The sequence below is a fragment of the Desulfurispirillum indicum S5 genome (assembly GCF_000177635.2).
Lineage (GTDB): Bacteria > Chrysiogenota > Chrysiogenetes > Chrysiogenales > Chrysiogenaceae > Desulfurispirillum > Desulfurispirillum indicum.
Genome location: NC_014836.1, coordinates 1,026,385 through 1,141,727 on the forward strand (window position 1 = coordinate 1,026,385; position 115,343 = coordinate 1,141,727).

The window sequence follows — 115,343 nt, forward strand, 5'->3', positions numbered from 1 at the left end:
TACGCATTCTGCGCGACTGGTATGATGATCACTTTTCCAACCCCCAGGTAGCCATACTGGCCATTGCCCTGATTATCGGCTTCAGTGTCGTGATCTTCATGGGCAATATACTCATGCCCTTTTTCGCAGCCATCATCATTGCCTACCTGCTGGATGGACTGGTGCAGAAGCTGTGCCGGCTGGGAATTCCCCATACCCCCGCGGCCATCCTGGTCTTCGTGGTGTTCATGGGCGCTTTCCTGTTCCTGCTCTTTGCCATCGTCCCCATGATTGCCCGCCAGCTCACCCAGCTGGCCCGCGAAATGCCGCTGATGATTAACATGGGACAACAGGCGCTGATGCGCCTGCCCGAGATGTATCCCGAGTTTATCAGCCAGCAGCAGGTGCGCAACTATATCAACCTGATGACCAGCGAAGTGGGGAAGTTCAGCCAGCAGATCCTCTCCTGGTCACTGGCTTCTGTCACCAGCATCATCGCCTTCCTGGTCTACCTGATCCTCGTGCCTCTTATGGTCTTCTTCTTCCTGAAGGACAAGGAGCACCTGATCCAGTGGTTCAGCAGCTTCCTGCCGGAGAATCGGCCCCTCATGAATCTGGTGTGGTCCGAGGTCAATATCAAGATCGCCAGCTATGTGCGCGGCAAGGCCATGGAAATCATCATAGTCTGGGCTATCAGCTACGCCACCTTTGCCATCATGGGGCTGGACTTTGCCCTGCTGCTGGCCATGCTGGTGGGCATCTCCGTGCTGATCCCCTACGTGGGCGCCACGGTGGTGACGATCCCCATCGCCTTTATCGCCTATGTGCAGTGGGGCTTCACCTCACAGTTCGCCTACCTGATGATCGCCTATGCCATTATCCAGTTTTTTGACGGCAATATCCTCGTGCCCATCCTCTTCTCCGAAGTGGTCAACCTGCACCCCATCGCCATTGTCACCTCGATCCTCGTCTTCGGCGGTCTGTGGGGTTTCTGGGGGATATTCTTCGCCATACCCCTGGCGACGCTTATCCAGTCCATTATCGGTGCCTGGCCCAACAAGGAGGTCATTCAGGAGCAGGAAGGACTCGCCCAGGAAGAGTCGCCGCCCGCTTCATGATCTGATTCGCCAGATCATTGAAAACAAAGAAGTGGGCGGGCACCATCAGATACCAGTAGAGCCGCCCCCACAAACCGCTGGGATAGAAGTAGGCCGTCTGCAGCAACTGCCCGTCATCCACCACGAACTCCAGCCACGCTTTTCCGGGAACCTTCATCTGGGCCATCAGTAACAGGCGCCGATTTTCCTGCAGATCCACCACCTTCCAGAAGTCCAGGCAGTCGCCCACCCGCAGATCGCACATCTGGCGACGCCCACGCCGCAGACCCACGCCTCCCAGCACCTTGTCAATCAGCCCCCGCAATCCCCACAGCCAGCTGAAACGAAACCAACCTGTCTCACCACCTACCGTGGTGAAGGAAGCGAAGACCTGCCCCGGAGTGCAGCTTCCCAGCTGGCGCACGCGTCGATCCACAAAGACCGCATGGGCAATACCTTCCACCATGGAAGCCTCCGGCGCACGGCCCCAGGCATCGGACCAGCGGCTGACAACCTGATCACGCTCTATTTCGGCAATAGCGCGGCGCACCGCCTCTTCATAGGAAAGAGGCACGCTGGCAAAAAGCCGGCTGGCCTCATCATTGCGCACCAGCACCTCGGAACCCAATCCATCGATGAGGGCGCGGGCCACCGGATAGGGCACTGGTGTAAACAATGCCAGCCAGTAGGAAGAAAGGCGTGGCGTCAACAGGGGAACAGGAATCAGCAAGCGCCTGAGTCCCATGACCCGGGCGGTGGCCAGCATCATCTCTCCATAACTCATCACTTCGCTGCCGATATCAATCACGCGGTTACCCGCCACCTCCAGGCTGGCCGCCTGCCCTAAGAAAGCAATCACATCGTCCACCGCAATGGGCTGAGCTTTTGTACTGACCCAGCGTGGCGTCACCAGCACCGGCAGCTTCTGCACCAGGTTACGGATAATTTCAAAGCTGGTGGAACCGGAACCGATAATCACCCCGGCACGAAACCACAGGGTCTGTACATCGTCAGGGCAGCTGGAAAGAATCTCCCCGGTCTCTATGCGGCTTACCAGATGCTCACTGGCCTGATCCTTGTCTCCCAATCCTCCAAGGTAAATGATGCGCCTGACCCCCGCCGCAATCGCAGCAGCACGAAAATTCTCCGCCCCCTGCCGATCAAGCTCTTTGAAGCGTTCTCCGGCTGCCAGGGAATGCACCAGATAGTAGGCAACATCCACACCCTGCAGCGCAGAAGTCAGCGTCTGGGGCTTCAGCACGTCGCCCTCCACCACCTCGCAGTCATCCAGAGCATCCTGGGAAATGGAAGCCCGGTGCCGCACCATCAAACGCAGCGAACCAGAGTGCTGCGCCTGCAACCAACGCTTCAGCCGCCGCCCGATATACCCATTGGCACCCGTCAACAAAACTCGCATGGCCACCCCCGATCTTCTGCCGACAGCATAGCATGAACCAAAGCGCTGATAACAGGGAATCTGAGCACCTTGCCCCATGAAGCCGCAGGTATTCACTATTATTTCAATCAATTTACTTGACTTTATTTTTCTCCACTCTATACTGCGCTCAACACAAAGGGAGAGCGAAATGCCAAAACAGCGGACACCTATCAGGATACTTTTCATCACAGCCCTGGCACTCTTGGCATGGGCACCGGCACAATCCCGGCCTGTCACACTGCTGAACGCCTCCTACGACCCAACCCGGGAGTTCTATCGTGAATACAATCAGTACTTTGCCCGCCAGTGGCAGAAGCAGACAGGGCAGTCCATAACCATCCGTCAGTCCCACGGTGGCTCCGGCTCCCAGGCCCAGGCAGTCATCAACGGGCTGGACGCCGATGTGGTGACCCTGGCCCTGGCCTATGATGTGGATGTGCTAGATCAGCGAGGGGCACTGATTCCCCAGAACTGGCAGGAACGCCTGCCTGGCAACTCATCCCCTTACACTTCCACCATTGTGCTGCTGGTGCGGGCGGGTAACCCCAAGAACATTCAGGACTGGGACGACCTGATCCGCGACGACGTGCAGGTGATTACCCCCAACCCCAAAACCTCCGGTGGTGCCCGCTGGAACTATCTGGCGGCCTGGGGCTTTGCCGAGAAAAAATATGGCCGCCAGGAGAAGGCGCGGGAATTCATGGAAAAGCTCTTTGCCAATGTTCCGGTGCTTGATCCAGCGGCCCGCGGCGCCACCAACACCTTTGTCCAGCGTCGCATCGGCGATGTGCTGCTGGCCTGGGAGAACGAAGCCCTGCTGGTGCAGGAGCGGCTGGGTCGTGGTCAATACGAAATCGTGGTGCCTTCGGTCAGCATCCTGGCCGAACCCCCGGTAGCTGTGGTGGATCGCAATGTGGATCGCAAGGAAACCCGCACCGTGGCAGAAGCCTACCTGGAGGGACTCTACAGCGACGAAGCCCAGCGGTTGGCGGGCAAGCACTCCTACCGCCCCTCCAACCCCAAGATAGCCGCCGAATTTGCCGACCGCTTCCCGGCCGTGAACTTCTTTACCATCGATGGGATGTTCAACGGCTGGCAGAACGCCCAGGAGACCCACTTCAACGATGGTGGAGTATTTGATGACATCCAGGAAAGGATCGCCCGCAATCGTCGCCGCTAGCAGGCTTCTGAAAAACCCCCATCTGCGGCGTTGCTCGCAGTCGCTCGTCATTGCAACGTACAGGGAGTACGCTTCATTCCTCACTCCGCGAGCGCCTTGCACCTGAGCATTTTTCAATTGCCTGCTGGCTTTTGAAGTAATTTTCATGGCCACCGGATTTTCCAGCAGGAGCGCCAGTGTTCCGAGAGCGAGCCCGGATGGCGAGCGGCAGAGACGTAGGTCCTCGGACGAAAGCGAGCGTCTCTGGGAGGAGTGCTGGCGCGAGTGCCAATACACCATGAATAGGTACAACTAAAGGAACATTACCCCATGAAACGCTTCCGACAACCCAGCATACTGCCCGGTTTCAACCTGACCATGGGATTCTCCCTGCTCTACCTGACCTTCATCTTCTTTATCCCGGTGGGGGGACTGCTGCTCTACACGAGCATGATGAGCTGGGAGGAGTTCTGGCGGGCCGTGAGTCATCCCCAGGTAGTGGCATCCTACAAGCTCTCCTTCGGGGCATCCCTGGCCGGTGCCTCCATCAACCTGGTCTTTGGTGCCCTGGTGGCCTGGGTGCTGGTGCGTTACTCCTTTCCCGGCAAGCGCATCGTGGATGCCCTCATCGACCTGCCCTTTGCCCTGCCCACCGCCGTGGCGGGCATCGCCCTGGTGACCCTCTACTCCGGCACCGGCTGGGTGGGGCAGTACCTGGAAATCTGGGGCATCCGGGTGGCCTATACCCAGCTTGGCGTGGTGGTAGCCCTGACCTACATCGGCCTGCCCTTTGTGGTGCGCACCGTGCAGCCGGTACTGGAAGACTTTGAAGCGGAGCTGGAAGAGGCCTCAGCCGCTCTGGGAGCCTCCCGTACCACAACCATCCTGCGGGTGATTTTCCCCGCCCTGCTGCCCGCGCTGCTCACCGGCTTTGCCCTGGCCTTTGCCCGCGCCCTGGGAGAGTACGGTTCGGTGGTCTTTATCTCCGGCAACCTGCCCTATGCCACCGAGATCACGCCCCTGCTGATTGTGGCCAAGACCGAGCAGTACGACTATAACGGCGCTGCCGCCATTGGCACGGTCATGTTACTGGCGGCCTTTGTGATGCTGGTGGTGATTAATGGGTTGCAGTGGTGGGCCAGTCGGCGCTTCGGCCACTGACCGTTTGCTGAAGAAGGCTCATCTGCGGTGCTGCCTGCTATCAGCAGGAACGCCAGTGTTCCGAGAGCGAGCCTGGATGGCGAGCGGCAGAGACTTGAGCCACGGACGAAAGTGAATGTCTCTGGAAGGAACACTGGCGGGAGTGCTCCTGCACAACAGCCACACAATACCTAGACCACAGTGAAAGGCGAAATAATGACCACACTCACACCCACCCATATCCCCATAGACCCCGCCGCCCGCTGGAAGCGGGCCACGGAAGAGCCCGCCTGGGTGCGGCGCAGCCTGATTGCCGTGGCGCTGGGCTTTCTGGCGTTTTTCCTGGTGCTGCCCCTGGTGGTAGTGCTCTACAGCGCCTTTGAGCAGGGCCTGGGTGTCTGGTACGCCTCCATCACCGAACCCGACGCCCTGCACGCCATCCGCTTGACCCTGACCGTGGTTCTCATCGTCGTCCCCGTCAATGTGGTCTTCGGAGTCGCCATTGCCTGGGCCATCGCCAAGTTCGAGTTTCGCGGCAAGCCCCTGCTGATCTCCATCCTCGACCTGCCCTTTGCCATTTCACCCGTGGTGGTGGGCCTGATCTTTGTCATCCTCTTCGGCTCACAGGGCTGGCTTGGCAGCTGGCTCAGCGCCCACGACCTGCGCATCATCTACGCCGTGCCAGGCATCGTCATCGTCATCGCCTTCGGCACCCTGCCCTTTGTGGCCCGTGAACTCATCCCCCTGATGCAGCAGCAAGGCAAGCAGGAAGAAGAGGCCTCCCTCATTCTGGGGGCCGGAGGCTGGAAAACCTTCTGGCACGTGACCCTGCCCAACATCAAGTGGGGACTCATCTACGGCATCATCCTCTGTAACGCGCGCGCCATGGGGGAATTCGGCGCCGTGGCCATCGTCTCGGGACGGATCCGGGGCGAAACCAACACCATGCCCCTGCACATCGAAGTGCTCTACAACGAATACATGTTCACCGCCGCCTTCGCCGTATCCTCCCTGTTGACCGGGCTGGCGCTGGTAACCATCGCCATTAAGAGCTTCGTGGAGTGGAGGGAGAGTCATGCAAACTGAGTTCAACGCAACCAACGATTCTTCAGCCCTCGCGCCAGTGTTCCGAGAGCGAGCCTGGATGGCGAGCGGCAGAGACTCGAGCCATGGACGAAAGGGAGTGTCTCTGGGAGGAATGCTGGCGCGAGGGCCATTACACCGTGAAGAGTTACCGTTGATCAACTTCAACATCGCAGGGACAGAACCATGAGCATACGCGTCACCAGCATTTCCAAAAAATTCCATGACTTTGTGGCTCTCGACAACCTGAGCCTGGAACTGCCCGAAGGCCAGCTGACAGCCCTGCTGGGACCATCGGGTTCCGGCAAGACCACCCTGCTGCGCATCATTGCCGGCCTGGAACTGCCCGACAGCGGCCAGATAGAGTTTTTCGGTCAGGATCAGACCAACCAGCACGTCAGCCAGCGGGGTGTGGGCTTTGTCTTCCAGCACTACGCCCTCTTCAAGCACATGAGTGTCTTCGAGAACGTCGCCTACGGCCTCAAGGTCAAACCGCGCCACGAACGCCCCGACAAGGCCACGATCCGCAAGAAAGTCATGGAGCTGCTGGATCTGGTACAGCTTGGCTCCACTGCCGACCGCTATCCAGCCCAGCTGTCCGGTGGACAGCGCCAGCGCATCGCCCTGGCCCGCGCCCTGGCGGTGGAACCCCGTGTACTGCTGCTGGATGAGCCCTTTGGCGCCCTGGACGCCAAGGTGCGGGCCGAACTGCGCAGCTGGCTGCGCCGCCTCCACGATGAAATTCACCTCACCAGCATCTTCGTCACCCACGATCAGGAAGAGGCCCTGGAAGTTGCCGACCGCATTGTGGTCATGAACCAGGGGAAGGTGGAGCAGGAAGGCAGCCCCGACGCCGTATACGAAAACCCCGCCAACCCTTTTGTGTACCAGTTCCTGGGCAATGTAAACCTCTTCCATGGCCGGGTGCGCTCAGGCCACCTGGAAGTGGAACAGGCTGACATCGGCCCCACCGATATGGAAAACGCACGGGCGCAGGACGACGAAGCCGCCGTCTATGTGCGGCCCCACGACGTGGAAATCACCCTGCAGAACCCGGACCACACCGGCATCGAAGCGCGCATCACCTACCTGCGCTCCGTAGGCCCCGTCGTGCGGCTGGAGCTGCAGACCCTGCACAGCGGACGACTGGTGGAAGCCCACATGGGCCGTGAAGCCTGGCGCATCATCAAACCGGTGGTGGGAGACCGGGTGTTTGTGCACCTGCGCAATGCGCAGGTGTATGCCAAGGAGGGGGTGTGGGGTGACTATGTCATTTAACTTCTTCCAGGGTGAATTTCCGCGCCAGCGGCGTTGGCCGCGTCGGAAGCTCCTCAACGTATCAAGGCATACGCCTGCGTCGCTTCACTCCTTGCCGCCTTGCTGGCAACGCAAATTCCCCGCTGGAATTGCTGCGAATAAAGTGAGTTCAGAGTGTAATCATTCACGGTTACTTTTCGATTTCTCAGCAGGAGCGCCAGTGTTCCGAGAGCGAGCCTGGATGGCGAGCGGCAGAGACTCGAGCCACGGACGAAAGTGAGCGTCTCTGGGAGGAATGCTGGTGCGACTGCCAACACAACGTGAATACTTACAAATAATTTTCCCCGCTGAAAACGCGAATCGTCAACACGGATAAAAAGGAAAACACCATGACCCCAACCGAACTGAACCAGCAACTTCAATCCCTTGATACCCCAGCTGCCCTGAAGCATGTGCTGGAGCAATTCGGCTCCCGCGTGGCCCTGGCATCCAGTATGGGGGCCGAAGATCAGGTGCTCACCCACATGCTTAAAAGCATCTCCCCCCAGGCGCGGGTGTTCACCCTGGACACTGGCCGCCTTCACCAGCAGACCTACGATCTCATTGACCGCACGCGAAACGAAATGGGTGTCGATCTGCAGGTCTACTTTCCCGCGGCGACAGAGGTGGAGACCTATGTCAGGGAGCATGGCATAAACGGATTTTACGACAGCGTGGAAAACCGGCGTCAGTGTTGCCGCATCCGCAAGCTTGAACCCCTGAAGCGGGCTCTCAGTGGCCTGGATATCTGGATTACCGGACTGCGCGCCGAGCAGTCCGTCACCCGCACCGCCATGGAACTGGTGGAGTGGGACGAAAGCCACGGGCTCTTCAAATACAATCCCCTGCTCCACTGGAGCGAGGAGCAGGTGTGGGAGTACCTCCGGGAACATCAGGTACCCGTCAACGCGCTGCACCGCGAAGGCTACCCCAGCATCGGCTGCGCTCCCTGCACCCGGGCCGTCAAGCCCGGTGAAGACATCCGCGCTGGCCGCTGGTGGTGGGAACAGCCAGAGCACAAGGAGTGCGGCCTGCACCGGTAACAGCCCAAAAGCAGCATCTCTCGCCCGTTCGCTGCGCTCACTCAAGGCGCAGAGCTCGCAGAGAAAGACAAAACAATTCCGCGCTGTTTTCTTCCTTTGCGACTTGGCGTCTTTGCGAGAGTTAATGGCCTTTTCCCGTAAAAAACTGTCATTTAAAGGAGCCTTTTATGCCCCATACAAAATCCTTCACCCATCTCAAAGCCCTGGAGGCCGAATCCATCCACATCATGCGGGAGGTGGTGGCCGAGTTCGAAAATCCGGCCATGCTCTACTCCATCGGCAAGGACTCGTCGGTCATGCTGCACCTGGCCATGAAGGCGTTTTATCCGGCCCGCCCGCCCTTCCCCCTGGTTCACGTGGACACTACCTGGAAGTTCCGTGAGATGATCGAGTTCCGCGATCGCCGCGCGGCGGAGCTGGGCATGGATCTCATCGTTCATGTGAACCAGGATGGCGTGAACGCTGGTATCAGTCCCTTTACCCACGGTTCCCAGGTGCATACCGACGTAATGAAGACCGAAGGGCTCAAGCAGGTGCTGAACCAGTATCGCTTTGACGCGGTATTCGGCGGGGCGCGCCGCGATGAGGAGAAGTCGCGGGCCAAAGAGCGCATCTACTCCTTCCGCGATCGCTTTCACCGCTGGGACCCCAAGAACCAGCGTCCGGAGCTATGGAACATCTACAATGGCCGGGTACACCGGGGCGAAAGCATCCGCGTCTTCCCCCTCTCCAACTGGACCGAGCTGGACGTTTGGCAGTACATCCACCTGGAAAACATTCCCATCGTCGACCTCTATTTCGCCAAGGAGCGCCCCGTGGTGATGCGCGATGGCGTGCGCATCATGGTGGATGACGAGCGTCTGCCCCTGGCATCAGGCGAAAAACCGGTGATGGAGCAGGTGCGCTTCCGCACTCTGGGCTGCTATCCCCTGACCGGGGCCGTGCCCTCCCATGCCACCACATTGCCGCAGATTATTCAGGAAATGCTGCTCAGCCGCACCAGTGAACGTCAGGGACGATTGATCGACAGCGATCAGAGCGCTTCCATGGAAAAGAAAAAGATTGAGGGGTACTTCTGATGAGCACCAACAGCCTGCTGGAAAAAGACATTGAAGCCTACCTGAAGGAGCACGAGAACAAGGATCTGCTGCGCTTTATCACCTGCGGCAGCGTGGATGACGGCAAGAGCACCCTGATCGGACGCCTGCTGCACGATTCCAAGACCATCTTTGAGGACCAGCTGCAGGCCGTGGCCCGCGACTCTCTCAAGTCGGGCACCACCGGCGAGGCCCCGGACCTGGCCCTGCTGGTGGATGGCCTGCAGAGCGAGCGGGAGCAGGGCATCACCATCGATGTCGCCTACCGCTACTTCACCACCGACAAGCGCAAGTTCATCATCGCCGATACCCCCGGCCACGAGCAGTACACCCGCAACATGGCGACGGGAGCTTCCACGGCTGATCTGGCCATTATCCTCATCGACGCCCGCCACGGTGTGCAGGTGCAGACCCGCCGCCACAGCTTCATCGTCAGCCTGCTGGGCATCCGCAATGTGGTGGTGGCCATCAACAAGATGGATCTGGTGCGCTTCAGCCGCGAGCGCTTTGAAGAGATCGCCGCCCAGTACCGGGAGTTTGCCGCCCAGCTCAAGCTGGAACAGATCACCTGCATTCCCATCTCGGCGCTCAATGGTGACAATGTGGTTGAAAAGAGCTGCCACACACCCTGGTACAGTGGCAAGACCCTGCTGCAGCACCTGGAAGAAGTGGAAATCGGCGCTACTGACACTGCGGCGCCCTTTCGCCTGCCGGTGCAGTATGTCAACCGCCCCGATTCCAGCTTTCGCGGATTTGCCGGCACCATAGCCTCGGGCACCATCCGGGTGGGTGATCCCATTACCGTACTGCCTTCGCGCAAAACCAGCACCGTCGCCTCCATCGTCACCTATGACGGGCAGCTGGAAGAAGCCAGCGCCCCCATGGCCGTGACCATCACCCTCAGCGATGAGATCGACATCTCACGGGGCAACCTCATCGTCAGCGGCGAGGAACCCTCCGTCGCCGACAGCCTGCGGGTGCAGCTGGTGTGGATGCACGAATCACCCCTGGAAACTGGCCGCAGCTACCTGATCAAGCGGGGAACCACCGTCACCAGCGGGGTCTTTGGCCCCTTGTACTTCCGCCAGGATGTCAATACACTGGACAAAGTACCCACCAGCCAGCTGGAACTGAACGAAATCAGCCAGGCGCGCCTGACCACCGCCAGCCCCCTGGCCTTCGACCCCTACGAACGCAATCGCGCCACCGGCAGCTTTATCGTCATCGACCGCCTGAGCAATAACACCGTGGGCGCCGGAATGATCATGGCCAGTGCCGAAAGCGAAGGGCCACGCTACAGCGCCTTTGAGCTGGAGTTCAACGCCCTGGTGCGCCGCTACTACCCGCACTGGGAGGCGAGGGATATCTTGGCCGGAGGCGGGGATTACGCAATTTAATGCTCCTTTTTGACCGGCCAAAAAGGAGCCAAAAAGCCGCCCCCCGAACGCCCGTTTATCCGGTTCGTTTGTTTGCCTGGACTGGAGATCCGGCAGAAGCTGCATCCCTGCAGCTCTGCCGGACCACCTGCTTCCTGCAGGTGTCCCGTACGGGTCTTGCCAGCCAGGCTTCACACTCACCGGACGGGCTCAGGGGGGATTGTTTTTTGCCTCTCCCCCGTGTGCTTGCTTCTGCCAGGCAGCGCCGACTGGAACGCTGGCAGCCCGCAGGGTCGCCGCCACGAAGGCGGCGACCGCAAACTCAGTCAGGGATGACGGTTGTTTGCGGCCCCAGTTCCAGACAAGCTGACGGCAGAAATCTGCAAGCACTGGGGGCCGCTTTTGCGCCACTTTTTGCGGGGAAAAAGTGGCAAAACTCTCTGGATTATGGAGTACAGAATGGAAAAAGAAACCAAGGCCCAGCGCGTCGAGCGCCTCAAACGCGAAAAGGATGGTCTGGATATCATGGACGACATCAGACACTACTGCCAGTCCGGGGAGCCGGTGGATGCCGACACCATTGACCGCCTGAAGTGGTACGGCATGTACACCCACAACCAGCACAGCTCGCCGGAGGGCAGGCAGTTCTTCATGATGCGGGTCAAGGTGCCCACGGGCAACCTGACCATTGAGCAGGTGGAGACCATTGCCGGTATCTCCCGCGAGTTTGCCCGCAATACGGCGGATATCACCGTGCGGCAGACCATTCAGCTGCACTGGATTGAGTTTGCCAATGTGTGCACAGTGCTCGACCGCCTGCAGGCGGCGGGGCTCACCACCCAGAACGCTTCCGGTGACTGCCCCCGCAGCATTGTCACCTGTCCGGTGGCGGGGCACGCCCACGATGAGCTGCTGGATGTGAGTGGTATAGTGCGGGAGGTGGACCGCTACTTCCAGGGCAACCATGAGTTCAGTAACCTGCCTCGCAAGTTCAAGATGGGTATCAGTGCCTGTGGCCGTTTCTGTACGGGGCACGAAGTACAGGATCTCAGCTTTGCGGCCCACCAGCTGCAAGGTGGCCGTGTGGCCTTCGGAGTGCATGTGGGTGGTGGACTGGGCAGCAATCAGCGCTTTGCCACCAACCTGGGCAGTGTGGACGCACAGCAGATTCTGCCCGTGGCCATTGCCTGCGCCGCCCTCTTCCGCGAGGAGGGCAAACGGGACAATCGGAGTCGCGCGCGCCTGGGGCACCTGCTGGAGGACATGGGAGCCGACGCCTTCCGCCAGGCCCTGCAGGATCGCAGCGGTGTGGAGTTTCTGCCCGCCACGTCACCCGCTCTTCCCGATCCCCGCCAGCGCCAGCATGTGGGCATTGAAGACGCCAAAGAAACGGGATATCAGCATATTGGCACGGCCATCGTCAGCGGCCGCATCACCGGCGAAGGCCTGGCCACCGTGGCCCGCATTGCCCGGGAAGCGGGAGCGGCCACCATCGCCTTTACCGGCTGGCAGAACCTTATCCTGACTCGCGTGCCCAGGCAGCATGTCGCCCGGGCAACGCAGCAGCTGGAAGCCGCCGGCCTGAGCGTCGCCGACCACAGCCTCAGTGCCCGGGCCATTGCCTGCACCGGTCTTGAATTCTGCAAGTTCGCCATCAGCGAAACCAAAGAGCGCCAGGCCCAGCTGATCAAGGCGCTGCAGGCGCGCTTTCCCGATTTCAAGGAGCCTTTGAGCATCAGCCTCAGCGGCTGCCCCAACGGCTGCTCCCACCCCAATGTGGTGGATCTGGGCTTCGTGGGCTGGAAGGTGAAGGTGGATGGGGAGTTGAAAGAGGGTTTTGTGCTGCACTACGGTGGCCGCCTGCAGGGCGATGGCAGCCGCTTCGCCGTACGCACCAATGAGAAGATAGACGCCGACCAGCTCAGCGAATTTGTGATTGATCTGATCGAAAAGTACCGGGCTTCCGAGAAGCCCTCTTTACCTGACTACCTGCAGGAAGTATATTCATAAAAAATAACGGGGCCTGAACGGCCCCGTTACTCTTTGATATTACTGCCGTTTCGCATCCCCGAAACGGCAGGTTGTCAGCGCTGACCCTGATGTCACGCTGCAATGGACGAAATGGTTCTACACAGACTGCGTCGCTTGACATTATCCTCACCATATATACGAGTTTCTTTTGCCACTTTTTAACCGCAAAAAGTGGCGCAAAAGCGGCCCCCAGTGCTGTCCTTTTCAGCCGTCCGCTTGCCTGGAACTGGGGACCGCAAACAACCGCCCTCCGTGGCTTTTGGTTTGCGGTTGCCGCCCTCGTGGTGGCAACCCTGCGGGTCCATAGCGTTCCAGTCTTCGCGTCCTGGCTGGGCCAGCACACGGGGAAGATGCAGAAGCAGGCCGTTCCCCCCTGAGCCCGTCCGGTAAGTGCGACGCCTGGCTGGCAAGACCCGAACGGACCACTCACAGGAAGTGAGTGGTCCGGCAGCACTGCAGGGAGGCAGGGGTCAGGCAACGCAAAGAGACCCAGGTGCAAGGCGCGGGCAAAGCGAGGAGTGAGGCGTACTCCCTGTACGTCGCAGTGACGAGCGATGACCGGCAACGCAGCAGATGGGGCTCTTTGGGCAGCCTGCTGCCGGATCTCCAGAACAGGCGAGCAGGCGATCCGGAAAAACGGGCGTTCGGGGGGCGCGTTTTTGTGCCCTTTTTGCGCGGTCAAAAAGGACAATATCCGGAAACAAAAAGCGGAATACCAGATACGTCAAGCATTCAAAATCAATACGGTTTCCGTGAGATAAACGCCAGTACAATAACAGCGTAACTCAAGACAACAAGGTGCGAAAGTTGAGATATTAGTCTATTACTCTAAAGATAAATATTCGGCCTATGCCACCACTTTCGTAGAAGATATGAATCTTCTCGAGGAGCTTCAGGCCGTCATCCTCTTGCCGGGTCCAGTTGGGTTCATCTGGCGCGATCGTGAACTGCTCAGCCGGATCAAAATCGATTTTCTCCACTGTATCAGTGTCATGACCCATTTCATAGAGGCCGACTTCCACCTTTTCCAGCACGTGCCTGAGCATACTCAGCTCGGACTCATCTTCTACCAGAACATAGCCTGTGCCATCATGGTAGTACCACTGGAACAGCACCGCCGCCAGGATACCATCTTCTGTCCAGTCAAGTTTGATGGAGGGCACAAAACCCGCCGGCTTGCCTTCGGCGGCAACGGGAGAGGCGATGCCAAGGTCAAAGACTGCTTTGACTACTTCGTCTTCCCTCCACTCCCAGTAGCCCGCATCCAGGTCATCCACGGAGTCCGTCTTGAAAACGTAGGAGAGCGTTTTGTCAGTATGTTCGGGATTGCTGCCGGCAAAGAGATACTCACTTATGTAGTTTGTAACGCCATTTTCTACTTCACAGGACACGGCATCTGAATTCGTAAGACTGGTGTTTCCATCAGGAGAGAAGAGCCCTACCGGAACCTTGTCTACGTCTTCCCCACAAATGTGCTGTATGGTGAGGGTTTCGCTGTTGGTATCCATCTGAAACTCGCAGCTTTCGCGTTCCAGGTTTGCCGGATCAGAATACTCACTATCATTATCATTCAGGAGGGTCGTATCCTGCCAGCTGAAATCCGCGCGAATGGCGTACCAGGTCTCTTCACCTGCATCATCCACATGGAAATTGGCCACGATGTTCTTGGCGTTGCGAAACACGTTATCGTTTTTGGCCAGCGCCAGAAGCTGACTGGCATTGAGGGCAAAGTGCGTGTCGTCCACCGTTTCTTCGGCCACAGCGTCTTCGTCATCACCAAGGGAAACTTCCCCCAGGTCAATGGCCTCGGACTCCACCACGCTGATGGGCAGGCCGATCAGGCCATCTTCACCTTCAGTGAGGGGCACATTGACTATAATGGGCCCAGTAAATCGGACAGGGGTTTAAGTTTGGCAAAGTCATCGGAAGTGGCGTAGATTGACCTGATCCAAACATCACCTGGAGAGTGACTATAGTGCAACGTAAGACATTTACCAATGAGTTCAAAGCCAAGGTAGCCCTTGAGGCGCTGCGTGAAGAAAAGACTGTTCAGGAGCTGGCTCAGGAGTATGAGGTTCATCCCCAGCAGATCAAGGAGTGGAAGAAGCGTGCTCTGGAAGCCATGCCTGATATATTCGATCGTCCCAACAAGAAGAAGGGCAAGGACAAAGAGGATCGCAATGTTGACGCCCTTTACAAGCAAATTGGCATGCTTCAGGTTGAGAAGGACTTCCTAAAAAAAAAGTATGTGCAACTCTACGGTCACGAGCCAAAAATGCCATAGAGCCAGGCCATAAAAACCTGAGCATACGGATGCAGTGCAAGTTGCTTGGCATCAGCCACTCGACCTACTATTACCAGTCACGTTCGTCGGCGCTGGAGGAATCTGATCTTGAAATACTGAAGGTTGTTCTCAGGGTGCTGCAAGACATTCCCACCTTCGGTTATCGCAAGATAGCCATACAGCTCAATGAGGAACATGATATGGCCGTGAGTTCCAAACAGGTGCGGCGCATTATGCACAAGCATGGGCTGCGTGCGATTTACCCCAAACCCAATCTTTCACGGGCCAACAAGCAGCACAAGAAGTATCCGTACTTGCTGCGAGGATTGAATATCTGGCTTCCCAACCAGGTTTGGGCCACTGATATCACGTACTTGAAGCTTGGCGCCAAGACGGTGTACCTGACAGCTATCATAGATCTGTTCAGCCGCAAAGTACTGAGCTGGCGCATCTCCAACACCATGGATACCTGCTTTTGCCTCGAAGCACTGGATGAAGCCATCAGACGCTATGGAGTCCCTGGGATATTCAACACCGACCAGGGAAGCCAATATAGCTCAGAGGCATTTACGCAAAGACTCAAGAGTCACGGCATCAGAATCAGCATGGACGGCAAAGGCAGAGCCCTTGACAATGTCTACGTAGAGCGCCTTTGGCGCAGTGTGAAATACGAAAACATCTATATCAAATGCTATGAGAACATGACCGAACTCAAGGAAGGAGTAAAGCGATACTTCACCTTCTACAATAGCAGAAGGTTTCATCAGTCTCTTGACTACAGAACACCAGACAAAATGTACATGTCAGTATTTAGAATAAAGGAGGAAAAGCTTGCGGCATAGGCTGCAATAAGAAAACTTAAACTTCCTCGAAATATGTCTGGACAACTGGGCCCACTTTAGACCGTGCCGAGAAATCGCTCCATGCCTTCCCTGCTTGAGTCGATGAGCACCAGCAGCCAGTCGCTCTCGGTGGGAAGCGCCATGGTAAAGCTTCCGTCTTCACCCACAAGCGCCTCTACCCGCATGCTCATACTGAATGAGCTCAAAGAACCACGCTCCAGCCTGAGAGCGACCACCTTGTCCACCTCCGGGGCATCCTGCGCACTGACAAGCCCAGCTGTAACGGGTTTCGCCACCAGGCCTGCCAACTGTATTGTTAACGGCCTTTCGCTTGGTCCTCCTGGAACTCCAGGAACTTCTGGATCTCCTCGATCTGGTTTGTCACTACTGCTACTGCCGCACCCGGCCGCCAGCAGCATCGCGACCGCGACCATCACCAGCCCCTGTGATACTTTGAATAATCCCTTCATGTCACCCTCCTTCATTTCGATTACCCCAAAATTTCAAAACGACGTTCTAATTATTAAGGCCAGGGAGGTCAAAGTCAAGGGATTGTTTCAAAATGACAGATATTAGACAATGCTACCAATTAAACCAAACGGTTACCCTTTTAACTGGGTCGAGAAGTGCTTCTTGGGATAACAACCGGGAAGGAAGCGGCAGGAGGAGAAGAATCAGGGAAGGTTGAGGGGCAGGGCGACGGTGAACTCTGCACCTTTGCCTGTCTCGCTTTGCAGGGTAATGGCGCCACCCATCATTTCACAAAAGCGCCTGCTGATGGAAAGGCCGAGGCCACTGCCACCGTAGAGGCGGGTGCTTGAAGAGTCCCCCAGGGTGAAGGGCTCGAAGATCTGCTCATGGATACTGGGATCAATACCTATGCCGGTGTCCCGAACGCGCAGGAGTACCCACGGTTCGCTGTGGCGCTGCTCCGCACTGACGGTCAGTGCAACCTGGCCATTTTCCGTGAAGCGGCCGGCATTATTCAGCAGGTGGATCAGCACCTGGCGGATTTTCTGCCGATCACTGTACATGGTTCCGATGTTCTCATCGCAGCGCACGTCAAGGGTATTCCCATTCTTGTGGATAGCCGCCTGGACGCTTTGGGCTACCTGCCGGGCTTCGCTGCAGATATCGAAGGACTCGGCCTGCAGCTGCGCGGTCTGACTTTCCAGGTCAGCCATATCCAGAATGTCGTTGATGATCTGCAGCAGCTGACGCCCGGCTTTCTGCACACGCTCCATATCCTGGTAGATCTGCCCCTGGGGATCTGAACGGTACTCTTCCTGAAGCATTTCGCTGTAGCCGATAATGGCGTTGAGGGGGGTGCGCAACTCGTGGCTCATATTGGCCATGAACTGGCTCTTGACGCGATTGGCCAATTCCGAGCGGTTACGGGATTCCAGCAGCATGATCTCCGTCTCCTTGTGACGGCTGATATCGCGGGTGGCCCCAAAGATACTGGGCAAAGCCGCACTGCTGTCACGGAATCCGATCACGTGGTCGTGGAGGTGGATCATCTGTTTATCACAGCGCAGTGCCCGGTATTCGAGCTCACCATGGTAGTCGACCTGGGAGGCCTGCCGGGCTGCGGCTTGCATATGACTGCGATACCGTGACCAGTCATCGGGGTGAATATGCTTGCGAATATATTCATCCAGCTCCAGGGTGAGTGTGTCGCCTTTGGTGACCATGCCAAGAAGCTCCTGGTGCTCGCGGGTAAGGTGCAGCTGCATGGAGGCTGGCTCCATCTCCCAGCCACCCACCTGGGCGATGCGCTGAGCCATGGAAAGGCGCATGCGGTTGCGCGAGATGATGCTGCGGGACTTTTCCAGTTCACGGGTTTTCTCCAGCAGCTGCAGGCGGTGCCGCTCCTTTTCGTTATGAATGGCTTTCAGCTCAGCATGGGTCGATTGCAGCTCTTCATTGGTGGTCTCCAGCTCTTCATTGGAGGCCTGCAACTCCTCGTTGGAGGACTGCAACTCTTCATTGAGGGACTGCAGTTCCTCGTTAGAAGTTTCCAGTTCCTCAATAACCGTCTGCAGGTGTTCCCGCACGGAGATGAGTTCATCCTGCATCTCGCGCACCAGCTCAGCGTCCAGCTCGTTGCCATCTCCGGGCAGGTTCGCAACTTCATGGCGACTGACAATGCCTTCATCCTCGTCAAACCAGAGCAGGTACTGCCAGTGATTCTCCCGCAACACGGGAATGACTTTGATGCGCATGCTGATCGCCTCGGCCTGGGAAAGGGGCAACAATGTCGTGCGTCCACTGAAAGGATGCTGACTTTTCCTGACCCTGCTCATGGCCAGACGCAGGTCATTACGCAGCTCCTTGCGCAGCATGCCCAGGATGTTCCCGCTGAAATCCCCGTGGCGAATACTGATATAGTGGCTGACATCTCCCTGCACGTGCACAATATTCAGGTCGTGGTCAAGCAGCAGCCACTTGTGCATCATGCTGCGCATCACAGCGTCCTTGACGTGGTCCTCAAGGCTCTGGGCGGTTCGTTCCGGTGGTTGCGGCCTTGTCTGCTGCTGCAACAGAGCTCCTGCCATCAAACGTCCGTAGGGTGCGACTCGGGCACCATGGATCCGCCGATAGATATTATTCTCCCGATCCAGCGGCTCAAAGAGATCGTCAAAGGCGCTCAGGCTCTCCGATTTGCCGGTAAACAGTACTCCCGACGGGTTCAAGGCGTAGGAAAAGAGCGCAAGGGTCTTTCGCTGCAGGGGCTGATTCAGCGAAACCAGAAGGTTACGGCAACTGACCAGGTTCATGCGCAGAAAGGGTGGATCCTTGATGATATCGTGCCGGGAAAAGACCACCATCTCGCGGATGGTTTTGCTGACTTCAAGTGAAGCTCCGCGACTGATGAAGTATCGATTGACCATATCGCCGTCCATGGCAGCGAGCTGCACATGGGCGTAATGGCCGCGTCTGGCGATGACAAGGGCATCCTGATCAATGTCGGTGGCAAATATCTGTACCTGGCTCTTGCGGTGATCGCCGCCCAGAATATTGCAGATCACCATGGCTATGCTGTACGCCTCTTCACCGGTGGAGCAGCCCGGCACCCATACCCGGATGGGTGCGCCGGGGGCCTGCTTTTTCAGGAGATCCGCCATGACGTCTTCCAGAGCGGCAAAGGCCTGTGAGTCGCGGAAAAACGACGTGACACTGATCAGCATATCCCGAAATAACTTTTCCTGCTCTCCTTCACATTGGGCCAAGTGCTTCACATAGCTGCCAAGGCTGCTGATTTTCAAGGCGGCCATGCGCCGTTCAAGGCGCCGGTTGATGGTGGAAAGTTTGTAGTGGGTGAAGTCGACACCGGAATGCTGCAGAAGCTGCTGGAAAATCTGCTCCATGTCAGAAGGAGCCTTGCGTGAGCGTGGGGGAAGAGCCACTTCGCCACTGATGCGGAAAATCTCAACAAGCTCCTGGCCAATTGCTTCCGGTGGCAGGATAATATCAATGTGCCCCGTGGCTATGGCATTCGTGGGCATGCCGTCATACTTGGCCGTATCGGGCTGCTGGGCAATGGTAATGCCACCACCTGCTTTTATGGCGCGGACTCCCACAGAGCCATCGGAGCCGGTGCCGGAAAGAATAACGCCAATGGCGTGGTTCCCAAACTCCTGGGCGAGGGATTGCAGAAAGAGATCCACCGATGGTCGCGGCCCTACGGAGTGGGCGCCAGGCAGGTGCAGCTGAATGCGATTTTTGCGCAGAGTAATATCGTGATTGGGAGGGGTGATGTAGATTCTGCCCTGGGAGAGTCGCTCGCCATGGCCAGCTTCGCTGACTTCAATGGTGCTGTCCTTGCCGAGCAGAGACACAAGCATGGTTCTGTAGGTCGGACTGAGATGCTGGACGATGACATAGGCGATGGGAGCCTGGGGAGGAAGATGGGCGACAAATAACTTCAGCGCTTCAAGGCCACCAGCACTGGCTCCAACACCAACGACTATGAGGGTACTCTTCCCGGATTTCCTGGCGCCTGCTGACCGTTCCACACTCACCTCTTGCGGCGTGGACGCGCACTGAGCCGCGTCGCTGACATTCCCCTGTGAATAACAGGCATCAGTCAGGTTATACGCCACTTTCCGGAATGCTGCAACCATCGAAAAATACAAGCTCTGTCGTCATGGCAGGGGAAATTCCCGAAAGCGCGTGAGAAAGAACCGGCAAACGTCAATGTTTACCTGAGGCAGTAGTTCAGCATGTTCTGCTTACTGGAGGTTTCTTCGTCCAGAAATACCCGTGCGCACGTGAAAAAATTCATGATACAGGGATGCTTGATGCTGTAGTAAATCTTCTGCCCCTCTTTTTCGTAGCTGACGATGCCAATGGACGAGAGTATGGAAAGGTGCTTTGATATGGTGGACTGGTCATAGGGGGTCTTGTCCACAATATCCTGAACACAGATCCTCTCGCGGGCAACCAGCTCAAGAATAAAGAGGCGCGTGGGGTGTGCCAGCGCTTTGGCAACCTGGGCAATAAAATCGTAATCACTGCATTTTTCTGACACGGGCAGCTCCTGAACTTCCAATTCTTCAGTTGGTAATGTGCTTATGTCCAAAGGGCACATGAAAAAATCCTCACATCGCTGAAAACAGATACTGCCGATACGTCGCTTTTCCATTTTCAGCTTCACCATATTACCAAAGCGCCATGAATTAATAAAGATAAAATTGATAGGAAAAGTAGGAAATCCCCCTGGCGATCTCTCAGCAACTCTTACTTCATCATTCACAGGGACTTACAACATCGCTCCCGGCAAGATGGCTTCTGCGCACAAAAACTGTTGACATCTCATTTTCACACTGCTATAACCCTCACTCGTTGTCGCGGGGTAGAGCAGCCTGGTAGCTCGTCGGGCTCATAACCCGAAGGTCGTCGGTTCAAATCCGGCCCCCGCAACCAACATTTCCGGCGGTGTACCTCAGCTGGTTAGAGGACCCGGCTCATATCCGGGGCGTCCGGTGTTCGACCCACCGCACCGCCACCATTTCTGCCATTTAGTTCCATGCAATAAAAAAAGCAGACAAGCAAATTGTCTGCTTTTTTATTGCTTCTGTGACGACTCTGTAATCAACTGACACACATACCCTCAATTTCCGTGACTGAAATTCGAATCTCCACGATAAAACATATTGACACATTTTCTTTTTTTTATATCATGCCCCTGAGTCAACTACCCTGGAGGAGTCGTTTTTCATGAAGCGAACACGACAAAGCTCAATGTTGAAAAGAAATGCCATGCGCATCTTTTTCTTTCTCTCCTGCATCGCCTACGCCCTTATTCTGGCCCTGAACTGGAACACTGGCGTATAGGCCCGACACAAGAACACGAAGCCTGCGGATACACCATCAGCAGGCTTTTTTTCATGTCTACCTGCGCTCAAAATCAATGCGCGGATCAATGAGCATATAGGCAATATCACCCACGAGTTTCAAGAGCAGGCCTATCAGGGTGAAAATATACAGCGTACCGAAAATCACCGGGTAGTCACGACTCATAACCGCTTCAAATCCCAGCAGCCCCAACCCATCCAGCGAAAAGATAATCTCGATCAGCAGCGACCCCGTCAAGAAAATACCCAGAAGAGCTGCCGGAACACCGGCAATGATGATGAGCATGGCATTACGAAAGACATGTCCATAGAGAACACCTCTTTCCGTCAATCCCTTGGCACGTGCCGTCATCACATATTGCTTGTTGATCTCATCCAGAAATGAATTCTTGGTAAGCATCGTCATAGTGGCAAAGCTGCTCACGACAGAAGCCAGTACCGGCAGCGTGATATGCCACAGGTAATCGCCCACCTTCCCCGCCAAAGAGAGGTCATGGAAATGTGGTGATGTCAGCCCCCGCAGGGGAAACCAGGCGAAGTAACTGCCTCCGGCAAAAAGCACTATCAGGATTATGGCAAAGAGAAAATTCGGGATTGCGTAACCGACGACAACGACTGTACTGCTCCACACATCAAAACGACTGCCGTGTCGCAGCGCTTTGGCGATACCCAGGGGGACGGAAATGGCATAGGCAAGCAACGTTGTCCACAGACCAAGAGTTATGGAAACCGGCATCTTTTCAATAATCAGCCCCATAACACTCTTTTCGCGATAAAAACTTTCGCCGAAGTCAAAGACCAGGTAACTGCGGATCATGATCCAAAATCGCTCATGGGCTGGACGGTCAAATCCATATTGCCGCTCTATGCGCCGAAGAAGGTCGGGATCTATCCCCTGAGCACCACGGTACGCCGTGGAATCGGCGCGAAAAACCTCCGAGCCACCGGCATCGCCCCGCCCCATGCCAATACCTGTTTCGAAACCGTGCAGCTGAGCCATGGCCCGCTCAACCGGCCCACCAGGTGCAGACTGAACTATAATGAAATTCAACAGCATTATGCCGAAAAGGGTCGGGATGATCAGCAGCAGACGCCGCAGAATATAGTGAACCATGTCAACGTTGACGGCTTCCCCTCTGGCGCGTGATGGTGGCAGACTTCTCCGGATCTACCCACCAGGTATCAAAAGCCAGGTCGTAGGGAGGATTTTCGGAAGGTTTCGCAAACAGATCCCAGTAGGCAACCCGATAGCTGGTAATATGCCAGTGCGGGACGACATAGTGACCCCACTGCAGCACGCGATCGAGGGCGCGAGCGCTGACAACAAGTTCTTCGCGATCCGATGCCGCGATAATGTTTTCCACCAGCGCATCGACCACCGGGTCCTTGATACCAATGAGATTACGGCTCCCCTCCTGATCCGCAAAGGCTGAATGCCAGAAATCCCGCTGTTCGTTCCCCGGCGAGGTCGACTGAGGAAAAACCGCGACCACCACATCGAAGTCGAAGGAGCGCACCCGATTGACATACTGAGTGACATCGACAACGCGAATACTGCTTTCGATGCCCATTCGTTCAAGATTACGCCGATATGGCTGAATAATCCGCTCCCAGATTGTGTCAAAAATCAGAAACTCGATATCCATGGTGCTACCGCTGGAACGGTGTGTCAGGCGCCCCCCCTGAATCTCCCAGCCTGCCTGCCGCAACAGCGAGGACGCAATGCGCATATTATCGCGGATGGCTCCAGACCCATCGGTTTCGGGAGCGCGGTAAACCTGGGTAAACACTTCATCGGGTAACTGCTCGCGCCACGGTTCAAGCAGCCGCAGTTCTGCCGCACCGGGCAAGTCGACAGCAGCCATTTCGGAATTGGAAAAATAGCTGTGGGAGCGAGCATACGCGTTATAAAAAAGGTTCCGGTTTGTCCATTCGAAATCAAAGAGATAGGCGAGAGCCTGACGCACCCGGGGGTCAGTAAACATTGGTCGACGAGTGTTCAAGGCAAATCCCTGCATGCCCGTGGGGTTTCGGTGTGGCAGGTTCTCGCGCTGAATCATCCCCTGCCTTACAGCGGGAATACTGTAGCTGACGGCCCAGTCCTTAGCGTTGTTTTCAAGGCGGAAATCATAGGCTCCCGACTTAAATGCTTCCAGGGCCACATTACCATCGCGATAATAATCCACGGTTATGGCATCGAAATTATGACGGCCTCGTTTGATGGGATGATTGCGTGCCCAATAGTCTTCCACCCGCTCATAGGTTATGGAACGCCCGGCATCAACGCGGGCCACGCGATAGGGACCGGAGCCCAGCGGAATTACCGTGGAAGATCGGCTGAAATCCTTGTCTTCCCAGAAGTGTTTCGGCAGAATCGCTGCCTGGCCGACGATCAGCGGGAGTTCCATATTGCCGGCAGAAGAGAATTCAAAACGCACCCGTCTGGTTTCCACCGCCGTCACCGAGTCAATATCTCCATAGTAGGCCTGATAAAACGGGGAGCCTTGAGTGCGCAGTATTTCAAAGGTAAAGACGACATCATGGGCCGTGACCGGTTTACCATCGTGGAATCGAGCGTCAGGGTGCAGGATGAATTCTACCCATGAACGATCGTCGGGCAGAATGATTTTCGTGGCCAGTAACCCATACTCCGTGAAAGGCTCATCGGCTGAGCGCTCCAGGAGCGAGTCATAGACCAGCGTTATCCGGGAGTCCGCAACCCCTCTCTCAACAAAGGGATTCAGACTGTCGAAAGTGCCGACACTGTGCAGGGATATCCGGCCACCTTTCGGGGCGTCGGGATTCACGTAGGAAAAATGCCTGAAGTCTGCACCATAACGTGGCTCACCGTGCATGGCTATGGCATGCACAGGCTGCGGCTCAGATGCCTGCAGACTCAGAGGAACCAGAGTGGCACAAAAGAAGAGCGCCAGGGCGAGAGAATTTCCGGCAAGGCGCATCGCCCTGCCGGCAACATTGTGCACGTGGCTGATGTCGATCAGACACAGGCGGTACTTCATCGACCCAGGGCGACTATGGAGCGCAGCTGGGACAGCTTGGATTTCACCTGCTCCAGCGAGTTGACAGAGTTGCGCAGTGGCGCCCCGATACTCTGGGGAGTCGGCTGCTTCCAGGTGGCAATATCTTTGAGGGAGTTGACCACATCGCCAATAACCTGCATGTTTTTCTCGATCTCACCATTGTGCTCGATGAAATTCAACACTTCCCTGACTTCACGATCGCGGCTGATTTTCTTCGCCGCCTTGAAGAGGTTCAGGGTCAGCACCTCGTTGTTCAGAGGCTTCATCATGTAACTGGTTACCCCAAGGGCAATGAGGTTAAAAAGATAATCAGAGTCGTTGTGGGCAGAGGTGATGAATATTGCCTGATCGGGGTTGATTTCCAGAATCCGCCGCGTCAGCTCGATACCGTTCATAGCTGGCATATTGATATCCATAATCACAATGTCGTGTTTCTGGGGATTGTACTTATCCAACGCCTCCTGGCCATTGCGCGCAACCTCAACCTGATTGAAAAACTTCGCCAGAAAATCCCGGGTCATCTTCAACACGGTAGAGTTGTCTTCGGCGTAGAGCACGCCAAGCTTATCTGTATATTTTTTCAGCATATTAGGCGTAACCATAGTCCGAAAGCCTCCCCTTGTTGCATGTCTATCAACAGATACATTTTGGAAGATAGTGTATTCACCAGAGGCTGTCAATCCCAATCATCCTCGTTTGTGCGAAATAGATTCACTCCGCTGCCACAACCACGGAGGACTGAAAACAATTCATATGTGACTATGGGTTCTCTTTCTGCGCCGGCTGCGACAGGGCTGCGCCCTCCTCGCCACAGGCCAGTGAATTGATTTCGCGCTGACGGCCAATGCTCAGCGCCAGCTCCTCCATGGACTGCTGGCGTATGCGCGCCTGCTCGCCCTCATGCTTCCCTCGAATGCCACGTTCGCGCACAAGACGGTAAAAACCTGTATTCAAATGCCGCAAGACGCTCTTCAGCGCAGAAGCAGTGCGGGAGATGGAGATGTCAGCCAGAACCGAGAAGCTTGCCACGAAGAGAAAGGCATGGAGTATCACCGTGCCAGCCTGCCCCAGATACAGATGCGAGTAGTACGCGCTCACCTCTGCCAGCATTCCGCCAGCGGGGGTTTCAGCTGGGTACATGGGGTCGATCACGAAGATACTGCCAATGAAAGCTCCCTGGGAAACAAAGAGCAGCGGAACAGCCAGAATCTTACGCCCGATTTTGCGCTTTGGCCTCTGGCCTGACTGTTCGACAGGAGCTCGAGCCAGCAGTCGGTAGAGCACAAGGCCAATAAAAAAAGGAAGAAGCCAGCTGCTCACGCCCAGAAACTGAATCAGCAGATCCGCCAGATTCGCCCCAATCAGTCCACCCTTATTCTGAATCTCGGCAGCCACGTAAGGATAAAAGGCCTTGGAGAAGGTCGGGTCGTAACTATGGTAGGAAACGAGGCTGACAGAGATGTAGATTCCGGTCAGAAAGAGTATGATGCTGATCCAGGCTTTCATCGCGCTTGTGTCTCCACTACACCGAGAGTAAGAAAAGTGCTGCCGGAAACCGGCAGCCTATATCTCCGTTATAACCGGCAGAACCAAGGGTTCGCGGTCTGCTTTTTTCTTCATGGATTTACGGATAATGCGTCGCGCGTCAATGCGCAGCAGGCGCTGAGTCTTACCTTCCTCGTACGTACTGGAGAATATCTCCTTGATCTCATCTTCGATTTCCTTGCGGGTCTGGGCGGAAAGTTCAAAACCACTGGTCACCAGATTTGGACCGGAAACAAGCTCCCCATCCTTCTGGGAGATGGCCATGTGAACCACCGCGATACCCTGGCTGCCGAGGCTGCGACGATCCATCAGCACCGGTTCCTCGACTCCCTCCATGCTTGAACCATCGATAAATACCCGCCCGTTGACTTCTTCCGGAAGAACCTTCCCCTCTTTTTCGTTCAGCAACAGAGGCTGCCCGTTCTTCAGGATGAAGATATTCTGGTCTGGAATATTCATGGACTTGGCCAGCTCGCTGTGGAGATAGAGGTGGCGGTACTCACCGTGGATAGGAATGAAGTACTTGGGACGCACCAGATTGATCATGGTCTTCTGCTCTTCCTGATAGGCGTGACCGGAAGCGTGCACTCGACGGTTATTGTAGACAACCCGCGCTCCCTTCAGGAAGAGCTGATTCACCAGTTTCGAGACACTGCGCTCGTTGCCGGGAATCGTCTTGGAGGAGAAGATAATCGTATCTCCGGGCTTGATTTTCACATGGGCGTGTCCATCATTGGCCATGCGCGGCAGTGCCGCCAGGCTTTCCCCCTGGGAGCCGGTCGTGATGATCATGAGCTTCTGAGGCGCTATGCCCTTGGTGTCCTTGATGGGAATGATATCCTCGTCCTCGAAGTGCATATAGCCGGTCTCGCGGGCAATCCTGGTGTTATTGAGGATACTGCGGCCATCGAAAGCGATCTTACGGCCAAACTTCTTGGCAATATCCATGAGCGTCTGAATACGATGAATGTTGGAGCTGAAAGCAGACACGATCACCTTGCCCTTGCAGCCTTCTATCTCTTCGTCAAGCGCCTGCCGCACCACCCCTTCCGTGGCCGACATGCCAACGGATTCCGTATTGGTGGAGTCGGACAGCAGGGCCAGCACGCCATTCTCCCCATAGCGGGCAAAAGAGGGCAGATCAATCACGCGTCCATCCACTGGCGTGTAGTCAATCTTGAAATCACCAGTATGGATGATGACTCCATGGGGGGTGTCGATGGCCAGCGCGCAGGCATCAGCGATACTGTGATTCACGGCAATAAACTCCACGCTGAAGTCATTGACATTCACCCGATCCTTGGCCGCAACCTCGATAATGGTAACGGCGTTTTCCAGATTGCGCTCCTTGAGGCGGTGGCGGATCATCCCCGCCACAAGCCGGGTGGCGAAAATCTTCAGCTTCGGCACCTGCCGAACCAGGAAGGGGATTGCACCGATGTGATCTTCATGGCCATGGGTGATAAACAGACCCTGAACCTTGCTGGCATTGGCGACAATGTAGGTGAAGTCTGGGATGACCACATCGACACCCAGCTGGGTCTCCTCCGGAAACATCAGACCACAGTCGACAATGATCATGTGCTTGCTGGTCTCATAACAGGTAACATTCATCCCTATTTCGCGCAGACCACCAAGGGGAGTGATTTTGATGCCATCGAATTTCGTGGCACCGGGCTGCCCGGAGGAGTTGCCCTGGGGCTGGCGCTGGGGACGTGATTTTGAGCCTCTTCTTGGGCTTTTCTCGTTTTTTGGCTGTGACATTGCGTACCTTTACCATAAATTTTGCGACGAAAGATCGTCTGTAACGGGAGCTATCCCGGAGTTTCCCGGTCAAGGGTATGTGAGCGCAGCTCAAGTTCGCGACAATTCAACCGAAAAGCAATTCAAGGATGAACTTAACTGGAAAGGAGATACGAGAGCTTCATGAAGAATACCCCTCGCCCCTCTCTGGTTCCTGTGTCTGACGACCTGTGGGAACGTGTCCGACCACTGATACCGCCACATACCGGTAAAAAAAAGCCTGGACGACCTCGCATGGATGACCGTCAGGCATTCAATGCCATACTCTATATCTGCTCTACAGGCTGTGCCTGGAAATCTCTTCCCAAGGAGTTCGGCGCCTCCAGCACCGTTCACGACCGCTTTCAGTACTGGAGACAATGCGGCCTGATCTTCCGCCTGCGTCAGATGGGCATACTGCCGCGCCAAGGACCAGCTGCAAGCTGTTCACGCCAGTTCGCGTCTTAACAGCTTGCTGAAGTACCTCAAAATACGCAGGCAATTGAAAAATGCTCAGGTGCAAGGCGCTCGCGGAGCGAGGAAGAAGCGTACTCCCCGTACGTTGCAGTGACGCGCGACTGCGAGCAACGCCGCAGATGAGGGTTTTTCAGCAGCCTGTTAAAGTCCCACTGACACTTTCCCTGTGAACTATACACGAACCCATAGGCTCTCACAACCTGCAACCACTGCGCCATGGAAAAAATCTGCAAGGGAATCCAGAGAGAATGTGCTATATTGCCAATAAATCAGAAAATTGATACATTTTCCCCGTAAAATCCCAGGGACAGCACCACCGCCAACGCACCAACACAGGAAGGCTACTTGTGAAATCGGCACCCAACAGCCTCGAATCGCGCATCCAGGAGTTGCACAGCGACTACACTAACCAGCTGCCAGGAAAAATCAGTCGCATCCAGATTGCCTGGAACAATATCTGCGAACAGGGCTGGTCAGAAGAGCACACCAGCACCATCAGCACCATATGCCACGGACTGGCCGGCTCCGCCAAAACCTTCGGGTTTTCCGCACTCAGCAAAAGCGCCCGCGTACTGGAAGAGCTCCTCGAAGAAACGCAACGCTCCCAGGGAACCCAGCAAGAAGCCCTTGCCACTCAAATCAGCCAGATGATGCACACTATCGCCCACCACGCTTCCCGTCCGGATCGGCGCCAAGGTCTCTTCAGTCGTATTACCATGACCCAGCAGACCGAACCGCAGCCAATTAACCGGACGGTCGCCATCGTCGACAGCGACCGGGAATTCGCCACGAACCTGGCCACCCAGATGGGTTACTTCGACCTGCAGGCACACACCTACACCAGCACCACTGCCTTCTTGGCCGACCTGAACGAGACCCTGCCCGGCATCCTGGTCATCAGCGCCCAACTGAGTAAAGGCAATGGAATTGCGGTGGCCAGTGAAGCTGCCAGTCGCCTTGCCGAGCGCCCACGCATTCTGATCAGCTCTGACCTGGATGACATGAAACTTCGACTGGCATGTGTCCGCGCCGGAGGTGAAGCGTTTCTGGTGAAACCTTTCGAAGCCACTCAGGTGATCGCCCTGATCAACAAAACCGACACCTGCCCCAGTAAAGAGCCCTACCGGGTCATGGTCGTGGACGACTCCCTCACCATGTCCCAACTCTTTACACTGACCCTGGAACAGGCCGGCATGGACGTGCGCACAGTAAATGACCCCATGGACATGCTCAACGTCATGCTCGACTTCCATCCTGAGCTCATCCTGCTGGACATGTACATGCCCCAGTGCGATGGAGACGACCTCGCGAAAGTCATCCGCCAGCACGAAGCCTTTTTCAGCACCCCCATCGTCTTCCTGTCAGCGGAAACAGACTTTGAACGCCAACTGAGCGCCCTGAGCACAGGCGGCGACGACTTTCTCACCAAACCCATAGAACCGGCACATCTGGTGCAGGCCGTTTCCAGCCGGGTGCAGCGTTCACGCCAGCTGCACTCCCTCATGGTGCGCGACGGACTCACAGGGCTGCTCAACCACACGGAAAGCAAACGTCAGCTGGATATCCTGCTGGAGCGGGCCAAACGCGCCAACACACCACTGTGCTTTGCCATGCTGGATATCGATCACTTCAAGCGGGTAAACGACGCCCATGGACACCCGGTTGGCGATCGCGTCATCAAGAGCCTTTCCCACTTCCTCCAGCAGCGCCTGCGGAAAACCGATGTGGTAGGCAGATATGGGGGAGAGGAGTTTGTGATCATTTTTCCGGACACTACGGAATCTGACGGACAGCGCGTCATGGAAGAGCTGCGGGAAAAATTTGCCATGGTAACCCACCACGCCGGGGATCAGTCCTTTCAGTGCACCTTCAGCTGCGGCATTGCCACCTTCCCCCACTTCAGCAATGCCACGGAAATAGTGGACCGCGCCGACCAGGCCCTGTACAGCGCCAAAAACCAGGGGCGCAACAAGGTGATTGCGGCAGCACACCGCTGACACCACCAGCTTATTCCGGTATCCAGCAGCTACTGCCCAGGCTGAAGCTGCTTCAGCAGGCCCAGCAGATCCTTTTTCATGATAGGTTTCGCCAGCACCCCATCGGCACCAGCCACCTCGTCAGCCTCATCCCAGAAGCTGACCACCGCCAGCGTACGACATGAAACTGAACTCTCCCCGATGACTTTTATCAGACTGCGAATAAGCCCAACGCCAACGTTGAGAACGACAATATCAGGCTGCAGCTGTCGCACCGCCTGCAGACATCCCTCGGCATCAGCGACCTGGGAGACTTCCTGCACCAGTGAGCCGATTATCTTGGCCATGAAACGGCGGCTGTCTTCCTCGCAGTCCACAACCAGTACATGACAATTCATCTTCTTCTGCTTCTGCACGATATTATTTCTCCGAGTAACCTTCGGTTAAACTTTCCCATATCTCATCAATTAGCTACGAAATCATCATAAACTGGCACTATAACGCACTAACCCCAGTGCCTTCGCGTGGCAAAAAGCTTGTGATTTTCATTGGCAGAAATGCTAGAATTCATACAAGTAAAGCTTAGATTAAACGCAATTTTTCGCACGCCGACTTAATTTATTACTCACTGAATTATGTTTTTAGTTATTAAATGTACAGATAGCACTAACGTCCATATCTGTCAACCGCAATGTCAATCAGTTTCGCCAACGCAACAGCAGAACATCACAGGCATCAGCTACTACCCCAACCCAATACAGCTCAGGTGCACACATGGATTCATTCAGTAAAGTCTGGGAACGGATACAAAGGGTGACCGGCTGGAAGACACAGGCCGAACTGGCCAGCGCCCTTGACATCAGACAGGCATCGGTCTCAGGTGCCAAACAACGTGGCAGCATGCCCCTGGAGTGGATATACACTATTGCCAGGAAGTACAATACCAGCATGGACTGGCTCCTGAACGGCGAAGACGTATCACCCGGCTTCAGTGGAGAGAACAGTCAGCAACATATCAGCCTGCCGAAATACAGCGTCGTCCACGCCCAGTCTCCCGAAAAGTGTGATGCCAGCAAGCTGCAGGCGTCACATCTGACCTTCTGTCAGGACTGGCTGCAGACCATGGGTCTTGACAAGGAGGCACTTATCCTGGTGGAAGTCTGCGGCGACAGCATGGAACCGACCATCTACGCCGGTGACATTCTCCTGGTTGATCAGCGCTTTCAGAAAGTCGGCAACGATGGGATCTATATCCTGCGTTTGCACGGGGAGCTGGTGGTAAAACGCGTCCAACGCCTGATCGACGGCTCACTGCGAATCATGAGCGACAACAAGGCGTACATGGATCAGACCATCTCCGCTGAACTCAGCGAGCAGGTCTGTGTGGTAGGGTTTGTGGTCTGGCGAGCCAGCCAGACCCTGCGTTTATAACGTCACTTTCGCACCTCCGAAACGGCAGTTTTTTGGCGCCGACCCTGATGCCATGCAGTAATGGTGAAAATGGCTCTGCACAGACTGCGTCTCTTGACATTGCCCTCACCTTGTTTATGAGTTTCTTTTGCCACTTTTTCCCCGCAAAAAGTGGCTGGGAAGCGGCCCCAGTGCTGTCCTTTTCAGCCATCCGCTTGCCTGGAACTGGGGACCGCAAACAACCACCCTCCGTGGCTTTGGGTTTGCGGTTGCCGCCCTCGTGGCGTCAACCCTGCGGGTCCATAGCGTTATGCAGGCAATTGAAAAGCTCTCAGGTGCAAGGCGCAGGCAAGGTGAGAAGTGAGGCGTACTTCCTGTACGTCGCAGCGACGAGCACTGGTGAGCAACGCCGCAGGTGAGGCTTTTCAGCAGCCTGTCAAGGCAGGTTTCTCGCCAAGCCGCGAAGTCGCCAAGGAAAAGCAGCAACGAGCGACTGCTCAAAAACGAAGAGATTTTCACACAAAGCCCACAAAGGCGCAAAGAAAGGCAAAGGGAAAAGCAGTTTCCACCGCGAATGAACACGAATATGCACGAATGGGGAAATTTCACGCAAAGACTGTGGGGAGGGGAAACCGGAAGAGCTTAACCACGGAAATCACGGAAGACGCGGAAGTTACCGCGAATAGACGCGTATAAACGCGAATGGAAAGGCAGGATCTCACGCCCGTTCGCTGCGCTCACTCAAGTCGCGAAGACGCAGAGAAAAATACAAGGTTAACTGATTTGGCTGCCCATCTTTTTTGCGTTCTCAGCGGCTTTGCGAGAGGAGATTGTCTTTTCTGAAAAGATAATTTTAAAGAAAGTGTCTTTCAATACCTCAAAACACACAGGCAATTAAAAAGTTCTCAGGTGCAAGGCGCGGGCAAAGCGAGGAGCGAGGCGTACTCCCTGTACGTCGCAGTGACGAGCGATGCCCGGCAACGCAGCAGATGGGGCTCTTTGAGCAGCCTGCTGTCGGATCTCCAGAACAGGCGAGCAGGCGAGCCGGATAAACGGGCGTTCGGGGGGCACGTTTTTGGGTCCTTTTTGGTGCGCCAGGCTAAGAACTTATCCATAAATTACGCCGATTTTCCTGTATGTGATTATGGCTGCCGCAAGACACGTCAACCCGTAGTGAGTGACCTCAAGCTTCTCAAAGCGCACATGAATCTTCCTGAAACGGTTGAACCAGGAAATAGATGCTTCCACTATCCAGCGCCTCGCCTTCTTTGATGGGTCACGCTTCTTGTCCTCGATCTCTTCTTTTCGCTGCTTTACATGGGGTATGTATCCGCGCTGAAGAATGCTGCTGAGCGCCTGCTTTCCCTTGTAGCCACAATCTGCGCAAAGATGCTGCTCCTGCTCTGCAGGCTTCTCGAAGACTACGCCATCAAGAACAGCTTCAAGCTGGCTCACATCATGCCGGTTCGCTCCGGTTACGACGATGGACAACGGGACGCCACGACCGTCCACCAGGACATGACGCTTGCTCCCGTTTTTTTCCCCGATCCGTCGGGTTCTTCCCTACGGTTTCAAGAGCCATTGGTGCTTTGTACATTCCGCCATCTATGCTTTGCCACTCCCAGGCAATTCCCTCCATCTCGTCATACTCAGCCAGCCCTTGACGCCAAATAGCTTCGAATACACCGGCCTTACTCCACTCAATGAAGTACTTGTGCACGGCACTGGCGCAACCAAACTGCTCCTTGGGTATGGCTTTCCACTGGCAACCGGTGCGCAGCACATAGACAATGCCGGAAAACGCCATTCTGGGGTCAAGTCGCTTCCGTCCGCCACCAGGCTTGCGTTTGTAGGTCTTGTCAGGATCTCTTTGCTGGATTGGCAGCAAAGGCTCAACTCTTTGCCAGAAAGCATCTGAGACTTCCCATGATTGCACTTTAGACATAAATCACCGCCATGAATGATCTCTCACTGAATCATTCTATAGCAAACTATCATAATGGTCAATAATTATTTATGGACAAGCTCTAAGTCTGGCCAATCTTGTAAGCAGAAAGGAGCTTACCATAGTATTTGTCTGTTTGACTATGTAGCAGCCGGGCGTGCATCGGAGTAATCTTCTGTACGAAGCCCCGTAACTGCGAAGGTGCGAGCCGCAACGCAAGTGAACTCGATTCGGCCTCGTTAGACCTAAGTGGTCTGATGAAGCAGCTGTACCTGTAGGCGAAGCAGATGATCTGTGTGTGCTTTCAGGTGAAGACAGCAGGAAAGCCGGATGCGGGAAATCCGCACGTCCGGTTTGAGGAGGGAGAGCAGGGTGAAACCTGCTCTCTACTCTACCGTGGTCAAAAAGGACAATATCCGTAAACGAAACGAGGAATACTCGATGAGTCAAGCATACAAAATCAATATAGTTTTTCGTGCGGCAAACATCAGGATAATTGTGCCTTAACTCGAGTCGACAAGCTGACGGCGTGTATTCCTACACGCAAGCAATACGTGTGAATCACCCTGATACGCAATTCATAAGAATCATCATCCTTGACATTACAGACAGGAGGAATTTTTCGCGATCTGTATCTTATGAATACGACACCCTTCAACGCCTTATTCAGGCCTGGAATTACTATGGTCTTGAAAACTGGAATTATGATGCCAATGGTAATCGTACTTACTCTCGTAGTGACAATGGCAGCAGTAACTGTCACGTGGATGCGGCCAGTAATCACCTGAAAAGCATCAGTGGAAATGATACAAGAAGTTTCACGTACGACGTTCTTGGTGGTGTCATTTCTCAAAGTTGAGCAGGTGGCAACCTAACATATGCTTATGGTCACTTCAACCGCAAGCAGAGTGTCATCACTCCACAAGGCACTACCACCTACACCTACAATGCCCTGAACCAGCGCGTGCGCAAAAGTGGAGCCGGTGGCAGTGTCAACTACATTTACTCGCCAAATGGCGCATTGCTGGGCGAGACGTCGGCCAACGGCACAGCACTCACCACCCAGTATATCTGGCTGCACGGCCAGCCCATCGGCCTGATCAAGGGCAGTACACTCTCCTTCATCCATAACGACCACCTGGGCCGGCCCGAAGTGGTGACCAACAACGGCAAAGCCGTGGTCTGGCAAGCAGACAACCAGGCCTTTGACCGCACGGTGCAGATTGACCAGATCGGCGGGCTGAATCTGGGCTTTCCAGGGCAGTACTACGATCAGGAAAGCGGACTATGGTACAACTGGCACCGTTACTACGATGCCACCACTGGAAGATATACCCAGAGTGACCCGATTGGGTTGGCGGGTGGGTTGAATACGTATGGGTACGCTCTTCAGAATCCTTTGAACTATGTTGATCCGATGGGGTTGCAGGTACTTATCTGCAATCGCAAAGTAGACGGATTTCCCTTTTTTGGCAACCATGCCTACATGTGGGACACCACGACAAATACGGCTGAAGGGATGCGGGGAAGTTTTGGGAGTGGAAAAATTTCTAATGAGAGGGGACGCTCTGGTGGTGATTTCTGCAATGAAGGAGAAGGCAGTGTGGGTAAAGAGGAAGAGATCATGAGATTTATGCGACAAAACCAGAACAATGGACTTTGGTTTCCCTTTATCAATGACTGTCATAGTGCCGTTCAAGCTGTTGTATTAAACTTCGAGTTAATATATCCCGGTGCACCAGGTGGCAGATTAGGGGCAATACCTTGAAGAATATAAGAATAAAATTCATCAAGTTAAAATTGCAATTCTTATTGTAGTATTCAGTTTTTGTATTGTGAGTATCGCTATGGTTAGTGATTATAATGAGCTGGAGTATTATGCAAAAATAATAGAAGATAGTATGCCGGATTCTTGGCGATTAATAAAAAAAATAACTGGTGTTATTCCTTATGGGCACTATGATGGTTTGGAGTATGATGGATCTAAGGGGATATTACTTTTACTGGAAGGAGATATTGATGTCATTTTTCATTGGAAGGATAAAAATGAAGTTTGGCATCGTGAAGCACTTGCTAAAGAGTCTCTAGAGATTTGGATTATGCCACCAGAATACCGATTGAGCTGGAAACGCTTTTTTGTAATGAAAAGTCTTGTGCCAGCCAAAGAAGTTTACTCTGATGAAAAGATAAGGGTGTATGGCTATACTTCTCACCATATCGAATCTCTTAAAGAATTTAATGAAATAGCCTCATCATTTCCCTCAATAACAACAGGTTGGCCAGATTCGCCTTATCATACTGGGGTTTTGTCTTGGGTAACTTGGAAAGAGGATATAAATCTGATAATGCGAGAGGCATTACCACCTACATCTACAATGCCCTGAACCAGCGCGTGCGTAAGAGTGGAGCCTGTGGCAGTACTCTTAATGATCCGTTGATAAGTATAGAAATTGGGTGGTAAGCATGCGTTCTTTGTTTCGGATAATTGCGATACTCATGTTTGTATGTATTGTGCCTGTGTATTCTATGGCAAGCTTTGTATTTCAGGAGGAAGGCCGTTATGCCTCTCCGAGAGAAATATGTGTTGTGCAGTTAAAAATATCTCCGAAAGGGGGTTTTTCCCAATTATTTATTGAAGACCATGTTGGTGGATTGGTGCATGTTGCAGATGATGTTACAGGGTTTTTATGGTTAGATGGAGGCTCCTTGATTTTTTCGTCGAGCCCAATTTATGGAAAACCTGGGGTATTTGAGTTGATATGTAGCTATGACGATCTTACTTTGATAACGCTTATGGCATCAGAAAATATATATTCAGCTTATCCAGATGGTGCAGACTACTTTGAGTTAAAGGAGATCGTTGATGGTAAGTTGTGGTTTTATTATGGGGCAGATGTTGAGACCATTGATTTTAATAATTTTCGCATAGAAGCTAATCTAAGGTGGTTAATGCTTAGCGAATCATGTTGGAAAAAGCGTCAAGGCGATAAATGCAATTTCAGATAATATGATGAGTGATGGTGCTGGAGTGATTAACGTAACAATTGGAGGGTGGCGGCAATGATAAAATAATTTTCGATATTTATTTTGATTGTATTTGCCTTACTGCCCATCCTGACTGTTGCCAGCAAGTGTGGGATATTCTTCAACCTAATGAAGCAGGCAACATTGTGGTGAATCGCTAATGAAAAAGAATTATTTATTATTCTATTTATTCGTTGTGATTAGTTTGTATGGCTGCGTGTATGTGGATGGCAAGACGCCGTCTAATCTTCAATATCTGGGGCAAAATTTTGACCAGATATACATGGACGATTATAAGTTATTCTGGAGGATCTTGCATGATGCAGCTAGCCGTGCACGCACCTGCCTGGACGTTAGTCAAACAACAGAATTTATCGGGTTGGCAAAGACGATGAGAGGAAATGCTGAGTTTAATGAGTTCCTCAGTGAAGAAATAGAAATGCTTGCCATAGATCAAACTGAGTGCTTTCTTTCTGCATGGCACAATGCCGATGAGCCAACCCAGGCAGGTGTATTGCGAAAGCTTAAATCACCTCTGTTTATCGAACCCACAGCTCTGTTTAAGGCTTTTAGGCCATTTGCTCATGGTAAATATGGTGAGATGGTAAGGTATTACTTGGAAGCGGTACCGTAATGTTGCGCCACTTTTGCAGTGAGCCAGAAATATTGGTTCATCCGGTTGGGGGAATTTCTCTGCATCTGACTGGAAGTCAGTTGGCTCAATCTACACCAGTTCCCCACAAGCTTCAATTGGCAAGGAAATGAACTGCCTGAGCAGCTTGTCTTTCGTTGAGTCGGAGCTTTTCACGGTGAAGCAGCACTCTTGCCAGCATTCCTCCCGAAGGCACTTGCTGTCATCCATGGCTCGAGTTTTTGCTGCTTGTCATCTGGGGCCGCTCTCGGAACACTGGCGCTCCTGCAGAACTTCAACTGTAGGACTGTGCATGGTTACGTTGAGTCTTTTGTGCGGCACTGTAGCTTTTCTTACATGCAGGGTGTCAGTGGTGCCAATATTGACCCATGCGTCCTTGGGTGCCGTGGCGAAAGCAGCGTCTATTCAGGACTTTGCGTAATCGGCGTGTCTGGCGTAAATCTTGCAAAATCACCTCTACGCAATCAACCGAACCGGAGGACTCCCATGAATCAAGCTGAAACAGAATCAACGATTGACCGCTACGCGACTTTCAAGGGTATCGACTGTGATGGCCGTGCCGGAATCCTTATGCAGCGCATCGAAAAACTGGCTGCAGATCCGCTAGCAGCCTCTCCATTCTGGGCCTATTTCCTCGCGAAACGCACCCCGCGTTCTGGCCCCAAACCGGATGACCTCTTTCTCATACACACCAACATCAACCAGCTCTATGAACTGTTTGAGCAGGCGGAAGATGAGGAGTCCCTCGCCATGCTGGAGTGGCTGGAAGAGCACTGCTGCTAGGAATGGCATAGCCAGAGAGCCTGTTTGATGGCCCCACGGTAAGCCATGGCTCAGGAAATCAGCGACAGCAGAGAGTATCCGCAGATTTGCAGCTTGTTCGGTAGAGAGTGGTTCCACCTGCAGTCAATTGCTTGCCTGGCTATCGTGCCTCTTTTCGGGGCGAAGGAAAGCGTCTGCAGCACAGGAGGGTTCGCCTGTCCTGGTTGCCACGACCATAATTTCATACTCGTCAAGCTCCAGGGGCCGCCTTCCCCAGTTTCCCGCTGTTCCGCCCCACATGTGATCCACCGTCAAGCCCGCGAGTTGAAAGAGCAGTCGGAGCTCTGTCCCTACGAAAGCGCGCTCACGCACGACAACAGCTGGAAGCCCCTCCCGTGGTGACATTTCCGTGGACTCCACCAGGGATAGAGGATGAAAGCGCCCCGCCGCCACATCCTCGTCGGAATAGGAGCGCAGCATGCGGGCCGCACTGAGGACCGTCGCCACCATCCGCGCCCCTGGCTTCAGGTTGCGGGAGATGTTGCACAGAATGGACAGCGGCTGCGCAATGGGGTCGTCCGTCTGGCTCAAAAGCCCCAGGGAACCCTCGCACAGGCAAATGGCAGCGTCAAACTGCTCTGGCAGGGAAAAGCTCGTGGCATCGGCATGCACCCACTGAACACTCATCCCGGCGTCTTTCGCCATTGTTGCCGCATTCGCCAGCATTTCAGACGACAGATCCAGGCCGGTGACACGGTAACCACGCTTCGCCAGCTCTCTGGAGTGCCGTCCTGTACCGCACCCAATATCCAGTATGGTGCTGCCTGCCGGAAGGTTCAGCTCATCCAGCAGGAAGTCAATTTCCCGCAGGGTGTCTTTCGTGAAAATATTCGAGTGATACTGGGGAGCATGGGCATCGAAGAAGGTCTCCCATGAGTTTTTCTGGGTCATTGTGATGTCCTTTGTGAGAGCAGGCTGCTGAAAAACCCCCATCTGCGGCGTTGCCTGCTGGAAGCTCGTGCGGAGCAACGTACAGGGAGTACGCTTCACTCCGAGCTTTGCGGGCGCCTTGCACCTGAAGGTTTTTCAATTGCCTGCCTGGTTTGAGGTGTTTCTGTAAGCTGTCAGGGATCAAGTGTGCCGTCAGATGCTCAATCTTCAAGCATCCCATCACGGCTTGTCCGTTTCCAGCCGAGTATTGGCGCTACCATAAACATGGTTTTTGTCGCGCTTGCCTACCGCGATCACAGATACCACTACGGTGTCGTTGCAGACCTGATATACCAGGCGATATCCAATGCGTTTGAGTTTGATTTTATAACAGTTGGGCATGCCGCTGAGGGCATCGGCAGGAACATGGGGCTGTTGCAGTCGGCTGGCAAGTTTTCTTTTGAGGGGTTCGCGAATACTGTTGTCCAGTGCGCGCCATTCGGCAAGGGCTTTTTCGTGAAAGCGCAGCTTATAGGTCATCGAGGCTTACCTCAATAAACGGCCCCTCTTGTCGCTCTCGTATCAGTAAAGCATCTTCGATATCTTCCAGACGCTCCAAAAGCCGTTCATAATAGGCCGCAGGCAGCAGGTAGGCTTCCGGGCGATTATGATTCAGGATGGCTACGGGGAAGTCCTCAGCCTTTCGCAGGATTTCAGCATAGCTGCGCTTGAGTTCCGTTACGCTCACCGTTGCATCTGCCAGGATGGATTCCATTTTACACCTCATTCAGTGTTTATTTTGGCTCCGAAATTCATGCCAATATATGGCGAAGCAGCGAAAACTTCAAGCGCTTGACGGGCATCATTGTGATATTTTACTTGTTATCTGTGGCCATGCGTGGTCCTTGTCTCATTGCTTTGTGCATTATTGAAACATTCGCCTAAGGACGTGCAATGCAAAATTTCGATGTGGTGATTCTTGGCGCGGGAGCTTCGGGCCTGATGTGCGCGGCCCAGGCGGGCAAGCGGGGCCGTCGCGTGGTGGTGCTGGATCATAATACCCAGGCGGGCCGCAAGGTGCTTGTCTCCGGCGGTGGGCGCTGTAATTTCACCAATGCGCAGCTGAGCGCGGGCCACTATCTCAGCCACAATCCCCACTTCGTCAAGTCAGCCCTCAGTCGCTTTAACCAGTGGGATTTCCTGTCTCTGATCAGCGAATACGGGATCAAGTGGCACGAGCGGGAGCACGGGCAGTACTTCTGCGATGAGAGTGCGGCACAGGTGGTGGATATGCTCCTTGCGGAGTGCCGTCGCTCTTCTGCCACGGTCATGCTGGGAACCACAATTCATTCAGTGGAGCGCCTTGAGGACGGGGCCTTTTCCCTGCACACTTCCCGTGGTGGCTACAGGTGCCGCTCACTGGTGGTGGCGACGGGGGGGCTGTCCATTCCTCCCCTTGGGGCCAGCCCTCTGGGATACCGCATCGCGGAGCAGTTCGGCCTGACCGTCAGGCGGCCTTCGGCGGGGCTGGTTCCCCTGACCCTGCAGCCCCAGGACAAACAGCGGCTGGCTCCGCTGTCGGGCATTGCGGTGGAGGCGACAGTGCAGGTGGAGGGTATTTCCTTCCGCGAGAATGTCCTTTTTACCCATCGCGGTCTGAGTGGTCCGGCCATCCTGCAGATTTCCAACTATTGGCAGCCGGGGCAGGCGGTAACGATTGACTGGCTGCCGAGTGCTTCTGTTGATGAGGTCATCGGCGAGGCGCGCGAGCAGCAGCCGAAACAGCAGGTGAAGACAGTGCTGACGCGCCTGTTGCCTGCGCGGATGGTGGCGGCTCTCTTACCAGTGGAACTGCTGGATACGCAGCTGGCACAGCTCAGCAGGAAGCAGGTGGAGCTTGTTTTCCGCCAGCTGCATCACTGGCAGGTAACTCCCAATGGCACGGAGGGGTATCGCACGGCGGAGGTGACCCGTGGTGGTGTTGACTGTGACGGGATTTCATCCAAGACCATGGAATGCAAGACGGTACCGGGGCTGTATTTTGTGGGCGAGGTGCTGGATGTGACGGGCTGGCTGGGAGGGTATAACCTGCAGTGGGCGTGGTCGTCGGGCTGGTGTGCCGGTCAGTTTGCCTGACCGGCTGAGGCATTGCCATTCTTTGTGTCTGAGGTGCAGCTATCATTCAAAATCTGTGGAATTATTCAGGATTTCCGAATACACGAAAGGCATTTTTCTCTCGCAAAGCCGCAGAGAACGCAGAGAAGATAGGTGCCCAAATTCATTCATTTGTATTTCCTTGGCGCTCTCAGCGTCTTAAGTGAGCGTAGCGAACGGGCGTGAAAACAGGGAATGTGATGAGGAGATCGGGAGTTTTTGCGGGCACTGCGTGAGGCCCTTTTCCCCTCTTGCTAAAAATGGGTGTCGCCAAAGGCGACACCCATTTGCATTCACGTGTATTCCCGCTCACTCGCGGTGAGCGATTGCTTTCCTATTCCCACTCAATGGTGCCTGGTGGTTTACTGGAAATATCGTACACCACGCGGTTGATGCCCTTGACTTCATTAATGATGCGGTTGGAAATGCGGGCCAGCACTTCGTAGGGGATGTGGGCCCAGTCGGCGGTCATGCCGTCGACGCTGGTGACGGCGCGCAGGGCGCAGGCGTTTTCATAGGTGCGTTCATCGCCCATGACGCCGACAGTGTTGACGGGCAGCAGGACGACAAAGGCTTGCCAGATGTGGCGATAGAGGTCGGCCATCTTGATCTCTTCCAGGAAGATGTGGTCGGCTTCCCGCAGTACGTCCAGGCGCTCCTTGCTGATTTCGCCCAGGACACGGATGCCCAGGCCGGGGCCGGGGAAGGGGTGGCGGTGGACGATTTCATCGGGCATACCCAGTTCCAGCCCCACCAGGCGAACTTCATCTTTAAACAGTTCGCGGAAGGGTTCCAGCAGTTTGAAGTCGATATTTTCGGGCAGGCCACCCACGTTATGGTGGCTCTTGATGACGGCGGAGGGGCCTTTGACGCTGACGGATTCGATGACGTCGGGATAGAGGGTTCCCTGGGCCAGGAAGTCAAAGGAGCCAAGGCGCTTTTTCACGTCTTCAAAGACATAGATGAACTCGTTGCCGATGATTTTGCGTTTTTTCTCGGGATCGCTGACTCCGGCCAGTTTCTGCAGGAAGCGATCCGAGGCGTCTTCATAGTGCAGGTTCATGTGATAGTGGTCGCGGAAGGTCTTGACGACCGCTTCGGCTTCATTTTTGCGCAGCAGTCCGTTGTTGACGAAGACGCAGGTGAGGCGGTCGCCGATGGCGCGGTGGATGAGCACGGCAGCGACGGAGGAATCGACGCCGCCGGAGAGGGCGCACAGCACGCTGGCGTCACCGACGGTTTCGCGGATTTCGGCTATTTTTGATTCAATGAAGTTGGTCATGTTCCAGGTGGGTTCGCAGCCGCAGATTTTGTGTACGAAGTTGGCCAGCATGGTGGCGCCTTCGTAGGTGTGCACCACTTCAGGGTGGAACTGGATGGCCCAGATGCGACGCTCGCCATTGCGCATGGCGGCGATGGGGGCGTTTTCGGTGTGGGCGATGGCTTCAAAACCGGGGGGGAGCTGTTCCACTTTATCGCCGTGGCTCATCCAGACGGTGCAGGTGTTATCGACGATATCCAGGTCGGCGAAGAGATCCTGCTGGTTGTCGATGAGAAGTTTGGCGCGTCCGAACTCCCGCTTGGCGGAGGTGGCGACACGGCCGCCCTGGGTGTGTCCGATGAGCTGCATGCCGTAGCAGATGCCCAGTATGGGCAGGCCCAGGTCGAAGATGGCTTTGTCGGGCAGGGGCGCTTCCTCGGCGAAGACGGAAGCTGGGCCGCCGGAGAGAATGATGCCACGGGCGCCAAAGTCGCGGATGATTTCGATGCTGGTGTTAAATGGCATGATTTCGCAATAGACCCGGGCTTCGCGGACGCGCCGCGCGATGAGCTGGGTGTACTGGCTGCCGAAGTCGAGGATGAGGATTTTATTGGAATCAATGGTGCTCATATCAGCTCTCTACAAAGTAATTGGGGGCTTCTTTGGTGATGATGACATCGTGGACGTGGGATTCGCGCAGGCCGGCGTTGGTAATGCGCACAAAGCGCGCTTCCTTGCGCAGCATTTCAATGTCGGCGCAGCCGCAGTAGCCCATGCCGGAGCGCAGGCCGCCGACGATCTGGTGGACGCTGCCGGCCAGGCTGCCACGGTAGGGAACCTTGCCTTCGATGCCTTCAGGCACGAATTTCTGGTCTTCCTTGACGTCACCCTGGAAGTAGCGGTCTTTGCTGCCCTGGCGCATGGCGCCAACGGAACCCATGCCACGGTAAACCTTGTAGCTGCGGCCCTGCAGAAGCTCAATGTCACCCGGCGATTCTCCGGTTCCGGCGAAGAGGGAGCCGATCATGACGCAGTTGGCTCCGGCGGCGATGGCCTTCACCACATCGCCGGAGTACTTGATGCCGCCATCGGCGATGACGGGTATGCCCAGGGGGTCGCAGTAGCGGGCGACTTCGGTTATGGCAGTGATCTGGGGGACGCCGACGCCAGCCACGATGCGGGTGGTGCAGATGGAGCCGGGGCCGATGCCGACTTTGACGGCGTTGACGCCAGCTTCGATGAGGGCCTTGGCGGCTTCTTTGGTGGCGATATTGCCGCCGATGATCTCCAGGTTGGGGTAGATGGTGCGGACTTCCCTGACGGTTTCCAGCACTTTCTGGGAGTGGCCGTGGGCGGTGTCGATGACGATGACGTCGACGCCGGCTTTCACGAGAGCTGCTGCCCGCTCAATGGTGTCGGCGCCGGTGCCGACGGCAGCGCCGACGCGCAGACGGCCGAATTCATCCTTGCAGGCGTTGGGGTATTTCTGGCGCTTTTCAATATCTTTGGTGGTGATCAGGCCTTTGAGGGTGTTGTCGTTGTCGACGACGAGGAGCTTTTCGATGCGGTGTTCGTGGAGGATGTCAGCGGCTGCTTCAAGACTGATGCCCATGGAGACGGTGACGAGGTTTTTGGAGGTCATGTATTCGGAAACTTTGCGGGTGTAGTCTTTGCAGAAGCGCAGGTCGCGGTTGGTCAGGATGCCCACCAGACGGTTACCTTCCACGGTGACGGGCACGCCGCTGATCTTGTACTTGCTCATCAGCTCTTCGGCGTCCTTGATCATGGCGTCGGGGCCGATGGTGATGGGATCGACGATCATGCCTGATTCTGAGCGCTTGACCTTGTCTACCTCGTCGGCCTGACGTTCAATGGACATGTTCTTGTGGATAATGCCGATGCCGCCTTCCTGGGCGATGGCGATGGCCAGGCGTCCTTCAGTGACCGTATCCATGGCAGCAGACACGATGGGGATATTGAGGTCGATGTTGCTGGTGAGTTTGGTCCTGGTGGAGACTTCATGGGGAAGGACGTTGCTGTAGGAGGGCACCAGTAAGACATCATCAAAGGTGAGTGCTTGGGGAATCATGTCCTGCAACATGCGCTAAAACCTCCGCTTAGGGTAGAGTGTATAGGGTTTGTGTTCCCGGTTGTGGCGGACCGTGGGACAGGGTTTGCTGTGCTGGCAGTGAAGTGTATGAATGTACCATGCCCCATGGGGAAGACCAAGGGTGAAAGTGTGTCACTGGCAGGAGACTCTGCACGAACAGCTCATGGGTACAGTGCACGGGTCCGGATGAGCGGACCTGGCTTCAGCTGATCAGGGCGGAATGGTAAAAAAAAAGTTTGCGGTGTGATTCCGCAAACTTTTTTATGTCATAATGGTCGGAGCGACCGGATTTGAACCGACGACCCCACCCACCCCAAGGGTGTACGCTACCAGGCTGCGCCACGCTCCGACGGTTTGCGGTTATACAGGGAATGTTCCGGCTTTGTCAAGAAAGTTTTCCTGCGCTTCGGGAAAGGTTTTTTGCATGGGAGGCCAACCTCTGAAGGCGTAAAGCGCGCAGGGGGAAAATGGTGGGTGAAAACGGGAAAATGTGGTCTCATTCTGCGAAAAATGGTATGTATTCCTGACATATTCGGAGGTGAAATATGAAAAAGCAACTCAGTCCAAGTGTGCAGTGGGTCGGTGTCAAGGACCCTGAGCTGGAAATATTCGATATTGTTGTACCCACCGAGCACGGAACCACCTATAACAGCTACCTCGTTCGCGGGGAGAAGGTGAATGTGCTCATTGATGTTTCCAAGGCGAATTTCTCTGAAGAGTATTTCGGTAATCTCGAGAAGATTCTCCCCATCACTGATATTGATTATGTGGTGGTGCAGCATACGGAGCCTGACCACTCCGGCTGTCTGCTGGAGCTGCTGAAGCGCCACCCGGAGATTACGGTTATCCATTCCAAGCCGTGCAAGAAATTTATTGAAAACCTGGTCAATCGCGAATTCAAATCCTGGTCCATCAATTCCGGTGATGAGCTGGACCTGGGGGGTAAGACCTTGCGTTTCTTTGTCACACCTTTTCTGCACTGGCCGGACACGATGATGAGTTATCTTGTGGAGGAGGAAATCCTCTTCCCTTGTGATGTCATGGGTGCCCATTTCACCAGCGAGCGCAATGACGCCATCATGAACTCGGAACTGGATGACGAGGACTACAAGACCTCTATCGAGGCGTTCAAATTCTACTACTCCATGATCATGCGCCCCTACAAGGAGCACTTCCTCAAGGCGTACAAGCTTATCGGCGATCTGCCGAAAAAAATCATTGCCCCTTCCCACGGACCGGTGCTGGACCGCGATCCGGAGTTCTTCCTGGAGTGGTATCACGAACAGGCTCAGAACTACCTCAAGCGCCTCAACGGTCAGAAGGTCACCATTATTTACGCCTCGTCCTACGGCAATACGGTTCTGATGATGAACGCCGTGAAAGTCGGCCTGGAAGAAGCGGGTATCGAGGTGGTGACCTTTGACGCCGCCACGGCGGACATGAATGAGATGGTGGATTCCATCGAGCTTTCCGCAGGTATTCTCTTCGGCACTTCCACCATCAACGCGAAAGCGCCGGAGCCAGTGCTTTCGCTGGTTGCCAACCTGGTCGTGCTGAATGTCTCCGGCCGCAAAGCGGGGGTCTTTGGCTCCTATGGCTGGAGTGGCGAGGGCATCAGCATGACGGAAGGCCTGTGCGAAGTGATGCATATGAAGATTGTGCAGGACGCCTACAAGGTCCAGATGCGCCCGTCAGCTGAGCAGCTGGAAGAAGGCCGCCAGTGGGGTTACGGCTTTGGACTGAAGATTATTGAGTAACCCTGCGGTATTTCGCGTATGCTTGTCTGTGCACTCTCTGAACCCTGCCCGGAAGGTTTACTTATGGTGAGGCTCCACGGGAGGAAAGCATGCAGAAAACACTTGTGATTGCAGGGATCATACTCCTTGTCGCCGGCTTTCTGTGGCCCCTGCTGCAGAAGGCCGGTTTCTTTCGGCTGCCGGGGGATATCGTGATAGAACGGGAAAATTTTCGTTTTTACTTCCCCGTGACCTCGATGGTGATTATCAGCGGAGTGGTTTCGGTGATTTTCTGGATTCTGCGACGATAACAATCGGGAGGTGAGAGAGTGGAGCAACCGGCCAAGGGGATCTATATTGTTGGTATTGGGGCCAGTGCCGGTGGTCTGGAAGCACTGCGTGCCCTGACTTCTCACCTGCCTGCCGATGGCGATATCGCCTATATCATTGCTCAACACCTCAGCCCCAGCCACCGCAGCATGCTGGTGTCCCTGCTGGCCAAGGAGTGCCTGCTGCCGGTACTGGAAGCTGTTGATGGAGCTGCCGTTGAAGCGGGACATATCTATATCACCCCTCCCAACTATGATATCACCCTGACCGCCGATGAGAAAATCCGCCTGCGCCAGCCGGCGCAACCTATGGGCCCCAAGCCTTCGGTGGATACCCTGCTGTGCTCCCTGGCCGAAGTGAAAAAAGAGAAGGCCATCGCCATTATTCTTTCCGGCACCGGCTCCGATGGCTCGGTGGGCGTGCGTGCCATCAAGGCCGAGGGGGGCATCGTCATTGCCCAGGAACCTTCGACCGCCAAGTATGACAGCATGCCGAACGCGGCAATTTCCACTACCCATGTTGATCTGGTTTTGCCGCCGGAGCGCATCGGGCAGGAAGTTCCCGAAATATTCCGCTTTCCGGAAAAATTCCTGGTGGAAAAGCAGATCAAAAAGGCACCAGGGAATATTGACCGTATCTTCCGCATCCTCACCGAGCGTGGTGAGGTGGACTTTTCCGGCTACAAACTCACCACGTTGAACCGGCGCATTGAACGGCGTATGGCGGCCACACGGGTTACCAACCTCGGGGACTACGTCAGCCTGCTGGAAGAATCTGCCGACGAGTGGAAGCTGCTCTTCAAGGACATTCTCATCAGTGTGACGGCTTTTTTCCGCGACAGGGAGTCCTTTAACTCCCTGGAAAAGGCTCTGGAAAGCCTGGTGGCGAACAAACGCAATGGTGACAGTATCCGCGTGTGGGTGCCCGGCTGCGCCACCGGCGAAGAGGCCTACACCCTGGCCGTTATGCTGTGGGAGATCGTGCACCGCATGGGGAAAAAGTGCCATATGCAGATCTTTGCCACGGATATTGATACCGACGCACTGATGCACGCCCGCAAGGGGCTCTACTCCCAGGCACTACTGGAGGGCATGGAGCCGGCTTTGCTGGAGAAGTACTTTACCCGCAAAGGCTCCAGCTTTGAAGTTGCCAAATTCCTGCGGGAGATGATCGTCTTTTCCCGTCACAACCTCATTAAAGATCCCCCCTTCCTGCGTATCGACCTGATCAGTTGCCGCAACCTCCTGATCTACTTTACTCAGCCACTGCAGAAGAAGGTGTTCTCGCTGTTCCACTACTCTCTGGCCCCCAAGGGCATCCTGTTTCTGGGGAAATCGGAATCCATCGGGGACAACGAAACGCTCTTTGCCTCTTTCCACGACAAAGCCAAAATTTACGAACGCAAAGGGGGGGTGAAGTCTCCCATCGTCAGCGGAAACGGCAACTATGCTCTGCTGCGTCGCAGTGCGACACCGGCACCCAAGCCGGCCAAAGAGTACCGCCTGGAAGATGCTCTGGCGCAGACGTGCCTGAAGCTTTTCTCCAAGTGCAGCATTGTGGTTGACTGCGAGTACAGCATCATCCATGTGCGAGGCGATGCTTCAAACTTCCTGACCCTGCCCAGTGGTGACTTCAGCGGCAATGCCCTGAAAATGCTGCCCCGTGAGCTGGGTATTGATCTGCGCGCTGCTGTTGGCAGGCTCTCTTCGGGCGATGTACCTCTTTTTCGGGGGAATCTGCATAAAATCCAGACGGGCAGCACCTGGAGCTACGTGCGCATTCTCGCGTCGCGGGTGGAGCACGAAGGTGAAGCGGTGGGGTACTTTCTCATTGTGCTGGAGGAAGAGGATAATGCCTTTGCCCTGCAGCATTGTCCTGTCGAAAGTGTCAGTGAAGACGGACATGTCCAGATACAGGAGCTGCAGCACGAGCTGATTTCCAGCAAGGAGCATCTGCAGACGGTAATTGAGGAGCTTGAAACCTCCAATGAGGAACTGCAGTCACTGAACGAAGAGCTGCAGTCGGCCAATGAGGAATTGCAGTCTTCCAACGAGGAGCTTGAGACCACCAACGAAGAGCTGCAGTCCACAAACGAGGAACTCAGTTCCGCCTATGCCGAACTGAAAGTAGTCTACGACGAGAAGGAAAGCCAGCGCCTCGAGCTGGTGAACAAGACCCATGAGCTCCAGGAATCCCAGCAGGTGCTGGAGGTTCGACAGAACTTCATTACCGGCATTATGCAGACAAGCCCGGTGGGCATACTGCGCATCGACCGCGATCGCAAAATAGACTTTATCAATGCCTATGCTGAAAAGCTGCTCGGCTTCGCGGAACACTCCCTGCTGGGGAACAGCTACCACGTGGTGGAATCGTTGCTCAAAAGCCTTGATGCAAAAAAACTCACCGCTGAGCAAAAACCCCTGGCCTGCGCCCTGAAAAACAAACGAACCCTGCATAATCTGGAATACGCGGTCAGCGCGTTGACTGATGTGGCGCGCACGCTGTCCATCAGCATCACGCCGAACTTCTCTCCGGGGGGGATCTTTGAGAGTGCGGTGCTGGCACTGGTGGATATCACCGAGAAAAAGCGGATTGAAAGAGAGCTCAAACAGAAACAGACCGAGCTGGAATTCATCAACCATAATCTGGAGAAACGCGTCAACGAGGAAGTGCAGCGACGCATGAATCGGGAAACGCTCATCAACGCCATCTACGACGAAGCCAATGTGGCTATTGGTATTACCGATACCAAAGCCCGCATTATTCACGCCAACAAAGCTTTCTGTACCACTTTTGGCTACACCTATGACGAGATCATCGGCCAGTCTTTCCTGGTACTGGTGCCGCCAAATCGCCAGCAGGCCTATCGACAGAAGCACCGCTCCCTGATGGAGAGCCAGGATCAGGATCGCGCTGTGGAGCGGGTCATGCGCCACAGGAACGGCGCCACGCTGGAGGTGCTCGTCAGCCGCAAAGCCATTATCACCGAAGACAGCACACCGGCGCTCCTGAGTATCATTACCGATATCACCTCCATGAAGCGCATCCAGCGAGAAAAGGAGCAGCAGGAGAAAATACTGATCCAGCAGACTAAAATGGCTGCCATGGGCGAAATGGTCAGTGCCATCGCGCACCAGTGGCGGCAGCCGCTGAATGTGGTGGGCATGCTGGTGCAGGATATCCGCGACTCCTATCGCTACGGAATGCTGGATCAGGGCTCCCTTGACGTGAAAGTGCAGCGCACCATGGAGACCATCCGCTTCATGTCCGACACCATTGACGACTTTCGCAACTTCTTCATCCCCGATAAGGAAAAGGAGCGTTTTGACGTCATGGAAAGCCTGCGGCAGGTGGCACACATGCTCTCCAGTCAGATGCGCTCCCACAATGTGGTTCTCTATCGTCAGCACGTGCGCAGCGGAAAGTGTGTTCCCCTGCTGGAAGACAAGAGCAGGAGCAGCGCTCCGTACCTGGTCACCGGATACCCCAATGAATTTAAGCAGGTGCTGTTTAACCTGCTCAATAACTCCCGCGATGCCATTATGCAGCATCGGCTGGACCACGATGGACAGCCCCAGGATGGCAGCATTCATGTCAGTATCAGTCGTCAGGGTCGAGGCAGGCTGATCATCAGGATCGTCGATAACGGGGGCGGTATCGACCCGGAAGTCTTGCCGCGCATTTTTGAACCGTACTTTACCACCAAGGACCAGACGAAAGGCTCAGGCATTACCGGAACCGGAATCGGCCTCTATATGGCGAAAATCATTGTCCAGGATAACATGGGTGGAAAGATCAGCGCGCGAAGTATTGATGGTGGGGCAGAATTTACCATTGAACTTTAGTCATTTTCCCAGTATAGACCCTTATAACCCGTGCAAAGGATGCCAACACATGAATAATGTCACCATGCTTATCTGTGAAGATGAACCCATAATACGAGAGATTATGCACAGCTTCTTCTCAAGGCGCGCACGGGAGGCCTTTGTGGCATGCGATGGGAAGGAGGGGCTGGAGATGTTCACCAGCCATCGGCCCGACATCGTGTTGACAGACCTGAAAATGCCCGTCATGGATGGCATCCGGCTGGCCCGTCACATCAAGGAAACTTCCACCACCCCCATCATCATGATCTCCGCCCACAACGAGAAGGAACTCCTGCAGGAAGCTACCCGTGCAGGAGTAGATCAGTTTCTCTTCAAGCCTATCGATCTTGAAGAAGCCGCACAGTTGATAGAAAAGGTTCTCGCGGAACGCTGACCGACACCAGATATGCAGCGGGTCACTTCTGTCGCGCGTAGCACCGCGCGTGGCATTCCCTATCCCGAGCGGAAGAGAAAGTACACCGCTCCCACCAGACACAGCCCCGCCCACAGAAAATCCAGTTTGAGTGGCTGACGCATGTAGAAAAGAGCAAAGGGGACGAACACCGAAAGGGTGATGACCTCCTGCAGGATTTTCAGCTGCGCCAGGCTGAGCTCCGTATAGCCGATGCGGTTGGCCGGAACCTGCAGCAGGTACTCGAACAACGCAATGCCCCAGCTGATCAGTGCCGCGATATACCACTTGTGGCCGCTGAGATTTTTCAGATGGGCATACCAGGCAAAAGTCATGAACACATTGGAAAGAATCAGCAGAAAAGACGTCTGCAAAAGAACGGGCATGGCACACCCCCGCCGGAAGAAATGAATTGCTGATGAGCACATACTCCCGGCCAGGCGATTTGGCAAGCTGAAAGTGTCAGCGCAGACCGAAGGGGAGATTCAGGGGCATGGGAGTGCCATTGATAAAGAGAATCCCCTGCTCCAGCTGGGCATCAATGTGGTAGTTGCTCTCCTCCATCCTGATGATGCCCTGAGCCATCAGCAGGTGCAGCAGGATTGCTGTTTCCATATCAAGGACAGTCACCAGATCCGCCGGCAGACTCAGGTTGAAATGGGCCTTGATCTCGTCGCTGAACTGCAGCAGGTCGAAGTAGTCTTCTTCGAAGGGGGGGATGTCCAGCAGGAAGTTTCCTCTGAGGGTGCCAAACTCAGTGGCCAGCGAAAAATCCGGGCTTTCCAGCTGGGCGCCGTCGCCCATGGCCAGCAGCAGGTAGTGCAGGAAGTCCTGCTCCAGAGTGTGACTTCCCACATTGAGACCATTGTCAATGGCAGCAAAGAAGTCGTTCAGGTGTGCCGTCTTCAGGTTGCGCAGCTCCAGCTCCACAGCAGCGGGCCCAATCTCCATGCCTTCCAGGCTTCCCTTTTCCACTGCCAGCATAAAGCTGAAATCCAGGGAATCATTGGCTGTTGATCGGGCATCAAACGTGTAGAGGATCTGTGACATGTTCGCGGGCTCCCCTTCAGCCGCGGAAAGCTGAATGAACGCGATTTCCGCGGACTGCTGCCCCTCGAACAGGTATGGAGTCATGCGCGACTGGTCGAATATGATCACCAGTTTGCCCATTTCCAGCAGCTCGTCCCCGGCCATGATATAGAGCTCGTCAAGCTCACTTGTTCCCCTGAAGGAGTTCATGTCGCTGGAGATATCCATGCTCAGAAGGAACTTCCCGCTCTGCAGCAGAAAAGTTTCCATGCCGTGTTCAGTATAGGACAGCGACAGTTGCGGAATCGTCAGCTGCAGGGCCGTCTGCCCATGGAGGCTGGTGTTCGTCAGCAGCAAAGCGTTTTCGCCTTCCGGAAAGAAATTCTGGGGGTTTTCACGCCCGCCGGGATAAAAAGTGCTGCGGCTCTTCACCCCGCTCAATCCATGGCTTACTTTGCTGTGGACCTCGATATAGGGAGAAAAGAAATGGGAAAGTGCATCGCGCAGATCTGGATCAATCACTTCTATGCGGCTGTGGATGGTGCTGCTGAGCCAGCCCCGCTGGTAACTGACCGTTGAAACCTGATATTCATTGGAGGAAAGGGTGGAATCCACCGCCTGTTGGTAGTACTGGGAGAACACTCCGCCGCTGTAATAGGGAACTGCCAGGGCGACAGCGACGATGGCGGCTGTCAGTAAGAGTATGACAAAGAATTTCTTCATGATCGGCAACTCCATCTTCGCTGCAGTGTGCGTTATTAAAAGCCCGGCTGAGCCGTTTTCGCTTTGGTCACCCTTTCCCGGGCAAATTTGCATGAATATGGCGGAAAAGGTTCTTCAGCAGCTTCTTCGGCACTTATCGCACTGAATTCCCCTCAGGTCAACCCGTGAGTTATGGAGTGACGAAAAAACAGGGGAGACTGGCATTCAGCAAGGAAGCACACGAGTATGATGACGCTGCTGCGCGGACATCGCCAGAAACTCCAGCACCTGCTCAGCCGGGCCACGGAAGAGCACACGGGAAGCCGCGCGCTCCATCTGGTAATCGTACATGGGGTCGTAGTATTCGCTGAGCATGATACGCACCCACTCGCGGTGGGCAGCCGGTATCCCGATCGCTTCCTGGGAAACCATGGCCCGGTCAAAGGCTTCAGCCACGCGGCCATAGCGCTCCATGCCCAGGCGTTTGCGGATGCGGTGGAAGTTGGCGTGCATCCAGGTCTTCCAGCGCTGGCAATCCAGATCCCCTGACTCAGCGTATCGCTGCTGGGATTCGGTCACGTACTCCTGCACCGTACGCTCAATGCGCTCTTCCAGCGAGGATTCCACCACAACCCGTGCAGCGTTTTTCAAGACCTCGAAAAAAGGCGCCGGAATGTTCACCGCTCCCACCGCCTGGCTTTCATCCTCGAAGATGACCTGGCCAGGTTGACGGTGCAGCAGCTGAATCAGCTTCCAGGCCAGGCGGTTTTCAAAATCGATCTGACTTGGCTGGGGAGTGAGATAGCGACCGAAAGCGGAGCCGCGATGGTGGGCGATATCCTCCAGATCAATGGCATGCTCCATCTGGCGGATGAGAATGGTCTTGCCCGTGCCCGTGCGCCCCGCCAGCACCAGCGGGAGAGCCCTGGCCGCAAAATGCGCGGGGATCTCCTGTTCCAGCTGCTCCAGCAGATAGCGGCGCAGCGCCTTGTAGCCGCCTTCAAGGCGGGGAATCACTATCCCGTGATGGTCAAAGAGCCACTGCTGGGAAATCTGGGAGCGCATGCCACCGCGAAAGCAGTAGAGCAGCGCGTTTTCATGGGTGCGCGTGAACTGCGCCCAGGCATCAATACGCGGTGCCCGCACCTGCGCATTGACCAATCGGTGACCCAGCGCCACCGCCGCCTCGTGGCCTTCGTGTGTATAGCAGGTGCCAACCAGACGCCGCTCCTCATCGTTCATGAGAGGCAGATTCACCGCACCGGGAAAGGCGCCACGCGCGAACTCCACCGGAGCCCGCACGTCAATCAGGGGTATATCCCCCAGAATAATGGAGCGGAAATCCGCTGTCAGTGGCAAGTAGCTCATGAGCCCGTCACTTCAACCAGAAGCGAACGGCGGGGAACCGTGCAGCCGATGGACTGCAGCTGCAGCCCCTCCTGGCGTGCAACACTCTGGAAAGCCTCCACGCAGGAGCGCTCCGCCGCCACCAGCAGGCCACCCGAAGTCTGAGGATCGCAGAGAATGCCCCGCTGCACATCGCTCAGGGACGAAACATGGTGACCATAGCTGTTGAAGTTCTTGGTCGTGCCGCCGGGCATGCAGCCAAGGCCCAGGTAGTGGTGAACCTGAGGCAGCACCGGAACATCGTCAAAACGGACCTCCGCACTGATGCCGCTGCCCTCGCAGATTTCCACCAAATGCCCCAGCAGGCCAAAGCCCGTCACATCCGTCATGGCTCGAACCCCCGGCAGACGGGAAAACGCCTCACCCGCGCGGTTGAGAGTACACATGGCATCAATGGCCACCTGCAGATGGGCCGGATCGACCAGCTTCTTCTGCTTCTGAGCCGTGGAGAGAATACCAATACCCAGCGGCTTGGTCAGGAAGAGCTCACAGTCGGCAATCGCCGTATCGTTACGCTTCAGATGGGCATTCTCCACCAGCCCCGTCACCGCCAGGCCGAATATGGGCTCCGGCGAATCAATGGAATGACCACCCGCCAGAGGAATACCCGCCGCCGCACAGGCAAAGCGCCCTCCTTCAACCACCTGCTGCCCCACCGCCACCGGCACCTTGTTTACCGGCCAACCGAAAATGGCAATGGCCATCAGGGGACGACCCCCCATGGCGTAAATATCGCTGATGGCATTGGTGGCCGCAATACGCCCGAAAGTGAACGCATCATCCACAATGGGCATGAAAAAATCCGTCGTACTCAGCACCGACGAACCATTCCCCAAGTCAAAGGCCGCCGCATCATCCTTGCTGCTGTTGCCCACCAGCAGACCGGGAAACAGTGGCAACTCCTGGGAAGATTGCAGAATCTGATCCAGCAACGCCGGGGAAATCTTGCAGCCGCAGCCGGCACCGTGGCTGTATTCAGTAAGCTTTACAGAATCCATGGGAACTCCTGATAGTAAATTGACTGGGAAAATGGAGATTGGTGTGAGATTAGCGCCTTCCTTAAAATACCAGCGACCGTTATTCTAACCTTGTGGGTTATTGTAAAATAGTGGGAGTCAGGTATGACACGAGAAAATCCTGGCATTTTGCGACCTGATGCTCTGCATTTCCCGTTACTCTACGGCTCCAGTGAGTTTCCTGATACCATCCAACAGTTGATTGAAGCTGTGGGAGCGGTTTCCCTCAAGCGACAGTGTTTGCCCGATAGCGCATGATCCTGATATCTTCTGATAGGATTGCGCCAACCGCTTGAGTTCCTGGCTCGCATTATTCAGACGATCAGGATTGCGATACTTGGCGTTATTTTGTTGTCCAGACAATCTTGAAGGGCCAATGGCTTTGGCTACGGCGTTCAGATCGCCGAGATAAAAGCTCTCCAGCTCATGACACGCAATGCGGACGACAGCATCCGGGCGTCCCGCGCTGTGGCAAATGCTCAGCAGCTTTGCCTTGATCTCTTTGCAGTCACCAGAGTCCTGATCTCTCATGACCAGAAATCTGGCCTCAGGATTTTGCCAGGCACGCAACCGAAGCGGCAACCGTTTTTCCAGATCCTGTTTGCCCTCAAATACTATATAGCGCACTTGTACACGGGGATTATCCAAAAGCCGGGGAATTAATCCTTCGAGCATAGCCTTGGCTGATGGCTCTTCATGAAAAAACACCAGCTCGGTCATTGTGGATCCACCCCTGGGAAGAGTCCTTCTTTCCAGAGATACCCCATCTGGTCACCTTCCTCCATAAATGCCCTGATTTGCGCGTTATCTTGAGCGCGACAAATATTGGTATAACCATCTTTTTTGACCAGCCAGTAAACTTCTTCCAGTCTTACCGCATTGAGGAAATCGGGGGAGTGGCTGGATACCATTACCTGGCCACCTCGCTCCGTATAGGCGCGAAATTCCTCGGCAAGTTCCCACAGCAATTTTGGATAGAGTTGGTTTTCCGGCTCTTCGATGCAAAGCAGTGGATGAGGTTCTGGATCGTACAGGAGCACGAGATAGGCAAACATCTTAATGGTTCCATCAGACACATACCGGTCGATGAAGGGATCTTTAAAGGTGCTGTCCTGAAAGTTCAGAATCAGACGTCCATCCTCAGTTAATACGGGTTTAACCTGGCTTTCGCCGGGAACCCTGTGTTTCATGGCATCAACGATTTTTTCAAAAATGTCGGGGTGATTTTCAAAGATATTGCGCGCTACGAGCTGCAGGTTATCACCCGAAACAGACAGATGCTCGTACTCGCCAATAGCGTCCTTACTCCCCCTGGCAAGATTGATGTGAAAGTCGGACACATGCCAGTTTTCAATCAGTTGGCGAAAAGCATTGGCCGCCTTGAAACGCTCGAACTGGCCAAGACCCTTTACCGCCAGAGCGTCCTTGCCAACACTTTGCTCCTCTCGGTCCAGTTCTTCATCCTGCTTGTCAAAGGCTTCCTCGTTGGTGATGGCGTAACCCTTACCCTGATTGAAATGCAAGAAGTGATAAGGCGAACCATAACGACCGCGTTTATAGCGCAGCAATTCACGGCGCACAACTACCTGCCTATTCTCCAGGCCTATCTCAATCAGGTAGGTCACGAGGCGTTCGACATTGGCAATACTCATACGGAACTTGATTTCAAGCTCAATAGACTCCGTATCCGCAACACCTCTGCTCAGCACCTCACGGAATCCACCACGCACCTGCAGGGCCTGCTTGACGTTAAAGGTCAGACAGTCTTTCAGAAAACCGAAGACATCAAACAATGTGGACTTGCCGCTTCCATTGGCCCCCACCACTACGCAAAATCGAGGCAACTTTTTCATTTCAGCATTGCGAAAGCTTTTAAAGTTTTTTATGCGAATGCTTTCTATCAGCATAATGCTTTCCTCCAAATCCTCTATCTGCGGTGTTTCAAATCGAGGCGAGTGTCATGTGGCGCCAGTTGCAGCTAAATTCCCAACGGTATGGTAGATTCCTGATATATTCATCAATATCAATTTATGTGCTGATTCCACGGCAGAGAAAAATCGCCAACATAACCACAAGTGTGTTTTGGTCTTTGGAAGTTATTAGAAGCGTGCTTGAGTACAAGCTCTAATATTTTCTCCGCATCATGTTGTCTTGCAAAGGTGTAAACATCGACTTCATCTTGTTCAAGTTGTTTTTTTACATTTTGAATATGGACACGATTTCGCACCTTACGGAGCTCATCAAGCTTTATGTATAGGTCTGTCCCAGTGGCCCCTAGCAAGTCATGTTTTCTTGCGGCAGCAATATAAGTTTCAAGCTGATCAATTGTCTTGCTTCGGACATCATTAAGTACCTGCTCTGCAATATTTCTCACCCCTTCCCTTGTATTATTAGTTATTCGAGAAAACAAGTCATAAAGAAGAGCTTCAATTATTGAAACTATAATGAGAGTTATTGGCTTACAAAATAGACTTGAATCTTCATTGTTCATTCGCATTGAGTCTTGCGACGAATAAAGCACCCTTAAACAGCTAAAGTTATAGTTGATATTGTCGCCTAATTTAAAATCTCCGATAAAATTGCAATTAATTTTTTGCATAGCTACCATCCCATGAAAACGTATTCAGCAATATATTTCAATGCCAGACTAATTCACATTGCGATAACAGCAGACTGAAGTTCCATTGAGTCTCAAGATGCATTAAAAAGTCATAGGCAACACTTCAATGTTACGCTGTAGGGTCAAATGAGCGCACATATTTTGTTATTTCACATAAAATCTCTTGATTGCGTTGAGTTATTTGCTCAAAACTCAAATTCATTTTTCCCATTCCATCAATATAGTAGTTTTCAATATCAATAAAGTTATCAATGCTAATTTGATCATAAGACCGATTTTCATTAATACTTTCAATATACTTAATAACAGCGTAGTCATGTGCGAACTTTGCAGACTCAGCTCGATATTCCAAATAGCAAATTATTTTATTGCGTAAGCGCTCTGGCAGAAAAATCTCATAGCGAACTTCGTCAGCGAGGGAATTAAAAATACACCAGTCTTTTGCTGCAGGCCAAACCACAAGCTCTAGCCCATGCTCCAATATCGAACTTCTATCTCTATCCCATTCACGGCAAATTTCATCTAGCACTTCCTTCATAGGTCGCTGCTTGATCCAATGTTCATCACTACCTATTTTCAATTCAGAAAATAGCCGTTCACTGATACTGGTTAAGCTATCAAAAACTCTTTTTTGATACTCAGTATTTACTGGGCTAAGAAGCGTTTTTCTTGCATTTCGATAAGTAAGATAAGCAAGAATAAGAGCTCCACACCAGAATATGATTTGAGTTAAATTCTTTACTGATTCCAGATCCATCTATGACCTTTTCCGTTGATACTCACTGTGCGTTATTAATTTATCACCGTTTGATGCAAAGTGCCCAGGTGCGAGGCGCCCGCAACGTGAGGCGTGAGGCGTACTCCCCGTACGTTGCTCCGCACGAGTTTCCAGCGGGCAACGTCGCAGATGGGTGCTTTTCAGCAAACTGTCAAAAGTACCTCGCCTGCGGATGGTGGAACACAAACCCCGATGTGCTGGCTTCCGGGTCCATCATGTGGCTTTCGGTGAGTTTCACGCCCAGTTCGTCGGGGTGAAGCAGGGCGAAGAGGTCTTCCTGCACGCTCAGGTCGGGCAGGGCGCTGTAGCCGGGGGCGTAGCGTTTGCCGCGATAGCGGGCGCCAAAGAGGTCCTGCTTGGGCAGGGGACTTTGTTCGCCGATGCCCCACATGTGGCGCAGGCGGATGTGGAGTATTTCCGCGAGGGATTCGGCCATTTCCAGGGCGAGGGAGGCCATGATGTGGCTGCGCTGGTAGTTGCCTTTCTCTTTTTCCTGCTGGGCCAGCTGGCCCAGTTTGGGGCCGGTGCTGACGATGAAGAGGCAGAGGTAGTCGCGTTCGGGGTGGACGTAGTCGGCCAGGCAGAGGTCCAGGCCCGGGTTGCGGGGGAAGCTGATGGTGCGCAGGGGCTGCTCCAGGGAGTCCAGCAGGGTGATGCTGTTTTCGCTGCTGCGGTGGGCCTGGAAGTAGCGGTAGACGGCACCGGGCTGGATGTCGCCCCGGCGCTGGATTTCGTCCATGATTTCCTGCACCTGCTTCTGCAGCTGGACGGCTTTGGCTTCGCCGCGTGCGAGGGCTTCGGGGAAGCCTTTGTAGCCCAGGTGCTTGCCGTAGAGCATGTGGGGGTTGATATGGTCGAAGATGGTCTGCAGGTCGCTTTCCATGTGCACGTGGCGCTTGAGGTCGGGGGGCAGGGGCACGCGCTCCACTGGCTGCACTCGCTGGCTGGCGGTGCTGGCTGCTGGCCGGGTGCTGGCGGCTTCCTGGCTGAGTTCTTCCCTTTTCAGTCGTTTGTTCCACAGCTCTTCCACCACGCTCTGGCGCTGGTCGTCGTCAAGCAGGCGTCCGGCCAGGGCCAGGCATTCCATGGGGTCGCGGCAATAGATGGCCAGGCCTTCGTACTGGGGCTGGATTTTCTGGCTGGTGAAGTTTTCCGACAGGGCGGCACCGCCCACCATGAGGGGAATGTCGATTCCGGCGGCTTTCATGTCGGCGGCGGTGGTGGTCATCTGCTGGGCCGAGCGCACCAGCAGGCCACTGAGGCCCACGAAGTCGGGTTTATGCTTTTCTATGGCCTCGATGATCTGTTCCGAGGGGATTTTAATACCCAGGTTGATGACCTTGTAGCCGTTGTTGGTCATGATGATGTCCACCAGGTTTTTGCCGATGTCGTGGACGTCGCCCTTGACGGTTGCCAGCACCATGGTGCCACGGGTAGTGACCTGGTCGGCTTCCATAAACTGGCTGAGGTAGTCGACGGAGGCTTTCATCACCTCGGCTGACTGCAGCACTTCAGCGACGATGAGCTTGTTGTCGTTGAAGAGGCGGCCCACTTCGGCCATGCCGGCCATGAGGGGGCCGTTGATGACGTCGAGGGGGGGCATCTGGGCCATGGCTTCGTCCAGGCGCGGGTGCAGGTTTTCCCGCGAGCCTTCCACAATATTGCTCTGCAGGCGCTGGGCTACGGGCAGGCTTTCATCGCTGGTGGCCTTCTGCTGGGTCTTGCGCTCGCGGAATTTATCGGCAAAGGGGGTGATGGGGTCTTCACCACGGGCGAAGATGAGGTTTTCGGCCAGCTGCAGATCTTCGGCTTCAATGCTGGCGTAGCGCACCATCATTTCGGGGTTGATGATGGGCATGGTCAGCCCGGCGTCCACGCAGTGTTTGAGGAAGACGGCATTGAGGATTTCCCGCGCGGCGGGGGGCAAGCCAAAGGAGACGTTGGAGAGGCCGATGGTGATGGCGCAGTGGGGAAACTCCTCGCGAATGAGGGCGATACCTTCGATGGTTTCGCGGGCTGAGGTGCGGTACTGCTCGTCGCCGGTAGCCACGGGGAAGACCAGGGGGTCGAAGACGATATTTTCGGGGCGCAGGCCGTACCGGTTCACCAGGATGTCGTAGCTGCGGCGGGCGATTTCCAGTTTGCGCTGGGCGGTGACGGCCATGCCGTGCTCCGGGTCTTCGTCAATGGTGCCCACCACCACGGCGGCGCCGTAGGTTTTCAGCAGGGGCACCACTTCATCCAGGCGCTCGGTGCCCTGTTCCAGATTGATGGAGTTGATGATGGCCTTGCCCTGGCTGTACTGCAGCGCCACTTCCACCACGGCGGCATCGGTGGAGTCGATCATGAAAGGCACCTTGATGCTGCGCATCAGGGCCGCCATAAAGGCCTGCATGTCGGTGTGTTCGTCCCGGTCGGGATTAGCCAGACAGACGTCAATGATGTGCGCGCCGCCGCGAATCTGTTTGCGGGCCACTTCCACCGCTTCGTCCAGGTTCCCCTCGGCGATCAGGCGCTTGAATTTGCGGCTGCCGATGACATTGGTGCGCTCGCCCACCAGATAGAGCTCGCCGGGCTCGATGGGCAGGTACTCAATGCCACTGAGGGCAAAGGGCGTTGCCGGCTGGGGCGTGCGGGCGGGGCGCTTGGCGGCTTCCGCGCTGATCATGCGAATGTGTTCATCGGTGGTGCCGCAGCAGCCCCCCACGAAGTTCAGCCAGCCCTCATCCATAAACTGGGCCAGCTTGCCGGCCACGTCGGTGGGGCTTTGCTGGTAGCGGCCATTTTCGTCGGGCAGCCCCGCGTTGGGTACACAGGCTACGCCACAGGTGGCCAGCTGGGCCAGGCTACGGATATGGCCGGTCATAAAGTCGGGGCCAGTGGCGCAGTTCAGGCCCACATAGAGCAGGGGGAAGTGTTCAATGGAGTTATAGAGCGCCTCGATGGCCTGACCAGCCAGCATGGTGCCCATGGGCTCAATGGTGACACTGACTGCCAGGGGCATGTCCACACCCAACTGCTCCATGGCCTCCGTGGCGCCAATCAGGCCCGCCTTGAGGTTCAGGGTATCCTGCATGGTCTCCAGCAGCAGATAGTCCACCCCGCCCTCAATAAGGGCCAGGGCCTGCTGGCGGAAGGCATCCCGCAGCTCGTGAAACGTGACGCCGCCGGTGATGCAGATGGACTTGGAAGTTGGCCCCATGCAGCCCGCCACAAAGCGGGGCTTATCAGCGGTGCTGTACCGATCCGCCATGGTGCGGGCAATGCGCGCCGCTTCCAGGTTCAGGCGGTGCACCTGATCCTCCAGGGCGTACTCCCGCAGAACAATGGACGTGGAGCCAAAGGAATTGGTTTCAATGATATCGGCCCCTGCCTCCAGATAACGACGGTGAACCCCCTCCACCACATCGGGGCGGGTGATTACCAAGTACTCGTTGCAACCGTCATAGGCCGCGCCGCCAAAATCAGCGGCGGTGAGCTCAAAGCTGGCCAGGGCCGTGCCCGTGGCACCGTCCAGACAGAGAATATGGGAAGCGGCGCGCTGCCGCAGAAGATCAATACGTTGCTGTTGTGTGGTCATGTGGGAAAGCTCCTGGGTGTTACTGCTCGGAAAGCGAAATGCGACAGCACGCTGAAGTGCCTCAATACACGCATGCGACAAATGCATGACGTATGCGCGGCGCTGGTGGAACCAGAGGTGAAGTGTGTCTCCTGCCCACCCGAACTCGCGACTGCGAGCAGTGCCGCAGATGGAGGATTATCAGCGTCCTGCTGATAATAAAACAACAAGGCCCAAAGTCCAAGGTGAAAGTCACGCCGTGACGGTGCCATCGGGTAACCTCAGTTCAGCCTGAAGAACACTCCCCAGAAAGAACTTCCGCTGCGGGAAAAGTTTTCCGCAATGATCTGCTAATGAAAGTAGGGGTAAGTAACATGATTGTGTCACTTAAATACCCTGGTAAATATATTGCATGAGGACAGATTTATGTAGTGCGGTTCTCTGGCAACTCTTGAACGTGACCAGGAAAATAAAGGAGATGAGAAATGAGAGCAATGGTACTTGCACTGTTGTTGTGCGGATTGATGATGCTTCCCCTGGCGGCGCTGGCAGAAAGTCCATCGATCCCTGCGGAAAGCAAGCTGATTCCCATGGAAGAGCTGGAATTCCAACTGCTGCAGGAATTTCCTGCCCAGGCATCAGAATCTGGCGGTGATGTGGGCATCATGGCCACGGGTTCGTGGGGAGCCCAGACGGTTGGCCCGACTATCTACACTACGGGATATCCGTATTATGGCCCTGTTTTTTCTGCGCCTGCCTCAACACCCAGCAATGCGGCAACCAGAACTATTTACTGGGATTGGAACGTGTTGAACTACCGCTCGGATCTTAAGGTATGGCTGTGTAACGTTACTTGGGATGCATGTGATGAAGTGTCTCATTCGAGTATTGGAGGAACAAATGTGTTCCATGGACTTTCTGCCACCCATAACTACCAGTTTGTTTTTGGCATCCCCGGCAATGGTAGTGCTATTTACCCCTACGTATATGGCCAGCAGAACTCCATTATCGTGAACTGGGAAAACTGACGAGGAGGAGAATAGCCGTGTTCAGTACATCCATCACCCAGGGAGTCAACCCCTACTCACAGGTGCAGAAGAATACGACGGTGCGTGCGGATCAATCTCAAGCGTACCATAGAACAGCTCAAACGAGAGTCGCCGCGCAGACCGACGCTGTAGTCCTCAGCGAGGAAGCCAGGCAGCTGTATGGAGAATTGGTACCAGGCGAGAAGGCGGAGCAAGGCGAGCAGGACGACCCCAGAATTCCACCCATACATCTCTGGGAAAACCTCGTCAATGATCCTGATTACGCTGAGGAAATGGCCAGGAATGCTGCCTATATTCCCGATGGCTTGATGCTCAGGATTAACCCGGATGCAGCGAAGATGGGTGAACGAGTGCTCTTGGATGATCTCTTTCTTTACCTCGATGGCACCCCTGTCACCTTCAGCGATGGCAGTTACGAGGAATACCGGGATGCCTTTTACCGTGAATCTGCAATCGTGAATCAACAGCGCATTGATCTTTACGAAGAGGCAAAACGCAATGGGGTTTCCGGGGCAGATCTGTATCGGGTGATTCACGAGTTCAACTTCAGTCTGCCTGAATCCTATCTGGAAAAATCCGGTCGCGTTTTTCAGCGGGAAATATTGTTCGCGCGGGCTGAAGGCGCTTCTACGAGTGACGAAATTTACCAGATGATTCACTCCAGTGAGGCAGAATCCTATCTTGAAAAAAATAACGAGGCAAATCAGAGGGAAACGGCCTTTGCCCGGGCCGGCAACTGATGTTTCTGCCCTCGCACTTCTTTTTCGGGGTGCGAGGGCGCAGTAATTTGAACTGGGAAAACTGACGAGGAGGAGAATAGCCGTGTTCAGTACATCCATCACCCAGGGAGTCAACCCCTACTCACAGGTGCAGAAGAATACGACGGTGCGCGCGGATCAATCTCAAGCGTACCACGGAACAGCTCAAACGAGAGTCGCCACACAGGCAGATACTGTGGACCTCAGCGAGGAAGCCAAGCAGCTGTATGGAGAATTAGTGCCTGGCGAGCAGGACAGCCCCAGGATCCCACCTATACTTGGCTGGGAGAACCTCGTCAACGACCCGATATATGCTGAGGAGATGGCACACTTCATTGCTTATGAAGTAGATGCACTAATGTGGAAGATTAATTCTGATATTGATTTTGGAGTGGATGGCATTCCCTCAGGTGGTATTCCTGCGTATGGTGTTTTGTTGTATCCTGATGGTACTCCAATTGACTTTAGTGATGGCAGCTACCAGGAATATGCCGATGCGTTTTACCGCGAGTCTGCCATAGTGCGGCAGCAGCGTATTGAAGCTTACGAAGAGGCCAGGCGCAATGGAGTTTCCGGCGCAGATCTGTATCGGGTGATTCACGAGTTCAACTTCAGTCTGCCTGAATCCTATCTGGAAAAAACCGGTCGCGTTTTTCAGCGGGAAATATTGTTCGCGCGGGCTGAAGGCGCTTCTACGAGTGACGAAATTTACCAGATGATTCACTCCAGTGAGGCAGAATCCTATCTTGAAAAAAATAACGAGGCAAATCAGAGGGAAACGGCCTTTGCACAGGCTGGCAACTGATGTTTCTGCCCCCGCACCTCTTCTTCGGGGTGCGGGGGCACTGTAATTTGAACTGGGAGAACTGAAAAGGAGGAATGCCACCGTGTTCAGTACATCCATCACCCAGGGAGTCAACCCCTACTCACAGGTGCAGAAGAATACGACGGTGCGCGCGGATCAATCTCAAGCGTACCACGGAACAGCTCAAACGAGAGTCGCCGCGCAGACCGACGCTGTAGTCCTCAGCGAGGAAGCCAGACGGATGTATGGAGAGTTGGTGCCTGGCGAGAAGGCGGAGCAAGTAGAGCAGGACAACCCCAGAATTCCACCCATACATCTCTGGGAAAACCTCGTCAATGATCCTGAGTATGCTGAAGAAATGGCACGTTTCAGCGCTTATCAAATGGATAGACCACTGCTCAGAATGAACCCGGATGCTGTCCAAGTACCCGGCGGAGTCCTCATGGATGGCTCCATGCTCTATCCCGATGGCACCCCTGTCACCTTCAGCGATGGCAGTTGGCAGGAATACGAGGATGCCTTTAATCGTGAAGCTGCACTGGTACGAGAACAGCGCATTAAGGTCTATGAAGAAGCTGTGCGTAACGGAGTTTCCGGCGCAGATCTGTATCGGGTGATTCACGAGTTCAACTTCAGTCTGCCTGAATCCTATCTGGAAATAACTGGCCGAGCAAATCGGCGGGAAATGCTCTTTGCCCGGGCCGGCAACTGATGTTTCTGCCCTCGCACTTCTTTTTCGGGGTGCGAGGGCGCAGTAATATTAATTGAAAGAACTGAAAAGGAGGAAGCTTACCATGTTCAGTACATCCATTACCCAGGGAGTCAACCCCTACTCACAGGTGCAGAAAAATGCGGCGGTGCATACCGAACAGGCCCAGACGAATCATGAGCCAACCCAAACAGGTGGAGCTGTGCGAACCGATGCTGTAACCCTCAGCGAGGAGGCCAAGCGCCTGTATTATGAGGAGTGGGTGCTCCGTGAAGAACCGGAGGATGAAGAGGAGGAGACTGAGGACTCCCTCGATTTGGAATGGGCTAAAGAGGATGAGGATAAAACTATTGTAATGGAAACATTCAGGGCGTATGCGTCAGAGGGGATGTTCGCTGAAATGAACCCGGAAGAGATCTCCGTGGAAAATAACCTCATGATGACGGAGGGCTCCATAATGGAATCCGAGGATATCTCCCCTGAAGTACTGTAATGGCCGTTGTCAAGGGTGAAGTTTCGTTCAGGCCCCGCACTCCCTTGGAGTGCGGGGTTTGCTATGTGAAGAGTCTGTGGAGTTTTTCCCGGATTCTGCGTGATGATTTCCTGAAAGAGTTGCTGGTAGCCGTCCCGGCGCTGATGCGCTATACTGGTCGGTAATATGCGAGTTGACAAAGGATAATTCATGACGACCATTCCCCTGCAAACCAAATCCCTTTCCAAATCCTATGACAAGGCTCCCCCGGCCCTGCATCCCCTTGACCTGTGTCTGGAACCGGGGGAGATTTTCGGGCTCCTTGGCCCCAATGGCGCGGGCAAGACGACGCTGATTTCCATGTTGACCGGGCTGATCGACCCCAGCTCCGGCTCGGCTTCCATTATGGGGTACGATATCGCCGAGCAGAGCCTGCTGGCGCGCCTCAATGTGGGGGTTGTGCCCCAGGAGCTGGTCTCCCACGGGTTTTTCAGCATTGAACGGGTGCTGGAGTTCCACTCGGGCTACTTCGGCCTGACCGATAATCGCGAGCATATCGACTACCTGCTGCGCAAGCTGGGGCTGCACGAGCATCGCAGAAAACTGGTGCGCCAGCTTTCCGGCGGCATGAAGCGCCGCCTGCTCATTGCCAAGTCCCTGGTGCACCGTCCACCGCTGCTGCTGCTGGACGAGCCTACGGCGGGGGTGGATGTGGAGCTGCGCAATGACCTGTGGCAGTTTGTGCGGGAGTTGAACCGGGATATGGGCACCACCGTCCTGCTGACCACCCACTACATCCAGGAGGCGGAAGAGCTTTGCAACCGCATCGGCGTACTCCACCTGGGGCGGCTGATTGCCCTGGATGATACCATCAGTCTGATTCATCGCCTGACCAGGCGCATTGTCTCCATAAAACTGACGGCGGATACGGATATGTCGCGCTTTGACCCGACTCTTGTGCTGGCAGATCACTGTCTGCAGATATCCACGGCCTATGGCACCACCGTGGGCAAGCTTATTCAGGAGCTGGATATTCCCCTGGCCAGCATTGAAGATATTTCGGTGGAAGAAGGAACCCTGGAGGACGCCTTTGTGGCCTTAATCCAGGAACAGTCATTTCTGAAAAACGAGGAGGAAGCATGAATCCGTCTGCATCACGTAAAGCCATTATCCGCACGGAACTTCCTTCCGCATTCACCGGATTTCGCACCCTGCTCTCCAAGGAAATCGAACGCTTTTTCCGGGTGGCGGGGCAAACCATCCTCAGCCCCCTGATCAGTTCCTCCTTGTATCTGCTGATTTTCGGTGTCAACCTGGCAAAGCGTATCGATATTGCACCGGGGGTCAGCTACCTGCAGTTCATCATTCCCGGCCTGGTTGCCATGGGCCTTTTGAACAACGCTTTTCAGAATGCGGCCAGCTCAATTATCACGTCCAAATTCCACGGCGACTTTCAGGACCTGCGGGTGGTGCCACTGACTCCCCTGCAGATCGTGTGGGCCTACGCCTGCGCCGCGACGCTGCGGGGCGTGGTGATTGGCCTTGGGGTGGCGATGGTGGGGCAGATTTTTCACTATACGCAGTACGGCAGCTTGCTGGCCATACACAGTCCGCTGTGGCTGCTCTTTTTTGCCGCCTGCAGTGGCGTCACCTTTGGCTGCCTGGGGCTCTGTGTGGCCATCTATTCCCGCAGCTTTGATCAGGTCAGCGCGGTCAGCACCTTTGTGCTGCTGCCCCTGATCTACCTGGGAGGCGTCTTTTTCCCCCTCAGCATCATGCCCGCCTTCTGGCAGGTTGTGTCTCTGTTCAATCCGCTGCTTTACCTGATTAACGGCATACGTTATGCCTTTTTGGGTATGAGTGATATCAGTATTCTTCCTGTGGCCCTGCTGGCCTCGGGTTTTGTGCTGCTGGCGTATACGCTGGCGCTGCTGGCGGTGAAGAAGGGGAATTACGGTAGATTCTGACTTTGTCCTTTTTGACCGCGCAAAAAGGACGCAAAAACGCGCCCCCCGAACGCCCGTTTATCCGGATCGCCTGCTCGCCTGTTCTGGAGATCCGGCAGCAGGCTGCTCAAAGAGGCCCATCTGCTGCGTTGCCGGGCATCGCTCGTCGCTGCGACGTACAGGGAGTACGCCTCCCTCCTGCTTTGCCCGCGCCTTGCACCTGGGTCTCTTTGCGTTGCCTGACCCCTGCCTCTTTGCAGTGCTGCCGGACCACTCACATCCTGTGAGTGTCCCGTTCGGGTCTTGCCAGCCAGGCTTCGCACTCACCGGACGGGCTCAGGGGGGAACGGCCTGCTTCTGCCTTTCCCCCGTGTGCTGGCCCAGCCAGGACGCGCCGACTGGAACGCTATGGACCCGCAGGGTTGCCGCCACGAGGGCGGCAACCGCAAACCAAAAGCCATGGAAGGCGGTTGTTTGCGGTCCCCAGTTCCAGGCAAGCGGACGGCTGAAAAGGACAGCACTGGGGGCCGCTTCCCAGCCACTTTTTGCGGGTAAAAAGTGGCAAAAGAAACTCGTATATATATTGTGAGGATAATGTCAGGTAACGCAGTCTGTGTAGAACCATTTCGGCCATTGCAGCGTGACATCAGGGTCAGCGCTGACAACCTGTCGTTTCGGGGATGCGAAACTTCAGTTTGTCCTTTTTGACCGCGCAAAAAGGACGCAAAAACGCGCCCTTCGACGCCCGTTTATCCGGCTCCTTTGCTCGCCTGCTCTGCCGGACCACTCACTTCCTGTGAGTGTCCCGTTCGGGTCTTGCCAGCCAGGCTTCGCACTCACCGGACGGGCTCAGGGGGGACTCTCTGCTGTTCCCCCTTGGGCTGGCCCAGCCAGAGCGTGCTTCCTGGCAGTAGCAAGCAAACGGAGAATAGGCCACTTTCATAACAAACGCACCGACACACAGTATTTAAGGAGGCGATGATGCAAAAACTCGAACTGATCAGCTTCAAACTCTGTCCCTTTGTCCAGCGGGCGGTTATTGTCCTGAGGCACAAGAACATCGACTTCGATGTCACCTACATCGACCTGCAGAACAAGCCTGAGTGGTTCCTGAAGCTTTCGCCTACTGGCAGGACGCCGGTTCTCAAGGTTGGGGACGAGGTGCTGTTTGAATCGGCGGTGATTGTGGAATATCTGGACGAGGTGACACCGCCTTCGCTGCACCCGGCTGATCCGCTGATCAAGGCGCAGAATCGGGCCTGGATGGAATTTATGGGAGAGATTCAGCGGCGTATTCACGGCCTTTACACGGCGTCGGAAGAGTCGGTTTTCGAGCAGCACCGCGTTGCCATACTGGGTGATCTGGCCCGTCTGGAGGCTGTTTACCGTGGTGGGACGTTTTTCAACGGGGAGGAGTTCAATCTGATTGACGCTGTAATGGCGCCCCTGTGTCTGCGTCTGGAACTGCTCCGGGAGTTTACGGGGATGGGTTTGCTGGAAAATTGTCCCCGATTGCAGCAGTGGTCAGCTGTCCTGTTGGAAATGGAAGCAGTGCGGCTGTCGGTGGTGCCGGAATTCCCTGGGCTGTTCAGGGGCATGATTGAGCGCATGGGTGGGGTTATGGCTGCGCGCCTGACGGCTGGCTGAAACCCGAGTTTTCCATCGTAAAATGTTACCGCTCAATATTGATTTTGAATGCTTGACTTATCTGGTATTTCACTTTTCGTCTCCGGATATTGTCCTTTTTGACCGCGCAAAAAGGACACAAAAACGCGCCCCCCGAACGCCCGTTTCTCCGGATCGTTGGCTCGCCTGTTCAGGAGATCCGGCAGCAGGCTGCTCAAAGAGGCCCATCTGCTGCGTTGCCGGGCATCGCTCGTCACTGCGACGTACAGGGAGTACGCCTCGCTTCTCGCTTTACCCGCGCCTTGCACCTGGGCCTCTTTGCGTTGCCTGACCCCTGCATCCCTGCAGTGCTGCCGGACCACTCACATCCTGTGAGTGTCCCGTTCGGGTCTTGCCAGCCAGGCGTCGCACTCACCGGACGGGCTCAGGGGGGAACGGCCTGCTTCTGCCTTTCCCCCGTGTGCTGGCCCAGCCAGGACGCGCCGGCTGGAACGCTATGGACCCGCAGGGTTGCCGCCACGACGGCGGCAACCGCAAACCCAAAGCCATGGAGGGCGGTTGTTTGCGGTCCCCAGTTCCAGGCAAGAGGACGGCTGATAAGGACAGCACTGGGGGCCGCTTTTGCGCCACTTTTTGCGGGTAAAAAGTGGCAAAAGAAACTCATAAACAGGGTGAGGGCAATGCCAAGCGACACAGTCTGTGCAGAACTATTTCCGCCATTCCAGCATGGCATCAGGGTCGATCCCGACACCCAGCTGTTTCGGGGGTGCGAAACTTCTGTTACCAGCTATACCTGAAAGAGAGAATTTACAGTTTTTTTTCTCCTGAGACTTTCGTGAGATTTTCATTTGATACCATTTCCTGCAGTAGAAATTTCTGCGGAGTTATGTGTCTGAATGAAACGCAACACGACTGGGGTCTATACCGCCCTTGCCTGCACACTGAGTCCGAACCGTAAGATGCCAACGGGCGTTACGGGAAATACGGTTCCCATGGTGGATATTCCATCCATGGCGCCCGATGTGCGCCGTATGGTGCGCAAGGGGCAGGCGCGGGTGGTGCGGGGTGTGGTGCGTCAGGCGCAGTCCGGTGACCCGATCCAGCGTCTGCAGGAGATGTACATCAGCACATCCGGGGCCTGGGATCTGCTGGAGTGGTACGAAGGGCGATGGCAGCAGAGCCATCGTCACCGGTTTGGAATCAACATGTTCCTGGTGGCCTTGCTGGGGGCGATTGTCATCCATGATGATTACATTGTCGACGAGACCATGATTCTGAGTGAATATACCGACATGCTGCTCACCCAGGGAAACTGTGAGGCACTGCGTGCCCTTTCGTCGCTGGTCAATGACTATTCGTCTACTGTACAGACCATTAAACAGACGATTGCTGTTGACAGCAGCAGCTCAAAATATCTTGCATCTCATCTTATCCGCGCCGAGGCCCAAAGGGAGAGTATCTTTCTGCACCTGCCAGCCCTGGTGTATCACCTGAATTTCTTTTTTGACAGAAAACTCCAGCTGTTGCTCAGCTACTTTACGACGCTTATGGATATTCTCCCGAAGAGCGCCTTTATTGAAGCTCAGGGTTGTTATCATGCCGGATCCCTTGCCATGGGTGACAAGGTTTCGCGGGATGCGTACGGACAGTATTTCCGGGTTATGGAGGGGTTGAAGCTGTGGTGTTCCGACGCGGGCGCCGAGCACCCGGAGTGCGCGCTGATTCTGCAGGATCATCAACTTACACGTTTAGCGCGATCACAGATCAACCGGCTTATGCTGACGGTTTCGGTGTAGCGGGAGGTAGTGGTGAAGAAGAAGATTTCCCTGGATGATCTTATTCCCGGCATGTTTATAGCCGATCTGAACTGTGGATGGCTTGATCATCCTTTTGCTTCCACGCGCTTTCTGGTTCGCAATACCATGACCATCTCCAAAATCCGCGCACTGGGCATTGAGGAACTCTGGATTGATACCAGCAAGGGGCGGGATGTTCCGCGCAAGAAGGTTGAGGTGGTCATTGATGAAGCGGACAAGCAGGCTCCACCGCCTGCGGAAGCAGAGGCCGATGTCGCATCGCAGCAGGAGGTAGAGAAGAATGAGGGCCAGAAGAGTGACCTGAAGGTGGTCTTGCCACCCCAGCCGGTGCCTTTGGGCGAAGAGATTCGCATGGCGCGGCGTACCCACCACGAGGCTTCCCAGACGATCACCAACATGATGAATGATATCCGCATGGGGCGGAGCATTAAAACCGAGACTTCCGCTCCCATAGTCGAGCGCATGACCGACTCCATCTTCCGCAACCAGAACGCCCTGCTCAGCCTGGGGCGTATTCGCAATCAGGATCAGTACACCTTTCAGCATTCGGTCAGCGTCAGTGTGCTGATGATGATTTTTGCCAAAAGCCAGGGCTATGATATCGATACCATTCACCACATTGGTCAGGGGGCGCTGCTCCATGATATCGGCAAGGTGAAGGTGCCCAATGAGATTCTCAATAAACCCGGCAAGCTTACCGACGAAGAGTTTGCCATCATGAAGCAGCATGCCACCTACAGCGGCGAGATCCTCAGCGGTACGCCGGAAATTTCTCCCATCTGTGTTGAAGTGGCCGCCCAGCACCATGAGCGCTGGGATGGCTCTGGGTATCCCAAGGGGCTCAAGGGCGATCAGATCAGTCCCTACGCCCAGATGGCGGCAGTGGCCGATGTGTACGATGCCATTACCTCGGATCGCTGCTACCACAAGGGACAGCATCCCACGGTGGTGCTGCGGCGCCTGCTGGAGTGGAGTGAGCAACACTTCTGCCCCAGCATGGTGCAGCGCTTTATCCAATGTGTGGGCATCTATCCGCCGGGAACCCTGGTTCGCCTGAAAAGCGGCAAGCTTGCGGTGGTGATGGAGTCGGCCAGTGAGAAAGATGGCCGGCGTGACCTGCTGCATCCGGTGGTGCGTGCGATATTCTGCACCAAGGAACGCCGGTATATGCGCCCGGAGATCCTCGACCTCTCCTGCGAGGATGTGTGCGAGATGGTGGTTGGCTCGGAAGACCCTAAAAAATGGGGAATCAACATAGACACCTATATCGGCACGAAATAGGCGAGGCGTGAAGCTGCGGAAGACCTATTCGACATGTTTGCTGTCGTTCAATGGCGCACTTCCGCGCAGGGGCAGTGTCACCGTGAAAAGCGCTCCGCGGCCAGTGTTGCCTGCCTGAATAGTTCCTCCCATACGCTCTTCCACCAGCATCCTGGCAATGCTCAGCCCCATCCCCATTCCCTTGTGAACCTTACTGCTGATGAACGATGAAAAGATTTTTTCCACAGGATGGATGCAGATGCCCCCGCCATTATCCTCCACCTGGAGAATCAGCGTGTTTTCGCGCTGCTGCCAGGAAATATGGAGACTTGGATCGGCGGTGTTGCGTTCGCTGAAGGTGTCCAGTGCGTTTTCCAGCAGGATCATCAGCACGTGGGCAAAGGCACCGGGATATCCGAGCATGCAGAGCGCTTCGTCCGGGGCGTGGCAGTGTACGCTTGTGCGTTGAAACAGGGGGATCTCTTTAAGCATGAGCAGAACCTGTTTGATGGTGCGATCTGGAAAAAACTCCTCCCTGGTGCTGCCGGAGCTGTAGAAGTTCCTGAAATCATCAACCGTACTGCCCATAAAGGCAACGCTTTCACGCATGCGGGGTATAATGACTTCCCTGATGCGCTGCGTGTGATCATCTGCCGTTCGGGCAGGTTCAAGGTAGGTCTGCAGCTCGCTGAGCAAAGCACCAAGACGGGCGAGGGGGGTGCGCCACTGGTGGGCGATCATGCCCAGGGAGCGACCGATGACCGCAAAGCGGGACTGATTCAGCATGCTCTGCTTCTGGGATTCCAGCTCGTAGCGTCCGTCGCGACCGTCTTTTCCGATGGCCAGCGAGATGGAAGTGATGTGGAGGAAAATGTTCAGGGGAATGGCGAGGGTGACATAGTTCAGGTGTTCGATGATGCCGGATTCTCCCACGAAAAAAAGCACAGCAGAAAGCAGAAGAACCAGCCCCTGGCCGCTGAGAAAGATAAGGGCCCCGCTCTGGCGTCTCTTTACGGCGTGCCACGCGACAGCAAAAAAAGTGAGATAGAGCAACAGGTTGAAGCTGGCCATTTGCGGTGTCAGTGCGTATATGCTGGGCAGCGATGGCGCGGCAAGCCAGAGCAGAACCAGCAGACTGGTGGCCATGAGCAGTACCTGGAGCCACACATGCATTCCGGGCATGGTGCTGCTGGTTCGGAAAAAATACATGACAAAGAGAATGACGGCGATATACCCACCATAGCCGAGCACCCACATGCTGTAGAACCAGTATGTATTGGGGATGCCAAAGTCAGCGAAGCGGGTGATTCCACTGTACGCCAGCACAAAAAAGAGCGAAACCACACAGAAGCTGAAGTGGGCCAGGAATTTCGGCTGACGCAGGTCAAAGCTGCTGATGGCGCTGTAGAGAATAAACGCGAACAGCAGGCCCAGGTAAACTCCCCAGAAGAGGTATCGCTTGATAGCTTCGCGGGAGAAGTCAGTAACCGTGCTGACAAGCCACTCCACGTCAACTTCTGCAGCCGTCTGGGTGCGGGTGTAAATCGTAACCGTCTGATCGGGAGTGAGCTTCAGCAGGAAGCTGTTAAAGGGCGAAGTATTGGACGGTTCGGCTTGATTCATGTATCCCAGCCTGTGATGCTCGAGAAGGGTGTCTTCGTCGACGATATAGACATCGACATGCTGCACCAGTGGACGGGTGTTCCAGAGAATCACCGCTCTGTTCCTGGGAGCAGAATTGCTTATGGTAACGCGAGTCCACACCGGCCGAGAAGAGTAGCCCAAATAGCTGGCGGGCAGAGCCTGCCAGGTGTCGCTTGCCATGATGTCACGGTAGTTGTGCTCGGCAAGGGGGTCGTACAGGAACTCCATCCTTTCGACCAGGGAGTGCGTATTGTGCAGATGGGTCACGTCAAAGGGGAGTTGCGAAGCCGCGAAGGCGGGAGTATGCGCAAGTACAAGAATCAGCAACAGCAGAGTGCGCGCGAATGCCGTGCCCGCGGAGCGCATCAGGGCACCATGTAGCCGGAATCTTTATGACTTAGAACTTATCCATAAATTACGCCGATTTTCCTGTATGTGATTATGGCTGCCGCAAGACACGTCAACCCGTAGTGAGTGACCTCAAGCTTCTCAAAGCGCACATGAATCTTCCTGAAACGGTTGAACCAGGAAATAGATGCTTCCACTATCCAGCGCCTCGCCTTCTTTGATGGGTCACGCTTCTTGTCCTCGATCTCTTCTTTTCGCTGCTTTACATGGGGTATGTATCCGCGCTGAAGAATGCTGCTGAGCGCCTGCTTTCCCTTGTAGCCACAATCTGCGCAAAGATGCTGCTCCTGCTCTGCAGGCTTCTCGAAGACTACGCCATCAAGAACAGCTTCAAGCTGGCTCACATCATGCCGGTTCGCTCCGGTTACGACGATGGACAACGGGACGCCACGACCGTCCACCAGGACATGACGCTTGCTCCCGTTTTTTTCCCCGATCCGTCGGGTTCTTCCCTACGGTTTCAAGAGCCATTGGTGCTTTGTACATTCCGCCATCTATGCTTTGCCACTCCCAGGCAATTCCCTCCATCTCGTCATACTCAGCCAGCCCTTGACGCCAAATAGCTTCGAATACACCGGCCTTACTCCACTCAATGAAGTACTTGTGCACGGCACTGGCGCAACCAAACTGCTCCTTGGGTATGGCTTTCCACTGGCAACCGGTGCGCAGCACATAGACAATGCCGGAAAACGCCATTCTGGGGTCAAGTCGCTTCCGTCCGCCACCAGGCTTGCGTTTGTAGGTCTTGTCAGGATCTCTTTGCTGGATTGGCAGCAAAGGCTCAACTCTTTGCCAGAAAGCATCTGAGACTTCCCATGATTGCACTTTAGACATAAATCACCGCCATGAATGATCTCTCACTGAATCATTCTATAGCAAACTATCATAATGGTCAATAATTATTTATGGACAAGCTCTTACAATGGATTTGTTGCCAATTTTAGATCTGAGACGATACACCAGATTGCGCAGGCCACTGTTGGTCATATCGTGGTTCGGGTCAATATGAAAGCAGATCCGGTCGGCGTCAACCACCTGGTTGCGGTGGCGCAGCATGAAGTCCAGGAAACTCTTCTCATTGCGGGTCAGGGAAATCTCTTTGCCATCCCATTCCACGCTTTGCGTGTTGACGTTATAGGTGGCACCACTCTGGAGCTGAACCGCGATTCTGCCCCGTTGCTGGAGTTCTGTTACACAGTGCAGGAATGTACTGCGCAGTTTATCCAGGCTGACCGGCTTGACCAGATACTCCATCAGCCGCAGGCGAATGGCGGCAAACAGGTGTTCGGATTCGTTGTGAGCAGTCAGGATAATAATGGGTATATCGGGATCCTGCTGGCGGATGGCGGTGGCCACTTCCATGCCGCTGGCGCGTGGCATGGCGATATCCAGGAGAATGATGTGCGGGCGCTGCTGGTTAAAAAGCTCCATGGCCTGAGCGCCGTCCTCGGCAACAAGCACGTGGCGGAAATGGGTGCTGAGGATGCGGGCGATGGAGTCCTGCATGATGGGGTCGTCCTCGGCGAAGAGTATGGTCATTTCCTGAAGAAGCTTGAGCGGATGGTATTTCATGGAGTGCTACCCGTTGCTTCAATATGTGATTCAATGGTGAAATATACCATCTTCAGCGTCGACTGCAAACCTTTTCCGGCGCTAAGAGCGTTGTGCTAGCAGGGTGAGGGGATATGCGCAAAGCGGAGCAGCTTTTCAGCTGCTCCGCGCGGACAAGTAATACAAAGGGAATCAGTCGGTATCGGCCGGGTAGGAGCCATCTGGGCCATGGACTTCCCGTCCGGAAACCGGCGGGTTGAAGACACAGGCCATGGTCATATCCTTGAAAGCGCGCAGACGGTGCTTGTCATGCTGATCAAGGGCATACACCGTGCCTGGTTTGATGGGATAGACAACTCCGGTTGCCAGATCTTCAATCTCCCCTTCACCGGCCATACAATATACCGACTCCAGATGATTCTTATACTGGAAGAAGTTGTCCTGACCGGCAAAGATGGTGGTGATATGGAAGGAGAAACCCATCCTGTCATCCTTGAGCAGCAGACGCTGACTGACCCAGTTGCCGTTCTCCGCACGCACTTCCCGCTCGGTTCCCTGAATTTCACTCAGCGCACGTACCAGCATCAGAATTCCTCCCGCAGGCGATCCTGCTTGGTGGAAATGATTTCGCCGATGGTTGCATCAATGATGGCAATACCTTTGCGCAGCGTTTCCTCGTCGATGGTGAGTGGAGGCAGGAACTTGACCACCTGGTCATCCGCGCCGGAAAGTTCTATGACAAGGCCTTTTTCAAAGGCGATGCGTGACACTTCCTTGGCGAAGCCCAGCTCGGGGATTTCCAGACCGAAAATGAGCCCACGGCCCCGAACATTGCAGTTCAGGTCAGGGTATTTGGCGGCAATGGCCTGCAGCTCTTCTTTGAGGATCGCAGATTTATAGTGAATGGCATCGCTGAGGTCGTTGCTGTCCCAGTAGGCCAGAGTTTCTACTGAAGCCACGAAGGCCAGGTTGTTGCCGCGGAAGGTGCCGGTGTGCTCGCCGGGCTTCCACTGATCCAGCTCCGGGCGCATGAGCAGCAGTGCCAGAGGCAATCCGCCACCAATGGACTTGGAAAGGGTGACCATGTCGGGGGTGATGCCGGCGCGTTCGAAGCTGAAGAACTCGCCGCTGCGGCCATTGCCCACCTGGATCTCATCGATGATCAGCAGGATGTCGAATTCACGGCAGATCTGCTCAAGCCCCTGCAGCCATTCATCGCTGGCCACATTGATGCCACCTTCGGCCTGAATGGTCTCTACAATCACTGCTGCGGGCAGATCCAGGCCACTGCTGCCATCGGCCAGGAATTTGCGGAAGTAGTCAAGGGTGTTGACATCGGGGCCGAAGTAGCCGTCATAGGGCATAAAGCTCACATTGCTGCGGCTGATATGGGCCTCGTCCCGGTAGAAATTGTTGCCGGTTACGGCCAGGGAGCCCATGCTCAGGCCGTGGAAGCCGTTGGTGAATGCCACGATATTGGAGCGATTCTTGATCATGCGGGCCAGCTTCAGGGCCGATTCCACCGAGTTGGTGCCCGTGGGGCCGGTAAACTGTACCTTGTACTCCAGATTTCGTGGAGAGAAAACCGTGTCCTGAAGCTTCTGCAGGAAACGTTTTTTTGCGGAAGTGGCCATGTCAAGGCCGTGAACCACGCCATCTTTCTGAATGTAGTCGATCAGGGCGCTGCTGACGCGGTCGTTGTTGTGTCCATAGTTCAGGGTGCCCGCCCCGGCGAAAAAGTCAATGTACTCGTTGCCCTGTTCGTCATAGAGGTAAGAGCCTTTGGCCTTTTCAAAAATTGCCGGAAACGAGCGGATGTAGCCGCGGACCTGTGATTCCATCTGTTCAAATATACGCATGGGAATACCTACCTTTGTCTGTGTTATTGTGAGTATTGCAGTGGACCGATTTCATAGAGGACTTCGGCTTCATGACCTTCGGCGAACACCTCGCCAGCAAGAAACTCGCGTTCACGCATAGGTGCCTTGAACGTGCGGGCAATGGCGCTGAAGAGTTTCTGTGAGGGGATATTGGAAGGGCTGATGGTCGTGTGCAGGAAACGCACGGCTGTGGCGCGCTTGCGGCAGATGATATGTTCGAGCATTCGGGTTGCCAGCTGCCTGCCGCGGGCCTTTGCGGAAACGGCCACCTGCCAGATGAAGAGGATATCCGGATGCTCGGGCAGGGTGTACCCGCTGATAAACCCTGCGGCATCTCCATCTATTCTGGCAATGACACTGGTTTGGCTGAAATGTTCGCAGATAATGTGGTAACAGTACTGAGAATTGACGTCGAGGGGAGGGCACTGGCTGATAAGCCGATAGACCTCTGCCCCATCCGCAAGGGTTGGCGTGGTGAGGGTAATGGTAGACGGATCAGTGTCTCCTGTCTGTCTCATGGTAAACCTTTCAAAATGCTTTTTGTCGGCAATCATACACAGGCGGGATGAAAATGTCAAATTGACATGGTTTCCTGTAGTTCAAAGCAAGCAATTATAGCGTTATTTTACATGAATTTGCAATGCGCGCTATTTTTGCATTGACAATTAACCGCGAAACTTTCCATGTCTTTGTCAGGAGGGAGTTGAGGTTGCGAACTTGTCGCCTGGGGCGCGATCGGAGGTGTGCTGATGGTTGTTGTGGCTCTGCAGATCCAGATTTTCATAGACGAGCCGGCCGGGCTGAAGGGGAGGCGTCGCGTTCTGCGCTCCCTGCAGCAGAAGCTGCAGCGCATGAACCTGTCGGTTCTGGATGCTTCAGGTGAATACGCGGCTGAAGGCGTGCTGGAAGCGGTCGCGGCGGTGCGCTCTGAAGAGTCTGCCCGCGGTCTGGTGGAAAATATCTGGCGTCAGCTGGCTGCCTGGGAGCACGAGTGCGAGTTTGAGGTATACTGGGAAATACTGTGAGGGGCTGCTGAAATACCTCACAATACGCAGGCAATTGAAAAAAGGAACTCTTCACGGTGTAACGTCACTCGCGCCAGCCTTCCTCCCAGAGACGCTCCCTTTCGTCCGAGGACCTACGTCTCTGCCGCTCGCCATCCTGGCTCGCTTTCGGAACCCTGGCGCTCCTGCTGAAAAAGCGCTGGGTGGCCGTGAGTGGTTACGAAAAAACTCAAGCCGCCTGGTAAAAGGCTATTTTCTGCGCTTCCATCGAGCCGTCATAAAGGGGCCGCTGGTGGTAAAGAGGAAGAGAAAGAGTATTGTCAGGGGTGTCATGAGCCTGGCGCGGTACTTCTCCTGCAGCAGATCGCCCACCACGGGGTAGTAGTGAAACCACAGCAGGCAGGCGCAGATGATCATGGCCCAGGTGACAAAGCGCTTGAATTCACGACGGTAGGCCAGGCGATAAAAACCAAAGAGCATCCAGCCCACCACAAAAACCAGATAGAGTATCAGTCCCGTTTGTGCTCCCATCGCCGCTCCTTTGATCTCAACTTTCGCACCTTGTTGTCTTAGGTTAAGGTGTTATTATTCTGAAATTTATCGCGCTGAAACTGTATTGATTTTGAATGCTTGACTTATCTTGTATTCCACTTTTTGTTTCCGGATATTGTCCTTTTTGACCGCGCAAAAAGGACACAAAAACGCGCCCCCGACGCCCGTTTTTCCGGATCGTTTGCTTGCCTGTTCTGGAGATCCGGCAGACACTGCATCCCTGCAGTGCTGCCGGACCACTCACTTCCTGTGAGTGTCCCGTTCGGGTCTTGCCAGCCAGGCGTCGCACTCACCGGACGGGCTCAGGGGGGGGCGGCCTGTTTCTGCCTCTCCCCCGTGTGCTGGCCCAGCCAGAACGAGCAGACTGGAACGCTATGGACCCGCAGGGTTGCCGCCACGAGGGCGGCAACCGCAAACCAAAAGCCAGGGAAGGCGGTTGTTTGCGGTCCCCAGTTCCAGGCAAGCGGACGGCTGATAAGGACAGCACTGGGGGCCGCTTTTGCGCCACTTTTTGCGGGAAAAAAGTGGCAAAAGAAACTCATAAACAGGGTGAGGACAATGTCAAGCGACGCAGTCTGTGCAGAACTATTTCCTCCATTTCAGCATGGCATGTGGATCAGCGCCGACAACCTGCCGCTTCGGGGGTGCGAAACTTCAGTTTGATTTTTTTCCATGTTACCACAAGAACCGTGGCGGAGAAAGCCGGAGCTGCGCGGCGTGTCTTGACACCTTCGCGTTGCGGGGCGCATAATGCAAAGTTCATCTCACCCGCACAAGGACAAGTTCTGTGAAAGATGTTTTTTACTCTACCATACTGCGCAGCTTTGGCTTCCTGGTTACTCACCTGCCGTCGGGATTCCGGACTCGACTGCTCAATGCCCTCTCCAGCGCCATTTTTTTTCTGAATCGTTACCATCGCCGTATTGTGCTGACGAACCTGAAATTCGCCTTTGGTTCAGAGCTGACACCACGGGAGCGTAACGAGATCGCCCGGCGTACCTACCGCAACTTTGTCCACTATCTGGCTCATTTTCTGATGCGCTTTGGCAAGCCCATGGAGGTAATTCGCCGTTCAGTGACCATTAAAAACGAGGAGATTTTCACCACGGCCCTGGCCAGTGGAAAGCCGGTCATTGTCATTACAGCACACTATGGGAACTGGGAGCTGATCGGTCCCATGATAGGTTCTTTTTACGCTCCCATCACCGCGGTGGGCAAAAAGGTGAAATCGGAAACCATTTCCCGGGAGCTCTTTTCCCACCGGGTCATGGGGGATGTGGAAGTCCTGGAGAGTAAAGGCGCCATCAAGGGCCTGATGAAAGCCATGAAGGCGGGCAGGGTTCTGGGCCTCGTGGTGGATCAGAATACCCGCAAGAAGGAGAGTGTGGTGGTAGATTTTTTTGGTCGCCGCGCCCGCCATATCGATTCCGCCGCCCGCCTGGCTCGCCGCACCGGGGCCATCATTGTGCCGGTGTTTGTCCACAGTGAAGATCATCAGCACTTCATCATGACCTTCCACGAACCCATCCTCACGGCCAGAACCGATGACGAACAGAGCGATATTCTCGCAAGCGTCCAGGCCCAGGCCAGCATCACCGAACAGGTCATTCGCCAGAAGCCCGATGAGTACTTCTGGTTTCACAAGCGTTTCAAAGCAGAGTATCCACAGCTCTACACAAAGAAGCGCTGAGCGGCAACAGTGCACAAGGAGGACACGGTGTTTGAAAATCTGAAAGGCAAAAAAGTCACCATATTCCTGAACTGCTCAAGCTGGAGCGAATACCGCGTCACAGGTGAAGTGACGGGCGCTGACGACACCTGGATGTATCTGAAGCGCAAAAATGATGAGGACATTGTGAGGATTTCGGAGATAAAACGAATACTGATTCAAAATTCCCGCTAAAAGCCGGAAGAGTCGATACCACAAAACACGAAAAAGGCGGGGAGAGTCTGCACCGCACATGAACGCCCGTGGGATAATGCGCGCAACAGGCTGCTGAAAAACCCTCATCTGCGGTGTTGCCCGCTGTCGTTCGCTGCTGCAACGTACGGGGAGTACGCTTCTCGCCACGCTCTGCGGGTGCCTTGCACCTGAGCACTTTTCAATTGCCTGCGTATTTTGAAGTATTTCAGCAAACTGTTAAGTGCAGAAGAAGCGTTTGCCTCGCTGAGTCGCAGGGATCAGGCAAGAAACTCCACGTACAGCACCCAGCCCCAGATCACGATGGTCGTCACAAAGGACATGAACACCAGGGCGCTGCCGGCGTCCTTGGCGCGTTTGGCCATTTCGTGGAATTCCTGAGTCACCAGATCCACCGCTCTTTCTATGGCGCTGTTGGCCAGTTCGGCCAGCAGGGGAATGAAAAGCGATACACTGAGTACTGCCTTGGCGACGGTGGTGACGGGCAGGAATATGGCGATTGCCTGAAAAATGACAAAGAGCACCACTTCAATCCGGAACGATGACTCGGTGCGCAGAATGTCCCGCAAGCCATCCAGGGCGTAAGACGCATTGCGCAACAGGTGGTAGGGTGGATTCTGGCGACGGGACGTTTTGTTTTCCATGGGAAATCCTCAGGTACGGTGGAGAGAAGCTGGCTGGCGATAACCGTGCATCAGCTGCTGCCATTGCCAGGGGGTATAGTGTCCCAGTTTGTACAGGGAACGGCTCAGCCGCTCCAGGTTGCCGTGCTGCCAGTGGGAATCGGGATCGCGCAGCTGGCATCGGTCAAAGTCAATCAGGTACACCTGTTTATGGCTGTCGATGAGAATATTGCGGATATTCAGATCCACGTGGTCCAGGCCGGCCCGGTGGAATGTGGCAATGGTTGCGCCGATGCGCTGCCACAGGTCCATGGATATCTGCCTGCTCATGAGCCACTGGTCGAGGGTCAGAGAGTCGGCGATATATTCGGTCATGATATCGGCGGTGTACCAGAAGCCCCGGCGCAGTACCCGGCCAGCCACCGGATTGGGCACAGAGAGTCCCATGTCGCGAAGCTTCAGCAATAATGTCAATTCGCGATAGGGTCTGGTGTCCTTCAGGCCCTGCCAGAGGTATTTGTCGCGGTTCAGCCGGGCGATAATGCCGCCCCGCAGATAGTGCCGCAGGACGACGGTGGTGTCGCCGATGCGCAGGATCTGACTGTTGCCGCGCCCCAGGGCTTCTCCCTGCTGAACAGCGTGTTGCTGCCGCCAGCTGGGGTCGAACCACCGGGCTTCCCCGTGACCATCACAGCTGAGCAGAAAGTGTCCGGGAGCCAGGGTGTGTGTATGAAATGCCGTCATGAAATCTGTTCCTTTATCAGAAAGCTTCGAAAACATTAAAATAGATGCCGCTGCTGTCTTCAGCCCGCGCCAGGTCGAGGCGCAGGTTTACGGCTTCCGTGCGACTGGCCCGGTAGCGCAGCCCGGCGCCTCCCGACCATTTCAGGTCTTCCGATGCCAGTTCCCCCAGGTTGCGGCCTACTGCGCCGGTGCCGGCAAAAAAAGCCAGAGCCCAGGGCCCCGGAGGCAGAGGGACGCGGTACTCTGCCTGAAGTACCGCCATGTCCCGGTCACGAAAGCGCCCGGAATAGTATCCGCGCATCAGGGCGGGGGAAGAATCGCCCAGCATGGAGAGTTCCTGGAAGGGGACGGTTCCCCGGTTGATGCTGGCGTATTGATGCAGGGCCAGCACGTGGCGGCCCCCAACGGCGATATACTGGCGGCTGTCCAGGGTGGTTCGCGCAAAGGAGTAGTCCGAACCCAGCTGCTGCGTGTAGCGCACCGCGTTGATCTGAATGAAATGACCTGCAAAAGGAAAGAAGGTGTCGTCCCGGGTATCGTGGCTGACCGCGATTCCCAGGCCGGCAAGGGTTCCTCCGTCAATGCCGTCTGGCAGGTGGGTTTCCAGTAGTCCGCCCTCTTCTGTATCACGGATACGGTACCTTTTCCAGTCGATGATCGGACCCATCCAGAAATCATTTCCCAGCGAGTGCTGCAGCTCGATACGTGCCACGGTATTGCGCGAGGCGAAATGCTCGCGATCACCGCGACGGGTGTCGTTGCCAAGGCCGAAGAATTCATCGGGCCAGTCTTCAAAGGCTACCCTCGCACTGGTGCGCACTGTGCTGCCAAAGGAAATACTTGGATTGAACTCAAGGCTGAGCTGTTCCTTTTCCGAGTAGGCCAGGGCGATCAGGAAACTTGACGCCGCAGACTGCTGCGGCCCTCGGAAGGTTCCAATGGCGCAGAGGGTCATGGCGGCACCGGTTTCCGGTGTATAGATGGGGAAGGGAATGAAAATCCACTCGGAACTTCCTGTGGAAGCAGCGTTCTCAGCGCAGGCCCCCTGCGCGCTCGCCAGCAGAAAGCAAAGGCAGAGCAACAGGGGCCTGATTGTCCGGCCGCTTCGCGCGATGTGCGCCATGGGCATCCTACTCCTCTTTTTTGTCTCCCTCAAAGGGCAGAATGCCATCAAGCTGCTGGAATGGCTGCTGGGAAAAGCTCTTTCTGGTTTCAGCGCGTGCCACCGTCTTCGTTTGCCCACTGTCTGAAGGCTCCGGCTGCACGCTTTTTTTCACTGGCGTGGCTGGCAGCTCTTCAGGCTGCTCGGCACGGTCGCCATTTCCTTCATCACCACGATAAAAGCGACGATCCAGCAGGCGGTGATAGTCCGTCCAGGGCGAGTTGCTCTTCCCCGCTGCTTCAAACAAACCGTTGATGGTGTTGATTTTGGCGTCCAGATCGTCCAGGTGGTGAACCACGAGCGCCTCCAGGGTTTTGGGGCGCTTGGGGGAACCATATTCCAGCAGGCCGTGGTGGCTGAGGATGATGTGTTTGATCTCCATGCTCAACTCTGCCGGAAACTGGGGAAACTTGCGCACGAAACGGTCGAAAATTTCGCAGCCCATGTACAGGTGGCCGAGCAGGATGCCGGGGGTACTGTATTCGAAAGCGGTCTTGTATTCCAGCTCGTAGATTTTGCCAATGTCGTGGAAGAACGTGCCCGCCAGCACTTTGTCCTGGTTGATCTCCGGATAGTGGGGGCAGACGCGCAGCGCCAGGCCCATCACCGAAACCAGGTGCTCCAGCAGGCCGCCCAGGTAGGCGTGATGCATGGATTTCGCAGCCGGAGCTGTCTGCAGCAGGTGCTTCATTTCCGGATCCTGACTGACGGTAACCAGCAGCTTTTTCAGGTGCGGGTTCTGGATTCTGGCGATCATGCTTTCCAGCTCCTGGTACAGGACATTGACGTCCCTGCTGGTGACGGGAAGAAACTTGTCGCGATCAAAAGCCGCTCCAGAGGCGGCGATGGAAGAGATGTTGACCTGCAGGTTCCCCTTGAATTCCTGAATGGTGCCCTTGACCGTGACCACCTGGCCCTCTTTGAACTCCGGTGAGCCTGCCTGGTAGTTCCAGTTGTATCCATCCAGCTGGCCGGTGCGATCCTGGAGCTTGATGAACTGATAATCCTTGCCGTTGCGGGCTTGTTTTATGGCGTGCTGAACCACCAGCAGATCTTCGTGAATGACCTTCCCGGCCTGAAATTCTCCAATAAACAACGGTATTTCCCTTTCATATCCACTTTTCCGGATTTTGTGAAAATATGGTAAATTTTTTGTGGCATATCTGTTAAATACATGTCAAGAATACGATCTTGTGCCCTGAAAAAGATACATGATTCAGGGGTTGAAGAAAAACATTTTTTCAGACTGACGGGAGTACATGAAACTATGAGCCTCATCTCAGGACTCTTTGGCCCGGATCCGCTCAAGGCCATTCAGACACACATGGAAGCGGTCAAGGAATGCATTGATCAGCTTGACCCTGCCATCCAGTACTGGTTGGCCGAAGATTTCGACAACCTGAAACTGGTCGCCAAGAAAATCATGAAGTTCGAGAATGAAGCCGATCGCGTCCAGGCTTCTTCGCGCGCCTCTTTTCCCACCAGCATGTTCATGCCCGTCTCCCGCAAAAGCCTTTTCAAGCTCCTGAAAAAGCAGGACAGCATCGCCAACGATGTTGAAGATATCGCCTTTATTCTCACCGTCCGCAAAACCTACCTCCATCCCCAACTGCGTGAACCCTTCATGGCCTTCTACGGCAAGGTGCAGGAGATCCTGGCCGCTACCCTGGAACTGATGACGGAAGTGGAAAACGTCTTTGACAGCGGCTTCGGCGCCCCGCAGAAAAAGGATTTCGCCAGCAAGGTCGAGCACATCATCTTCCTGGAATGGGAGTGCGACAAGCGCCAGTACAAGCTGGCCCAGCACGTCTATGCCCTGGAGGAAGAGATCTGCCCCGTCACCATCTTCATGCTCGTCGAGCTCACCAAAAAGCTGGGCGAAATGGCCAATGCCGCAGAGAGACTGGCGGAGTCCACCGCAGAGGTACTCTCCGAGTGAACTCACAGCAGTCTGTGCCGACAGCAATGCCGCGACCCGTTAATTCCATGTACACTCAGGTGAAATTGTGATTGAACACTCCTTGCTTATATTTACCCTCGTCGTGATATTCGGATTCTATATGGCCTGGAACATCGGGGCCAATGATGTGGCCAATGCCATGGGAACCTCGGTGGGCTCACGGGCCATGACCCTCAAGCAGGCCGTCATGGTGGCCGCCGTCTTTGAATTTATGGGCGCCTTCCTGGTGGGATCATCGGTAACCCAGACCGTGAAAAGCGGAATCGTTGATATCAACCTGTTCTCCGGTACCCCCGAAGTGGTGGTGGTGGGCATGCTCAGCGCCCTGCTGGCAGCCGCCATGTGGCTGCAGGTTGCCACTATCTTTGGCTGGCCCGTCTCCACCACCCACTCCATCATCGGAGCCGTCGTGGGCTTCGGGCTGGTGGCAGGGGGCATGGGCGTGATTCAGTGGGAGCGCCTCACCCAGGTGGGGATGAGCTGGATCGTCTCACCCCTCTCCGGCGCCCTGATCAGTATGCTGATCTTCTCCTTTATCCACCGCAATATCCTGGCAACGGAAACCCCCGTCATCAACGCCAAACGCTACACCCCCTATCTGGTCTTTATCCTCGTCTTTACCCTCTCCCTCTCCATGATCTACAAAGGTCTCGCCAACCTCAAGCTCCCCATCAGCATTGAGTTTTCCATATTGATGGCCATAGCCATCGGCACCATAGGCGTCATCATCAGCAAGACCCTCATGAATAAAATTCCCGATACCGCCTATAACCGCAAGGGATTCGGCGCAAAGTTCACCATCGTCGACCGCATCTACCGCTCCATGATGATCCTGACCGCCTGCTATGTCGCCTTTGCCCATGGAGCCAATGACGTCGCCAACGCCATCGGACCCGTGGCCGCCGTGGTAACCACCCTGCAGACCGGCCAGATACAGGCCCATGTCCCTGTACCCCTGTGGGTGCTGGCCATGGGCGGAGTGGGCATCGTTGTGGGTATCGCCACCATGGGATACCGTGTCATCGACACCATTGGCAAACGCATCACGGAAATTACCCCCACCAGCGGCTTTTCCGCCACCTTTGGAACCGCCACCACCGTGCTGGTATGTTCCACCATGGGCCTGCCCATTTCCACCACCCATACCCTGGTGGGAAGTGTCATCGGCGTTGGACTCGTCAAAGGCGTCGGCAGCATCAACCTGCGCATGCTGTGGGGAATCGTGATCTCCTGGATTGTGACCGTACCCATCTCCGCCATAATTTGCGCATTGCTCTTCAAAGTGCTATTTTTCATGCTCTACATGTAAAAGGAAAAGTACCGTTACCAGGAGAATTCCATGCAGGCATTCCGTTCACTCGCTCTTGTCGTCATTGTGTGCGCGCTACTGGTGCTGCCATCTCAAGGAGGAAACATGAATACAGACCTTATTGTGGTACTAGAAACCACCCAGGGCACCATTGAAGTACAGCTCATGCCCGAAATCGCCCCCAAGACCAGTGAAAACTTCGCCACCCACGCCACCAACGGCTACTATAACGGCGTCATCTTTCACCGCGTCATCAAGAACTTCATGATCCAGGGCGGCGACCCCACCGGAACCGGACGCGGCGGCGAATCCATCTGGGGCAAACCCTTCGCCGACGAAGTCACCCCCAAAGTCACCTTCGACAAACCCGGCCTGCTCGCCATGGCCAACGCCGGTCCCGGCACCAACGGCAGCCAGTTCTTCATCACCACCGCCGCCACCCCCTGGCTGAACGGCAACCACACCATCTTCGGCACCGTCATCAGCGGCTACGACGTGGTGGAGAAAATCGAAAACACCCGCACCGGACGCGGCGACCGCCCCGTGGAAGACCAGAAGATCATCAAGGCGTACGTCAAAGACGCCAAATAGGCCACACATCAAACGACGACAACACCAGGGAGCCCCATCGGCTCCCTTTTTTTCTTTCGCCACCTACATGCCTGGAAAAATTCCTGAAAGACCTATCACCTCGGAATTCTTGTACTCTTTTCCCGGACTTATAAAAACAATACGATTAAACTGTACGCATGTCTGGGGTATGATACTTCTGTTCAGGGAAGAGTATTGTATGCTAAAAAATCAATACCGTTACGTTGGAGTGATAAACATGGAAATCGTAACATTGCTTGCGTGTTTAAAGGCAAAACAGAACAGCATCCTCCCCCAATACAAATTCTCCACCCTGCGTGGAGCCCTTGGCCACGGTTTGCGCCGGGTTATCTGCATCAAGCGACGCGCACAATGCCAGGATTGTTCGCTTCTGCAGCATTGTCCCTACACAACGATTTTCGACAACAGTGCCACGCAAACTGAGTTCCTGCCGCTGGTCTGTTACAGTGGTAACGAGCAGATGGAATTCCACGCAGGCGACACGCTCTCTGTGCATATTACGCTCATGGGTCACGCCGCTGCGCACAGCGCCTATACCCTGCTGGCCCTGCAGGAAATGGCTTCCCAGGGCCTTGGCAAAGACCGCCAGCCATTTGCTATTGGTCACCCGCCTCCTCTGCCCCAGGTTCAGCATCTATATGACACTCCACTCCCAGCAGGCTCCTACCGCCTGCGCCTGCAAAGCCCCTTGCGCAGCAAAACCGGCAGCAGGCTTACCACAGACCTTGGCTTGCAAAAAATACTTCACCTTGCCCAGCGCCGCCTGCAAAGCCTGCACGAACACAGCGGGCAGCCACTTCCCCCATTACTGTCAGATACCCCGCAAGCTCAGGAAATTTCCCGAAATCTCCACTGGCTGGATATTGGGCGATACTCCAATCGTCAGGCCACCAAAATGAAGCTGGGGGGCTTTGTTGGCACCATGGAATTCAGCGACCCAACAGGCGCAGCCGCCACAATGTTCAACGCTGCAGCAAAAATACACATCGGAAAACAGACCACATTTGGATACGGGAAAATTGAACTGGAGGGAATATGAGTGACACATCGCCCCTGAGCCGTGCCTACACCATAGCCACAGCCGGACTACTCCACGACATTGGCAAGTTTCTGCAGCGCAGCGGTAAAAAACTGCTGAAAGCAGATGACTACAACTATGCCTACGGCACCAAGCACGGTTACGGCCACGTGCACGCCGCCTTCACCGGGCTTTTCTTTGATGGAAAATTCACTTTTGGCAGTGCTGATAACCAGGAAATCAAGGCATCTTACGATGGTGTGCTGCAGGCATTCCCGTCGGTTGTGCAGCATGATAAAGAAACATCCATGGCCAATCTCGCCGCCAGCCACCACAAAGTGGGCGACCAGTCCCACCCCTTGCAGTGGATTATTGCCGAAGCCGACCGCCTGGCCAGTGGTTTTGAGCGGGACAGATCAGAGGAGCAATACAACGCCTACGCCCAAGCATTGGCCAAGGAAGAGCAAAAGTCAAAACACTCAAACACCCACATGCGCAACATCTTTGCCGACATTAAACTCAGTGCAAAGGAAGACCAGCAGCCATCAGACGATAATTCAAACAAGCCAACGGAGAAAGCCCTTCACTACCCCTTTGCACCCTTGGAGCCATCGATTCTACCCATAAACAATTCCACTGTGGAAGAATCACAAGCAGCCAAGGATTACACCCGCCTGTTGACGGGATTTGCGGAGGGACTGACCGCAATCGCCCGTCGCGTGGGGGCGAATAAAAATGACAAAAGTTCCTCCCTCGCTAACGCCTACCTGGCCCTGGCCAGTCTTATGGAGCGATACTGCTGGAGTATCCCTTCGGCAACCGTCAGTTATGAAAATGGGAAGTTTACCCCGACCCCCACTAATATCTCCCTCTACGACCACAGCCGCGCCACCAGCGCCATAGCCACCGCCCTGTACGCCTGGCACCGGGAAAAGGATGACATAGACCACGCCAAAGCGGGCAATCTGACACTGATCAGCAGCGTAAAGGATAGAAGCAAGGAACAGAAATTCTGTTTCATTCAGGGCGACTTCAGCGGCATCCAGCACTTCATCTTTGATGCCGGTGGAGAATCCAACAAGTTTGCCGCCAAGATACTGCGCGCCAAGTCCTTCTACGTGAGCATGGCCACCGAAGCCGCCGCCCATGCCATCTGCCACGAACTGAACCTGCCCCTCAGCTCCATTATCATGAACGCCGGTGGCAAGTTCACTATCCTGGCCGCCAACACCAGCGACCTGCAAGCAGCCGTGGGAAGGGTTAAAACCACTATCAACGAGCACTTTCACAAACTGACCTTCGGCCAGACCCGCTTTAACATCGCCACCTTGTGCTTTCAGCCTGAGCGTTTGGTAATGCGCGAATATGCCTTGCTGATGGGGGATCTGGCCCATGCCCTGGAGTGCGAAAAACTGCGGCCACAGATCAGCGAACCCGTTTTTAAGGAGTACCTTTCCAGCCGCAAAAGCCGCGAGCTGTGCACCATCTGCGGCAAACACTGGGGGGATGAGACCAAATATGGCACTATCTGCCCCCACTGCAACCGCTTTCGCCGCCTTGGGGAAGCACTGGTATCAGAAGAGGTCAAAGACGGCGAAGCTCGCCGCAACTACTTCCACATCCAATACTCTGAAGACCAGAAAGAGGGCGATTGGACCTATCCTCTCTTTGGTCAGTGGCACCTGGCCTTTGGCAAAAGCCCCGACCTCAGCGCGCCCACATACAATATCGACCGCCAGAGTACATTCAGCGGCTTTGCCCACAAACACCTGGCCAATTATGTGCCTCGTTGGCGAAATGACGGGGAATGGGATGAACTACGCTACAAGGGAATCAGCAAGGAACGCTTGGAAGGTATTGAACTAAATGTTAACGCCACTAAAACCTTTGCCCATATTGGCGCTGATGCCCTGCACGAAGAAGAAAACGGCAAACTGCGGGGAGTAGCCCATCTGGGTGTGCTCAAGGCCGACGTGGATCACCTGGGTCAGATCTTCAGTCGAGGCTTTACGGTGAAGGAAAACGGCAAAGACATCAGCTACGCCAATATGTCCCGCATGTCCATGCTCTCGCGCATGCTGGACTACTTCTTCACCGGCTGGCTCCCATGGCGACTTGCCAAAAAACCAGCAGAAGGGGAAGTCGACTACCGCAGCGTTTACACCGTCTTTGCCGGAGGGGACGACCTCTTTCTCATCGGCCCCTGGAACCGCATCGTTGATCTGGCCGGGGAAATAGACCAGCACCTCCGCCAGTACACCGGAGGCAACCCCGACATTCACCTTAGCGCCGGCATCGTGCTACGCAAAGCCGCCATCCCCGTGCGCGAGATGGCCCGCGATGCCGAGGAAGCACTGGATGCCGCCAAGCATGGAGAAGGCCCTGAAGCTGGTAAAAATCGCAACCGCATTACCGTTTTTGGTCAGACTGTGACGTGGGAGGAATACAAGGAACTTATGCGCAGTGGCGATGCATTAAAGCAACGTACCCAAACGATGGAAAGTGAACTCTCCACCCAATATCTCTACGGACTGTTGAAGTTTAGCCAGGATGCTGCCACTGCGACAACATTCCCTGAAAGTCCAGAAGAAGTGAATGCCTGGATGGAGGCAGCCAAGTGGAGAGCCCGGCTGAAATATCGGCATCAAAGATACTTTGTGGAGAAGAGCAAAAAGGAGGAGACAAAACTCGAAGCGATGGAATTTGTGTTTAAGGATATTCAAGAAAAAACCAGTAAAATGAGCATCCCCCTTTCGCGGCTGCTCTACGACCGACGCAGGAGGTAGATATGACGATAGCAACTATTCGGGAATACGATGATCCAGAGAAAAGAGTGAAACTTTTTTCGGACCGTGCAGAGGAAACGTTCAAAGCAATGTCTGGTAGAAATCTTACGTTTACTCAGTTGCGCCGCTTCTACAATCAAATACTGAGCTACCGGGAGCAAATTGGTGCCGATAAACCGTATGAAGAGCTATTGCCATATATAGCGATGGTAAAGGCCAAGGCTGAGTACGCATACAAACGTGATAAAATCAATGATGGCTTTAAGCGATTTATTCAAAGCAATATTGATCAGCTTTGCGATAGCCGCAAGGTAGATGACTTTTTTATCTTCTGCTCCCTTTTTGAGGCAGTAGTGGCTTACAGCAAAGGAAACCTGAGTAATTGAAATGGAGGGAAATATGCAAATTAAAGAAATACGCAAAATAGAATGCTCATTGAAAGTAATTACGGGCCTTCACATTGGCGGAGGCAACGATGAAATCAAAATAGGCGGTGTGGATAACGTTGTCATTCGTGATCCCTTGACCAGTATACCCTATATACCCGGTTCATCGCTTAAGGGTAAGATTCGTTCGCTGGCAGAGTGGACGACTGGCTGCGTTGATACTGGTGAAGGAAATGCCTTTTATATTAAGGGAAAAGCCAGTGACGCTCCATCGAATGCGCTGCAAATCGTAAAAATTTTTGGCAATGGCAAACCAGATGGCCTTGAGGATGACAACCATACCGTGCTGCAGACACGCGTTGCCATTTCCGACGCTTTTATGACACCAGAGAGTCAGAAGCTGTTGCTTGAAAAACTCGGCTCCTATACTGAAACCAAGTATGAAGTGAGCATTAATCGCTTGCAGGGCAAAGTTGGCGGCGGCGGTCCCCGCCAGATTGAGCGTGTACCCGCAGGGGCGGAATTCACCTTTGAAGCCATTTACAAAGTATTCCATAAGTCCGATGATGCTGCGTTTAATAGTGCCGAAGAAACAGCATTTCAGAGTTTTCTGGAATACATCGAACTTCTTAACCATGACGGATTGGGCGGTGGTTCTTCCCGTGGCAATGGCAGGGTTGAAGTACAGTGGGCGGATTCGCAGGCAAGGTATTCTGTCGCATGGCCAAAGACTGACCAGAAAGACGGGTGAACCATGGAATCGCGACGCATTCGCATTCTGCCCCAAAGCTCATTTGTTACCCCCCTGCAATCTGATACCCTGTTTGGCCAGTTCTGCTGGTTGTACCGGGATGTGCATGGAAACGAGGCACTTGAGGCGCTCTTGAGCGATATGTCCAACCCTCCACTGGTATTTTCTGATGGCTTTCCGGCCGGATTTCTGCCCCGCCCCATCCTGAAGCCAGTAAAACTGCCAACACAAATGCAGGATGGCATGGGCAAGGAGTATAAGAAATTTGCCTTTTTCCCATTGGAGGTAATCCAGAAGCTTCAGGGTAATCTGACCGAAGGTGCCATTGCCACTGAATATCTGCAAAATCGCCAACAATGGCCAAAACCAGCTTCGCCAACAAAAAGTATGATGACAAAAAATGCCCTGAATTCTTTCAGTCACTCCACAGCTGGCGAATCGGGACAGCTCTATGCCAGCAATGAACTCTTTTATCCCCATGGGTCACAACTGGACTTGTATGTCAGGTTCGACTCTCAGAAGATTTCTGGAGAGACTCTTCAAGAAATCATTGAACTGATGGGGATGCAGGGATATGGAAAGGATGCTTCCACCGGACGTGGGCGCTATAAAGTTTCAGACTGGTGCGAAGCTACCATGCTGCAAAGTGCGCCAGCAGAAACCAACGCCTTTGTGGCTCTTTCTTCCTGTGTTGCCTGCTCCAGTGCCGACCCTGCCTATGGCAAGGTATTCACAAAGTTCGCCAAACATGGAGGGGGGCTGGCCGCGAGAGGCAAACACATGAAAAACCCCGTGGTGCTCTACCAGCCGGGGAGTACATTCGGAATTATACAGCCCCGTGACGTATACGGCAGGATGCTTGCCAATCTGGTAAGCGATGAAGTAGGTGGTAAACACGTGCACAATGCCTGCACCATTGCTCTTCCATGTCACATCCCCTCTTCCGAGCTTCCACCCAAAACAGGAGGCAATAATGCGTAAAGATACCCAGTTCTGCCTGCTGGAAGTGCTGACACCCATTCACATTGGCAGTGGTGAATACTACGAGCCCATGGACTATTTCCCGAAAGAGAAAGCTCTGCACCTGTTTGACCACAGCTCTTTCCAAAGCTACCTGAAGCAGATTGGCAAAAGCGATATTTTTTTCGATCATTGCCGCAAAAGCCGTTATGACGACCTTCTGCGCTTTATTGATGAACACGCTCCCAAGTGTGAAGCGGTGAATGCGCACATTCCCTTATCAGATGCGACACAAAAAGTTTTTGGACAAAATCGCCCGCTGTTCGGCAAGAATGACGAAATACTCCAGGTGGTAAAAGCTGGCGCTTACAGTGAACCCATAATCCCTGGCTCTTCCGTGAAAGGAGCCCTCCGCACATTAGTACTTAACTCAATATTGGGTCAAAATGAGTTTCCCGGAGATGAGCTTCGTTTTCTCGCTGAAAAAAACCTGCGTGATAGTGACAAGCAGGTTGCCTTCGACTTTTTTCGTGACTTTCGTGTAAGCGATTTTTCACCTATTGACGCACAATCTCAGATTGATATACCCAATCGCCTCTCCGATAAACGAAAATTGGATGGTGAATTCGAAGACGTGGACTGGAGATTGACAACACAAGGCCGCCTTGCCATGACAGAATTCATCACCAGCGGCCAGTTTATCGGCGAAATCAGTTTTGGCCACAACACCCTGTATAAAGCACCATGGAGCAATTTCGAAAAACTCTGGGAGGACTTGCTGGCATCATCCAATGCCTATCTTGAAGCCGAAGATGACAGATTTATGCAAGCAATCCAGAATCATTCCAGAATTCGGTTGAATAGCAGTGGCCAAAAGCCTGCCTCTTCAGTTCCACAAATTCAGCAGTTACTTGAGCACGACCCGCCCGCTGGCAGTGACGAGCTGCTCCTGAAAATTGGCCGTCATACTGGCGGGAGAACGAAAATGTTGGATCGATATGAGGATAGGAGAAGAGAAAACATCTCCAGTCATTTCCAGTCATCTATCTGGTTAAGTTCAACCGGAATACCCCTTGGCTGGGTTAAGATTCGTCTGCTGAGCGATGATGAATGGCAGGACTACCAGCGTCAGTGTGCCGAAATGGCTTCGCAGCGGCAACAGGCATTTTTGCGAAGGCAGAAAATAAGGGATGAACAACAGCAGCAGCAGGAAGCCGCTCAACAAGCTGCCGTGAAACGTCAGCAACAACGCGAAGCCGAAGCTGCCGCCAAAGCCGCTGAAGCAGAAAAACTGGCCAGCATGGGCGAGGTGGAGCGTACATTGTACGAACTGACGCAGATAACTTTACCCGACGCCCGTAACAACAAACTCATGGAACTATGGTTAAAAATCGACGGCTACACTACCGAGGAACAACAGACCATTGCCCTTGCCTGTAAACAGGAGTTTATCGCCACCAAGAAGTGGTCGGGAAAATTGAAAGAAAAACAGCAGGCGAAAGTCGACAAGGTCAAGCGGATCCTTGGGGAAACAGATTAGGGTAAAATGGAAACTTTCCTCTTCATGAACGACCACACCTGGGAAATGGTTGACCGAATTGGTATACTGCTGGGCATCATCATGTTCATACCCGTTGCCTGGGCCAGCATGTTGTATATCAGACGCAACTATCTGAAAAAACGACTTGTTGAAAGAGCCCTTAAACGGGCCAGTACTCACCTTGTGGCCTGTGTGGAGCTGACCGGAAAAAGTGAAATTGCCATCAGTGCCAATGACACCATACACAAGCTGAACTTGCAGGGCACGATTCTGCCCCAGCGCGAATTCCGAAGAAGTGGTGTTGAACTTGCGAATATGGCAAAAGTGGAAAAGCTGCGCGAAGAACTGGTGCAGTTCAAAAAAGAACTGCAACTGCAAAGCCCCGAGTATATACACCTCTTTTAGGTTCATCCGGTTAAAGCGTACTTTGAATTATGGAGGGCCTTTATTCTGAGCTCGAAGAATTCCATATCTCTGTATCCATAGGCTTGCCTTTTGAGGGTATCAATTTTGTTGTTGATCCCCTCAAGTGGTCCTGTTGATATGGGGTGATCATACCAGTTCAGGATTCCCTCTCGGTGCTTCTCCAGCGTTTTGGCCATTTTCTTCAATCCTTTGATAGCTGATGCTTGAGCCCTGTTGATCCAGTCATCGAGGAATACCGTGGCAGTTACCTTGTCAGTTTGTTGCCATATCTGGCGGAGATCTTCTTTCATGTAATAGGCAACCGCCAATGGTCGATTGGCCTGCAGGGCAAGTTCAAGGCGTTCATGATCACTGGTTTGCTCGCCAATGCTCTGCGGATTTTTGAGAAGCATCCAGCGAGTGCCTTTGAGAATGCTCTTGTCATGCTGACTTGTGAGCTCATGGTACAGCTCGCGGCGAATATCGGTAAGGCGTTCATTCATAAGCTTGACGACATGGAAACGATCAAACACCAACGCAGCAGATGGAAGGTGTTCGAGCACTGCCGACCGGTAAGCCGGACTCATGTCAGCAGCAACGGCTTTGATAGATGACTTGCGACGACCAAGGCGTTTCCAGAAACCATCAAGCGCTTCTGCCTGTTTGCCTGCTCCAACGTATACGACCCTGGCTGAACCAAGGTCAATGACGAGAGTAATGAAGCCATGTTTGCGTCCTGTGTATTTCTCATCAATGGCGATATACTCAAGCCCAGCAAGTGAAGGGCTACTGTAGTGATGATGCAGATACTGCTTGAAAATGGACTTGACCAGGTCCCAGCCTATACCAAGAAGCCGTGCTACATCAATGAGGGTCATAGCTTGGGCAAGGGAGACCACATACCGAGCAAATGCATGGGTGTAGGAACACCGTGGAGAGGCTATTTTCAGACTCACCCGCCTGACACTACCGCACTGAAGGCACTGGATGCGTGGAACGTGGACGTGCAACCAAGTGGACTTGATCCCCAAAGGCAAACCTCGTAACCGACGAATGCTACTGCCGCGTAATATGACAGAACGGCCAAGGCACGCAGGGCAGCGAATCAGCTTTTTACGGGGCCGGACATGGAAATTGATGGTATTGCCGCAATACTCTGTGCGGATGTAATCGTAGCCAGCAAGGCCGTAGGCATGGTAAAGAACACTGGTGAGCATGGTGCTTCTCCCGGAATTATTTGGTTGTAATCCCGATAAGTGGCACCATGCTCACTTTTTTGTCAATGTATCCTCAATACGGAAGAGCCCTCTTTTATTCCGGGCCTGTCGCCATCGCCATAATGCTTGGCGACATCTTTGCGAACTGCAAAAATATAATTGTCTACCACCATGATCGGGGCCGATATTATCGGAGTGCCGTAATTTAGCCCAGGGGTTACCGTTATTGTGACAATACACTGCCAGTGATTTTCAAAAAACGTCACATAAAGACTTCGTAGGCCGTTTTCCAGGGGTTTGCGAGTTTGTAACTTGTTCTTTAACAAAAGAATATAACTCACTCGGTTATTTTTATATATATTTTATTGCATTTCTGTCCATGTTTGCGAAAACAGCCTCTGGAATGCAGCCTGTAAAGGCATCGATGAAGGGGGTGACCGAAGACCTGTCGGAAACGACGGGGATTGAGACACTTTTCTCCATATTTTGCCGAACTTTGCCTTTAAGCGACCGAAGACCTGTCGGAAACGACGGGGATTGAGACGCGTGAGCCTGTTATGCTGGGCTCTGCTTTGTTGACCGAAGACCTGTCGGAAACGACGGGGATTGAGACACATACTATGGAGTTTGAGAACTTCTTTTATTTCTGACCGAAGACCTGTCGGAAACGACGGGGATTGAGACGGCTACCCAGTCATAGTCATTAGTTGCCAACATTCTAGGACCGAAGACCTGTCGGAAACGACGGGGATTGAGACTTGGCCATAACCGTCACTTCTGAGAACATTTTCAGCCGTCGACCGAAGACCTGTCGGAAACGACGGGGATTGAGACTAAAATTTTTTGTGTATATCCCTGCACTGTTTTTTGACCGAAGACCTGTCGGAAACGACGGGGATTGAGACGAATTTAAGGAAGTGACATATACGTCATCTTCCGGGACCGAAGACCTGTCGGAAACGACGGGGATTGAGACGACATAAACCACCTCTCAAAAATTATTTACCTGGGACCGAAGACCTGTCGGAAACGACGGGGATTGAGACCGCGACGGTTGTCGCGTTGCTGTGCTGGAGGGGCACGACCGAAGACCTGTCGGAAACGACGGGGATTGAGACGAGAATGTCACTTTCTAGTGAATTTAAGGAAGTGACCGAAGACCTGTCGGAAACGACGGGGATTGAGACGACTTCGCAATTCCTCCTTTTGGCGAAAGGACTTGTGACCGAAGACCTGTCGGAAACGACGGGGATTGAGACACGACGGCAGTGCCGTCAGTAAGTATAACTTCTATACGACCGAAGACCTGTCGGAAACGACGGGGATTGAGACTCACAAACTCCACCGTTGTTAATAGCGTTTACTAACTCGACCGAAGACCTGTCGGAAACGACGGGGATTGAGACATCCTGCACTATTACCCAGCGACGACCTTGGATACGTGACCGAAGACCTGTCGGAAACGACGGGGATTGAGACTCTGCTCACAAGTTGAGCAGGCGTTCCTGCAGTACTGTGTGACCGAAGACCTGTCGGAAACGACGGGGATTGAGACTCTTACAGTCAAACTCCTTGAACATATGCTTTAACGACCGAAGACCTGTCGGAAACGACGGGGATTGAGACCCCTTCCCTTTCAAGAAGAATGGGGCCTTCCGACGACCGAAGACCTGTCGGAAACGACGGGGATTGAGACGCAAATTGGCGTCTTGCAAATAGGCATCTTGTAAATTGACCGAAGACCTGTCGGAAACGACGGGGATTGAGACAGAGATCAAAACCTCCGGATGTTGTTTCGGAAAGTTCTCGCGACCGAAGACCTGTCGGAAACGACGGGGATTGAGACGGCTTCGCAGTTCCTCCTGGCTCCTGAAGAACTTGTGACCGAAGACCTGTCGGAAACGACGGGGATTGAGACCAGTTTAGGGAGCTTTATAACCGGGCTGTGCGCGACCGAAGACCTGTCGGAAACGACGGGGATTGAGACTCATAGTCCTCACCCGGCTGAGGTTCGCCACCGAGACCGAAGACCTGTCGGAAACGACGGGGATTGAGACATTCCCTGCGGCAGCCCGAAAAACCAGAACCTCCTCAGACCGAAGACCTGTCGGAAACGACGGGGATTGAGACGTTCAACATAAGATTCTTGATAAGACGTTGTTTGGACCGAAGACCTGTCGGAAACGACGGGGATTGAGACGCTTCCTCAGCTCTGCTATGATTGATTCTCGCTGACCGAAGACCTGTCGGAAACGACGGGGATTGAGACGGTTGACGGATTTACCATCAACCATGACACATATAGGACCGAAGACCTGTCGGAAACGACGGGGATTGAGACGCCCTCGTCAGAATCGGAATTCGGCTAGTCGCCTTCGACCGAAGACCTGTCGGAAACGACGGGGATTGAGACAGCGGTGTAACCCAACTCAATGAAATGATTACGGATGACCGAAGACCTGTCGGAAACGACGGGGATTGAGACGCTGCGCGCCTGTTCCAGTCATGCATCACTCCCGACCGAAGACCTGTCGGAAACGACGGGGATTGAGACTTTGTTAACGACGCCATGGTCGCCAATAACTTCTAGACCGAAGACCTGTCGGAAACGACGGGGATTGAGACATGAACAGGGTAACTGTATAGGCCACTAACCACGGTGACCGAAGACCTGTCGGAAACGACGGGGATTGAGACGTCAAGTATAAATCGTTTCATGCTACACCCCTTTAGACCGAAGACCTGTCGGAAACGACGGGGATTGAGACCAACTTCAGCGCAACTGCGCTGATATCGGCCTGGTTGACCGAAGACCTGTCGGAAACGACGGGGATTGAGACAAGCCACTAGCCACGGTGCCATATCACACGCTCCCATTGCGACCGAAGACCTGTCGGAAACGACGGGGATTGAGACGTAGGCCAGTAGGCCATTTTTAAAGGGCTGTCCTCAGACCGAAGACCTGTCGGAAACGACGGGGATTGAGACCTGCCAGTTTTTTCGTCGACCTCCTTAGTTTTGGTATCGACCGAAGACCTGTCGGAAACGACGGGGATTGAGACATACCGGACGACATAAACATCTGATATATAGTCTGGGACCGAAGACCTGTCGGAAACGACGGGGATTGAGACAACATAAATCACCTCTTGAATATATTTAACTGGGACCGAAGACCTGTCGGAAACGACGGGGATTGAGACTGGGGTTGCCATCTCCGAAGGCCAGCTTCAACGCAGACCGAAGACCTGTCGGAAACGACGGGGATTGAGACTCGGAGCCGTGCCCATATGCTCCGAGCCAGCGCAGACCGAAGACCTGTCGGAAACGACGGGGATTGAGACGATATGTAGTCTTGAAACTTGTCTCTAAACATCATGCACGACCGAAGACCTGTCGGAAACGACGGGGATTGAGACGTACCAGCAGCGTGTGATGGTGATCGTGTCGCTGCCGACCGAAGACCTGTCGGAAACGACGGGGATTGAGACCTGCCGTTGTTAAATCCACAGTAAACAGCGTTGAATGTGACCGAAGACCTGTCGGAAACGACGGGGATTGAGACGCCTCAAAGATTGCGTGTGGGGTCAGGTTGATAAGACCGAAGACCTGTCGGAAACGACGAGGATTGAGACCAAAACGACTTTACCTCTCCACTAATTCCATAAAGACCGAAGACCTGTCGGAAACGACGGGGATTGAGACCCTTCCAGTATATCCTGGGGACGAGTGCTGTAGTGACCGAAGACCTGTCGGAAACGACGGGGATTGAGACATCTGCTGTCTCCGTACCATCTTTTGGAGAGCCACGACCGAAGACCTGTCGGAAACGACGGGGATTGAGACACGCGACGGTTGCCACGTTACTTTTTTGAATGGGTACGACCGAAGACCTGTCGGAAACGACGGGGATTGAGACTCAGGGTCAATAGTCGGCACGTTCATTTCAGTTACGACCGAAGACCTGTCGGAAACGACGGGGATTGAGACAGACTTGTTGATGCCCTTAATACCCTTAATCTCTTTCGACCGAAGACCTGTCGGAAACGACGGGGATTGAGACCCCGAAGGCGATCTTCAGGGCAACCGCCTTGAGGCCGGGACCGAAGACCTGTCGGAAACGACGGGGATTGAGACGCCTTTCCAAGTTCTATTGAAACGTGGCGTTTAGTGACCGAAGACCTGTCGGAAACGACGGGGATTGAGACAAAGCCGTTGATGATAGCAGGATAATTCGCCATTGACGACCGAAGACCTGTCGGAAACGACGGGGATTGAGACATGCTCAAGATATTCTTCGCACGAAACATATTCCGACCGAAGACCTGCTGGAAACAGCGGGGATTAAAAGTTGTTATTCCCGGCTGGCTTGCAAGTAGTGTAGAATGCTTGATTTGATGTGGAATTCCTCAGAACTGTGAATGGAGGTGTCATGGGAAAGTGCTGCATGGTGACCATGCTTGGTACAATTAAAGCTCCAGCTGATCTGAGCGAGCGAGCGAGTTATGCTTTGTCGGGTGAGCTGGCTAGCTGCTTTTCCCTGCATGGTTCTCAATATTCAAATACATTACCGATTATAGTTAGGCTATCGCAGGATATAGGATTCTCCTTGGTTCCCATTGCGACCAGGGAAGCTCTGCGAGTGCAAAGGGATGTTCTTGAAGCCGAGGGATTAGATTATTCATGCCTTGAAGAGGCTGTTATTATTGAAGAAGATGACTTCGAAGCCACTTTCGCGACTATTAATACCATTTTAGGGGCTGCGGATGAGGTCATTCTTGATGTCAGCCATGGTTTTCGTCACCTGCCGATTTTGGCAACTGTCAGTATGATTATTCATAATATTACGCACAGTGAGAAAATTCGTCATATCCTGTTTGCCAAAGAGATTGATCCGCGCAAACGCTATGAAATTATCGATTTACGAAAGTATCTGGATATTGCCAATGTGACTTATGTGCTTCACACTTTTGATCGCAATTACACGGTTGCCGCGACTGCCGCTGTTCGCGATGGGCGTTTAACTGAGCTTATTCGACTATTACAGGAGTTCTCTCGGCATATCTTAGCAAATTCTCTGAACTATCTGGTGCGTGGCAACAACTCTCTGCTGAATCAGATTCGGGAAAGGCTCCAGAGTATTTCCGATTCTGATGATACTCCAAATCAAAGCTTTGGCAGGTTGCTGGAAAGAGTTGATACTCATATCCAGAAGGTTCAGGATTGCTTGCAGCAAGAAAGAGAGTCTCTTAAATTTTACAGCCTGGCACGGTTATTGGCTGAGCGGGGATATCTTCTTAACTCCCTGACTTTACTGCATGAGGCCATTGGGAGCTACACGCTGGAATCCATTAGTGATAAGTCTTTGCGCAGCCATAATCACTATGAGGCAACGAAGGCTGCCCGTGATGTGTTTCTACACCCCCAGAAGTGGCACTCCACGCTTAATGACAATCGAAAAAGAAGCCTTCACCCTCTGGTTGAGAATGGTTATAAAAACCGAAAGCTCCTTGATGAAAAGTCAGTCAGCGATTTTGCACAACTCGTCAAGGATGTTCAGGCTTTCCGTAATGATTTAGCCCATGGCAATGCGGAAAACACATATGGCGATACCTATAGTCGGATTGCAAAATTTATCAGGCGATTTGAGGAAGTCTGTATCAAACGCAACATTTTGGCTATACCGTCTGGCCTGAGTGATGCAGAGAAGCTTCAACGAGGGATGGGGACTCGCCGATGAAAACCCTCTACCTCCTCTTCTCCCACCGCCTCACCGCCGAGCAGGAACGCGACGCCCGTGCAAGCCTTGGCGTGGTAAGCTTTGTGCCCCTACCACCTGAGCTGCAGCAGCTGTGGAGCAACCTGCCCCCGGAGCTGGAGGATATCCGCCCATTGCTGGAACCCGTGAAGCAGTGGCTGACAGCCAACGCCCGTCCCGGCGACATGGCTCTGGTGACAGGTGATTTCGGTGCTACCTGGGATCTGGTGAACTTCTGCCACTCCACCGGGATTACCCCCCTCTACTCCACCAGCCGCCGGGTTGTGGCGGAGGAGCGGGATGCCGGTGGTGCCGTTGTCAAGAAGAGCCTGTTTGCCCACGTGCGTTTTCGCCGTTACTGAGTCTTCTCAATTCAGAAATTTTCCCGAATGACTCTTCATCCACTACGGACTCCATAATCAGTGAAAACACATGGAGGCAGCAATGGTACGTCTTGATCTTGATGGCTTCCTTCCCTGGCCTCAGGATAGGGAAGGGATGGATGATTTGTTGCAATCAGTACTCGCAGAGGTGCAGCACAGCCGTGATTTGACACTTACTGGTAGTCCGCCGTCATGGCTGTCGATGCAGTTGGCCCATCATCTTGGGCAGTACCTGTCAAGTCTCTATTATGAGTGCCCAATTGCTGGGCTGGTGGAGGTTTTTGATCACAACCCTTTTTAATATACCCCGATGAGGATGGCAAAATGGCAACAGTCGTTGTTGACGAGCAGGGTTCCCATATTCAGTACAAGACCAACCAGCTGATTATTACATCGAAAGATGACAATCTGAGCTGGAGTATTCCTAAGATGAATATTGAGCGGTTGCTGATTGTTGGGCGCACCACCTTGGCTCAAAGTGCCATGGACTTCTTGCTTGACGCAAGTATTCCCACACATTTTGCTACTACGTCGGGGTGCTATAAAGGGCAACTTTGCGGAATGGAAGGAAAAAATGTTTTTGCCCGTATGAAGCAATACGAGCGCTATGCCAATCCAGCGTATCGCAATGGGCTGGCCAGGGTAATTGTGCGGCAGAAGGTGAATAACCTGCGTTATTTTCTGGCTAAGCATAATCGCTACCATGAGAATCGTGTTATTGAGGATGCGATTGTCCAGATCAAGGCGACATTGCAGGGCTTGGACAAAGCCACCAACACAGACGAAATTCGTGGTATTGAGGGAGCCTGTGCTGCCACATACTTTCAGGCGTTTGGGTCGATTTTTGAAGACAGAGAATTTCAATTTCGCAAAAGAAGCCGCCGTCCGCCCCTGGATCCCATCAATGCTATGTTGAGTCTTGGATACACAGTGCTCCTCGCGGAGGTCATTACAGCATTACAGAGTACTGGGCTTGATGCCTATGTGGGCTATCTGCACAGTGCTGAATATGGGCGTCCTTCACTTGCCTGCGATTTACAGGAAGAGTTTCGCTTTGTGGTGGATGAGCTTGTGGTCAAACTGGTGAATTTGAAACAGGTGAAAGCTGAGAGCTTTGAATACCAGGAGGATGGTGCAGTTATACTCACAGAGCCTGCGCGGGAAGTCTTTTACCGGGCTTTCGAACGTAAGATTCGAGGAGGGACGATATACGACGGCAAACGACATTCTTACCGGCGTATTATTCAGCAGCAGGCGCAAAAGCTCAGCAAGTCTCTGTTTGAAAGCGAACCCTCTTACCAGCCATTTGTGCGGCCTCAGAACTGAATCATGATTGTTATTATCGCTTACGATATACCCAGTACGAAAAGGCGCACACGCCTGCACAAGGCATTAAAAGGCTATGGTGTGAATGCTCAGCGCAGTGTTTTCGAGTGTGACGTGCAGCCCGAGCAGATGAAAGGGTTACTGACGATGCTGGAGTTTATGATTGACCCCAGTGAAGACGACTTGCGGGTGTATCCGTTATGTAAAGGATGCCAGGAAAAGGTGATGGGTATGGGTATTGGAGATTTTAATCGCAGTGAGGAGATTATTGTAATTTGAACTATTTTGTTTGATCGATATTTCAGGAATATTCCCGAAACCTTCCATGGTGATGTGCTCTGGTACAGTTTCCTTATACTACTTTTAAGGAGCTGTGTATGGGAAGATGTTTCCTCAGGAAATTTATCAGGGCATTTTTGGTAATCGGGAGTGTGGCGATGGCTGCCAATGCATCACACCTTAGCGAGGGTACGAAATACGGTGGCCTGAGTTATACCATGATGGACTATGACTTGGATGGTGTGTCCGAGAGCTATTCGCCCGCTGCCTTGACAGGTCGGTTGGGGATTTTTGTGAAGGAGGGCATTGCAGTTGAAGGGCGGCTGGCTCTTGAGATATCAGATGACAGCCATTCCTATGATGCAAGTTGGGGTGAAGCCAAGGTGACTCTTGGATTGAAAAGTCTGATAGGTGCTTATGTCATTGGACATGTCCCCCTTGAAAATGTTGGTAGTATCTATGGAGTGCTAGGATTTACGAAACTTGAGACCAGCGTGAGGTATCAGGAATATGATAATTCATGGGGATATTACAGTGAAAGTGCGTCAGAGTCTGACAGCGGGCTTTCCTATGGTTTTGGTTTTGACTGGAAAGTGAGGAGTGATGTTGCGCTGAATATTGAATATATGCTGTATGTTAATGAGTCAGATTATTCTATGTCCGCGCTGAATATGGGGATTAAGTTTTACTTTTGATGGTATATTAGTGGAGTTGTTGAGGGGTTTGTGGGTAGTGTCGTTTATAGCACCGTGAAGAGTCATCTTCACGGTGCTTGAGTTTTTGCCATTCTACTGAGTCCTGTCCCGATGGTAATAACTTGCTGTTCACAATAAGGGCATGGGGTGTAGATGCGTATTTCATCGAGGTCTGGCTCTATCACAAGCTCCAGTGCAGAACGTAATTGTTTTGCCTGCAGGGTGGTTAAATTGCAGGTAACTATATTGTGATCTGTTGGAATATGGAAACTTTGCAGTATTCTGATTAGTCGTTCACGGCGTTTTTTTTCAGGAACAAAGCAGGTAATGATGTAATCCATGGGTTTCCTCCTATGATAAGGTATACTGTATATATAACGTTGTCATGCCAGCTCAGGGGTCACAGGATTTTTCCTGAGTGTTTTCACAAGGAGCCTCCATGTCTTCACGTAATCTCATTATTCAGTCGGGCAATATCTATCAGCCTATGACCATGGGGATTTCCATGGTGCGTGAACGCTGTGAAATCGGCGAGGTATTTGTGTTGACCACTTTCTCGCTGGTTCCCGAGATTGACAAACTGCTGAATCGCTTTTTTCCGGATATTCCGCGCCGGATATTTGGCATGTACGTCAGCGCCAAGGGCAGTGCTTCCGATCAGCGGGAGTACCGCAAGAATGTGGAAAAGGTGTTGCGTCTGGCGGGCGAGAACCCCATCGCCATGATTGCCAGCGGCACCAACTGGATGACCTGGCACTTTGCCCGGTACCTGGGAGATATGGAGGCGTATACGGTGCGCACCCGCAAGGAGTTTCAGGAGAAATCCTTCCTGCCGGAGAGGGATGCGGTGACCGTTGACCCGGCGGGCAATGTGATTCACCACGAGGGGCAGATCTGCGAACTGGTTCCGCTGAACGCCGACTGCCCCAGGCCGCGGCTGGATATTCAGGGGCGTACCATCCATTTCCTGGATCATCATATAGAGCTGCCTATGCAGCAGGCGGCCATGTATGCCTTCATGGTGGAAAACGGTTGCTATCTGGATATGCGCGAAGACTACACTCAGGCTTTCAATGATTTCTGCGAGCGCTCATCCCAGTTTGATACGTACCGGGCCATGCTTGATGATGGGAAATCCTTCTATGAGCGTTTCAAGCAGAATGTTTCCAAAATCAACAGCCATCTGCGCCAGTGCGAAGAGATTGTGCGGCTGCACCTGAGTATAGAAAAGGATGAAGATTCGCCGGTGGATGTGTACCGTCTCGGCGTGCTTTCAGACCGCGTGGTGGAGGGCTGGGAGCTGGAGGAGCCGGAAGCGTGAACCCGATTAAAATAAGTTTATCCGCAGATAAAGGCGAAAGACTGTGGGGAGCACCGCAGATGAACGCCATGAAACGCCACTAGGATAACGTCGATTTTTTATGCAGAAGGTTCTGTTGTCTTCTGCTGTTCAATTATACCTGGCCTCGGTGGTACCACTCCTGGGCGTTGCGCCAGAGGATGCGCTCGGCAGCGTCTTCATCCATGGTGCGCGCCACCAGCATGGCGTCTTCGTCGGTGTAGGGGCGGGGGGCTCTGGTTGAGGGCAGGTCGGTTCCGAAGAGCAGAGCGGCGGGGTTGATGCGGTGGATGCGCTGCAGGGCGTCGGGTATGTCGAAGTCCACTCGGCCGAATCCGGTGGCTTTCACCCGGACGCCTTTTTCCACCAGCTGGCACAGCAGATGGAAGCCGTCGCGGCTGAGCCCCAGGTGATCGATACTGACGGCGGGCAGGGTGCTGAGGGTACGGTAGAGTTCGCCCAGTTCGCGGCTGTCCACGTAGAGTTCCACATGCCATTTCACCAGCTCGTGGATGCGATCGGCCATGGTCTGGAGCTGTTCCAGACTTTCAGAGCCACCCCGGCGCAGATTAAAGCGCACGGCCCGCACGCCGGCGGTGTCCAGGTGCAGGATTTCTTCGTCGCTGGTAGTGACGGGGAGCTGAGTAACGCCGACAAAGGCCGGACCAAGCTGTTTCAGGGCGTCCAGCAGGTACTGCTGGTCGAAGGCCTGGAATGAGCCGGATACGATGGCTCCACCTGCCAGTTCGTAGTTCTGTATGCGTTCCAGGTAGTCGTGACAGGTGAAGGTCGGGGGCAGATACCCCTGGTTGGGGACGATGGGGAAGCGGGGGTCGATGATGTGCAGGTGGGCGTCGAAGATCTTCATGGCTACACCCTGCGGATGTTTTCCTGGTTGGGCAGGTACTCCATGTGCCGTGCCGTGGCGGTGGCGACGTCTTCGCCCCAGCAGCGGGCGACGATGCGCAGGGCCATGTCGATGCCCGCTGAAATGCCGGCGCTGGTGATGATATGGCCATCTTCCACCACGTGGTGTTGGGCGTCCACCTGTATGCCGGGGAAGGTCTGGCGCATCCAGTCAAGGCTCTTCCAGTGGGTGGTGGCGTGATGTCCATCCAGCAGTCCGGCCTGGCCCAGGAGCATGGAACCGGTGCAGACGGCGGTGAGCAGTGTGACCTGCTGTGCCTGCTGGCGCAGCCATGGGGCCATGGCGGGGTTTTCCAGCTCCCGGCGTACTCCCCAGCCCCCGGGAACCACAAGGATATCCAGGGGGGGAGTGTCGGCAAAGGTATGCTGTGCCAGCACCTGCATGCCGCCGGCGGTGGTGACATTTTTGCCTTGGGGGGCAATCAGGCGCACATCAAAGGGGGAAGGCTCTTCGCGACGGCGGGCTTCGTTCAGGCGTGTTACCGACAGCACTTCGAAGGGGCCGCAGAAGTCCAGAACTTCAATGTCGTCAAAGATTACAATTCCGGTCATCAGGCGTTTCATGGTGGCCTCCGGGGGGATTTTCGTGTTCAAAGTATACCTGGCGGGCTTGAAAAATTGAAGCTGAACCCGCACCTTTGAGTCAACACGTGCTGAAAGGAGATTCCATGAACACTCCCCATTTCCAGATGTCCAAGGTGATCATTCTCGTTGCCGATGCCTCCCGTGCTCGTCTGCTGGCGGTGGAAAGTCCCACGGGGCCACTGATGGAGCTGGAGTCCCTGGTCAATCCCGCTGCGCGGCTGCGCCAGCAGGATCTGAGCAGTGACCGCCAGGGGCGCAGCTTCCAGAGTGCCGGTACCGGGCGCAGTGCCATGGCGGAAACCACAACTCCCAAAGAGCAGGAAACGGCGGTATTCGCCCGTGAACTGACGCAGAATCTGCAGGAGCGGCGTAAGCAGGGGGAACTGGAGAAGCTGTATGTGGTTGCTCCACCCGCCTTTCTGGGAGAGCTGCGCAAGCACCTTGGCGCAGAGGTGGCGTCTGTGGTTGTCGCCGAGATTGATAAAGATTATACTCGACTGGATGCGCGGGAGCTGCGCGAAAAGCTGCCCCAGTATCTGAAGTGAGGAGTTTTTCAGGCGGCTGCGTCACCATCGGTGATGGTGATGTCTTGCGGGTTGCTTGGGTGTACGGAAAATGTATTTTTTGCTCCAGCAAGCCGCTCACGAATGCTTGTTTTGATTCAGGGAGGGACACCGTGAGAATGTACGGTATTTGTTTTTGTCGTATCCGCTTCGCCTGACGCGGCGAATGCGGAATTTTTCAGTAGTCTGTTGATCCGCTTTTCGCCGCGTCGCTCTTTTTTCTCTCTCAGAAAGGAAAGGCGAGCACATGGCGAAAATTCAGAAAAAGCATGTATCCAGCGAGGGCTGGGAGGGCGTTGCGCACTGGTATACCGGGTGGGCCGGTGCCGGCGGCAGCGTCTATCATCGTAAGCTGGCGATTCCAGCTGTGATGGGGCTGATGAACCCCCGTGAAGGTCAGCATATCCTTGATATGGGCTGTGGGCCAGGTGCCCTGGCACAGCATATCTGCAGGCGTGGGGCCTGGTACACGGGAATTGACTGTAGTCGCAAGCTCCTGCACTTTGCCAGGCGGCATAACGGCGGTGACAGAACGCGGTTTCTGTCGGGTGATGCCACCGCGCTGCAGGGACATCCGGAGCTTGACGAGGGGAGTTTTGATGGTGTCGTGTTTCTGCTGAGTCTCCAGGATATCCACCCTCTGGAGGGAGCCATTGACAGCGCTGCCTGGGCCTTGCGGCCAGGTGGGCAGCTGGTGATATTCATGACCCATCCCTGTTTTCGTGTTCCACGCCAGAGTGGCTGGGGCTGGGACGCGCAGCGCAAGCTGCATTATCGGCGTATAGATCGCTATCTCAGCGCGCTTGAAGTGCCTATGCAGCCCCATGAACGGGGCCGGGGCACAACCCGCAGCTACCACCGGCCCTTGAGTCAGTACTTCAGGGAAATAGTCCAGAGGCGGCTTGTGGTCGATGCTTTCGAGGAATATGCGATTCCTGGGGAGATTTCCAGAAAATTTTCTGGAAATGCGGATAACCGCGATATTCCCCTGTTCCTGGCAGTGCGGGCCAGGAAGTATTAAGAATTACCGCCCGCCGGGTATTCCGGCGGGCGGTTTGCGTTGAACTGGCTGCGGGCGAAGAGCTCAGGCTCCCACGCCTGTCAGCAGGCTCATCATTTCGTATCCTTCGGCTATGGCTTCGGCGGCGCTGCGGATATCTTCCTCGGTGGTAAATCGTCCAAGGCTCAGACGCAGGCTGCGGCTGGCTTCGTCTGTATCCAGTCCCATGGCCAGGAGCACGTGCGAGGGTTCGCTGCTGCCCGATGAGCAGGCTGCTCCGGCGCTCATGGCCACATGGGGCACCTGCAGCATCAGGCCTGCGGCGTCGGTGTGGGCAAAGCGAATGCTGGTGCAGCAGGGCAGGCGTCTGGCGCGGTCTCCATTCGTGATGAGTTCCGGAATTTTCTCCATCAGCAGGTTTTCCAGCAGGTTGCGCAGCGTTCCGATGCGCTTCCCCTCGTTTTGCATGTCGGCGAGGGCAAGTTCGCAGGCCCGTGCCATGCCGATGATTCCCGGCACGTTCAGGGTTCCCGGACGCAGTCGGCGCTCCTGGGTGCCGCCGCCCATGATGGGGCCGAGGTGCGCTGCGGCTTCCCGACGCACAAAGAGGGCGCCAATCCCCTTGGGTCCGTAGAATTTATGGGCGCTCAAGCTGAGGTAGTCCACATCAAGCGCCTGCAGGTTTATGGGGATTTTACCTGCGGTCTGGGCGGCGTCAACATGCACCAGGGCGCCAGCTGCTTTTGCCAGGCGGCTGATGGTGGCAATGTCCTGCAGAACGCCGGTTTCGTTATTGGCCATCTGAATGCTTGTCAGGAGTACATCGTCTCCCAGTGCCTGTTGCAGTTCATCGTGTTTGAGCCTGCCCTGGTTGTCGACACCGATGGTTTTCAGGGTGTACCCCTGGGATACCAGCATCTGGCAGGGCTCCAGTACGGAGCGGTGTTCCACGGCGCTGGTGAGGATGGTGCGTCTGCTGCCGGTATTGGCACGGGCCGCTCCCAGGATGGCCATATTGTTGCTTTCGGTAGCGCCACTGGTGAAGAGGATTTCCTCGGCCTGTGCGCCCAGGCATGACGCGATGGTTCTTCTGGCTGAGGCCACGGCGTCATAGGCGCACTGTCCGGGGGCATGCACGGTGCTGGAGGCATTGGCGAACTGCTCGTGGAAGTAGGGGAGCATGGCTTCCACCACCCGTGGATCGCAGGGCGTGGTGGCCATGGCATCGAGATATATGGCGGGGGCGGTGTTCATGGTAATACTCCTTTGCAGGCTGCTGAGAAGCCTTGTCTGCCAGTTAATATGAGGAACCGTTGCCGATGGCACTGCAAGGCTCCCGCCAAACTCTCCAGGCGCGTAACTATAAGTAATGGCAGCGTCTGGTTATGGTGTCCTCGCCATATTGCGCGTGTGTCGGAAAGGTGACAGGGGAATTGTCAGGTTTGCGCCTGGGTTGTCCACCATGATGGCGAATGTGCGGGAAGGTATTCTCCTGCCGCCAGGTTCGTGGTATTGTGTCATTCGGCGACGGGTCAACTCTGCGTTGCGTGGTGTTTCAAAATGTAAAGGATATTGGTATTGAAGTCATGGGCGTGAAGTGGATATGTCGTTTATTGATTGGTTGTCTGCTACTGCCTATGCTGTGTGGTGCATGGGCCGGTGCTGTTATGCTGACGGCTGCCGAACGGATGTATCTTGAGGCTCTTGGTCCCATAACGGTTGCTCCAGACCCCGACTGGGTTCCCTTTGAACATGTGGATGAACGGGGAAACTTTACGGGTATTGCGGCGGACTTGCTGGATCTGGTGGCTTCGCGTCTGGGAATCGAATTCTCCTATGTGTTTCCCCGCGACTGGGACGAGGCCCTGGAGCTTTCCCGTTCCGGTCAGGTGTTGATTCTGCCCTTCCTGAACCAGACCCCGGCGCGGCAGGAGTGGCTGCTTTTCACGGAGCCTCTGCTGGTGGATCCCAATGTCTTTATCACCCGGGAGGAACATCCCTATATAGTTGACGCGACGCAGCTGACGGGCAAGGTCATGGTGCTGCCCAGCGGCACTTCCATGGAGGAGCGGGTACGCCGCGATTTTCCCAACCTGGAGATCATGCATGTGGCTACGGAGAATGACGTCTTCAGTGCCGTATCCCGGCGAGATGCCGACCTGACGCTGCGCTCGCTGACTATCTCCGCCTATACCATTCGCAAGGAAGGGCTCTTCAATCTGAAAATAGCTGGTCAGGCGCCCGAACACTACACCAACCGCCTGCGCATGGGCGTACTGAAAAGCGAGCCCATGCTGCGGGATATTCTCGACAGGGCTATCGCCACCATTACCCATGCCGACCGTGAAGAGATTGTGAACCGGCATGTGAATATCACCATTGTCCAGCCCGTTGACTATGGCTTTGTGTTGCGCGTCGCCGCTGGGCTGATCCTTCTGATTGCGCTTGCCATGTACTGGAACATGCGCCTGCGGCGACTGAACCACTCGCTGCAGGAGAGCGAACGCAGCAAGTCCCTGCTCATTTCCAACCTGCCTGGCATGGTCTATCGCTGCCGCTATGATCGCACCTGGACCATGGAGTTTGTCTCGGAAGGCTGTTTTGAGCTGACGGGTTACCGGCCTGAGGATCTGGTGGAGAATCGGGTGGTCTCCTTTGATCAGCTGATCGATCCTGCTGATCACGAATGGATCTGGCAGACCTGGCAGCGCGCCCGCGCTCTGGGGCAGCCTGCGCGGCTGGAGTATTCCATTACCACGGCCAGTGGGCAGACGAAGTGGCTTTTCGAGCAGGGGGATTTTGTCCTGAATGACAGCGGTGATGTGGTGGCTCTTGAAGGGCTGATCATCGATGTGACGGAGCGCAAGCTTCTGGAGCAGGAGATGCTGGCCGCCAGGCAGCAGGCAGAGGCGGCCAATGCCGTGAAATCGGAGTTTCTTGCCAATATGAGCCATGAAATCCGCACTCCCATGAACGCTGTGCTTGGCCTGATCTACCTGTGCCTGCAGACGCAGCTCTCGGCGGAGCAGCGCGACATGCTCAGCAGGTCCTATGCCGCGGCCGAGTCACTGCTGGATATTCTGAATGATATTCTTGATATCTCCAAAATCGAAGCAGGCAAGCTGGAAGTGGAGCAGGTTGAGTTTCCACTGGCGGAAGTGCTTGACAAGGTGTTTAATCTGCTCAAGTTCCGAGTGGAAGAGAAAGGCCTGAAGCATTCGGTCACTGTGGATGAAGAAGTGCCGTCAACGGTGATTGGTGATCCCATGCGCCTTGGACAGGTGCTGCTGAACATCGCGGGGAATGCCGTCAAGTTCACCGAGCAGGGCTCGGTGAGCCTGGAGCTTTTCTGCGAAGCCGGTGTTGATGGCGACCTGGTTCTGCGTTTTGTGTTCCGGGATACGGGAATTGGCATGAGTCACGAGCAGATGGAGAACCTCTTCGAATCCTTTAATCAGACCGATACCACCATCACCCGCAAATATGGGGGAACCGGACTGGGTCTGGCTATCTCTCGCCGCCTGGTGCACCTGATGGGGGGTGATATTCAGGTGGAAAGTGAACCTGGAAAGGGTTCCACCTTTACCTTCAGCGTCCGCTTCCGTTCCGTGGAGCGGCACGTTCCAGCCCTGAAAGATGTGTGGGATTATGATACCCGCATGACATCGCCGCTTCTGGATAGCGCCGGAATGGAAGGGTCTCTGGAAGGCGTCCGGGTGCTGCTGGTGGAGGATAATGCCCTGAACCGCGAAGTTGCCAGTGGCATGCTGCGCGGCATGGGAGTGGAGATCACCTTGGTCTGCAATGGCCAGGAGGCGTTGGCGATTCTTGACCAGCAGGATTATGACGTGGTGCTGATGGATATGCGCATGCCTGTTATGGATGGCTTGAGCGCCACCAGGCAGATTCGGCGCAACCCCCGCTGGAATGCCATGCCCATTATCGCCATGACGGCCAATGCCATGCACAGCGATGTGGAAGCCTGCAAAGCTGCCGGTATGAACGACCACATTGCCAAACCGGTGTCCAGGAAGCTCCTGGAGAGCGCGCTGCGCAAATGGACGGGCCGCGAAAGTGCACTCGATGCGACTCTCGGCAGGCCTGATGGTGGGGTGATGGACGGCGCCGTCGCCCTGCCGGGAGTAGATGTGGCCGATATTCTGGACAAGCTTGAGATCGATATGGATACCTACCGCGAATTCCTCGCCTTCTTCGCAGACAGCCAGGGAAGTATGGTGGTGAATATCCGCCAGGCCATGGAGCAGGGCGATGTCGCCGAGGCCGGACACCTGGCGCACGCCCTGAAAGGCTCATCGGCCTATCTTGGCTTCAGGGCGCTTTCCGCAGCCGCTGGAGCTTTGGAGAATGCTCTGGCGGACACCACTTCCAGTGACGCGCACCGGGCGCTCAGTGAAGTGGTGTCGGTTTTCGGGGAGATGATGCGGGCGATTGAGAGCTGCCTGGCGTCTCGGTAAGTTTTATTCTGCACAATTTTCCGTACATCTGCATTGACTTTAATCGCTTCGGGGGATGACGCGCAGGGACTGGAAAATGTCCATCAGGGTGGGTATGAACTGGCGCTCAAGTTCGGTCAGCGTGGCCCCGTTGATGATGTACATATGTGAGTTCGCCATGAGCAGTACCTGAAACTGGGAGAAGCCCAGCCCGCTCTCTTCATCAACCCACTGGTAGCGGCGCAGGTGGGCGGGGTCGAGATCTTCTGTCAGAAAGCGATTTTCCAGCACCAGGGTGTACTGGTTGTACTCCTCCTCCATGTCACGGCCAAGGGTGGCAATCACCTCTTCCAGCCAGTCGTAACCAAATCCCTCTACCGGAATGGCCTGAAAACTGATAGTGGGCCGATAGTCGTCAAAATCCGGCTGGGGCGGTCCGTAAAAGCGCAGGAGTTTTTCCCCGTCCCACTGGCCGGTCCACGGGGTAGGGATGATCAGGGAAAGCATGAGGCGCTCGTCGAAAATGGTCTGAAAGGGGCCTCCCTTCGAATGAGCTATCATACTGTCGTCAAAGGGGATGACGCGCAGTGACTGCAGGGCGCGGGTCATTTCGGGCAGCAGCTCGTCCTTGCGCGCTTCTTCCGCTACCATGGTCAGAGAGTAGAGCATTGATCCGGCCAGAAAGGCGATTTGATGCAGGAAGAGGTCGAGATCGTGCTCAGTGTCGCGGTAGCGCAGGGTGATGGTGGTCGCGTCGCGTCCGTCAACGGTGGTACGGGATTCGCTGAGCACTGCCTGTTCGGCACGGGAAATCCGGCGAGTCTGTTCCAGCAGCTTTTGCGGCTCACTGCCGTCGGCCTGCGCCAGGCGGGTCAGGTGCACGGCCAGTACACCGGGGCGCTGGATTTCCTCTTCGCGGTCTTCGATGTCTTCGCGGTAGATGGCGTGGGAGCCTGACTCTTCCTGGGGGTCCCATTCCACCGGAAGGGCCAGGGAGGCGTGGGTGTGGTAGCTGAAGTGGGTACGATATCCAGGGGGAGGGAAATCGCGCTGTTCGTTGCCCCCCAGTCCTTCAATGGAGTTGACGATATCCGCGAAGAGAGGCATGTACTCTTGGGCCAGGGGAGCTATGGTTGATCCGTCCACCTGGACGACGGAGCCGTGATCAAGGTTTGTGACAATGAGGGCCGTAACCTGTTCAAAGGAGTGGGGGACGGAATCATGGCTCCACTGGTAGCGGATGAACCACGCGGGCATGTTGTCCTGCATGAACTTCTGCTGCCGTAGGATTTTCAGGTCCGGATGGCGTGAGGCCAAAGCGTCGGGGACGCCCGTGATGAGCTTTTCAAAGGCTTCTGGTGTGGGTGATTCCAGGCGTTCAAGGCTCAGAGCGATACTGGAGCGATAGCC

100 protein-coding genes, 3 tRNA genes and 1 CRISPR repeat array (2 of these 104 only partly in view) are annotated in these 115,343 nt (G+C 54.5%); of the genes, 59 read left to right on the forward strand and 44 right to left on the reverse strand.

From position 1 onward, the window contains the following. Window positions 1-1,097, forward strand: the 3' portion of a protein-coding gene (locus SELIN_RS04880; RefSeq protein WP_013505572.1) for an AI-2E family transporter. It extends 4 nt beyond the left edge of the window; the window shows 1,097 of its 1,101 coding nt (coding positions 5-1,101); the start codon falls outside the window, past its left edge; its stop codon occupies window positions 1,095-1,097. Here the strand turns inward: SELIN_RS04880 and SELIN_RS04885 are convergent. Further along, window positions 1,045-2,493 (reverse strand): SDR family oxidoreductase, encoded by a 1,449-nt coding sequence (locus tag SELIN_RS04885; RefSeq protein ID WP_013505573.1) that lies wholly within the window; start codon window positions 2,491-2,493, stop codon window positions 1,045-1,047. The two genes, SELIN_RS04880 and SELIN_RS04885, sit on opposite strands and share 53 nt — an antisense overlap. Before the next feature lie 169 nt (window positions 2,494-2,662). On the opposite strand from SELIN_RS04885, the gene SELIN_RS04890 reads away from it, so the two are divergent. From SELIN_RS04890 to SELIN_RS04925, 8 genes are all read left to right on the forward strand, one after another. Further along, complete coding sequence (locus SELIN_RS04890; protein WP_013505574.1) at window positions 2,663-3,694, forward strand: sulfate ABC transporter substrate-binding protein; 1,032 nt, start codon at window positions 2,663-2,665, stop codon at window positions 3,692-3,694. 309 nt (window positions 3,695-4,003) lie between these two features. Then, window positions 4,004-4,834, forward strand: coding sequence for a sulfate ABC transporter permease subunit CysT (cysT, locus tag SELIN_RS04895; RefSeq protein ID WP_013505575.1), 831 nt, complete (start codon window positions 4,004-4,006; stop codon window positions 4,832-4,834). Window positions 4,835-5,029: 195 nt separating this feature from the next. Further along, complete coding sequence (gene cysW / locus SELIN_RS04900) at window positions 5,030-5,899, forward strand: sulfate ABC transporter permease subunit CysW (protein ID WP_013505576.1); 870 nt, start codon at window positions 5,030-5,032, stop codon at window positions 5,897-5,899. Between the two features lie 183 nt (window positions 5,900-6,082). Further along, window positions 6,083-7,174, forward strand: coding sequence for a sulfate/molybdate ABC transporter ATP-binding protein (locus SELIN_RS04905; protein WP_013505577.1), 1,092 nt, complete (start codon window positions 6,083-6,085; stop codon window positions 7,172-7,174). Between the two features lie 338 nt (window positions 7,175-7,512). Further along, window positions 7,513-8,235 carry a phosphoadenylyl-sulfate reductase gene (locus SELIN_RS04910; RefSeq protein WP_226509068.1) on the forward strand — a complete coding sequence of 241 codons (723 nt, stop codon included), beginning with the start codon at window positions 7,513-7,515 and terminating at the stop codon, window positions 8,233-8,235. 167 nt (window positions 8,236-8,402) lie between these two features. Further along, on the forward strand, window positions 8,403-9,314 hold the full coding sequence (cysD, locus tag SELIN_RS04915; protein WP_013505579.1) for a sulfate adenylyltransferase subunit CysD: 912 nt from the start codon (window positions 8,403-8,405) through the stop codon (window positions 9,312-9,314). Then, the gene (gene cysN / locus SELIN_RS04920) at window positions 9,311-10,729 is read left to right on the forward strand and encodes a sulfate adenylyltransferase subunit CysN (RefSeq protein ID WP_425481176.1); all 1,419 of its coding nucleotides are present in this window, start codon (window positions 9,311-9,313) and stop codon (window positions 10,727-10,729) included. Before cysD ends, cysN begins: the two co-directional genes overlap by 4 nt. Window positions 10,730-11,167: 438 nt before the next feature. Further along, entirely contained in the window at window positions 11,168-12,718 is a 1,551-nt protein-coding gene (locus SELIN_RS04925; RefSeq protein ID WP_013505581.1) for a nitrite/sulfite reductase, read from the forward strand. Window positions 12,719-13,554: 836 nt separating this feature from the next. On the opposite strand, the gene SELIN_RS04935 is transcribed toward SELIN_RS04925, so the two are convergent. After that, complete coding sequence (locus SELIN_RS04935) at window positions 13,555-14,607, reverse strand: hypothetical protein (protein WP_013505583.1); 1,053 nt, start codon at window positions 14,605-14,607, stop codon at window positions 13,555-13,557. 98 nt (window positions 14,608-14,705) lie between these two features. Here SELIN_RS04935 and SELIN_RS04940 point away from each other — a divergent pair, with 98 nt between their 5' ends. Both SELIN_RS04940 and SELIN_RS04945 read left to right on the forward strand, forming a co-directional pair. Beyond that, on the forward strand, window positions 14,706-15,023 hold the full coding sequence (locus SELIN_RS04940; protein WP_198007093.1) for a transposase: 318 nt from the start codon (window positions 14,706-14,708) through the stop codon (window positions 15,021-15,023). Window positions 15,024-15,046: 23 nt separating this feature from the next. Further along, the gene (locus SELIN_RS04945) at window positions 15,047-15,865 is read left to right on the forward strand and encodes an IS3 family transposase (RefSeq protein ID WP_232218762.1); all 819 of its coding nucleotides are present in this window, start codon (window positions 15,047-15,049) and stop codon (window positions 15,863-15,865) included. Between the two features lie 56 nt (window positions 15,866-15,921). On the opposite strand, the gene SELIN_RS15085 is transcribed toward SELIN_RS04945, so the two are convergent. The 3 genes from SELIN_RS15085 to SELIN_RS04960 all read right to left on the reverse strand — a co-directional run bounded on the left by SELIN_RS15085 (window position 15,922) and on the right by SELIN_RS04960 (window position 20,399). Beyond that, window positions 15,922-16,161, reverse strand: coding sequence for a hypothetical protein (locus tag SELIN_RS15085; protein ID WP_156788024.1), 240 nt, complete (start codon window positions 16,159-16,161; stop codon window positions 15,922-15,924). A 378-nt stretch (window positions 16,162-16,539) separates the two neighbouring features. Beyond that, the gene (locus SELIN_RS04955; RefSeq protein WP_049871090.1) at window positions 16,540-19,884 is read right to left on the reverse strand and encodes a chemotaxis protein CheB; all 3,345 of its coding nucleotides are present in this window, start codon (window positions 19,882-19,884) and stop codon (window positions 16,540-16,542) included. Between the two features lie 185 nt (window positions 19,885-20,069). Further along, window positions 20,070-20,399, reverse strand: a complete 330-nt coding sequence (locus tag SELIN_RS04960) for an ArsR/SmtB family transcription factor (protein ID WP_013505586.1) — start codon at window positions 20,397-20,399, stop codon at window positions 20,070-20,072. Between the two features lie 318 nt (window positions 20,400-20,717). Here SELIN_RS04960 and SELIN_RS04965 point away from each other — a divergent pair. Then, window positions 20,718-20,794 (forward strand) — tRNA-Met (locus SELIN_RS04965). A gap of 8 nt (window positions 20,795-20,802) precedes the next feature. Next, window positions 20,803-20,879, forward strand: a tRNA-Met gene (locus SELIN_RS04970). A gap of 383 nt (window positions 20,880-21,262) precedes the next feature. Here SELIN_RS04970 and SELIN_RS04975 read toward each other — a convergent pair. From SELIN_RS04975 to SELIN_RS04995, 5 genes are all read right to left on the reverse strand, one after another. Next, window positions 21,263-22,339, reverse strand: coding sequence for a microcin C ABC transporter permease YejB (locus SELIN_RS04975; protein WP_013505588.1), 1,077 nt, complete (start codon window positions 22,337-22,339; stop codon window positions 21,263-21,265). A 1-nt stretch (window position 22,340) separates the two neighbouring features. Continuing rightward, window positions 22,341-24,245 (reverse strand): extracellular solute-binding protein, encoded by a 1,905-nt coding sequence (locus SELIN_RS04980; RefSeq protein ID WP_013505589.1) that lies wholly within the window; start codon window positions 24,243-24,245, stop codon window positions 22,341-22,343. Then, entirely contained in the window at window positions 24,242-24,868 is a 627-nt protein-coding gene (locus SELIN_RS04985) for a response regulator transcription factor (protein WP_013505590.1), read from the reverse strand. The genes SELIN_RS04980 and SELIN_RS04985 overlap by 4 nt, the downstream gene beginning before the upstream one ends. Before the next feature lie 157 nt (window positions 24,869-25,025). After that, window positions 25,026-25,772 (reverse strand): DNA translocase FtsK 4TM domain-containing protein, encoded by a 747-nt coding sequence (locus SELIN_RS04990; protein ID WP_041725930.1) that lies wholly within the window; start codon window positions 25,770-25,772, stop codon window positions 25,026-25,028. A 57-nt stretch (window positions 25,773-25,829) separates the two neighbouring features. Beyond that, window positions 25,830-27,575: a ribonuclease J gene (locus tag SELIN_RS04995; protein ID WP_013505591.1), complete on the reverse strand. Its 1,746-nt coding sequence runs from the start codon at window positions 27,573-27,575 to the stop codon at window positions 25,830-25,832. Window positions 27,576-27,737: 162 nt separating this feature from the next. Here SELIN_RS04995 and SELIN_RS13815 point away from each other — a divergent pair, with 162 nt between their 5' ends. Further along, window positions 27,738-28,061 (forward strand): transposase, encoded by a 324-nt coding sequence (locus SELIN_RS13815; protein WP_083805927.1) that lies wholly within the window; start codon window positions 27,738-27,740, stop codon window positions 28,059-28,061. 356 nt (window positions 28,062-28,417) lie between these two features. Next, complete coding sequence (locus SELIN_RS05005) at window positions 28,418-30,067, forward strand: GGDEF domain-containing response regulator (RefSeq protein WP_013505592.1); 1,650 nt, start codon at window positions 28,418-28,420, stop codon at window positions 30,065-30,067. Window positions 30,068-30,096: 29 nt separating this feature from the next. On the opposite strand, the gene SELIN_RS05010 is transcribed toward SELIN_RS05005, so the two are convergent. Then, window positions 30,097-30,462 (reverse strand): response regulator, encoded by a 366-nt coding sequence (locus SELIN_RS05010; RefSeq protein WP_013505593.1) that lies wholly within the window; start codon window positions 30,460-30,462, stop codon window positions 30,097-30,099. A 358-nt stretch (window positions 30,463-30,820) separates the two neighbouring features. On the opposite strand from SELIN_RS05010, the gene SELIN_RS13820 reads away from it, so the two are divergent. Next, window positions 30,821-31,477: a LexA family transcriptional regulator gene (locus tag SELIN_RS13820; protein ID WP_013505594.1), complete on the forward strand. Its 657-nt coding sequence runs from the start codon at window positions 30,821-30,823 to the stop codon at window positions 31,475-31,477. 1,086 nt (window positions 31,478-32,563) lie between these two features. On the opposite strand, the gene SELIN_RS14570 is transcribed toward SELIN_RS13820, so the two are convergent. Continuing rightward, window positions 32,564-33,401, reverse strand: a protein-coding gene (locus SELIN_RS14570) for an IS5 family transposase (protein WP_013506402.1) whose coding sequence is annotated in 2 segments (ribosomal slippage) — window positions 32,564-32,995 and window positions 32,997-33,401 — 837 coding nt in all. Because the reading frame shifts where the segments join, the coding sequence is not laid out codon by codon here. Between the two features lie 964 nt (window positions 33,402-34,365). Between SELIN_RS14570 and SELIN_RS15420 the strand changes: the two genes are divergently transcribed. From SELIN_RS15420 to cowN, 5 genes are all read left to right on the forward strand, one after another. After that, window positions 34,366-35,169, forward strand: a complete 804-nt coding sequence (locus SELIN_RS15420; RefSeq protein WP_041725933.1) for an RHS repeat domain-containing protein — start codon at window positions 34,366-34,368, stop codon at window positions 35,167-35,169. A gap of 79 nt (window positions 35,170-35,248) precedes the next feature. Beyond that, complete coding sequence (locus SELIN_RS15090) at window positions 35,249-35,785, forward strand: hypothetical protein (protein WP_013505597.1); 537 nt, start codon at window positions 35,249-35,251, stop codon at window positions 35,783-35,785. 79 nt (window positions 35,786-35,864) lie between these two features. Then, on the forward strand, window positions 35,865-36,407 hold the full coding sequence (locus SELIN_RS15095; protein WP_013505598.1) for a hypothetical protein: 543 nt from the start codon (window positions 35,865-35,867) through the stop codon (window positions 36,405-36,407). A 178-nt stretch (window positions 36,408-36,585) separates the two neighbouring features. Further along, window positions 36,586-37,059, forward strand: a complete 474-nt coding sequence (locus SELIN_RS05045; protein ID WP_013505599.1) for a hypothetical protein — start codon at window positions 36,586-36,588, stop codon at window positions 37,057-37,059. 504 nt (window positions 37,060-37,563) lie between these two features. Then, window positions 37,564-37,860 carry a N(2)-fixation sustaining protein CowN gene (gene cowN / locus SELIN_RS05050; protein WP_013505600.1) on the forward strand — a complete coding sequence of 99 codons (297 nt, stop codon included), beginning with the start codon at window positions 37,564-37,566 and terminating at the stop codon, window positions 37,858-37,860. Window positions 37,861-37,983: 123 nt separating this feature from the next. Here cowN and SELIN_RS05055 read toward each other — a convergent pair whose 3' ends face one another. The 3 genes from SELIN_RS05055 to SELIN_RS05065 form a co-directional block, all read right to left on the reverse strand. Continuing rightward, window positions 37,984-38,790: a class I SAM-dependent methyltransferase gene (locus SELIN_RS05055; RefSeq protein WP_013505601.1), complete on the reverse strand. Its 807-nt coding sequence runs from the start codon at window positions 38,788-38,790 to the stop codon at window positions 37,984-37,986. A gap of 219 nt (window positions 38,791-39,009) precedes the next feature. After that, the gene (locus SELIN_RS05060) at window positions 39,010-39,309 is read right to left on the reverse strand and encodes a type II toxin-antitoxin system RelE family toxin (RefSeq protein ID WP_013505602.1); all 300 of its coding nucleotides are present in this window, start codon (window positions 39,307-39,309) and stop codon (window positions 39,010-39,012) included. Next, window positions 39,299-39,544 carry a type II toxin-antitoxin system Phd/YefM family antitoxin gene (locus tag SELIN_RS05065; RefSeq protein WP_013505603.1) on the reverse strand — a complete coding sequence of 82 codons (246 nt, stop codon included), beginning with the start codon at window positions 39,542-39,544 and terminating at the stop codon, window positions 39,299-39,301. The genes SELIN_RS05060 and SELIN_RS05065 overlap by 11 nt, the downstream gene beginning before the upstream one ends. Window positions 39,545-39,723: 179 nt before the next feature. Here SELIN_RS05065 and SELIN_RS05070 point away from each other — a divergent pair, with 179 nt between their 5' ends. Continuing rightward, on the forward strand, window positions 39,724-40,905 hold the full coding sequence (locus SELIN_RS05070; RefSeq protein ID WP_013505604.1) for a BaiN/RdsA family NAD(P)/FAD-dependent oxidoreductase: 1,182 nt from the start codon (window positions 39,724-39,726) through the stop codon (window positions 40,903-40,905). A 352-nt stretch (window positions 40,906-41,257) separates the two neighbouring features. Here the strand turns inward: SELIN_RS05070 and guaA are convergent, their stop codons facing one another. The 3 genes from guaA to SELIN_RS05085 form a co-directional block, all read right to left on the reverse strand. Continuing rightward, complete coding sequence (guaA, locus tag SELIN_RS05075) at window positions 41,258-42,814, reverse strand: glutamine-hydrolyzing GMP synthase (protein ID WP_013505605.1); 1,557 nt, start codon at window positions 42,812-42,814, stop codon at window positions 41,258-41,260. A gap of 1 nt (window position 42,815) precedes the next feature. Beyond that, window positions 42,816-44,285: an IMP dehydrogenase gene (gene guaB / locus SELIN_RS05080; RefSeq protein ID WP_013505606.1), complete on the reverse strand. Its 1,470-nt coding sequence runs from the start codon at window positions 44,283-44,285 to the stop codon at window positions 42,816-42,818. A 281-nt stretch (window positions 44,286-44,566) separates the two neighbouring features. After that, a tRNA-Pro gene (locus tag SELIN_RS05085) sits at window positions 44,567-44,643 on the reverse strand. A gap of 196 nt (window positions 44,644-44,839) precedes the next feature. On the opposite strand from SELIN_RS05085, the gene SELIN_RS05090 reads away from it, so the two are divergent. From SELIN_RS05090 to SELIN_RS05105, 4 genes are all read left to right on the forward strand, one after another. Further along, window positions 44,840-46,051 carry an FprA family A-type flavoprotein gene (locus tag SELIN_RS05090; RefSeq protein ID WP_013505607.1) on the forward strand — a complete coding sequence of 404 codons (1,212 nt, stop codon included), beginning with the start codon at window positions 44,840-44,842 and terminating at the stop codon, window positions 46,049-46,051. Between the two features lie 89 nt (window positions 46,052-46,140). Then, window positions 46,141-46,341, forward strand: coding sequence for a DUF2905 domain-containing protein (locus tag SELIN_RS05095; RefSeq protein ID WP_013505608.1), 201 nt, complete (start codon window positions 46,141-46,143; stop codon window positions 46,339-46,341). An 18-nt stretch (window positions 46,342-46,359) separates the two neighbouring features. Continuing rightward, window positions 46,360-50,205 carry a chemotaxis protein CheB gene (locus tag SELIN_RS13825; RefSeq protein ID WP_013505609.1) on the forward strand — a complete coding sequence of 1,282 codons (3,846 nt, stop codon included), beginning with the start codon at window positions 46,360-46,362 and terminating at the stop codon, window positions 50,203-50,205. A 49-nt stretch (window positions 50,206-50,254) separates the two neighbouring features. Beyond that, complete coding sequence (locus SELIN_RS05105; protein WP_013505610.1) at window positions 50,255-50,620, forward strand: response regulator; 366 nt, start codon at window positions 50,255-50,257, stop codon at window positions 50,618-50,620. Between the two features lie 59 nt (window positions 50,621-50,679). Here the strand turns inward: SELIN_RS05105 and SELIN_RS05110 are convergent, their stop codons facing one another. The 9 genes from SELIN_RS05110 to metH all read right to left on the reverse strand — a co-directional run bounded on the left by SELIN_RS05110 (window position 50,680) and on the right by metH (window position 61,770). Continuing rightward, window positions 50,680-51,024, reverse strand: coding sequence for a DMT family protein (locus SELIN_RS05110; RefSeq protein WP_013505611.1), 345 nt, complete (start codon window positions 51,022-51,024; stop codon window positions 50,680-50,682). Between the two features lie 76 nt (window positions 51,025-51,100). Then, window positions 51,101-52,390, reverse strand: coding sequence for a YdgA family protein (locus tag SELIN_RS05115; protein ID WP_013505612.1), 1,290 nt, complete (start codon window positions 52,388-52,390; stop codon window positions 51,101-51,103). A gap of 204 nt (window positions 52,391-52,594) precedes the next feature. Then, window positions 52,595-53,737: a tRNA 2-selenouridine(34) synthase MnmH gene (gene mnmH, locus SELIN_RS05120; protein WP_013505613.1), complete on the reverse strand. Its 1,143-nt coding sequence runs from the start codon at window positions 53,735-53,737 to the stop codon at window positions 52,595-52,597. Continuing rightward, the gene (gene selD / locus SELIN_RS05125) at window positions 53,734-54,774 is read right to left on the reverse strand and encodes a selenide, water dikinase SelD (protein ID WP_013505614.1); all 1,041 of its coding nucleotides are present in this window, start codon (window positions 54,772-54,774) and stop codon (window positions 53,734-53,736) included. The genes mnmH and selD overlap by 4 nt, the downstream gene beginning before the upstream one ends. Before the next feature lie 174 nt (window positions 54,775-54,948). Beyond that, window positions 54,949-55,512 carry a DUF4276 family protein gene (locus tag SELIN_RS05130; protein WP_013505615.1) on the reverse strand — a complete coding sequence of 188 codons (564 nt, stop codon included), beginning with the start codon at window positions 55,510-55,512 and terminating at the stop codon, window positions 54,949-54,951. Next, window positions 55,509-56,699, reverse strand: coding sequence for an AAA family ATPase (locus SELIN_RS05135; RefSeq protein WP_013505616.1), 1,191 nt, complete (start codon window positions 56,697-56,699; stop codon window positions 55,509-55,511). Before SELIN_RS05135 ends, SELIN_RS05130 begins: the two co-directional genes overlap by 4 nt. Window positions 56,700-56,815: 116 nt before the next feature. Continuing rightward, window positions 56,816-57,391: a hypothetical protein gene (locus SELIN_RS05140; RefSeq protein ID WP_013505617.1), complete on the reverse strand. Its 576-nt coding sequence runs from the start codon at window positions 57,389-57,391 to the stop codon at window positions 56,816-56,818. Window positions 57,392-57,521: 130 nt separating this feature from the next. Further along, the gene (locus SELIN_RS05145) at window positions 57,522-58,169 is read right to left on the reverse strand and encodes a hypothetical protein (RefSeq protein ID WP_013505618.1); all 648 of its coding nucleotides are present in this window, start codon (window positions 58,167-58,169) and stop codon (window positions 57,522-57,524) included. A gap of 172 nt (window positions 58,170-58,341) precedes the next feature. Next, window positions 58,342-61,770: a methionine synthase gene (gene metH, locus SELIN_RS05150; protein WP_013505619.1), complete on the reverse strand. Its 3,429-nt coding sequence runs from the start codon at window positions 61,768-61,770 to the stop codon at window positions 58,342-58,344. 464 nt (window positions 61,771-62,234) lie between these two features. Between metH and SELIN_RS05155 the strand changes: the two genes are divergently transcribed. The 10 genes from SELIN_RS05155 to SELIN_RS05210 all read left to right on the forward strand — a co-directional run bounded on the left by SELIN_RS05155 (window position 62,235) and on the right by SELIN_RS05210 (window position 72,212). Further along, window positions 62,235-62,777 (forward strand): flagellar protein FlhE, encoded by a 543-nt coding sequence (locus SELIN_RS05155; protein WP_013505620.1) that lies wholly within the window; start codon window positions 62,235-62,237, stop codon window positions 62,775-62,777. A gap of 17 nt (window positions 62,778-62,794) precedes the next feature. Further along, window positions 62,795-63,538, forward strand: coding sequence for a hypothetical protein (locus tag SELIN_RS05160; protein ID WP_013505621.1), 744 nt, complete (start codon window positions 62,795-62,797; stop codon window positions 63,536-63,538). A gap of 82 nt (window positions 63,539-63,620) precedes the next feature. After that, window positions 63,621-64,361: a hypothetical protein gene (locus SELIN_RS05165; RefSeq protein WP_013505622.1), complete on the forward strand. Its 741-nt coding sequence runs from the start codon at window positions 63,621-63,623 to the stop codon at window positions 64,359-64,361. Window positions 64,362-64,443: 82 nt separating this feature from the next. Then, a complete protein-coding gene (locus tag SELIN_RS05170) occupies window positions 64,444-65,073 on the forward strand; it encodes a hypothetical protein (RefSeq protein ID WP_013505623.1) in 630 nt (209 codons plus the stop codon). Window positions 65,074-65,155: 82 nt separating this feature from the next. Beyond that, the gene (locus SELIN_RS05175) at window positions 65,156-65,563 is read left to right on the forward strand and encodes a hypothetical protein (protein ID WP_013505624.1); all 408 of its coding nucleotides are present in this window, start codon (window positions 65,156-65,158) and stop codon (window positions 65,561-65,563) included. Window positions 65,564-65,752: 189 nt separating this feature from the next. Next, window positions 65,753-66,685, forward strand: coding sequence for an ABC transporter ATP-binding protein (locus SELIN_RS05180; RefSeq protein ID WP_013505626.1), 933 nt, complete (start codon window positions 65,753-65,755; stop codon window positions 66,683-66,685). After that, window positions 66,682-67,509, forward strand: coding sequence for an ABC transporter permease (locus tag SELIN_RS05185; RefSeq protein WP_013505627.1), 828 nt, complete (start codon window positions 66,682-66,684; stop codon window positions 67,507-67,509). Before SELIN_RS05180 ends, SELIN_RS05185 begins: the two co-directional genes overlap by 4 nt. A 960-nt stretch (window positions 67,510-68,469) precedes the next feature. Next, window positions 68,470-69,135, forward strand: a complete 666-nt coding sequence (locus tag SELIN_RS05190; protein ID WP_013505628.1) for a glutathione S-transferase family protein — start codon at window positions 68,470-68,472, stop codon at window positions 69,133-69,135. An 875-nt stretch (window positions 69,136-70,010) separates the two neighbouring features. Further along, window positions 70,011-70,910, forward strand: a complete 900-nt coding sequence (locus SELIN_RS05205; protein WP_013505629.1) for a hypothetical protein — start codon at window positions 70,011-70,013, stop codon at window positions 70,908-70,910. Window positions 70,911-70,922: 12 nt separating this feature from the next. Then, window positions 70,923-72,212 carry an HD-GYP domain-containing protein gene (locus SELIN_RS05210; protein WP_013505630.1) on the forward strand — a complete coding sequence of 430 codons (1,290 nt, stop codon included), beginning with the start codon at window positions 70,923-70,925 and terminating at the stop codon, window positions 72,210-72,212. Between the two features lie 24 nt (window positions 72,213-72,236). Here SELIN_RS05210 and SELIN_RS05215 read toward each other — a convergent pair whose 3' ends face one another. From SELIN_RS05215 to ectA, 6 genes are all read right to left on the reverse strand, one after another. Continuing rightward, entirely contained in the window at window positions 72,237-74,201 is a 1,965-nt protein-coding gene (locus SELIN_RS05215) for a sensor histidine kinase (protein ID WP_013505631.1), read from the reverse strand. Window positions 74,202-74,239: 38 nt separating this feature from the next. Then, window positions 74,240-75,077 (reverse strand): IS5 family transposase gene (locus SELIN_RS14585; protein WP_013506402.1). Its coding sequence is split into 2 segments (ribosomal slippage): window positions 74,240-74,671 and window positions 74,673-75,077, totalling 837 coding nucleotides; the frame shifts between segments, so codons are not numbered across the junction. A gap of 69 nt (window positions 75,078-75,146) precedes the next feature. Further along, window positions 75,147-75,815, reverse strand: a complete 669-nt coding sequence (locus SELIN_RS05230; RefSeq protein ID WP_013505632.1) for a response regulator transcription factor — start codon at window positions 75,813-75,815, stop codon at window positions 75,147-75,149. A 171-nt stretch (window positions 75,816-75,986) separates the two neighbouring features. Further along, on the reverse strand, window positions 75,987-76,379 hold the full coding sequence (locus tag SELIN_RS05235; protein WP_013505633.1) for an ectoine synthase: 393 nt from the start codon (window positions 76,377-76,379) through the stop codon (window positions 75,987-75,989). After that, on the reverse strand, window positions 76,379-77,653 hold the full coding sequence (ectB, locus tag SELIN_RS05240) for a diaminobutyrate--2-oxoglutarate transaminase (protein ID WP_013505634.1): 1,275 nt from the start codon (window positions 77,651-77,653) through the stop codon (window positions 76,379-76,381). The genes SELIN_RS05235 and ectB overlap by 1 nt, the downstream gene beginning before the upstream one ends. A 23-nt stretch (window positions 77,654-77,676) precedes the next feature. Continuing rightward, window positions 77,677-78,192 carry a diaminobutyrate acetyltransferase gene (gene ectA, locus SELIN_RS05245; RefSeq protein ID WP_041726611.1) on the reverse strand — a complete coding sequence of 172 codons (516 nt, stop codon included), beginning with the start codon at window positions 78,190-78,192 and terminating at the stop codon, window positions 77,677-77,679. 231 nt (window positions 78,193-78,423) lie between these two features. On the opposite strand from ectA, the gene SELIN_RS05250 reads away from it, so the two are divergent. Next, a complete protein-coding gene (locus SELIN_RS05250) occupies window positions 78,424-78,699 on the forward strand; it encodes a DUF503 family protein (protein WP_013505636.1) in 276 nt (91 codons plus the stop codon). A 228-nt stretch (window positions 78,700-78,927) separates the two neighbouring features. Here the strand turns inward: SELIN_RS05250 and SELIN_RS05255 are convergent, their stop codons facing one another. Then, window positions 78,928-79,209 carry a hypothetical protein gene (locus SELIN_RS05255; RefSeq protein WP_013505637.1) on the reverse strand — a complete coding sequence of 94 codons (282 nt, stop codon included), beginning with the start codon at window positions 79,207-79,209 and terminating at the stop codon, window positions 78,928-78,930. 808 nt (window positions 79,210-80,017) lie between these two features. Here SELIN_RS05255 and SELIN_RS05260 point away from each other — a divergent pair. Together SELIN_RS05260 and SELIN_RS05265 are read left to right on the forward strand one after the other, a co-directional pair. Then, on the forward strand, window positions 80,018-80,920 hold the full coding sequence (locus SELIN_RS05260) for a lipid A biosynthesis lauroyl acyltransferase (RefSeq protein ID WP_013505639.1): 903 nt from the start codon (window positions 80,018-80,020) through the stop codon (window positions 80,918-80,920). A gap of 27 nt (window positions 80,921-80,947) precedes the next feature. Further along, window positions 80,948-81,133: a hypothetical protein gene (locus SELIN_RS05265; RefSeq protein WP_041725939.1), complete on the forward strand. Its 186-nt coding sequence runs from the start codon at window positions 80,948-80,950 to the stop codon at window positions 81,131-81,133. A 278-nt stretch (window positions 81,134-81,411) separates the two neighbouring features. On the opposite strand, the gene SELIN_RS05270 is transcribed toward SELIN_RS05265, so the two are convergent. Genes SELIN_RS05270 through SELIN_RS05285 form a run of 4 tightly spaced genes read right to left on the reverse strand, consistent with a single transcriptional unit; the run spans window position 81,412 to window position 84,776 of the window. After that, complete coding sequence (locus SELIN_RS05270) at window positions 81,412-81,795, reverse strand: diacylglycerol kinase (protein WP_013505641.1); 384 nt, start codon at window positions 81,793-81,795, stop codon at window positions 81,412-81,414. A 9-nt stretch (window positions 81,796-81,804) separates the two neighbouring features. Beyond that, the gene (locus SELIN_RS05275) at window positions 81,805-82,518 is read right to left on the reverse strand and encodes a 3-deoxy-D-manno-octulosonic acid kinase (protein WP_013505642.1); all 714 of its coding nucleotides are present in this window, start codon (window positions 82,516-82,518) and stop codon (window positions 81,805-81,807) included. Between the two features lie 16 nt (window positions 82,519-82,534). Further along, a complete protein-coding gene (locus tag SELIN_RS05280; RefSeq protein WP_013505643.1) occupies window positions 82,535-83,641 on the reverse strand; it encodes a BamA/TamA family outer membrane protein in 1,107 nt (368 codons plus the stop codon). A gap of 7 nt (window positions 83,642-83,648) precedes the next feature. Then, complete coding sequence (locus SELIN_RS05285; protein WP_013505644.1) at window positions 83,649-84,776, reverse strand: 3'-5' exoribonuclease YhaM family protein; 1,128 nt, start codon at window positions 84,774-84,776, stop codon at window positions 83,649-83,651. A 171-nt stretch (window positions 84,777-84,947) separates the two neighbouring features. On the opposite strand from SELIN_RS05285, the gene SELIN_RS05290 reads away from it, so the two are divergent. From SELIN_RS05290 to SELIN_RS05340, 10 genes are all read left to right on the forward strand, one after another. Next, window positions 84,948-85,619: a TIGR00153 family protein gene (locus tag SELIN_RS05290; protein ID WP_013505645.1), complete on the forward strand. Its 672-nt coding sequence runs from the start codon at window positions 84,948-84,950 to the stop codon at window positions 85,617-85,619. A gap of 67 nt (window positions 85,620-85,686) precedes the next feature. Next, a complete protein-coding gene (locus tag SELIN_RS05295; protein ID WP_013505646.1) occupies window positions 85,687-86,949 on the forward strand; it encodes an inorganic phosphate transporter in 1,263 nt (420 codons plus the stop codon). Between the two features lie 105 nt (window positions 86,950-87,054). Further along, the gene (locus tag SELIN_RS05300) at window positions 87,055-87,540 is read left to right on the forward strand and encodes a peptidylprolyl isomerase (protein ID WP_041725941.1); all 486 of its coding nucleotides are present in this window, start codon (window positions 87,055-87,057) and stop codon (window positions 87,538-87,540) included. A gap of 67 nt (window positions 87,541-87,607) precedes the next feature. Continuing rightward, window positions 87,608-88,600 carry a CRISPR system precrRNA processing endoribonuclease RAMP protein Cas6 gene (gene cas6, locus SELIN_RS14595; protein WP_083805935.1) on the forward strand — a complete coding sequence of 331 codons (993 nt, stop codon included), beginning with the start codon at window positions 87,608-87,610 and terminating at the stop codon, window positions 88,598-88,600. Beyond that, window positions 88,597-91,365 (forward strand): type III-A CRISPR-associated protein Cas10/Csm1, encoded by a 2,769-nt coding sequence (gene cas10, locus SELIN_RS05315; RefSeq protein ID WP_013505649.1) that lies wholly within the window; start codon window positions 88,597-88,599, stop codon window positions 91,363-91,365. Before cas6 ends, cas10 begins: the two co-directional genes overlap by 4 nt. A 2-nt stretch (window positions 91,366-91,367) precedes the next feature. Then, window positions 91,368-91,751: a type III-A CRISPR-associated protein Csm2 gene (gene csm2 / locus SELIN_RS05320; RefSeq protein WP_013505650.1), complete on the forward strand. Its 384-nt coding sequence runs from the start codon at window positions 91,368-91,370 to the stop codon at window positions 91,749-91,751. Window positions 91,752-91,764: 13 nt separating this feature from the next. Then, window positions 91,765-92,502: a type III-A CRISPR-associated RAMP protein Csm3 gene (gene csm3, locus SELIN_RS05325; RefSeq protein WP_013505651.1), complete on the forward strand. Its 738-nt coding sequence runs from the start codon at window positions 91,765-91,767 to the stop codon at window positions 92,500-92,502. 3 nt (window positions 92,503-92,505) lie between these two features. After that, a complete protein-coding gene (gene csm4, locus SELIN_RS05330; RefSeq protein WP_013505652.1) occupies window positions 92,506-93,483 on the forward strand; it encodes a type III-A CRISPR-associated RAMP protein Csm4 in 978 nt (325 codons plus the stop codon). After that, window positions 93,476-95,002, forward strand: a complete 1,527-nt coding sequence (csm5, locus tag SELIN_RS05335) for a type III-A CRISPR-associated RAMP protein Csm5 (RefSeq protein ID WP_013505653.1) — start codon at window positions 93,476-93,478, stop codon at window positions 95,000-95,002. Before csm4 ends, csm5 begins: the two co-directional genes overlap by 8 nt. A 24-nt stretch (window positions 95,003-95,026) precedes the next feature. Beyond that, the gene (locus tag SELIN_RS05340; RefSeq protein ID WP_156788027.1) at window positions 95,027-95,407 is read left to right on the forward strand and encodes a hypothetical protein; all 381 of its coding nucleotides are present in this window, start codon (window positions 95,027-95,029) and stop codon (window positions 95,405-95,407) included. Window positions 95,408-95,409: 2 nt separating this feature from the next. Here SELIN_RS05340 and SELIN_RS05345 read toward each other — a convergent pair whose 3' ends face one another. Further along, window positions 95,410-96,624: an ISL3 family transposase gene (locus SELIN_RS05345; RefSeq protein ID WP_013505421.1), complete on the reverse strand. Its 1,215-nt coding sequence runs from the start codon at window positions 96,622-96,624 to the stop codon at window positions 95,410-95,412. A 435-nt stretch (window positions 96,625-97,059) separates the two neighbouring features. Beyond that, window positions 97,060-100,975: a CRISPR direct-repeat array (repeat unit 36 nt; unit sequence GACCGAAGACCTGTCGGAAACGACGGGGATTGAGAC). Window positions 100,976-101,071: 96 nt separating this feature from the next. On the opposite strand from SELIN_RS05345, the gene SELIN_RS05350 reads away from it, so the two are divergent. The 6 genes from SELIN_RS05350 to SELIN_RS05375 all read left to right on the forward strand — a co-directional run bounded on the left by SELIN_RS05350 (window position 101,072) and on the right by SELIN_RS05375 (window position 105,065). Beyond that, window positions 101,072-102,364: a TM1812 family CRISPR-associated protein gene (locus SELIN_RS05350; RefSeq protein ID WP_198007128.1), complete on the forward strand. Its 1,293-nt coding sequence runs from the start codon at window positions 101,072-101,074 to the stop codon at window positions 102,362-102,364. Then, window positions 102,361-102,744, forward strand: coding sequence for a CRISPR-associated protein Csx20 (csx20, locus tag SELIN_RS05355; protein WP_013505656.1), 384 nt, complete (start codon window positions 102,361-102,363; stop codon window positions 102,742-102,744). Before SELIN_RS05350 ends, csx20 begins: the two co-directional genes overlap by 4 nt. An 82-nt stretch (window positions 102,745-102,826) precedes the next feature. Continuing rightward, window positions 102,827-103,066: a hypothetical protein gene (locus tag SELIN_RS05360; protein WP_013505657.1), complete on the forward strand. Its 240-nt coding sequence runs from the start codon at window positions 102,827-102,829 to the stop codon at window positions 103,064-103,066. Between the two features lie 23 nt (window positions 103,067-103,089). Beyond that, window positions 103,090-104,091: a CRISPR-associated endonuclease Cas1 gene (cas1, locus tag SELIN_RS05365; protein WP_013505658.1), complete on the forward strand. Its 1,002-nt coding sequence runs from the start codon at window positions 103,090-103,092 to the stop codon at window positions 104,089-104,091. A gap of 3 nt (window positions 104,092-104,094) precedes the next feature. Continuing rightward, the gene (gene cas2, locus SELIN_RS05370; RefSeq protein ID WP_013505659.1) at window positions 104,095-104,370 is read left to right on the forward strand and encodes a CRISPR-associated endonuclease Cas2; all 276 of its coding nucleotides are present in this window, start codon (window positions 104,095-104,097) and stop codon (window positions 104,368-104,370) included. A 98-nt stretch (window positions 104,371-104,468) separates the two neighbouring features. After that, window positions 104,469-105,065: an outer membrane beta-barrel protein gene (locus tag SELIN_RS05375; RefSeq protein ID WP_013505660.1), complete on the forward strand. Its 597-nt coding sequence runs from the start codon at window positions 104,469-104,471 to the stop codon at window positions 105,063-105,065. A gap of 68 nt (window positions 105,066-105,133) precedes the next feature. On the opposite strand, the gene SELIN_RS14600 is transcribed toward SELIN_RS05375, so the two are convergent. Further along, window positions 105,134-105,406 (reverse strand): CRISPR-associated endonuclease Cas2, encoded by a 273-nt coding sequence (locus SELIN_RS14600; protein ID WP_013505661.1) that lies wholly within the window; start codon window positions 105,404-105,406, stop codon window positions 105,134-105,136. 98 nt (window positions 105,407-105,504) lie between these two features. On the opposite strand from SELIN_RS14600, the gene SELIN_RS05380 reads away from it, so the two are divergent. Then, window positions 105,505-106,386 carry a hypothetical protein gene (locus SELIN_RS05380; protein WP_013505662.1) on the forward strand — a complete coding sequence of 294 codons (882 nt, stop codon included), beginning with the start codon at window positions 105,505-105,507 and terminating at the stop codon, window positions 106,384-106,386. 133 nt (window positions 106,387-106,519) lie between these two features. Here the strand turns inward: SELIN_RS05380 and SELIN_RS05385 are convergent, their stop codons facing one another. Together SELIN_RS05385 and SELIN_RS05390 are read right to left on the reverse strand one after the other, a co-directional pair. Continuing rightward, window positions 106,520-107,272 carry an amidohydrolase family protein gene (locus tag SELIN_RS05385; protein ID WP_013505663.1) on the reverse strand — a complete coding sequence of 251 codons (753 nt, stop codon included), beginning with the start codon at window positions 107,270-107,272 and terminating at the stop codon, window positions 106,520-106,522. Window positions 107,273-107,274: 2 nt separating this feature from the next. Continuing rightward, a complete protein-coding gene (locus tag SELIN_RS05390) occupies window positions 107,275-107,895 on the reverse strand; it encodes a DJ-1/PfpI family protein (RefSeq protein WP_013505664.1) in 621 nt (206 codons plus the stop codon). Between the two features lie 104 nt (window positions 107,896-107,999). Here SELIN_RS05390 and SELIN_RS05395 point away from each other — a divergent pair, with 104 nt between their 5' ends. Next, entirely contained in the window at window positions 108,000-108,461 is a 462-nt protein-coding gene (locus tag SELIN_RS05395) for a host attachment protein (protein WP_013505665.1), read from the forward strand. Between the two features lie 265 nt (window positions 108,462-108,726). After that, complete coding sequence (locus SELIN_RS05400) at window positions 108,727-109,500, forward strand: class I SAM-dependent methyltransferase (RefSeq protein WP_013505666.1); 774 nt, start codon at window positions 108,727-108,729, stop codon at window positions 109,498-109,500. A gap of 63 nt (window positions 109,501-109,563) precedes the next feature. Here SELIN_RS05400 and SELIN_RS05405 read toward each other — a convergent pair whose 3' ends face one another. Continuing rightward, a complete protein-coding gene (locus SELIN_RS05405; RefSeq protein WP_013505667.1) occupies window positions 109,564-110,733 on the reverse strand; it encodes a cysteine desulfurase family protein in 1,170 nt (389 codons plus the stop codon). 413 nt (window positions 110,734-111,146) lie between these two features. On the opposite strand from SELIN_RS05405, the gene SELIN_RS13830 reads away from it, so the two are divergent. Continuing rightward, window positions 111,147-113,954, forward strand: a complete 2,808-nt coding sequence (locus SELIN_RS13830) for a response regulator (RefSeq protein ID WP_049871094.1) — start codon at window positions 111,147-111,149, stop codon at window positions 113,952-113,954. 39 nt (window positions 113,955-113,993) lie between these two features. Here SELIN_RS13830 and SELIN_RS05420 read toward each other — a convergent pair whose 3' ends face one another. Beyond that, window positions 113,994-115,343, reverse strand: the 3' portion of a protein-coding gene (locus SELIN_RS05420) for a hypothetical protein (protein ID WP_013505669.1). Its footprint extends 231 nt past the window's final position; 1,350 of the gene's 1,581 nt are visible here — the last part of the coding sequence; its start codon lies off the right edge, out of view; its stop codon occupies window positions 113,994-113,996.

Coding starts and splice junctions, on each gene's coding strand:
- selD (WP_013505614.1), bottom strand. CDS start 54,774: ATGGATTCTGTAAAGCTTACTGAATACAGCCACGGTGCCGGCTGCGGC.
- SELIN_RS05345 (WP_013505421.1), bottom strand. CDS start 96,624: ATGCTCACCAGTGTTCTTTACCATGCCTACGGCCTTGCTGGCTACGAT.
- SELIN_RS15090 (WP_013505597.1), top strand. CDS start 35,249: ATGGTTAGTGATTATAATGAGCTGGAGTATTATGCAAAAATAATAGAA.
- guaB (WP_013505606.1), bottom strand. CDS start 44,285: ATGTTGCAGGACATGATTCCCCAAGCACTCACCTTTGATGATGTCTTA.
- metH (WP_013505619.1), bottom strand. CDS start 61,770: ATGACCACACAACAGCAACGTATTGATCTTCTGCGGCAGCGCGCCGCT.
- SELIN_RS04980 (WP_013505589.1), bottom strand. CDS start 24,245: ATGAAGTACCGCCTGTGTCTGATCGACATCAGCCACGTGCACAATGTT.
- SELIN_RS05275 (WP_013505642.1), bottom strand. CDS start 82,518: ATGACGGCATTTCATACACACACCCTGGCTCCCGGACACTTTCTGCTC.
- SELIN_RS05385 (WP_013505663.1), bottom strand. CDS start 107,272: ATGAAGATCTTCGACGCCCACCTGCACATCATCGACCCCCGCTTCCCC.
- SELIN_RS05280 (WP_013505643.1), bottom strand. CDS start 83,641: ATGGCGCACATCGCGCGAAGCGGCCGGACAATCAGGCCCCTGTTGCTC.
- csm3 (WP_013505651.1), top strand. CDS start 91,765: ATGCAAATTAAAGAAATACGCAAAATAGAATGCTCATTGAAAGTAATT.
- csm5 (WP_013505653.1), top strand. CDS start 93,476: ATGCGTAAAGATACCCAGTTCTGCCTGCTGGAAGTGCTGACACCCATT.
- ectA (WP_041726611.1), bottom strand. CDS start 78,192: ATGAGACAGACAGGAGACACTGATCCGTCTACCATTACCCTCACCACG.
- SELIN_RS05290 (WP_013505645.1), top strand. CDS start 84,948: ATGAGCCTCATCTCAGGACTCTTTGGCCCGGATCCGCTCAAGGCCATT.
- SELIN_RS05405 (WP_013505667.1), bottom strand. CDS start 110,733: ATGAACACCGCCCCCGCCATATATCTCGATGCCATGGCCACCACGCCC.
- SELIN_RS05115 (WP_013505612.1), bottom strand. CDS start 52,390: ATGAAGAAATTCTTTGTCATACTCTTACTGACAGCCGCCATCGTCGCT.
- SELIN_RS05255 (WP_013505637.1), bottom strand. CDS start 79,209: ATGGGAGCACAAACGGGACTGATACTCTATCTGGTTTTTGTGGTGGGC.
- cysD (WP_013505579.1), top strand. CDS start 8,403: ATGCCCCATACAAAATCCTTCACCCATCTCAAAGCCCTGGAGGCCGAA.
- SELIN_RS05340 (WP_156788027.1), top strand. CDS start 95,027: ATGAACGACCACACCTGGGAAATGGTTGACCGAATTGGTATACTGCTG.
- SELIN_RS05145 (WP_013505618.1), bottom strand. CDS start 58,169: ATGGATCTGGAATCAGTAAAGAATTTAACTCAAATCATATTCTGGTGT.
- SELIN_RS05095 (WP_013505608.1), top strand. CDS start 46,141: ATGCAGAAAACACTTGTGATTGCAGGGATCATACTCCTTGTCGCCGGC.
- SELIN_RS04890 (WP_013505574.1), top strand. CDS start 2,663: ATGCCAAAACAGCGGACACCTATCAGGATACTTTTCATCACAGCCCTG.
- SELIN_RS05180 (WP_013505626.1), top strand. CDS start 65,753: ATGACGACCATTCCCCTGCAAACCAAATCCCTTTCCAAATCCTATGAC.
- SELIN_RS05090 (WP_013505607.1), top strand. CDS start 44,840: ATGAAAAAGCAACTCAGTCCAAGTGTGCAGTGGGTCGGTGTCAAGGAC.
- SELIN_RS05185 (WP_013505627.1), top strand. CDS start 66,682: ATGAATCCGTCTGCATCACGTAAAGCCATTATCCGCACGGAACTTCCT.
- SELIN_RS15095 (WP_013505598.1), top strand. CDS start 35,865: ATGCGTTCTTTGTTTCGGATAATTGCGATACTCATGTTTGTATGTATT.
- SELIN_RS05140 (WP_013505617.1), bottom strand. CDS start 57,391: ATGCAAAAAATTAATTGCAATTTTATCGGAGATTTTAAATTAGGCGAC.
- cas2 (WP_013505659.1), top strand. CDS start 104,095: ATGATTGTTATTATCGCTTACGATATACCCAGTACGAAAAGGCGCACA.
- ectB (WP_013505634.1), bottom strand. CDS start 77,653: ATGCGTATATTTGAACAGATGGAATCACAGGTCCGCGGCTACATCCGC.
- SELIN_RS05395 (WP_013505665.1), top strand. CDS start 108,000: ATGAACACTCCCCATTTCCAGATGTCCAAGGTGATCATTCTCGTTGCC.
- SELIN_RS05130 (WP_013505615.1), bottom strand. CDS start 55,512: ATGACCGAGCTGGTGTTTTTTCATGAAGAGCCATCAGCCAAGGCTATG.
- SELIN_RS04905 (WP_013505577.1), top strand. CDS start 6,083: ATGAGCATACGCGTCACCAGCATTTCCAAAAAATTCCATGACTTTGTG.
- SELIN_RS05060 (WP_013505602.1), bottom strand. CDS start 39,309: ATGACCTATAAGCTGCGCTTTCACGAAAAAGCCCTTGCCGAATGGCGC.
- SELIN_RS04885 (WP_013505573.1), bottom strand. CDS start 2,493: ATGCGAGTTTTGTTGACGGGTGCCAATGGGTATATCGGGCGGCGGCTG.
- SELIN_RS05300 (WP_041725941.1), top strand. CDS start 87,055: ATGAATACAGACCTTATTGTGGTACTAGAAACCACCCAGGGCACCATT.
- SELIN_RS05175 (WP_013505624.1), top strand. CDS start 65,156: ATGTTCAGTACATCCATTACCCAGGGAGTCAACCCCTACTCACAGGTG.
- SELIN_RS05390 (WP_013505664.1), bottom strand. CDS start 107,895: ATGAAACGCCTGATGACCGGAATTGTAATCTTTGACGACATTGAAGTT.
- cowN (WP_013505600.1), top strand. CDS start 37,564: ATGAATCAAGCTGAAACAGAATCAACGATTGACCGCTACGCGACTTTC.
- SELIN_RS05205 (WP_013505629.1), top strand. CDS start 70,011: ATGAAACGCAACACGACTGGGGTCTATACCGCCCTTGCCTGCACACTG.
- cas1 (WP_013505658.1), top strand. CDS start 103,090: ATGGCAACAGTCGTTGTTGACGAGCAGGGTTCCCATATTCAGTACAAG.
- SELIN_RS13815 (WP_083805927.1), top strand. CDS start 27,738: ATGAAGAATACCCCTCGCCCCTCTCTGGTTCCTGTGTCTGACGACCTG.
- SELIN_RS05230 (WP_013505632.1), bottom strand. CDS start 75,815: ATGAAATACCATCCGCTCAAGCTTCTTCAGGAAATGACCATACTCTTC.
- SELIN_RS05215 (WP_013505631.1), bottom strand. CDS start 74,201: ATGCGCTCCGCGGGCACGGCATTCGCGCGCACTCTGCTGTTGCTGATT.
- SELIN_RS05070 (WP_013505604.1), top strand. CDS start 39,724: ATGCAAAATTTCGATGTGGTGATTCTTGGCGCGGGAGCTTCGGGCCTG.
- SELIN_RS04985 (WP_013505590.1), bottom strand. CDS start 24,868: ATGGTTACGCCTAATATGCTGAAAAAATATACAGATAAGCTTGGCGTG.
- SELIN_RS05065 (WP_013505603.1), bottom strand. CDS start 39,544: ATGGAATCCATCCTGGCAGATGCAACGGTGAGCGTAACGGAACTCAAG.
- SELIN_RS05400 (WP_013505666.1), top strand. CDS start 108,727: ATGGCGAAAATTCAGAAAAAGCATGTATCCAGCGAGGGCTGGGAGGGC.
- SELIN_RS05045 (WP_013505599.1), top strand. CDS start 36,586: ATGAAAAAGAATTATTTATTATTCTATTTATTCGTTGTGATTAGTTTG.
- SELIN_RS04995 (WP_013505591.1), bottom strand. CDS start 27,575: ATGTCACAGCCAAAAAACGAGAAAAGCCCAAGAAGAGGCTCAAAATCA.
- cysW (WP_013505576.1), top strand. CDS start 5,030: ATGACCACACTCACACCCACCCATATCCCCATAGACCCCGCCGCCCGC.
- SELIN_RS05235 (WP_013505633.1), bottom strand. CDS start 76,379: ATGCTGGTACGTGCGCTGAGTGAAATTCAGGGAACCGAGCGGGAAGTG.
- guaA (WP_013505605.1), bottom strand. CDS start 42,814: ATGAGCACCATTGATTCCAATAAAATCCTCATCCTCGACTTCGGCAGC.
- SELIN_RS04925 (WP_013505581.1), top strand. CDS start 11,168: ATGGAAAAAGAAACCAAGGCCCAGCGCGTCGAGCGCCTCAAACGCGAA.
- csm4 (WP_013505652.1), top strand. CDS start 92,506: ATGGAATCGCGACGCATTCGCATTCTGCCCCAAAGCTCATTTGTTACC.
- SELIN_RS05105 (WP_013505610.1), top strand. CDS start 50,255: ATGAATAATGTCACCATGCTTATCTGTGAAGATGAACCCATAATACGA.
- SELIN_RS13830 (WP_049871094.1), top strand. CDS start 111,147: ATGCTGACGGCTGCCGAACGGATGTATCTTGAGGCTCTTGGTCCCATA.
- csm2 (WP_013505650.1), top strand. CDS start 91,368: ATGACGATAGCAACTATTCGGGAATACGATGATCCAGAGAAAAGAGTG.
- SELIN_RS04975 (WP_013505588.1), bottom strand. CDS start 22,339: ATGGTTCACTATATTCTGCGGCGTCTGCTGCTGATCATCCCGACCCTT.
- SELIN_RS14600 (WP_013505661.1), bottom strand. CDS start 105,406: ATGGATTACATCATTACCTGCTTTGTTCCTGAAAAAAAACGCCGTGAA.
- SELIN_RS05055 (WP_013505601.1), bottom strand. CDS start 38,790: ATGACCCAGAAAAACTCATGGGAGACCTTCTTCGATGCCCATGCTCCC.
- SELIN_RS04990 (WP_041725930.1), bottom strand. CDS start 25,772: ATGAAAGCCTGGATCAGCATCATACTCTTTCTGACCGGAATCTACATC.
- SELIN_RS05135 (WP_013505616.1), bottom strand. CDS start 56,699: ATGCTGATAGAAAGCATTCGCATAAAAAACTTTAAAAGCTTTCGCAAT.
- csx20 (WP_013505656.1), top strand. CDS start 102,361: ATGAAAACCCTCTACCTCCTCTTCTCCCACCGCCTCACCGCCGAGCAG.
- SELIN_RS05350 (WP_198007128.1), top strand. CDS start 101,072: ATGGTGACCATGCTTGGTACAATTAAAGCTCCAGCTGATCTGAGCGAG.
- SELIN_RS05380 (WP_013505662.1), top strand. CDS start 105,505: ATGTCTTCACGTAATCTCATTATTCAGTCGGGCAATATCTATCAGCCT.
- SELIN_RS05190 (WP_013505628.1), top strand. CDS start 68,470: ATGCAAAAACTCGAACTGATCAGCTTCAAACTCTGTCCCTTTGTCCAG.
- mnmH (WP_013505613.1), bottom strand. CDS start 53,737: ATGAGCTACTTGCCACTGACAGCGGATTTCCGCTCCATTATTCTGGGG.
- SELIN_RS05375 (WP_013505660.1), top strand. CDS start 104,469: ATGGGAAGATGTTTCCTCAGGAAATTTATCAGGGCATTTTTGGTAATC.
- SELIN_RS13820 (WP_013505594.1), top strand. CDS start 30,821: ATGGATTCATTCAGTAAAGTCTGGGAACGGATACAAAGGGTGACCGGC.
- cysT (WP_013505575.1), top strand. CDS start 4,004: ATGAAACGCTTCCGACAACCCAGCATACTGCCCGGTTTCAACCTGACC.
- cas6 (WP_083805935.1), top strand. CDS start 87,608: ATGCCTGGAAAAATTCCTGAAAGACCTATCACCTCGGAATTCTTGTAC.
- SELIN_RS05250 (WP_013505636.1), top strand. CDS start 78,424: ATGGTTGTTGTGGCTCTGCAGATCCAGATTTTCATAGACGAGCCGGCC.
- cas10 (WP_013505649.1), top strand. CDS start 88,597: ATGAGTGACACATCGCCCCTGAGCCGTGCCTACACCATAGCCACAGCC.
- SELIN_RS05360 (WP_013505657.1), top strand. CDS start 102,827: ATGGTACGTCTTGATCTTGATGGCTTCCTTCCCTGGCCTCAGGATAGG.
- SELIN_RS05155 (WP_013505620.1), top strand. CDS start 62,235: ATGAGAGCAATGGTACTTGCACTGTTGTTGTGCGGATTGATGATGCTT.
- SELIN_RS05110 (WP_013505611.1), bottom strand. CDS start 51,024: ATGCCCGTTCTTTTGCAGACGTCTTTTCTGCTGATTCTTTCCAATGTG.
- SELIN_RS05270 (WP_013505641.1), bottom strand. CDS start 81,795: ATGGAAAACAAAACGTCCCGTCGCCAGAATCCACCCTACCACCTGTTG.